At 51.2% G+C, this 113,266-nt stretch carries 126 protein-coding genes and 2 pseudogenes (1 of these 128 only partly in view); 100 read left to right on the top strand and 28 right to left on the bottom strand.

Annotated features, from left to right (window positions below):
- Positions 1-21: 21 nt before the first annotated feature.
- The 25 genes from NST08_RS20410 to NST08_RS20290 all read left to right on the top strand — a co-directional run bounded on the left by NST08_RS20410 (position 22) and on the right by NST08_RS20290 (position 14,485).
- Positions 22-546, top strand: coding sequence for a 2'-5' RNA ligase family protein (locus NST08_RS20410; protein WP_341342232.1), 525 nt, complete (start codon positions 22-24; stop codon positions 544-546).
- Positions 547-597: 51 nt separating this feature from the next.
- Positions 598-1,281, top strand: a complete 684-nt coding sequence (locus NST08_RS20405) for an HAD family hydrolase (RefSeq protein WP_341342231.1) — start codon at positions 598-600, stop codon at positions 1,279-1,281.
- Between the two features lie 9 nt (positions 1,282-1,290).
- Positions 1,291-1,938, top strand: coding sequence for an HAD family hydrolase (locus NST08_RS20400; RefSeq protein WP_144873279.1), 648 nt, complete (start codon positions 1,291-1,293; stop codon positions 1,936-1,938).
- A gap of 399 nt (positions 1,939-2,337) precedes the next feature.
- On the top strand, positions 2,338-2,562 hold the full coding sequence (locus NST08_RS20395; RefSeq protein ID WP_321185845.1) for a GNAT family N-acetyltransferase: 225 nt from the start codon (positions 2,338-2,340) through the stop codon (positions 2,560-2,562).
- Between the two features lie 55 nt (positions 2,563-2,617).
- Positions 2,618-3,244 (top strand): zinc dependent phospholipase C family protein, encoded by a 627-nt coding sequence (locus NST08_RS20390; RefSeq protein WP_144873276.1) that lies wholly within the window; start codon positions 2,618-2,620, stop codon positions 3,242-3,244.
- A gap of 172 nt (positions 3,245-3,416) precedes the next feature.
- Positions 3,417-3,662, top strand: coding sequence for a hypothetical protein (locus tag NST08_RS20385; protein WP_341342230.1), 246 nt, complete (start codon positions 3,417-3,419; stop codon positions 3,660-3,662).
- A 36-nt stretch (positions 3,663-3,698) separates the two neighbouring features.
- Positions 3,699-3,938, top strand: coding sequence for a GNAT family N-acetyltransferase (locus NST08_RS20380; RefSeq protein WP_341342229.1), 240 nt, complete (start codon positions 3,699-3,701; stop codon positions 3,936-3,938).
- A 72-nt stretch (positions 3,939-4,010) separates the two neighbouring features.
- Positions 4,011-4,484 carry a hypothetical protein gene (locus NST08_RS20375; protein WP_341342228.1) on the top strand — a complete coding sequence of 158 codons (474 nt, stop codon included), beginning with the start codon at positions 4,011-4,013 and terminating at the stop codon, positions 4,482-4,484.
- Positions 4,485-4,625: 141 nt separating this feature from the next.
- Entirely contained in the window at positions 4,626-5,087 is a 462-nt protein-coding gene (gene tsaA, locus NST08_RS20370) for a tRNA (N6-threonylcarbamoyladenosine(37)-N6)-methyltransferase TrmO (RefSeq protein ID WP_251537366.1), read from the top strand.
- A 45-nt stretch (positions 5,088-5,132) separates the two neighbouring features.
- A complete protein-coding gene (locus NST08_RS20365) occupies positions 5,133-5,678 on the top strand; it encodes a GNAT family N-acetyltransferase (RefSeq protein WP_251537369.1) in 546 nt (181 codons plus the stop codon).
- Between the two features lie 212 nt (positions 5,679-5,890).
- The gene (locus tag NST08_RS20360) at positions 5,891-6,766 is read left to right on the top strand and encodes a class I SAM-dependent methyltransferase (protein WP_251537371.1); all 876 of its coding nucleotides are present in this window, start codon (positions 5,891-5,893) and stop codon (positions 6,764-6,766) included.
- Between the two features lie 41 nt (positions 6,767-6,807).
- Positions 6,808-7,260 (top strand): hypothetical protein, encoded by a 453-nt coding sequence (locus NST08_RS20355; protein WP_341342227.1) that lies wholly within the window; start codon positions 6,808-6,810, stop codon positions 7,258-7,260.
- 27 nt (positions 7,261-7,287) lie between these two features.
- Entirely contained in the window at positions 7,288-7,824 is a 537-nt protein-coding gene (locus NST08_RS20350; protein ID WP_007127897.1) for a hypothetical protein, read from the top strand.
- 16 nt (positions 7,825-7,840) lie between these two features.
- A complete protein-coding gene (locus tag NST08_RS20345) occupies positions 7,841-8,335 on the top strand; it encodes a GNAT family N-acetyltransferase (protein ID WP_007127898.1) in 495 nt (164 codons plus the stop codon).
- A 44-nt stretch (positions 8,336-8,379) separates the two neighbouring features.
- Positions 8,380-9,003, top strand: a complete 624-nt coding sequence (yqeK, locus tag NST08_RS20340; protein ID WP_007127899.1) for a bis(5'-nucleosyl)-tetraphosphatase (symmetrical) YqeK — start codon at positions 8,380-8,382, stop codon at positions 9,001-9,003.
- A 68-nt stretch (positions 9,004-9,071) separates the two neighbouring features.
- Positions 9,072-9,491, top strand: a complete 420-nt coding sequence (locus tag NST08_RS20335) for a VOC family protein (protein WP_051425087.1) — start codon at positions 9,072-9,074, stop codon at positions 9,489-9,491.
- A gap of 42 nt (positions 9,492-9,533) precedes the next feature.
- Complete coding sequence (locus NST08_RS20330; protein WP_028404678.1) at positions 9,534-9,830, top strand: antibiotic biosynthesis monooxygenase family protein; 297 nt, start codon at positions 9,534-9,536, stop codon at positions 9,828-9,830.
- Positions 9,831-9,897: 67 nt separating this feature from the next.
- Positions 9,898-10,356: a GyrI-like domain-containing protein gene (locus NST08_RS20325; RefSeq protein WP_028404677.1), complete on the top strand. Its 459-nt coding sequence runs from the start codon at positions 9,898-9,900 to the stop codon at positions 10,354-10,356.
- Positions 10,357-10,459: 103 nt separating this feature from the next.
- Positions 10,460-11,053, top strand: a complete 594-nt coding sequence (locus NST08_RS20320; protein WP_213614726.1) for a DJ-1/PfpI family protein — start codon at positions 10,460-10,462, stop codon at positions 11,051-11,053.
- On the top strand, positions 11,050-11,637 hold the full coding sequence (gene pgsA, locus NST08_RS20315; protein ID WP_341342226.1) for a CDP-diacylglycerol--glycerol-3-phosphate 3-phosphatidyltransferase: 588 nt from the start codon (positions 11,050-11,052) through the stop codon (positions 11,635-11,637). The genes NST08_RS20320 and pgsA overlap by 4 nt, the downstream gene beginning before the upstream one ends.
- Before the next feature lie 80 nt (positions 11,638-11,717).
- The gene (locus NST08_RS20310; RefSeq protein ID WP_341342225.1) at positions 11,718-12,101 is read left to right on the top strand and encodes a nuclear transport factor 2 family protein; all 384 of its coding nucleotides are present in this window, start codon (positions 11,718-11,720) and stop codon (positions 12,099-12,101) included.
- A gap of 142 nt (positions 12,102-12,243) precedes the next feature.
- On the top strand, positions 12,244-12,810 hold the full coding sequence (locus tag NST08_RS20305; RefSeq protein WP_341342224.1) for a haloacid dehalogenase: 567 nt from the start codon (positions 12,244-12,246) through the stop codon (positions 12,808-12,810).
- A gap of 21 nt (positions 12,811-12,831) precedes the next feature.
- Positions 12,832-13,335: a GNAT family N-acetyltransferase gene (locus NST08_RS20300; protein ID WP_341342223.1), complete on the top strand. Its 504-nt coding sequence runs from the start codon at positions 12,832-12,834 to the stop codon at positions 13,333-13,335.
- A gap of 243 nt (positions 13,336-13,578) precedes the next feature.
- Entirely contained in the window at positions 13,579-14,055 is a 477-nt protein-coding gene (locus tag NST08_RS20295) for a DinB family protein (protein ID WP_007127908.1), read from the top strand.
- Positions 14,056-14,083: 28 nt separating this feature from the next.
- Complete coding sequence (locus NST08_RS20290) at positions 14,084-14,485, top strand: zinc ribbon domain-containing protein (protein WP_144872020.1); 402 nt, start codon at positions 14,084-14,086, stop codon at positions 14,483-14,485.
- 113 nt (positions 14,486-14,598) lie between these two features.
- On the opposite strand, the gene NST08_RS20285 is transcribed toward NST08_RS20290, so the two are convergent.
- Together NST08_RS20285 and NST08_RS20280 are read right to left on the bottom strand one after the other, a co-directional pair.
- Positions 14,599-15,477: a carbohydrate ABC transporter permease gene (locus NST08_RS20285; RefSeq protein ID WP_341342222.1), complete on the bottom strand. Its 879-nt coding sequence runs from the start codon at positions 15,475-15,477 to the stop codon at positions 14,599-14,601.
- 36 nt (positions 15,478-15,513) lie between these two features.
- A complete protein-coding gene (locus tag NST08_RS20280; protein WP_007127911.1) occupies positions 15,514-16,440 on the bottom strand; it encodes an ABC transporter permease in 927 nt (308 codons plus the stop codon).
- A gap of 460 nt (positions 16,441-16,900) precedes the next feature.
- On the opposite strand from NST08_RS20280, the gene NST08_RS20275 reads away from it, so the two are divergent.
- From NST08_RS20275 to NST08_RS20250, 6 genes are all read left to right on the top strand, one after another.
- Positions 16,901-19,180, top strand: a complete 2,280-nt coding sequence (locus tag NST08_RS20275; RefSeq protein ID WP_251537401.1) for a helix-turn-helix domain-containing protein — start codon at positions 16,901-16,903, stop codon at positions 19,178-19,180.
- 207 nt (positions 19,181-19,387) lie between these two features.
- Positions 19,388-20,905, top strand: a complete 1,518-nt coding sequence (locus NST08_RS20270) for an extracellular solute-binding protein (protein ID WP_341342221.1) — start codon at positions 19,388-19,390, stop codon at positions 20,903-20,905.
- Between the two features lie 298 nt (positions 20,906-21,203).
- The gene (locus tag NST08_RS20265) at positions 21,204-22,583 is read left to right on the top strand and encodes an alpha-L-fucosidase (protein WP_077567323.1); all 1,380 of its coding nucleotides are present in this window, start codon (positions 21,204-21,206) and stop codon (positions 22,581-22,583) included.
- A 6-nt stretch (positions 22,584-22,589) separates the two neighbouring features.
- Positions 22,590-25,706: a glycoside hydrolase gene (locus NST08_RS20260; RefSeq protein ID WP_341342644.1), complete on the top strand. Its 3,117-nt coding sequence runs from the start codon at positions 22,590-22,592 to the stop codon at positions 25,704-25,706.
- Between the two features lie 333 nt (positions 25,707-26,039).
- Positions 26,040-28,340 carry a glycoside hydrolase family 3 N-terminal domain-containing protein gene (locus NST08_RS20255; RefSeq protein ID WP_341342220.1) on the top strand — a complete coding sequence of 767 codons (2,301 nt, stop codon included), beginning with the start codon at positions 26,040-26,042 and terminating at the stop codon, positions 28,338-28,340.
- Positions 28,341-28,381: 41 nt separating this feature from the next.
- Positions 28,382-29,701, top strand: a complete 1,320-nt coding sequence (locus NST08_RS20250; RefSeq protein ID WP_341342219.1) for a glycoside hydrolase family 125 protein — start codon at positions 28,382-28,384, stop codon at positions 29,699-29,701.
- A gap of 138 nt (positions 29,702-29,839) precedes the next feature.
- On the opposite strand, the gene NST08_RS20245 is transcribed toward NST08_RS20250, so the two are convergent.
- Positions 29,840-30,883: a LacI family DNA-binding transcriptional regulator gene (locus tag NST08_RS20245; protein WP_341342218.1), complete on the bottom strand. Its 1,044-nt coding sequence runs from the start codon at positions 30,881-30,883 to the stop codon at positions 29,840-29,842.
- A 255-nt stretch (positions 30,884-31,138) separates the two neighbouring features.
- Here NST08_RS20245 and NST08_RS20240 point away from each other — a divergent pair, with 255 nt between their 5' ends.
- From NST08_RS20240 to NST08_RS20225, 4 genes are all read left to right on the top strand, one after another.
- On the top strand, positions 31,139-31,708 hold the full coding sequence (locus tag NST08_RS20240; protein ID WP_341342217.1) for a 2-phosphoglycerate kinase: 570 nt from the start codon (positions 31,139-31,141) through the stop codon (positions 31,706-31,708).
- Positions 31,709-31,775: 67 nt separating this feature from the next.
- A complete protein-coding gene (locus tag NST08_RS20235) occupies positions 31,776-32,255 on the top strand; it encodes a hypothetical protein (RefSeq protein WP_341342216.1) in 480 nt (159 codons plus the stop codon).
- 139 nt (positions 32,256-32,394) lie between these two features.
- Positions 32,395-32,817 carry a VOC family protein gene (locus tag NST08_RS20230; protein ID WP_341342215.1) on the top strand — a complete coding sequence of 141 codons (423 nt, stop codon included), beginning with the start codon at positions 32,395-32,397 and terminating at the stop codon, positions 32,815-32,817.
- A 66-nt stretch (positions 32,818-32,883) separates the two neighbouring features.
- Positions 32,884-33,729, top strand: a complete 846-nt coding sequence (locus tag NST08_RS20225) for a PIG-L deacetylase family protein (RefSeq protein ID WP_210094809.1) — start codon at positions 32,884-32,886, stop codon at positions 33,727-33,729.
- A 73-nt stretch (positions 33,730-33,802) separates the two neighbouring features.
- Here the strand turns inward: NST08_RS20225 and NST08_RS20220 are convergent, their stop codons facing one another.
- Positions 33,803-34,615, bottom strand: coding sequence for a lipase family protein (locus NST08_RS20220; RefSeq protein WP_210094760.1), 813 nt, complete (start codon positions 34,613-34,615; stop codon positions 33,803-33,805).
- Positions 34,616-34,698: 83 nt separating this feature from the next.
- On the opposite strand from NST08_RS20220, the gene NST08_RS20215 reads away from it, so the two are divergent.
- From NST08_RS20215 to NST08_RS20205, 3 genes are all read left to right on the top strand, one after another.
- Positions 34,699-35,277, top strand: coding sequence for a hypothetical protein (locus NST08_RS20215; protein ID WP_210094759.1), 579 nt, complete (start codon positions 34,699-34,701; stop codon positions 35,275-35,277).
- Between the two features lie 268 nt (positions 35,278-35,545).
- Positions 35,546-36,349 carry a glutamate racemase gene (gene murI / locus NST08_RS20210; protein WP_210094758.1) on the top strand — a complete coding sequence of 268 codons (804 nt, stop codon included), beginning with the start codon at positions 35,546-35,548 and terminating at the stop codon, positions 36,347-36,349.
- A gap of 38 nt (positions 36,350-36,387) precedes the next feature.
- Positions 36,388-36,786, top strand: coding sequence for a hypothetical protein (locus NST08_RS20205; RefSeq protein ID WP_007127926.1), 399 nt, complete (start codon positions 36,388-36,390; stop codon positions 36,784-36,786).
- A 277-nt stretch (positions 36,787-37,063) separates the two neighbouring features.
- Here NST08_RS20205 and NST08_RS20200 read toward each other — a convergent pair whose 3' ends face one another.
- Both NST08_RS20200 and NST08_RS20195 read right to left on the bottom strand, forming a co-directional pair.
- A complete protein-coding gene (locus tag NST08_RS20200; RefSeq protein ID WP_007127928.1) occupies positions 37,064-37,576 on the bottom strand; it encodes a cation:proton antiporter regulatory subunit in 513 nt (170 codons plus the stop codon).
- Between the two features lie 21 nt (positions 37,577-37,597).
- Positions 37,598-38,872, bottom strand: a complete 1,275-nt coding sequence (locus NST08_RS20195) for a cation:proton antiporter (protein WP_028404659.1) — start codon at positions 38,870-38,872, stop codon at positions 37,598-37,600.
- Positions 38,873-39,082: 210 nt separating this feature from the next.
- On the opposite strand from NST08_RS20195, the gene NST08_RS20190 reads away from it, so the two are divergent.
- Together NST08_RS20190 and NST08_RS20185 are read left to right on the top strand one after the other, a co-directional pair.
- Positions 39,083-39,913: a cupin domain-containing protein gene (locus NST08_RS20190; RefSeq protein ID WP_210094757.1), complete on the top strand. Its 831-nt coding sequence runs from the start codon at positions 39,083-39,085 to the stop codon at positions 39,911-39,913.
- A gap of 264 nt (positions 39,914-40,177) precedes the next feature.
- Complete coding sequence (locus NST08_RS20185; RefSeq protein ID WP_210094756.1) at positions 40,178-40,642, top strand: GNAT family N-acetyltransferase; 465 nt, start codon at positions 40,178-40,180, stop codon at positions 40,640-40,642.
- Between the two features lie 169 nt (positions 40,643-40,811).
- On the opposite strand, the gene NST08_RS20180 is transcribed toward NST08_RS20185, so the two are convergent.
- A complete protein-coding gene (locus NST08_RS20180; RefSeq protein WP_210094755.1) occupies positions 40,812-41,315 on the bottom strand; it encodes a VOC family protein in 504 nt (167 codons plus the stop codon).
- Positions 41,316-41,609: 294 nt separating this feature from the next.
- Between NST08_RS20180 and NST08_RS20175 the strand changes: the two genes are divergently transcribed.
- The 9 genes from NST08_RS20175 to NST08_RS20140 all read left to right on the top strand — a co-directional run bounded on the left by NST08_RS20175 (position 41,610) and on the right by NST08_RS20140 (position 48,653).
- On the top strand, positions 41,610-42,365 hold the full coding sequence (locus NST08_RS20175; RefSeq protein ID WP_210094754.1) for an SDR family NAD(P)-dependent oxidoreductase: 756 nt from the start codon (positions 41,610-41,612) through the stop codon (positions 42,363-42,365).
- A 34-nt stretch (positions 42,366-42,399) separates the two neighbouring features.
- Positions 42,400-42,879: an NUDIX hydrolase gene (locus NST08_RS20170; RefSeq protein WP_144870211.1), complete on the top strand. Its 480-nt coding sequence runs from the start codon at positions 42,400-42,402 to the stop codon at positions 42,877-42,879.
- Positions 42,880-43,001: 122 nt separating this feature from the next.
- Complete coding sequence (locus NST08_RS29940; RefSeq protein WP_373872039.1) at positions 43,002-43,157, top strand: DUF6886 family protein; 156 nt, start codon at positions 43,002-43,004, stop codon at positions 43,155-43,157.
- A 15-nt stretch (positions 43,158-43,172) separates the two neighbouring features.
- Positions 43,173-43,718, top strand: coding sequence for a GrpB family protein (locus NST08_RS20165; RefSeq protein ID WP_210094753.1), 546 nt, complete (start codon positions 43,173-43,175; stop codon positions 43,716-43,718).
- 192 nt (positions 43,719-43,910) lie between these two features.
- Positions 43,911-44,606, top strand: coding sequence for a response regulator transcription factor (locus tag NST08_RS20160; protein ID WP_007127936.1), 696 nt, complete (start codon positions 43,911-43,913; stop codon positions 44,604-44,606).
- The gene (locus NST08_RS20155) at positions 44,603-46,123 is read left to right on the top strand and encodes a sensor histidine kinase (RefSeq protein WP_341342214.1); all 1,521 of its coding nucleotides are present in this window, start codon (positions 44,603-44,605) and stop codon (positions 46,121-46,123) included. The genes NST08_RS20160 and NST08_RS20155 overlap by 4 nt, the downstream gene beginning before the upstream one ends.
- Before the next feature lie 212 nt (positions 46,124-46,335).
- On the top strand, positions 46,336-47,541 hold the full coding sequence (locus NST08_RS20150) for a WD40 repeat domain-containing protein (protein ID WP_210094751.1): 1,206 nt from the start codon (positions 46,336-46,338) through the stop codon (positions 47,539-47,541).
- A 65-nt stretch (positions 47,542-47,606) separates the two neighbouring features.
- A complete protein-coding gene (locus NST08_RS20145; RefSeq protein WP_210094750.1) occupies positions 47,607-48,293 on the top strand; it encodes a stalk domain-containing protein in 687 nt (228 codons plus the stop codon).
- A gap of 213 nt (positions 48,294-48,506) precedes the next feature.
- Positions 48,507-48,653 carry a hypothetical protein gene (locus NST08_RS20140; RefSeq protein ID WP_210094749.1) on the top strand — a complete coding sequence of 49 codons (147 nt, stop codon included), beginning with the start codon at positions 48,507-48,509 and terminating at the stop codon, positions 48,651-48,653.
- Positions 48,654-48,845: 192 nt separating this feature from the next.
- Here NST08_RS20140 and NST08_RS20135 read toward each other — a convergent pair whose 3' ends face one another.
- Positions 48,846-49,109 carry a hypothetical protein gene (locus tag NST08_RS20135; RefSeq protein WP_210094748.1) on the bottom strand — a complete coding sequence of 88 codons (264 nt, stop codon included), beginning with the start codon at positions 49,107-49,109 and terminating at the stop codon, positions 48,846-48,848.
- Positions 49,110-49,465: 356 nt separating this feature from the next.
- Here NST08_RS20135 and NST08_RS20130 point away from each other — a divergent pair, with 356 nt between their 5' ends.
- Complete coding sequence (locus tag NST08_RS20130; RefSeq protein ID WP_007127942.1) at positions 49,466-49,951, top strand: GNAT family N-acetyltransferase; 486 nt, start codon at positions 49,466-49,468, stop codon at positions 49,949-49,951.
- 25 nt (positions 49,952-49,976) lie between these two features.
- Positions 49,977-50,420, top strand: a complete 444-nt coding sequence (locus NST08_RS20125) for a GNAT family N-acetyltransferase (RefSeq protein ID WP_210094747.1) — start codon at positions 49,977-49,979, stop codon at positions 50,418-50,420.
- A gap of 236 nt (positions 50,421-50,656) precedes the next feature.
- Here the strand turns inward: NST08_RS20125 and NST08_RS20120 are convergent, their stop codons facing one another.
- Complete coding sequence (locus NST08_RS20120; RefSeq protein WP_244869152.1) at positions 50,657-52,120, bottom strand: endonuclease/exonuclease/phosphatase family protein; 1,464 nt, start codon at positions 52,118-52,120, stop codon at positions 50,657-50,659.
- A gap of 279 nt (positions 52,121-52,399) precedes the next feature.
- On the opposite strand from NST08_RS20120, the gene NST08_RS20115 reads away from it, so the two are divergent.
- The 9 genes and pseudogenes from NST08_RS20115 to NST08_RS20075 all read left to right on the top strand — a co-directional run bounded on the left by NST08_RS20115 (position 52,400) and on the right by NST08_RS20075 (position 58,192).
- Positions 52,400-53,383, top strand: a complete 984-nt coding sequence (locus tag NST08_RS20115) for a phosphotransferase (protein ID WP_210094745.1) — start codon at positions 52,400-52,402, stop codon at positions 53,381-53,383.
- A gap of 160 nt (positions 53,384-53,543) precedes the next feature.
- Positions 53,544-53,684, top strand: a pseudogene (locus tag NST08_RS20110) (helix-turn-helix domain-containing protein); the annotation flags it as partial.
- Between the two features lie 290 nt (positions 53,685-53,974).
- Positions 53,975-54,805: a LamG domain-containing protein gene (locus tag NST08_RS20105; protein WP_244869151.1), complete on the top strand. Its 831-nt coding sequence runs from the start codon at positions 53,975-53,977 to the stop codon at positions 54,803-54,805.
- A 221-nt stretch (positions 54,806-55,026) separates the two neighbouring features.
- Positions 55,027-55,479, top strand: a complete 453-nt coding sequence (locus NST08_RS20100; protein WP_341342213.1) for an NUDIX hydrolase — start codon at positions 55,027-55,029, stop codon at positions 55,477-55,479.
- A gap of 53 nt (positions 55,480-55,532) precedes the next feature.
- Complete coding sequence (locus NST08_RS20095; RefSeq protein WP_210094743.1) at positions 55,533-55,898, top strand: NUDIX domain-containing protein; 366 nt, start codon at positions 55,533-55,535, stop codon at positions 55,896-55,898.
- Between the two features lie 93 nt (positions 55,899-55,991).
- The gene (locus NST08_RS20090) at positions 55,992-56,582 is read left to right on the top strand and encodes a hypothetical protein (RefSeq protein WP_210094742.1); all 591 of its coding nucleotides are present in this window, start codon (positions 55,992-55,994) and stop codon (positions 56,580-56,582) included.
- 142 nt (positions 56,583-56,724) lie between these two features.
- On the top strand, positions 56,725-56,874 hold the full coding sequence (locus NST08_RS20085; protein WP_007127950.1) for a hypothetical protein: 150 nt from the start codon (positions 56,725-56,727) through the stop codon (positions 56,872-56,874).
- Between the two features lie 6 nt (positions 56,875-56,880).
- A complete protein-coding gene (locus tag NST08_RS20080; protein WP_244869150.1) occupies positions 56,881-57,387 on the top strand; it encodes a hypothetical protein in 507 nt (168 codons plus the stop codon).
- 286 nt (positions 57,388-57,673) lie between these two features.
- Positions 57,674-58,192 (top strand): DinB family protein, encoded by a 519-nt coding sequence (locus tag NST08_RS20075; RefSeq protein WP_210094740.1) that lies wholly within the window; start codon positions 57,674-57,676, stop codon positions 58,190-58,192.
- A 505-nt stretch (positions 58,193-58,697) separates the two neighbouring features.
- On the opposite strand, the gene NST08_RS20070 is transcribed toward NST08_RS20075, so the two are convergent.
- The 4 genes from NST08_RS20070 to NST08_RS20055 all read right to left on the bottom strand — a co-directional run bounded on the left by NST08_RS20070 (position 58,698) and on the right by NST08_RS20055 (position 60,823).
- Entirely contained in the window at positions 58,698-59,066 is a 369-nt protein-coding gene (locus tag NST08_RS20070) for an iron chaperone (protein ID WP_007127953.1), read from the bottom strand.
- 205 nt (positions 59,067-59,271) lie between these two features.
- Complete coding sequence (locus tag NST08_RS20065; protein ID WP_210094739.1) at positions 59,272-59,670, bottom strand: SRPBCC family protein; 399 nt, start codon at positions 59,668-59,670, stop codon at positions 59,272-59,274.
- Positions 59,667-59,996: an ArsR/SmtB family transcription factor gene (locus tag NST08_RS20060; protein WP_210094738.1), complete on the bottom strand. Its 330-nt coding sequence runs from the start codon at positions 59,994-59,996 to the stop codon at positions 59,667-59,669. The genes NST08_RS20065 and NST08_RS20060 overlap by 4 nt, the downstream gene beginning before the upstream one ends.
- Positions 59,997-60,115: 119 nt before the next feature.
- Positions 60,116-60,823 (bottom strand): FAD-dependent oxidoreductase, encoded by a 708-nt coding sequence (locus NST08_RS20055; protein ID WP_007127956.1) that lies wholly within the window; start codon positions 60,821-60,823, stop codon positions 60,116-60,118.
- Positions 60,824-61,016: 193 nt separating this feature from the next.
- On the opposite strand from NST08_RS20055, the pseudogene NST08_RS20050 reads away from it, so the two are divergent.
- The 4 genes and pseudogenes from NST08_RS20050 to NST08_RS20035 all read left to right on the top strand — a co-directional run.
- Positions 61,017-61,304, top strand: a pseudogene (locus NST08_RS20050) (GH36 C-terminal domain-containing protein); the annotation flags it as partial.
- 131 nt (positions 61,305-61,435) lie between these two features.
- Positions 61,436-62,107, top strand: a complete 672-nt coding sequence (locus tag NST08_RS20045) for a GAP family protein (RefSeq protein WP_007127958.1) — start codon at positions 61,436-61,438, stop codon at positions 62,105-62,107.
- A gap of 26 nt (positions 62,108-62,133) precedes the next feature.
- Complete coding sequence (locus tag NST08_RS20040; protein WP_040737896.1) at positions 62,134-62,943, top strand: MerR family transcriptional regulator; 810 nt, start codon at positions 62,134-62,136, stop codon at positions 62,941-62,943.
- Positions 62,918-63,178 carry a 2TM domain-containing protein gene (locus NST08_RS20035; protein ID WP_007127960.1) on the top strand — a complete coding sequence of 87 codons (261 nt, stop codon included), beginning with the start codon at positions 62,918-62,920 and terminating at the stop codon, positions 63,176-63,178. Before NST08_RS20040 ends, NST08_RS20035 begins: the two co-directional genes overlap by 26 nt.
- 333 nt (positions 63,179-63,511) lie before the next feature.
- Here NST08_RS20035 and NST08_RS20030 read toward each other — a convergent pair whose 3' ends face one another.
- The 5 genes from NST08_RS20030 to NST08_RS20010 form a co-directional block, all read right to left on the bottom strand.
- The gene (locus tag NST08_RS20030; RefSeq protein ID WP_210094737.1) at positions 63,512-64,801 is read right to left on the bottom strand and encodes an ABC transporter substrate-binding protein; all 1,290 of its coding nucleotides are present in this window, start codon (positions 64,799-64,801) and stop codon (positions 63,512-63,514) included.
- Positions 64,802-64,961: 160 nt separating this feature from the next.
- Positions 64,962-66,581 (bottom strand): response regulator transcription factor, encoded by a 1,620-nt coding sequence (locus NST08_RS20025; RefSeq protein WP_210094736.1) that lies wholly within the window; start codon positions 66,579-66,581, stop codon positions 64,962-64,964.
- Positions 66,556-68,343, bottom strand: a complete 1,788-nt coding sequence (locus NST08_RS20020; RefSeq protein ID WP_210094735.1) for a cache domain-containing sensor histidine kinase — start codon at positions 68,341-68,343, stop codon at positions 66,556-66,558. Before NST08_RS20020 ends, NST08_RS20025 begins: the two co-directional genes overlap by 26 nt.
- A gap of 158 nt (positions 68,344-68,501) precedes the next feature.
- On the bottom strand, positions 68,502-69,338 hold the full coding sequence (locus NST08_RS20015) for a carbohydrate ABC transporter permease (RefSeq protein WP_251537435.1): 837 nt from the start codon (positions 69,336-69,338) through the stop codon (positions 68,502-68,504).
- Positions 69,335-70,303: a carbohydrate ABC transporter permease gene (locus NST08_RS20010; protein ID WP_028404624.1), complete on the bottom strand. Its 969-nt coding sequence runs from the start codon at positions 70,301-70,303 to the stop codon at positions 69,335-69,337. The genes NST08_RS20015 and NST08_RS20010 overlap by 4 nt, the downstream gene beginning before the upstream one ends.
- A gap of 429 nt (positions 70,304-70,732) precedes the next feature.
- Here NST08_RS20010 and NST08_RS20005 point away from each other — a divergent pair, with 429 nt between their 5' ends.
- The 13 genes from NST08_RS20005 to NST08_RS19945 all read left to right on the top strand — a co-directional run bounded on the left by NST08_RS20005 (position 70,733) and on the right by NST08_RS19945 (position 78,592).
- Positions 70,733-71,521, top strand: coding sequence for an ABC transporter ATP-binding protein (locus tag NST08_RS20005; RefSeq protein ID WP_007127967.1), 789 nt, complete (start codon positions 70,733-70,735; stop codon positions 71,519-71,521).
- Between the two features lie 122 nt (positions 71,522-71,643).
- Positions 71,644-72,723: a winged helix DNA-binding domain-containing protein gene (locus tag NST08_RS20000; RefSeq protein WP_341342212.1), complete on the top strand. Its 1,080-nt coding sequence runs from the start codon at positions 71,644-71,646 to the stop codon at positions 72,721-72,723.
- A 43-nt stretch (positions 72,724-72,766) separates the two neighbouring features.
- Positions 72,767-73,210, top strand: coding sequence for a DinB family protein (locus NST08_RS19995; RefSeq protein WP_028404621.1), 444 nt, complete (start codon positions 72,767-72,769; stop codon positions 73,208-73,210).
- 12 nt (positions 73,211-73,222) lie between these two features.
- Positions 73,223-73,561, top strand: coding sequence for a YrdB family protein (locus NST08_RS19990; RefSeq protein ID WP_341342211.1), 339 nt, complete (start codon positions 73,223-73,225; stop codon positions 73,559-73,561).
- Between the two features lie 13 nt (positions 73,562-73,574).
- Complete coding sequence (locus NST08_RS19985) at positions 73,575-73,787, top strand: histidine phosphatase family protein (RefSeq protein WP_341342210.1); 213 nt, start codon at positions 73,575-73,577, stop codon at positions 73,785-73,787.
- 29 nt (positions 73,788-73,816) lie between these two features.
- On the top strand, positions 73,817-73,972 hold the full coding sequence (locus tag NST08_RS19980) for an NUDIX domain-containing protein (protein WP_341342209.1): 156 nt from the start codon (positions 73,817-73,819) through the stop codon (positions 73,970-73,972).
- A gap of 388 nt (positions 73,973-74,360) precedes the next feature.
- Complete coding sequence (locus NST08_RS19975) at positions 74,361-74,714, top strand: VanZ family protein (RefSeq protein ID WP_244869148.1); 354 nt, start codon at positions 74,361-74,363, stop codon at positions 74,712-74,714.
- A 335-nt stretch (positions 74,715-75,049) separates the two neighbouring features.
- On the top strand, positions 75,050-75,343 hold the full coding sequence (locus tag NST08_RS19970) for a hypothetical protein (protein ID WP_007127974.1): 294 nt from the start codon (positions 75,050-75,052) through the stop codon (positions 75,341-75,343).
- 33 nt (positions 75,344-75,376) lie between these two features.
- A complete protein-coding gene (locus NST08_RS19965; RefSeq protein ID WP_341342208.1) occupies positions 75,377-75,775 on the top strand; it encodes an RDD family protein in 399 nt (132 codons plus the stop codon).
- Between the two features lie 2 nt (positions 75,776-75,777).
- A complete protein-coding gene (locus tag NST08_RS19960) occupies positions 75,778-76,323 on the top strand; it encodes a hypothetical protein (protein WP_051425085.1) in 546 nt (181 codons plus the stop codon).
- 4 nt (positions 76,324-76,327) lie between these two features.
- The gene (locus NST08_RS19955) at positions 76,328-76,978 is read left to right on the top strand and encodes an HAD family hydrolase (RefSeq protein WP_341342207.1); all 651 of its coding nucleotides are present in this window, start codon (positions 76,328-76,330) and stop codon (positions 76,976-76,978) included.
- A gap of 139 nt (positions 76,979-77,117) precedes the next feature.
- Positions 77,118-77,996 carry an HAD-IIB family hydrolase gene (locus NST08_RS19950; protein ID WP_341032919.1) on the top strand — a complete coding sequence of 293 codons (879 nt, stop codon included), beginning with the start codon at positions 77,118-77,120 and terminating at the stop codon, positions 77,994-77,996.
- Between the two features lie 26 nt (positions 77,997-78,022).
- On the top strand, positions 78,023-78,592 hold the full coding sequence (locus NST08_RS19945; protein WP_341342206.1) for a GNAT family N-acetyltransferase: 570 nt from the start codon (positions 78,023-78,025) through the stop codon (positions 78,590-78,592).
- Here NST08_RS19945 and NST08_RS19940 read toward each other — a convergent pair.
- Complete coding sequence (locus NST08_RS19940; RefSeq protein ID WP_007127980.1) at positions 78,567-79,433, bottom strand: LysR family transcriptional regulator; 867 nt, start codon at positions 79,431-79,433, stop codon at positions 78,567-78,569. The two genes, NST08_RS19945 and NST08_RS19940, sit on opposite strands and share 26 nt — an antisense overlap.
- Positions 79,434-79,584: 151 nt before the next feature.
- Here NST08_RS19940 and NST08_RS19935 point away from each other — a divergent pair, with 151 nt between their 5' ends.
- The 6 genes from NST08_RS19935 to NST08_RS19910 all read left to right on the top strand — a co-directional run bounded on the left by NST08_RS19935 (position 79,585) and on the right by NST08_RS19910 (position 84,738).
- The gene (locus NST08_RS19935) at positions 79,585-79,932 is read left to right on the top strand and encodes a DMT family transporter (RefSeq protein WP_007127981.1); all 348 of its coding nucleotides are present in this window, start codon (positions 79,585-79,587) and stop codon (positions 79,930-79,932) included.
- Positions 79,932-80,246: a DMT family transporter gene (locus NST08_RS19930; protein ID WP_007127982.1), complete on the top strand. Its 315-nt coding sequence runs from the start codon at positions 79,932-79,934 to the stop codon at positions 80,244-80,246. Before NST08_RS19935 ends, NST08_RS19930 begins: the two co-directional genes overlap by 1 nt.
- Positions 80,247-80,411: 165 nt before the next feature.
- Positions 80,412-82,106, top strand: a complete 1,695-nt coding sequence (locus NST08_RS19925; protein ID WP_007127983.1) for a M3 family oligoendopeptidase — start codon at positions 80,412-80,414, stop codon at positions 82,104-82,106.
- A gap of 143 nt (positions 82,107-82,249) precedes the next feature.
- Positions 82,250-83,125: a GNAT family N-acetyltransferase gene (locus NST08_RS19920; protein ID WP_341342205.1), complete on the top strand. Its 876-nt coding sequence runs from the start codon at positions 82,250-82,252 to the stop codon at positions 83,123-83,125.
- A gap of 75 nt (positions 83,126-83,200) precedes the next feature.
- Positions 83,201-83,752: an NUDIX hydrolase gene (locus tag NST08_RS19915; RefSeq protein WP_007127985.1), complete on the top strand. Its 552-nt coding sequence runs from the start codon at positions 83,201-83,203 to the stop codon at positions 83,750-83,752.
- 53 nt (positions 83,753-83,805) lie between these two features.
- A complete protein-coding gene (locus NST08_RS19910) occupies positions 83,806-84,738 on the top strand; it encodes a phosphotransferase family protein (protein WP_341342204.1) in 933 nt (310 codons plus the stop codon).
- Between the two features lie 98 nt (positions 84,739-84,836).
- Here NST08_RS19910 and NST08_RS19905 read toward each other — a convergent pair whose 3' ends face one another.
- Both NST08_RS19905 and clpP read right to left on the bottom strand, forming a co-directional pair.
- On the bottom strand, positions 84,837-85,049 hold the full coding sequence (locus NST08_RS19905) for a hypothetical protein (protein WP_007127987.1): 213 nt from the start codon (positions 85,047-85,049) through the stop codon (positions 84,837-84,839).
- Positions 85,050-85,136: 87 nt separating this feature from the next.
- Positions 85,137-85,718: an ATP-dependent Clp endopeptidase proteolytic subunit ClpP gene (gene clpP, locus NST08_RS19900; protein WP_007127988.1), complete on the bottom strand. Its 582-nt coding sequence runs from the start codon at positions 85,716-85,718 to the stop codon at positions 85,137-85,139.
- Positions 85,719-85,897: 179 nt separating this feature from the next.
- Here clpP and NST08_RS19895 point away from each other — a divergent pair, with 179 nt between their 5' ends.
- The 6 genes from NST08_RS19895 (at position 85,898) to NST08_RS19870 (ending at position 91,646) form a co-directional block, all read left to right on the top strand.
- Positions 85,898-86,635, top strand: coding sequence for an RNA polymerase sigma factor (locus NST08_RS19895; protein WP_341342203.1), 738 nt, complete (start codon positions 85,898-85,900; stop codon positions 86,633-86,635).
- A gap of 199 nt (positions 86,636-86,834) precedes the next feature.
- Complete coding sequence (locus tag NST08_RS19890; RefSeq protein WP_251537520.1) at positions 86,835-87,317, top strand: 8-oxo-dGTP diphosphatase; 483 nt, start codon at positions 86,835-86,837, stop codon at positions 87,315-87,317.
- Between the two features lie 16 nt (positions 87,318-87,333).
- Entirely contained in the window at positions 87,334-88,008 is a 675-nt protein-coding gene (locus NST08_RS19885; protein ID WP_341342202.1) for an HAD family hydrolase, read from the top strand.
- An 18-nt stretch (positions 88,009-88,026) separates the two neighbouring features.
- The gene (gene fosB, locus NST08_RS19880) at positions 88,027-88,449 is read left to right on the top strand and encodes a metallothiol transferase FosB (protein ID WP_341342201.1); all 423 of its coding nucleotides are present in this window, start codon (positions 88,027-88,029) and stop codon (positions 88,447-88,449) included.
- Positions 88,450-88,490: 41 nt separating this feature from the next.
- Positions 88,491-89,366 carry an NAD-dependent epimerase/dehydratase family protein gene (locus NST08_RS19875; protein WP_251537445.1) on the top strand — a complete coding sequence of 292 codons (876 nt, stop codon included), beginning with the start codon at positions 88,491-88,493 and terminating at the stop codon, positions 89,364-89,366.
- A gap of 132 nt (positions 89,367-89,498) precedes the next feature.
- Complete coding sequence (locus NST08_RS19870) at positions 89,499-91,646, top strand: Ig-like domain-containing protein (RefSeq protein WP_341342200.1); 2,148 nt, start codon at positions 89,499-89,501, stop codon at positions 91,644-91,646.
- A gap of 83 nt (positions 91,647-91,729) precedes the next feature.
- On the opposite strand, the gene NST08_RS19865 is transcribed toward NST08_RS19870, so the two are convergent.
- The 3 genes from NST08_RS19865 to NST08_RS19855 are packed head-to-tail and all read right to left on the bottom strand — an operon-like array spanning position 91,730 to position 96,159.
- Positions 91,730-93,397: a class I SAM-dependent methyltransferase gene (locus tag NST08_RS19865; RefSeq protein WP_341342199.1), complete on the bottom strand. Its 1,668-nt coding sequence runs from the start codon at positions 93,395-93,397 to the stop codon at positions 91,730-91,732.
- Positions 93,398-93,422: 25 nt separating this feature from the next.
- The gene (locus tag NST08_RS19860) at positions 93,423-95,039 is read right to left on the bottom strand and encodes a glycosyltransferase (RefSeq protein WP_341342198.1); all 1,617 of its coding nucleotides are present in this window, start codon (positions 95,037-95,039) and stop codon (positions 93,423-93,425) included.
- A 25-nt stretch (positions 95,040-95,064) separates the two neighbouring features.
- Positions 95,065-96,159, bottom strand: coding sequence for a glycosyltransferase (locus tag NST08_RS19855; RefSeq protein ID WP_007133282.1), 1,095 nt, complete (start codon positions 96,157-96,159; stop codon positions 95,065-95,067).
- 220 nt (positions 96,160-96,379) lie between these two features.
- On the opposite strand from NST08_RS19855, the gene NST08_RS19850 reads away from it, so the two are divergent.
- The 7 genes from NST08_RS19850 (at position 96,380) to NST08_RS19820 (ending at position 103,013) form a co-directional block, all read left to right on the top strand.
- The gene (locus tag NST08_RS19850; RefSeq protein ID WP_244152812.1) at positions 96,380-96,691 is read left to right on the top strand and encodes a hypothetical protein; all 312 of its coding nucleotides are present in this window, start codon (positions 96,380-96,382) and stop codon (positions 96,689-96,691) included.
- 3 nt (positions 96,692-96,694) lie between these two features.
- Positions 96,695-96,964, top strand: coding sequence for a hypothetical protein (locus tag NST08_RS19845; protein ID WP_007133280.1), 270 nt, complete (start codon positions 96,695-96,697; stop codon positions 96,962-96,964).
- A complete protein-coding gene (locus tag NST08_RS19840; RefSeq protein WP_007133279.1) occupies positions 96,961-97,266 on the top strand; it encodes a hypothetical protein in 306 nt (101 codons plus the stop codon). The genes NST08_RS19845 and NST08_RS19840 overlap by 4 nt, the downstream gene beginning before the upstream one ends.
- 62 nt (positions 97,267-97,328) lie before the next feature.
- Positions 97,329-100,334 carry a collagen-like protein gene (locus NST08_RS19835; protein WP_341342197.1) on the top strand — a complete coding sequence of 1,002 codons (3,006 nt, stop codon included), beginning with the start codon at positions 97,329-97,331 and terminating at the stop codon, positions 100,332-100,334.
- Positions 100,335-100,601: 267 nt separating this feature from the next.
- The gene (locus NST08_RS19830; protein ID WP_341342196.1) at positions 100,602-101,498 is read left to right on the top strand and encodes a PhzF family phenazine biosynthesis protein; all 897 of its coding nucleotides are present in this window, start codon (positions 100,602-100,604) and stop codon (positions 101,496-101,498) included.
- 41 nt (positions 101,499-101,539) lie between these two features.
- Positions 101,540-102,100 carry an STM3941 family protein gene (locus NST08_RS19825; RefSeq protein WP_213614473.1) on the top strand — a complete coding sequence of 187 codons (561 nt, stop codon included), beginning with the start codon at positions 101,540-101,542 and terminating at the stop codon, positions 102,098-102,100.
- On the top strand, positions 102,081-103,013 hold the full coding sequence (locus tag NST08_RS19820) for a phosphotransferase family protein (RefSeq protein ID WP_341342195.1): 933 nt from the start codon (positions 102,081-102,083) through the stop codon (positions 103,011-103,013). Before NST08_RS19825 ends, NST08_RS19820 begins: the two co-directional genes overlap by 20 nt.
- Before the next feature lie 276 nt (positions 103,014-103,289).
- On the opposite strand, the gene NST08_RS19815 is transcribed toward NST08_RS19820, so the two are convergent.
- Complete coding sequence (locus tag NST08_RS19815; protein WP_007132213.1) at positions 103,290-103,568, bottom strand: excalibur calcium-binding domain-containing protein; 279 nt, start codon at positions 103,566-103,568, stop codon at positions 103,290-103,292.
- Between the two features lie 185 nt (positions 103,569-103,753).
- On the opposite strand from NST08_RS19815, the gene NST08_RS19810 reads away from it, so the two are divergent.
- The 4 genes from NST08_RS19810 (at position 103,754) to NST08_RS19795 (ending at position 110,480) form a co-directional block, all read left to right on the top strand.
- Entirely contained in the window at positions 103,754-107,089 is a 3,336-nt protein-coding gene (locus NST08_RS19810) for a DEAD/DEAH box helicase (protein WP_341342194.1), read from the top strand.
- Positions 107,090-107,196: 107 nt separating this feature from the next.
- A complete protein-coding gene (locus NST08_RS19805; protein ID WP_007132211.1) occupies positions 107,197-107,532 on the top strand; it encodes a potassium channel family protein in 336 nt (111 codons plus the stop codon).
- Between the two features lie 230 nt (positions 107,533-107,762).
- Positions 107,763-108,377 carry an NUDIX hydrolase gene (locus NST08_RS19800; protein WP_210094725.1) on the top strand — a complete coding sequence of 205 codons (615 nt, stop codon included), beginning with the start codon at positions 107,763-107,765 and terminating at the stop codon, positions 108,375-108,377.
- Positions 108,378-108,404: 27 nt separating this feature from the next.
- Complete coding sequence (locus NST08_RS19795) at positions 108,405-110,480, top strand: peptidoglycan D,D-transpeptidase FtsI family protein (RefSeq protein WP_340900030.1); 2,076 nt, start codon at positions 108,405-108,407, stop codon at positions 110,478-110,480.
- A gap of 191 nt (positions 110,481-110,671) precedes the next feature.
- Here NST08_RS19795 and NST08_RS19790 read toward each other — a convergent pair whose 3' ends face one another.
- The 3 genes in view from NST08_RS19790 to NST08_RS19780 are tightly spaced (at most 51 nt apart) and all read right to left on the bottom strand, a layout consistent with a single transcriptional unit that may run on beyond the window.
- On the bottom strand, positions 110,672-111,703 hold the full coding sequence (locus tag NST08_RS19790; RefSeq protein ID WP_210094807.1) for a glycoside hydrolase family 88/105 protein: 1,032 nt from the start codon (positions 111,701-111,703) through the stop codon (positions 110,672-110,674).
- A gap of 51 nt (positions 111,704-111,754) precedes the next feature.
- Complete coding sequence (locus NST08_RS19785) at positions 111,755-112,588, bottom strand: carbohydrate ABC transporter permease (RefSeq protein WP_144870845.1); 834 nt, start codon at positions 112,586-112,588, stop codon at positions 111,755-111,757.
- A gap of 5 nt (positions 112,589-112,593) precedes the next feature.
- On the bottom strand, positions 112,594-113,266 hold the 3' portion of the coding sequence (locus NST08_RS19780) for a carbohydrate ABC transporter permease (RefSeq protein ID WP_341342643.1). The gene runs 227 nt beyond the window's last position; the window shows 673 of its 900 coding nt (coding positions 228-900); its start codon lies beyond the right edge, outside the window; its stop codon occupies positions 112,594-112,596.

Genomic DNA, 113,266 nt, shown 5'->3' with positions numbered 1-113,266 from the left:
AGCGAAGGAGGCCGTGACATAATGGATTTCTTTTTTGGCATTGTTCCCGAAGCGGATATTTATGAGAAGGTCATGAACGTAAGAGAAAAATACCGTGTGCAGAATGGTTCGGACCCACACATCACCGTCAAAGCCTCTTGTGGACTTACAGAGGATATGAGCTGGCTTTCCAAATGCCGAAAGATCATATCGGAGTTCGGAAGTTTCCAAATTACCATTGGTGGGCCGAGATATTTTGGAGATAAAGATGTATTGTATCTGGATGTTCAGTCAGATGAGCTGATTGAGCTGCATAAACAACTTGTGTCGGTGTTTAAGCCAAACGAGGAAAGTATTAAGAAATGTTTTGAACTAGAGCTTTATAAGCCTCATATTACGGTAGCACGAAAATCAAGGTTATCCGAAGCTACCATTGAAGAGATGAGAAAGGATATCCTTCTTGACTTTGAAAATAACCACACGTTTTCTGTGTCCACCGTTAGTTTATTTTATCGAGCGAATAAAACCGAAAAGTACAGAATAAAGGAAGACATCAAGAGCATGTAATTCGGTAACGTAGAGGTCCTTAGGTCATCGTTATGAAAGGCGGTATATCCTATGATTCGAGCTGTTATTTTTGATCTTGATGGGACATTGCTAGACCGCAGCACTTCTCTATATCACTTTGTTGTTGATCAATATGCGAGGATTATACATAACGCTAAAAGTATAGGGATGGAGCGATATACAAACCGATTTATTGAATTAGATCATCGCGGCTATGTGTGGAAGGATCGAGTCTACCAGGAGTTGATCAAGGAGTTTGAGCTGCCGCTGGATTGGAATGAACTATTAGCTGATTATACGAGTGGATTCAGTAAACATGCTGTCCCCTTTCCGAATACGCACGAGGTTTTGGAAAGACTTAAAAACCATGGCTTTAAGCTAGGAATCATTACGAATGGAGTTGGGGACTTCCAGTCAAGTAATATTGAGGCTCTAGGAATTCAGAAGTATTTTGAAGTGATTCTGATTTCCGAAATCGAGGGCATTCGAAAACCTGATCCAGCCATATTTCTTAGGGCAGCTGAACGGATGGGGGTACAACCTCAAGCCTGCGTTTATGTAGGAGATCATCCTGCGAATGACATTGCTGCGAGCAAGAACGCGGGAATGAAAGGGATCTGGAAGGAAGATGGTTTTTATACAGAGCCGGTTGATTATGATGGAAAGGTAAGCGATTTATTCGAGATCGAGAGAATCATAGAGCAATGGAATCTTGGGATTAAGCCCATGAAGTAGGTGACCACGTTGAAGTATAAAGCAATTTTGTTCGATTTTGACGGTACATTGGCAGATACATTGCCTATTTGTTTTTATTCGTTTCAAAAGATCTTTGCTACCTATGATCAGCGAACATTATCGGATCAAGATATTGTTGCCATGTTCGGACCATCCGAGGTTGGTATCATTCAGCAGAATTTACGCTGTAAAGATCGGGTTCATGAAGCGATTGATGATTACTATTTGCACTACGAAAGAGAACACGACAGAATGGTATCCGGTAACCAAGAAATCCTCGAATTGATAAATCTCATTCACCACAAAGGGATCTCGACAGGTATCGTAACCGGAAAGGCAAGAAGAAGCTACGACATATCCGTAAAGCATCTATTTCCAGATGATCTGTTCAAAGTGTCGATAACCGGTGACGATGTTGTTGATCCAAAGCCTCATCCGGAAGGGATTATAAAGGCAATGAAGCTATTGGGATGCTCACCTCAAGAAACGTTATTTGTCGGAGATAGTCAGGCAGATATTGAAGCTGGAGTTAGAGCGAAGGTGAAGACTGTGGGAGTGAATTGGCTCGACAATTCTCATAGCAGCGAGTTTTTAATAAAGCCTGATTATGAATTCTCCAGCATATCGGAATTTATCAGTGAACTGATCGAGAAGTAAAAGATAGGGGAGGGGGAGGGAACCATTGATGTATAGCCGCCCGTATGGAGAACTTTACGTTTGATGTGATCAGGGCTTGTGAGTAGTGGATATATCGGGGTTCCGTCATCAACAATTTATTTGCCTTTGTAAAATACAGATGGAGGTATTCAATATGGAAGTGTTTCAATGTACTGACTCTAGCACGATCGCTCATCTAAATAAGGATGTTCATGATCTACATTACGCTTTATATCCTGAGTATTTTAAAGCATATAATGATGAAGAAGTTAATCAATTTTTTCAAAAATTGATGGCAGATAAGACGTCGAATCATTACTTTTATCTTCTTTGTGGTCGAGGCCGGGCTTTAGGATACATATGTTTTGAAAAAAACAGTACCAAGAGAGTGTTTTTAAGATATCAACTCAATCGGTTTATGTTCATCAGTTAAGCATTATTAAAGAAGTTCAGCGGAAGGGATTAGGCACGCTTCTGATGGATAAAGTATGCGAATTTGCGCTTGAACACGGAATCCCCAAAATTGATCTTGATTACTGGATCGATAATGAGCATGCTGAAAGGTTCTATCAGAAACAAGGTTTTAAAAAATACAGAGAGTTTCTATATAAAGATTTAACTTAAGAGCCTAGTTATTTCCGTAACTAAGCTCCAACAAAAAATACATGGTGGTGGATGCATGGGCTCTAGAATTATGCATTTGATTATTGCTAATAAAATTGCAGACAGTCTAGCAATTAAAGATAAGGCGTCCTTTTTAATAGGTGGCATAGCTCCTGACGCGGTCCCCACCAAAGACACATCCCACTTCTTCAAAGGCGAAGTTCAAAATTATACACGATATATCGATTATCATGGTTTCCTACATAAGTATAGCTCGTATAAAGACAGTCATTATGTATTGGGGTATTTTGCACATTTAATCGCCGATGATATTTGGCTGCAGGGGTTTAATCTAGCTTGGCTGAAAAATAGAATGGGAGCAGATGAAGGGTTGTACAAGCGATACCATCATGACTTCCGATTACTAAATGGAAAGTTACTGGAATACTATGGTGTCATGGATGAGTTAAGAAATTGGCTTAGCATACAACCGACCATCATGAATTTGCAGGAAGTTAAGGCAAGTGAAGTTAAACAATTTATTCCTTCCGCATTGGGCGATATGGAGTATGATCAGGACGAGTTGAATGAGAGCCTCCAGGTATTTACATTTGACCAAATCGTCGGATATATCGAAACATCGGTAGATAAGGGACTTATACATTTGAAGCCTATACTAACCTTAACCACAGATTTAAATTAATATGTAATCCATCCGATCTCACGCAGATTCTCTATCACCCCTGAATAGGGATCTAGAGGACAAACGCCCCAGCCGGTTGAAATGGTTAGGGCGGAATACCATTGATTTGTTTCTATAAGATAGTTCTGGAAAATACGACATGTTAAAGGTTATCCAACGAAATGGAGGTGACATGATGGATGTGCAGTTAGTGAGACCATCAACGAAATATAAAGAGGAATATTTATCTTTTTATCAAGAATGGCTGGAAAGTAATGAGGTTATGGTGCCTTGGGTAATAACAAAGGATCCTCGTGACTTTGAAGGCATGCTGCATTTTTTATTGAACAATGAAGAAGGTATCGAACCCCGGAAGGTTGGGTTAGGGATTCCACTTACTGGTTGGTTACCGAAACAAATAGAATTGTGGGAGCTGTAAATATAAGACACCAGCTAAATGAGAAGCTACTGAATTGTGGCGGTCATATTGGAATATGGGATTCGGCCTTCTGAACGTCGTAAGGGGTACGCAACCCAATTATTATCCTTAGCGTTAGAGAAAACCAAAGAACTGGGAATACGTAAAGTGTTAGTCGTATGTGATGCCGATAATATTGCTTCCAAGAAAACGATTATGAAGAACGGCGGAATTCAAGATCATGATTATATTGAAGAAGATGGAAACATCGTCAATCGATTTTGGATAGAGGTATAACCAATGAATTGGAGTATTCGCAGTAGAAAATAGTAAGTTCTAACCGAAACTAATCCTGAAAGAGCTGAGAACATGATAACCATTAAGTTGAAATCATGGACAGTCGAGTATGATCCTGAGACAACAAGGAATTACTATAAATCATATCGCTTCATTACTGATGGATGCTCATGTTTATTTTGTAGGAATTATGTAGAAGCAATCAGAACATTGCCGCAAGGAATTTTAGATTTTTTTGATAGATTTGGTATAGATCCTCGTAAGGAAGGCGAAGTATCTGAATATTACGAAGATGAGGATGGAACGCACTTGTATGGTGGATTTTATCATATCGTTGGAAGGATATTAGATGGACCAGATTGCTGGATAACGTCAGGCGATGACACAATCAGTAATGCTTATTTATCAGACGATTTAATTGAGATTGATGGATTTACTTTTGGTTTTACATATGGATTGAGTCTAGTACCTGATACGTTTCCAAGCCCAGCTCTACAGGTTGAATTTCAAGGAAAGCTGCCGTGGGTGCTGCCAGAGAAATGGTAATTATAACTGCATGGGTACCAGAGGCGAAGCTAGGAGAGCAAAATAATAACTATCTCATTGCTTACGCCGAAGCGATGTCGATACGGAATTCCAAAACATGGTATAATCATTTCAATTCAAATCAAAAGGTTGGGCTAACTTATGGAATTCATCATTAAACCAATTGCCTATGTACGTAATTCGCGAACGGAAATTAAAGATGATCAATGGGGCTCCATTGTAACTGAAATTGAGCTGGTTGATGATTTAAATGCGTCATCGCTTGAAGGAATAAGCGATTTTTCACATTTGGAGATTATTTTTTACTTCGATAAAGTAGCGGATGACAAAATTCAATATGAGGCGAGACATCCACGAAATAATAAGGAATTTCCCATGGTGGGGATATTTGCCCAGCGTGGAAAGAACAGACCCAATAAATTAGGTTTGACTACAGTCGAACTGCTGGGGCATCATCATAAAAAATTGATCGTAAAACATTTAGATGCAATTGATGGTACGCCCATCATTGATATTAAACCTGTTATGAAGGAGTTCCTACCCAACCGCGAGGTGAAGCAGCCGGAATGGTCTAAGAAATTAATGGAAGATTATTGGGGTTGAAAAACTATTAATACGTCAAACGTCGGAGGAGATTACATCAAACTGTTGAGGATTGAAACTGAAAGATTGGTTGTTCGGGCTTATCAAGACAATGATCTCCAGGAAGCATTTGAGTTGATGCAAGATAATGACCTGTTTACATACTTGCCGATGGAGATCATGACATTCGAGGAGTATAAAGAGCTTTTTAGTTGGCTTATCGGATGCTATGAAATCAGTCCACAGCACGACTGGTATAAATATTCGTTTGTCATCACTAGAAAGGATGATGGACGACACGTTGGTTGGTGCGGTATTGGAAGCCTTGATTTTAATCATAGCTCCAAGGAGATTTTCTATTTAATAGGAAAACCATTCTGGGGAATGGGCTACGCCAGTGAAGCCGTTAAAGCACTTGTCGAATATTGTTTTAATGAGTTGGCTCTAGCTGAATTAGTGGCGGTTGTGAAGCCGGGTAATCAACCATCCAGGAAAGTACTGGATAAGCTTGGATTTGAATATGTGCATCAGGTTTCTGGTTTGCCAGAAGAATTTGATTTTTATAATGGAGAGCTTTATTACACATTAAGTAAAGAAAATTGTAACTCTTAGTATATAAATACATTTTATATCCCTTTGTAGGGGGACAGTGGAAATTAAACGTCCCCCAGGTTTTGTTAGATAACGTTTGGTTATGAGATAAGTCAGATGTATAATAAATAGAATTACACTCAACCTATGACCCAGCCTAAGATATGAGCTATCTATGGCTGGGTCATTTTTTTTGAAGCAAGGATCATTGATTTCATTTAAAGGAGCATGGTATGTCAGAATATTATTGGGATCATCAAATTGAGTATCTAAGAAATACCAGATGGTTGTATTACAACGATGATTATTTGGAATTTCTAGTACAGCGCGTTTGGAAGATTCATAAACCGGTGAAGATCATCGAGTATGGATGCGGTTTCGGATACATGGGACTAAAACTTCTCCCAATACTCCCTGAAGGGTCAACATATACCGGCATCGACAAAGGCGTAGATTTAATTAATCATGCCAATGAAATATTCGCGCAGCTTCCATACGATTCTGAATTTATCGTGAGTGATATTGAGGATACTCCATTTGAAAAGAAGTATGACATCGCAATCAGTCATGCTTTTTTACTGCATATGACAGATCCTGAAAGAATCCTGAAGAAGATGATCGATAGTGTGAAAGGAAACGGGATGGTCATCTGCTTCGAACCCCATTGGATTGCCAATATGTCGAATAATTATCTGGATGGAATCGAGCAAAGTGACATAATCCGGTTAGGGATTCTACAGGAGTTATTCGAACAAGATCGCAAACGTACGGGGAAGGACGGCAATATAGGCATCCAAATACCGATTCTCCTAAGCCAGCTAGGATTAAGGAACGTTGGCTGCAGGGTTAGCGATAAGGTTAACTTTCTTGACCAAAACATGGACGTTGAAGGGAAAAGCTTTCTGTATCGTGCTTTGAAGGAAGAGGGCTTGGGACAAGAACCCGATGACATTACAGAAGTAATGAACAATTTATTATCTAGAGGATTAAACGAGACTAAAGCGATGGAGCAATATGAAGCTGAAGGAGCATTTTCACAACGGTTTACGGATGAATCCTGGTTAGTCTATGCCCCCAATATGAAGATATCTTTCGGAACCGTAGAGTAAAAACTTAATGTATCACGACAAAGAACCTAGGAGACGTGGAAATGATACAGATCCTTGAAGAACCCGTTGGAAGCACTTATAAGCAGCTTATATCATTGGCATTTAAAATATGTGATGAGTTCATTTTAGTTAAAAGAGAGCAACTGGAGTTAACGGAGAAGACGGAAATACTAATCGAAGAACTAAAGCCATACGTTAATACGGTGAAGAAACAAGAGGAATGGCCGGGAACGCGATTATTGGGACACCATGCGGACATATATTATTTCAATTGCAAGCCTGAATTGGAAGAACTGTTAATCAATAAAGCGAAGGGACTATATCGATGGAGACATCCTGATTTGCTAGAGGATTTATGCTTCTTTAAGAACAAAGAAGTATGGTTACTGACGACAGCCCACGAGCAGTTAGGATTTATCACAACGACAGATCGAGTAGAAATTTCAATGATTAGGGAAATCGAAGGGATTATGATTCAAGAAATAAGGAGTTAGAAAACTTCAAATAAGAAGGACAATAGAATGGATATCCAATATTTATTTCATTATTATGAAGACAGTAATGGACCTTTTAAGAACTTATCGTCTCTACCACTGGATGAGGCCAAAGCCGTCATGAAAGCAATAAAAGCGAAGGGGAGCGTTTTTGCTAGTAAACGGCCAGAGAACTATCTGGAAGTTCGATTTGATCTAGAAGAGAAAGCCCGCAAGTTGTTTATTCAAAAAGGCGGAAAGCCAAAAATGAAGTATCCCCATTATATGACATTGGGAAGGTGCAAATGGCTTAAAGAATGGTATACCACTGGGGAAGAAATCCAAATTCAAATTAGTGAATTCAACCCGGATATCCTTAGCTTTACGTATGGGGATCTGTTTCCTACCATGAGGTATAAAGATGGAAAACCATACAGGGAGCAGATTTATACGTTTCATGAAATCGTGAAAATCATTGATGAATATGGATTACCCCAAGCCTGGAATCCAGATGGAGATAAAGGGCCAGAAAGATATATTGAAGTGCAAGTTTGGGATGAGGAAGTACTTAGGAAATATATGTGAAGGAGCAAGCTTGGTCATGTCATCATTTCAATTTTTAAAAATGACAGAGCAATACGCCTCATTAATCGCCAGATGGACATATGAAGAACCTTACTCTCTATACAGTATGGATGGAGGTTTGGACGATATATCCGAGTTTATGAATGGTGACTACTTCTATGTCTTGGATTACGCAAATGAATTAATAGGATTTATATGTACAGGTAACTCGGCGCGTGTACCGGGAGGGTATCAAATTGGCATTTATAATGATGAGCAATACATCGATTTTGGCCTGGGTCTAAAGCCGGAACTGACGGGGAAGGGATACGGTGAACAATTCTTAATAAGCAGTCTTGATTTTATTAAAGACGAGTATGATAAATCAGATGTTCAATTAGTTGTAGCAGCATTCAATGAACGAGCCATTAAAGTGTATGAACGTGTTGGGTTCATTAAAGGCCAGTCATTCAAGAGTAAGGTTTCGGGTCAGGAGATTGATTTTCTGGTAATGCATTATTCAATGAAATAGTGAATACAAGTCATACTTTTCATTTCTTGGGAGGGATTCGAACGATGCATCCTATTTTCAAGCCATTCACGGAACATCTCCATTTTACAGGAGATTTGAAGACAGATATTCAGCAATTCCTTACACTCAATCAGTGTTCAGAAACCGCTAAGCATTGCTCGGATGTTGGGGCAGAGTCTAGGAGGCTTGCATTATTGTTTGATGCCGATCCGGTCGCGGCCGAGACGGCAGGTTGGTTGCATGACATTAGCGTAGTTTTTCCGAACCATGCCAGAATCGATGCAGCTAGACAATTAGCCATTGACGTATTACCTGAAGAAGAAAAATATCCAATGATTATTCACCAGAAAATCTCGAAGGTCATGGCGGAACAAGTCTTTCATGTTACAGATGAGGAAATATTAAATGCAGTTGGCTGCCATACAACCTTGAGGTCCAACTCCACGTTGCTTGACCAGGTTTTGTTTGTCGCCGACAAGATCTCCTGGGATCAGAAAGGAACGCCTCCTTATCTAAATGAACTGAAAAAGAATTTACAGGAATCCCTAACACACGGCGCATTTACATATATCAATTACTTATGGGAACGAAAAGAAACCTTGAAGGTGATTCATCCTTGGTTGGCTGATGCATACGAAGAATTAAAAGAAAACATTCAATTGGATTAGCTGCAGTGTGGTGAGAAGGCGCGTTAAGGGAACAGTTATTAAATAACGTACATAGGGAGCGAATAAATATGAAAACCTTGAGTCCGGTGAAAAAACAAATTGGAGCGGTATTTGTCATTGTACATAATATGCCTAGAGCGGTTGAATGGTATCGGGAAATCCTGGGGTTACCCAAAGATGAGGAGTATACCCGGAATACGGATCCTGATGTAAAAACGATCTACTCGATTCCATTAGGAAACACGAGCCTTTTGCTCGACAGCATACATCGGGATGAGATCAAGCCAAGCGAAAATCATCTATTCTTCTTCGATACGGATGATATTGAAGCAACTTATGCGTTTATGAAGTCCAAGAAAGTAGATATTGTTTCGCCTATTGAAGGAGCTAATGGTCCAAGGTTCTTTGCGGTCAATGATAGTGAAGGAAATCGGATTATGTTTTGTGAAGAACAACAAAATGAGCGACTTAACGGCTTACTGAAGTGAATAAACGAGGTCCAATGAAGTAAAAAAAGGGTGGGGAATCGCATGATCCTTGAAGTGGCTATGTTAAACGTAAAGCCAGGACTTAGCGCGGATTTCGAAGCAGATTTTAGAAAAGCATCAAACATTATTTCTGGTATGAAAGGCTATATCTATCACGAGCTTCAAAAATGTCTGGAAGTGGAGAACAAATATATATTGCTCGTTAGATGGGATTCCTTGGAGGATCATACCGTTGGTTTTAGAGAGTCGCAGGAATACCAACAATGGAAAGCATTGCTGCACCATTATTATGATCCCTTCCCGGTCGTTGAACATTACGAGAATATAGAAATGGAATAAGGAATGTACATGATCGATCAGGCAAAAGGTCCGGTTGAACAATACGTTTAGGAGAGATGTCATTTCTATGAAAGTAGTCGAGCTCGATGAAAAAAAGCTGGTAGGAATACGGGTAGTCTGTCCTGGTGATCAATATGCCAATGAAATCCCCAAAGCTTCTGTTATGCTCAGGTACAGGCTGGGCGAAATCCAAGAAGTTATCCATCCGGCGAGACTTGTCGGGGCCTTTATTGTTGGAGATTACTCCGAAGAGGAGGATGGTTACTGGGTATGTGTCGAGGTAAGCGAATTTAAAGAGATCCCTGAAGACATGGTTTCTTTAGTGGTCCCCAAACAAAAATATGCTGTTATCACTCATAAAGGACCCAATCATCAAATCAGAAGCACCTATGAGCAGCTGCATCGATGGATCCATGATCATCAGTTCGAGCGGATTCATCGGGCATGGCATCTGGAGATATCAGATGAATGGGGACATGACCGGATCAGTGATATTGAAGTTGATTTATATGACACCATTAAATAATGCAGGATGATGAAGCTTAGATTCCAGGCACTGATGTGTTCAAAAGCAATCCATATGGCCTTGGTCTGCTCCTGCAGCCGGACGATAAGAGAGGGTGGGAATGATGAGAATCGCCTTAGTGTTATTTAACGGCGTTACATTTCTAGACTTTGTTGGATTCTATGACGTGATTTATCGTCTTAATCAGTTTGATTCGTCCCAAGGAACAACGTGGGATATTTGTGGCTTGACCGAGGAGGTTACGGATGAACTTGGAATGACGGTAAAGGTGAATGTCATCAGGCCTGATTTATCTGAATATGATTTCGTATTCCTTCCGGGAGGAATGGGAACCAGAAAGCTCATACATGACAAGGATTTCATGGATTGGATCAAGACCGCCGAATCCGTTGAGTACAAAGTCTCGGTATGCACCGGATCCTTGTTGTGGGGGGCAGCAGGGTTCTTGAAGAATAAGAAAGCCACCACCCATCCTAATGTTTATGGCCTACTGGAACCTTACTGCTTGGAAGTAGTCAAGTCCCGGATTGTGAAGGATGGTAAAGTTATAACAGCAGGAGGCGTAGCGACATCTATCGATTTAGGGGTCTATGTCATTGAATTATTCGCTGGAACGGAAGCTGCGGATTTGGTAAAGAAGCAGATTGACTATCCTTATTCGGCCGTTGGCATCGTTGAAGTGGAGGCTGGGACATGAATCTTGCCAATAAAATAACGTTATTAAGGATTGGCTTGATCCCTCTGTTCTTCTTGGCCTGCCAGCCGTATCCTTCCTGGTTGGTGAATCAATCCGTAGTCTTTCAATATTTGAACGAGTATGGGGGTTACTGGGCTGTATCCATATTTATTATTGCATCGGTTACGGATAAATTAGACGGGTATATTGCCCGCAAATATAACCAGATTACGAATCTAGGAAAATTATTGGATCCACTTGCAGATAAGCTATTAGTATCAGCTGCCTTGATCGTAATGGTCGCACAGCGGTTGATCCCAGCATGGATTGCTTTGATTATTATCGGGAGAGAGGTGTTTGTTTCCGGGATTCGCATCATGGCTGCTGCGAAAGGAATCGTGCTCGCCGCTGATCAGCATGGGAAACTCAAGCTAGTCCTTCAAGTTATCGGAATTGCAGCTGTGCTGTTACGCAATGATCCATTTACATACATCACGAGCTTTCGGGTTGATTATACGATTATGCTCATGGCAGCTATCTTAACCGTATATTCAGGATATATGTACATGAGAAATAATTATAAGTCGTTAAAGCTGGAGTTTTAAGGAGCGGCCCAAATATGGCCGTCTCCCCCACAGAACCAGCAAATTGCTAATTTTACTCGATAGGGGAAGGGGATTCTCTAATGGGAGATGTTCAAATTCAATCGCTCATTGAAAATTATTTGGATGCTTATAACTCCTTTGATATTGAAGGAATGATCAGGCTCTTGCATGATGACATTGAATTTCGAAACGTCAATAACGGTGTAGTGGATACGGAAACGAAAGGAATCGAGCAATTCCGTGCCTTAGCTGAACAGTCGCTGACGATATTCTCACAAAGATGCCAGACCATGAAGCAGATCACGATTACTGGTGATAGAGCTGAGATTGAGGTGGATTACGAAGGGGTATTGGCTGTGGATCTGCCGAATGGAATGAAAGCCGGGGAATCTTTGAAACTTACAGGAAGATCAATGTTTCTTGTGCAGGATGACAAGCTAAGGGTCATCGAGGACTATAGTTAGACCGCAATGCAGCGGAACTAGAGGGAGGCGAAGATTAGCAGGCTCCATGCCCCCCAATCTTTTTCAAAGGTACATATAAAATAAAGGGGGCAGAAACCGTGAATGGTAAGCCTCAGCTCGTATTAGATTTAGCGGGGTATTGGTGAGCAATTTTTCATCGACTTTTTGGCCTGCGATATGCGGAGAGTTTGGACTTTCATTTCAGCGTATTCGAGAGCAATTTGACGAAGTGCGAAAAGATCTTTGGACCGGGAAGCTCAGGGAGGACGATTTTTGGATTTGGTTATGCAACCGCATCAAATGGGTGAATAGAGAAGAGGCCCGGAAGCTGCTGATTCAGTCACTGGAGCCGCTTCCTGCCATTCACTCCTTAGGGCAGTGGAGCCAAATCGCAGATATTCATGTTTTAAGCAATCATTGTAAGGAATGGCTGGAACCGATTCTTGACCAAATCGAGCCTCATACCAAAAGCATCACCATCTCTAATCAAGTAGGCTTATCGAAGCCAGATATCCAAATATATCACCATGTAGCACAATATTTTGATGATTATGGCGCCTCCCATCCCATGGTTCTTTATATCGATGATCAAGAAAAGAATCTGATCCCCGCTATAAAGCTCGGCTGGAACACTCTACTTGCCGACAATAAGCATCAATGGCTCCATCAAGTAGAGCCGATCCTTTCTGGAATACGCTGCGAGAAGTAGAAAGCAAGGAGGCAGAAGATCATGAAGATTTCCGTGTTAAATGGAGCGGATGCTCCCTCATATCAAGAGGTTCGACTAGACGGGCTAAGAAGGGATCCCCATGCGTTTGGCTCCACCTACGATCGGGAAGTGAAGTTCTCTCTGGAAACGGTAACGGAAAGAATACAACCGAGTCGGGATAAATTTGTTTTAGGGGCTTTTGAGGAGGATGGATCACTAGTTGGAATCGTAACCTTTATGCGAGAGAGCGGCATGAAGACGTTACATAAGGGCAATGTGTTTGGAATGTATGTGATTTCCGAGAAGCGGGGAATGGGGGTCGGAAGACAATTGATGGAGGAACTGATTCGAAGAGCCAGGGAGGCGGAAGGGATCGAACAGATTAATTTAACGGTCGTCTCCGATAATCATCCTGCTAAGCAATTATATCAGTCCATCGGATTTCAGACGTTTGGATTAGAGCGAAATGCCCTTAAGTTCGAAGGACAATACTTTGATGAGGAATGGATGGTGCTTAGTCTGTAGAATCCTTCGTCCTTTAACGATGGCTGATTTGCTTAATAGAAGTAGTAGAAAGAAACCGATTTACCTGGTCTTTTTTTGTGAGAAGTCCATGTTCCGCTGTCTATACTTCGGCGCCCTTCAAGATGTATAATCATGGAAGATGCTCTAACCACAACCACCTCCGCCCAAGATAAGGGCATCTTAAGGTCGGGGTGGTTTGGTAATGATTGGAATGTTAATAGTTCTCACCAAGGAGTGATAGTGATGAACAAACAACTGATCCAACTATATGACTACAACGTATGGGCGAACGAGCGAGTGATGGATCATCTTGACACGCTGCCAAGCGAAGTCTTCTTAAGGGAAGTCGATCTAGGGTTTAAATCCATTGCCGAAGTGGTTAGTCACCTCGTCTCTGCGGATAACATATGGTTAAACAGAATCAAAGAAGAACAGGTCTCGACCTTCGCAAAGAAAGCATTCACGGATCTTAAGGAAGCGCGCCAGGAGATGGACGAATTACAGTCGCAAATTCGCGATTACGTATCATCGCTGACCGATGCGGAGAAGAAGGTCTCGTATACGATGGCAAGTGGACGGCAAATGGAAAATTCAATCGCCGAGATCCTTCAGCATGTCGTGAATCACGGAACCTATCACAGAGGCAATATAACGACCATGCTTCGATCCTTCGGTTATCAGGGGGTAATGACGGATTACCTTGTCTTTTTAATGAAGTGAGGCGTGTCGATGAGAGGGGGGGAGATAGATGCGGAGCATAAAGCCAGGACGTGGGCCGTCAGCCATGGGAGCGGCTGGAAGCGTTGTTGTTGGGCTGTTCGGCGTGTTCTGGACGATCTCGGCCGCGAACATGGGGGCTCCTGTATTCATAGTCATTTTCGGGATTGTCTTTGTCGGCATCGCAATTGTGCAAGGGATTATCCATTATAAAAATGCGACGGGCGCTAACCGCATGTCGGTGTACGATATTACGGATAACGAACCAGATCCCTTTGATCGATATGTTGGTCAAGATTCGAGGCAGGATCATAAGGGCGACTTGCCGGTTCCCCAAGGTGATTTCAACTTTTGTCCTTATTGCGGAAGATCCATCGACAATGATTTGTACCAATATTGTCCGAAGTGCGGAAATGAGATCGAGGCGGGATGAGGCGTCTCTCGCTGTTCAATCCCGTCTCATTCAATACGACATAAAGAGGCTAACCGCCATAGCGGTTAGCCTCTTTATTGTTGCATCTGAGCAGCATTGTAACAATCACTGCCCTATTCCTTCAACGAGCCGATCAGCAGGCCTTTGATGAAATACCGCTGCAGGAACGGATAGAACAGCACGACCGGACCGATCGTCAGAATGGCCGTAGCCATCTTGACCGATTCCTGCGGCAGCGTCTGGGTGCCGAGAATGGCACCGCTGCTCTGCATCTGCTGGATCATGCTGATTTCCGAGTTCAGTTTAAACAGCAGGTACTGAAGCGGGTAGAGCTTCTCGTTATCCACGAGCATGATGGCGTTAAACCAGTTGTTCCAGTAGGCGATGCCGTAGAACAGCGTAATCGTCGCAAGGACGGGCATGCACAGCGGAAAGAAAATCCGGAACGCGATATAGAAATCGCTGGCGCCGTCGATCTTCGCAGCCTCCGTGAGGGATGCCGGGATCTGGGACATATAATTGCGCACAAGAAACAGGTTGAACGGATTGAATACCAGCGATGGAATGATCAGCGCCCAGATCGTGTTGTTCAATCCAAGATTAAGGTTAATGAGGTACCAAGGGACAAGCCCTGTGTTAAATACCATCGTGATGAAAAAGAACAATCCGAGCCGGTTGCGGTAACGGATGTGCTTGGCGGCAAGCGTATATCCGGCCATGGACGTGATCGTTACGGCCAGGATGGTGCCGACCACGGTGACGAAGATCGAGATCATATAGCTCCGGTACAGCGGCGTGCTGCCGAACAGGAGCAATTTGTAGGCATCGAGCGACAGCTCGGTCGGAAACAGCTGGTAGCCGAATTGTTTAATGCTGGCTTCATCGGTGAAGGACACCATGAGCACGAGCAGCATCGGCAAGATGCACAGGATGGAGATGATGCCGATCAGAACGGCGTTTAAGGTGTTGAACAATTTAGGTCTGGACGTCATCGGTATTCGCTCCTTTCCGAACGGTTCCGGCTCGTATTAAAACAACGCATGGTCCGGATTCACCTTCTTCACGATTTTGTTGCTGCCCCACACGAGGATGAAGCCGACCACAGACTGGTACAGGCCGACAGCCATCGCCTGTGCCGGGTTCCCGATGGTACGAAGAGAACGGAATACGTACGTGTCAATGACATCGACAGTCGGATACAGGAGGCCGTTGTCCTTTACGATGGCATAGATCATATCGAAGCTGCCGTACATAATTTTGCCAAGCGCCAGCAGCGTCAGAATGGACACGGTCGGCAGCATGAGCGGGATCGTGATATGGCGGATGAGCTGCCAGCGGGTAGCGCCGTCGATCCGCCCGGCTTCGTAATAGCTGTCGTCAATGCCCGTGATGGCGGCCAAATAAATGACGAGGTTCATCCCGAGGTCCTTCCAGACCGCCGCGATCGTGAGGATCCAGGTCCAATATTTCGGCGATGCGTACCAGTTGACGGGATCGACATGGAAGAACGCCAGGATCCGGTTCAGGATGCCGTAGTCCGTCGACAGCAGGCTGTAAATAATGTAGCTGACAATGACCCAGGACAAGAAATGCGGGAACAAAATCGTGGACTGCGTCACCCTGGAGAACCAGCGGCTGCGAAGCTCGTTGAACAGGATGGCCAGCGCCATTGCGGCTATGGTGCCGACGATAATGAACAAGAAGTTGAGCTTCAGGGTGTTGAAGGTGACTTCCCATGCCCGGGGCGACGAGAAGAAGAACTTGAAATTGTCAAAGCCGACCCAGTCCGAGTTGAAGAGCCCTGTCTTGAAGTTGAATTTCTGAAACGCAATGAGCATGTACGGGAGCGTAAAATAGCCGAAGACCAGCGTATAGATGGCGGCCGGTACGATGAGCAGGTACGCGGAGCCGTTCGAGCGGATTTCACGCAGAAAGCCGGAGCGGCTTTTTTTCATAGGAGGCACGTCCTTTCGTTTATGATGGGGCTGCAAGCGTCAGCAGTTCTGTTTCGAGTGTAAAGAGAGTTGCCGTGACCCGTAAACTATGAAAATGGAGTTTGAGCGGATTGGAAGGCAGGAAGCGGACTTTAAAAACGGGAAAAAACTTCGAATTTTCGTATTCAGGTCTGCGCCTCCAGATTGAAAGAATAGCGGTAAAAGCCTGATTTTATAAGGGGTTTGAGCAGGGAGGCCAAAGATGGAATGGAAAGCTTTGAAATATAAGAATGCGTTTTCATATTGATGAATGCACGCTGCAAATGTAAGATGAGAGTAAAATGCGGATCCGAACCCAGCGATCCGGTGGGTTGATTGCTTCAATAATCTGACATAGATATTACATATAATGACAGCGATGTTGTTGGATTTTAGATGGAAGTCCATGCTTCATAAAAGACAAATGGCAAGGGGGGAGAATATGATCCGGCAGCGATTGTTCCGTTATGCAGTGTACCGCAACATGTTTCTCAGTTTTGTTTTGCTTACGGCAGCCATGATTGCCCTTGTAACCGTCGTCCTGTTTACGATGTTCTCCTGGAGCACCGCGAAGGAGGTCGGGAAAATCTCCGAGTCGATGCTGAAGCAGAACAGCGCCGTATCCAGCGTCATCCGCGATCAGATCTATAATGTCGGCAACCTGCTGCTCAGCGACAAGGAGATCGTGAACGCCTTGTTGGATAAAAAAGCCGATCCGCTCAAGCAGTACGGCGTGTTCGGCACGCTGAACCGAATTCAGTCCACTTACCCGTTCATTCATTCCATTGGAATCTATAACGGCTCGAACAATACGTATCTCAACACGAAAGGGATTACCAAGGAGCAGGAGAAGGAGCTGCTTGAGGAGATCAACAGCAAGAATACGACGTATTTTCACCTCTTCCCGCGCAGGATATCGGTCGCGAGTTCGCCAAGCCGTAGCGAAGACGTGCTAACCTTTGTCCTTCTTCCGAGCTACTATTCGCCGCTTAGCTCCAAAGGCGCCATTGTGATCAACATGAGCACCTCCACCATTCAGGAGCTCATTGGCGGATACCGGAACGAAGCGGTGGATTCGCTGTATGTTATTGATGATCATGGAACGATCATTACCCATTCGGACCGGGCCCGCTTCATGGAGGATATTTCGCAGGAATCGTATGTGCAGTCCATTCTGTCCTCCACTTCGGAAAGCGGCTATTTCACCCGCTCCATCGACGGCAGCAAGAGCATCGTCACCTACGTCAAATCGAAGGATATGAATTGGACGTTTATCAGCGTGAGCCAATATCAAAATCTGCTGTTCAACATGCAGACCTTGCGAACCACAGCGCTGGTTCTGGCGTTGGCCTGCTTTGTCGTCAGCATCTTCCTGTCGATCTGGCTGACCCATCATGCGTACAATCCGATTCGCCACCTGCTGGAGAAGATGATCCCCCTTCCGAAAATGAAGGAAAACCGCCGTCAAATCAACGAATTCGCTATCCTCGATACGACCTACGCAGAGATGACGGAACGAATGCGGTCGATGGAATCCGAAGCTTCGGTCGCCCGAGAGGCCCAGGTGCTGCAGCTGCTCAGCGGCGGCGATGAGACGGCATTCCGGCGCTTGGCCAGGGACGGCAAGGGGCCGTTTTTCCTGGCGGCAGCCCTTCTTCTCGATAGCCAAGACGGCTCGCCCGGCGGTGAGGACGGGGAGCTGCAATCGTATTCCTGCGCCGCCGTCGCCCGGGCTGCCCAGCAGATGCTGGAGCCTGAGGGAGCGTGGGTGGCCGCGGTCGGGGAAGGCGTCGTAGCGGTTATTCTGCCGATCAAGCAGAACCGTCCGCCGATCCGGGTAACCGGCATGCTGGAGGAGCTGCAGGGCGAAATGCTCCGTACGCTCCGCGTATCCGTCACGGTAGGAATCGGAACGGCCGCGCAGACGTACGAGGAGCTGCGTGAGTCGTTCGATTACGCGCAGTCCTGCTTCCGGCAGCGGTTTTTCGAAGGCAAGGGCAGGCTGTTCCATTGCGATCCGGTCGTCGCCGCGGAGAAGGAGCGGTCGGATGCGCAGTATCCGGACAAGCGGGAGAAGCGGATCATCGAGGCCATCAAGCTGCAGCAGCGGGACAAGCTGGAGAAGGAAATCGACCTGTGGATCAAGGAGATCCGGGATTACAACTACCATGAAGTAATGTTTTTCATGAATCAGTTCATCGGCGGTCTGTACAAGCAGCTCAATGTCCACACGGTGAAGAGCCGGGAGAGTGCGGAGCTGTTCCTTGGCTTCACGCGGCGCATTACCCGTTTCCAGACGCTGCAGGAAACCGCGGATGCCTTGAAGGAGCTCGCCCTGCGGCTTTGCAGCCTGTCCGAGGAGTCGGGCGCGGTGCGGCATGCCGAGGTCGTGGACTTCATTCAGATGTACGTGCGAAAGCACTATGCACGGCCGGATATGTCGCTCGAGCAGGTGGCGGGCGAGGTCAAGCTGTCCCGAAGCTATGTCGGCAAGCTGTTCAAGGCGCATTGCGAGCTTTCGTTCAACGATTACTTGAATGCCGTCCGCCTGGAGAAAGCCAGAGAGCTTCTCGTGAGCACCGAGGAGTCGGTGCAATCGATCAGCGAGAAGGTGGGCATTTTGAATACGACTTATTTCTATACGCTGTTTAAAAAGCATTACCAAATCTCGCCTGCGCAGTTCCGAAGCCAGCATGCGATTGAGACGAAAAAAGCGCAGTGACGGAAAGTTAATACGCGTGTTCAAATTTTGAAGTTCAGGCTGCTTCCTGACCTGGTTCATGATGGATAGAGGACTTATTGAACAGCCTCTACAAGCGTTTTAAAATGGCGAAATCGATCATTTTGAAGTATACGCAATCGCCGATGTCTCCTTAAGATAGGAACCGTACCGCAAGACCAAACCAAATGAAGTCAGGGGGAGACAGGCATGAAAAAAAGGAAAGCGCTAGCAATGTGGTTGGCCGCGATGTTCATCATTTCCGTGATCGCGGGCTGCTCCGGCGGAGGAGATGTCGGCGGGGAGAAGGGCTCCGCAAGCGGGGAGAGCGGCGGAGAGAAGAAGCTGCCCGTCCGGTACTTGCTCCCGGGCACCGCGCCGCAGGATTTGGATACCGCGGTTAAAGCGATTAACGAAAAGCTTGAGGCCGACGGTCTGAACCTTACGTATGAACCGACGTACATCGCATGGGACGTATGGGATCAGAAGACCAACCTCATGATGTCCACAGGCGAAGAATTCGAGCTGATCGCCATCATGCACGATACGAAAGGGCCGACCGTGCTTGCCGGTACGGGCGGGATCATTCCGATCGACGATCTCCTGAACCAATACGGCACCGAGCTGAAAGCCTCCATGCCGGACTGGATCTGGGAATCGGCGAAAATCGACGGCAAGATCACCTACGTGCCGAACTTCTGGGCGGACACGGCTTATAATGACGGCATGTTCACGATCCGGACCGATTTGCTTGAGGCCAATGGCCTGACGCCGCCGAAATCGCCGGAGGAGCTGCTCGATGCGGCAGAGACGCTGCAGAAGAACTGGCCGCAGGACAACAAGAACGTATATATCAAAATGCTGGAGGAGCCTGCCTACTTCCTGCACACGACCTACGACACCTATCCGTTTACGGTGGCCGACAACATGATCTACATCGACCAGCAAGGGAACGTGAAGTCCTGGCTTGAGACCGAGGAGTTCAAAAAAGACGTGCAGTACATGAACGAAGCCTATGCGCGCGGACTGATCATGAGCGATCTGTTGACGACGCCTACGGAAGTCATCAACCAGGAAGAGCTGGCCGGACGTTATCTGTACCGTCCGGGGGATGTCGGCTTGAGCGACGCCATCCTTCAATCCTTCCCGGATGCCAAGCTGGATATTTACTATCTGGCTGACCAGCCGAAGTTCAGATCGTATGCGATCCGGAACTCGAACGGGGTATCGGCAACGTCTCCGCACCCGGAAGCCGCCATTCAGTTCTTGAATTGGGTATACAGCAGCCAAGAGAACATGGATCTCGTGCAGAGCGGCGTGAAGGACGTGCATTGGAAGGATACCGGCAAGAATACCAAGGATTATCTCGCCAAGAACGAGAACGGTTCTCCGACGTACGAGCTGCCGTACTGGCTGCTTGGTCACGTCGAGATGAACCGGTATCCGACGAATACCGACCCGGCGCGCCTGGAACGCCGTACAACCATCGCGGACGATGCCGTGAACAGTATTACGATCGGCTTCACCTTTGATCCGACGAATGTCGCCTCCCAGTACGCCAACTGCATTGCCGAGCTGAAGACGAGCGTCTATCCGGTCATGCACGGGGTTGTGAAATACGAGGACGGTTACGACAAAATGCTTGCTTCCATGAAGGCTGCGGGTCTTGACGAGGTCGTGGCGGAATACAAGCGGCAATTCGATGAATGGAGAGCGAGTCAGCAATAATCGCTCCTCACCTGGGGTGCGATACATCCATTAGAAACAAGGCAATCCCTCGCCCGGCTTCAGCCGGACGAGGGATTGTTTTTTGGTTGGTGCGAATCATGAAGCAGGCTGCCTGGAAATGAGACTTCAATCGATCGATATTGGCGAATTTCGAAGGTTTCCCTCAAAAGTAAAGTGTTCAAGACAGGCCTCTACGGGATAGAGTAAAGCTCATACCAAGCCTCTTTATCGAGGCGAACCCATCATAATCGCGGTTGACCTGCCAAGCGGCGGATCAGCCTTAAGGAGGACACGAAGAATGACCAATCAGGCGCCAGCCATCCGGGAAGGGTGGAAATGGTTTACGGAAAGCCGGTACGGCATGTTCATTCATTTCGGGCCATATGCCCAATACGGACGCGGCGAGCAGGTGCTGTTCCGGGAGCATCTGGACCAGAACGAATATGCACGGAGGGCCTGCGAGTGGAATCCGGAGTTTTTTGACGCCGAGCTGTGGGCCTACACGGCCCGGAAGGCCGGCATGAAGTATGCATGCTTGACGACGCGCCATCATGACGGATACTGCCTATGGGATACAGCCACGACGGATTACTCCAGCGCGAAGCAGGCTCCCGGCCGGGATCTTGTCCGGGAATTCACCGACGCCTTCAGAGCGGAGGGGCTTCGGGTGGGCTTATACTATTCCTGGATCGATTGGCGGATCCCGGCCTATTTCGACGGACCGGAGAAGGATCCGGAAGGCTGGGAGGTCATGAAGCGCTATTTGCATACCCAGGTGGAAGAGCTCGTTACGAATTACGGACGCATCGATCATTTCTTCTTCGACGGGGTGTGGCCGAGAACGGCCGAGGACCTGGACAGCGTGAAGCTGGTGGAGCGGATGAAGTCGATTCAGCCCGACATTCTGGTGAATAACCGTCTAGGGCTGTCCGAGGAGGAGAAGCTGCATGCCGACGGAGGCGGCGGATCCGGGGATTCCGAGGTGCTGGGCGACTTTGGTTCTCCCGAGCATGTCATCGTCCCGGACCAGAAGCGGCTCTGGGAGTCCAGCCAGGTGACGACGTGGCGGCTGTGGGGCTACACGAACGGCGAACGCTGGCGTCCGGCCGATGTTCTGCTCGACATGCTGTGCGAGTGCGCGGAGAAGGGCGGCACGGTGGGCGGCAATCTCCTGCTCAACGTCGGGCCGCAGCCGGATGGGCAGCTGCCCCCTGCGTTCGTGGAGCGTGCCCTCAAGATCGGGCAATGGCTGGAGGTGCACGGTGAGGCGATTTATGGCTCGGACGGCGGAAACCTGACCGAGTTTATTACCTACGGACGGCAGACCATGAAGGACAATCATCTGTATCTCATTATCCGGTTCTGGGACGGAAGACCGGTGCTGCGGCTGGCGGATCTCATCACGCCCGTAAACCGGGTAACGCTGCTGACGACAGGACAGGAGCTGGATTTCCGGCAGGAGGGTGACGTGCTCTGGATCGAAGGGCTGCCGAAGGAGCGCCCGACCGAGCTGTTCCCGGTCATCCGCATCGAATGCGAGAGCCGGCCCGAGACGAACCAGTGGGGACGGGAGCGTCTGTGGACGGGAGATCCATCCCGAATTGCCGATTGGGCGAGAACGCGCGGGACATCCGTCTACGCCGACGGCCAGCCGCGAGACGGAGCCGGAAAGGAGTAAAGGATGATGAGAACGCTGTTATTTTACGACGAGCAGTTTCCGTATGCGGGCGAGCGGCCAACCGCGGACGCGCTGGAGCGGATGATGGAATGGACGGAGGTCGCAAGCGCCGAGACGTTAGCCGGTCGGTTATCGGAAGGCGGCTGGGATACGTTGATTCACCTTCACGGGCCGTATTTTCCAAAAGCGGCTTGGGAGGCGATCGAATCCCATTTGAAGGACGGCGGCGGTCTGGTCCATGCGGGTGGCGTGCCGTTTCGGCGGCCGGTCCGCGAGCTGAACGGATCGTGGCATGCCGAACGCGAGCAGCTGGCCTATCATCAGCGGATGGATATTCACGACGCGCTGGCGGTGGATGTGTCGCGGGTAAGGAAGCTGAAGGCATCTGCCGAATTTCCGATTTTGCAGGGGCGTGAGGAGCTGTTCGGCATTGAACCGACGTGGGGATTGACGCTGCATCCAACCAAGGCAAGCGATATTCCCGCTGAGATGGGGGCATGCGGTCCCATGGACGCCGTTATCTCGCCGCTCTTGATCGGCGAGGACGGAGATCAGCGGGAGCGCTGCGCACCGGTGGTGATGCTGGAGCAGCACAAGGGCGACTATGCCGGGGGCCGCTGGATTCTGATCAACCAGCAGCTGCAGGCCATATTCTGGGAATCGGAAGGTGCGGCCGCGCTGCGGGAGCTGGCTGAATATGCCGGCAGAGGCGTGACCGAGCTTTGGCTGAAGCCGAACTATGCCGCATATGAGCCGGGCGAATCGCCGCAAGTGACGATTCAGCTGCAGGCGCTGTCGCGGACGTCCGTTCCGGCTCAGGCATGGCAGTTCGAGGTACGCCTCATCAAGGACGGTTCCGGTAAGCCCGTATGGTCCGGGCAGGCGAGGTCCGAAGCCGGCGCGCTGCAGCGGGATCTACAGCAGCTTCGCTTATCCATCCCCGTGCGGCTGGAACCGGGCCTTTACCGGATCACGTGCGAAGCCGTCTCCGAGTCCGGTGAACGGCGCAATCTGACCCAGGCGGTATGGGGCGTCGACCGCTCCCTGCTGCAGGCTGGAGATCGGCTGGAGTGCGGACGCGACTATTTCCGCCGCGGCGGCCGAACCGTCCCGATTGTCGGTATGACGTATATGACCTCCGACGTTGCGCGCAAGTTCCTCCATCTGCCGAACGTGCAGCGGTGGGATGCGGATATGGCCGAGATGAAGCGGGCCGGCATCAATCTGATCCGGACGGGGATATGGACCGGATACCGGATGATCATGTTCGCCGACGGCCATGCGGCCGAGGATGTGATGCGGGCGATCGACGCCTTTATTCTGACTGCCAAACGGCATGAGCTGGAGGTGACCTTTACCTTCTTCTCGTTTGCACCGGAAGCATGGGAAGGCGTGAACCCGTACCTGGACCCGCGCTCGGTAGAGGCGCAGAAGCGATTCGTGGCTTCCATCGTGACAAGACACCAGGGGACGACCAATGTGCATTGGGATCTGATCAACGAGCCTTCGCTGTTCGATCCGAAGCGGATCTTTGAAGGTCCGGTGACGATCGGAGACCGGTTCGAGCGGAAGGCATGGACCGAGTGGCTCCGGCAGCGGCACGGCAGCGATATTGCGCTGCTCCAGGAGCGCTGGAACATGACGCCGGGCGAGCTCCCTTCGTTCGAAGCAGCTATGGCTCCGAGTCCGGACGACAAGCTGTTCAACAGCGTGCTGCAGCCGAAGAAATGGGGGCCGTGGCTCGATTTCACGCTGTTCACGATGGACATGCATAATCGCTGGGCCTCCGAGCTGATCGGGACGATCCGCCGCTGCGATCCGAACCAGCTGGTTACGGTCGGGCAGGATGAGGGCATCTGCTCCCAGCGTCCGTCGCCGTCCTTCTACGGCCCCGTCGTCGATTATACGACGGTCCATTCCTGGTGGCAGAACGATCATCTCGCATGGGACGGCATATTCACGAAGACGCCGGACAAGCCGAATTTGGTCCAGGAGACCGGTATCATGCACGTGCAGCGTCCCGACGGCATTGCCAAGCGGACAGAAGAGGAGCTGCGCAATATGCTGGAGCGCAAATATGCTTACGCTTTTTCGACCGGGGGAGCGGGGGCCGTGCAGTGGATTTGGAATATCAATTACTTCATGGATAACGCCAACGAATCCAACATCGGAGCGCTTCGGGCAGACGGCACGCAGAAGCCGGAGGCTGACGTGTCCTATGATTTCGGACTCTTTATGAACGAAGCGGCGGGCATCTTCGACGATAACCGGCAGCTGGAGGAGATCGCGGTCGTATTTCCGTATTCGAACGATTTTTCGAGCCGCAAGCTGGCGTATGAAGCAACGACAAGAGCCATGCGTACGCTTACCTTCGGCATGAATGTGCATCCGCGCGGCATCGGCGAATATCAGCTAGCCGATCTGAAGCGGTATCCGGCCAAGCTGATCATCGTACCTAGCGCGCATAATTTCGACGATGCCGCGTTTGAAGAGCTGCTCGAGCTGGCAAGAGCCGGCAGCACCGTTCTCTGGAGCGGGCCGCTCCGTACCGATGCGTACTGGGGAACGGCACAGGAGCGCCTGCAGTCGGAGCTTGGAGAGACGTTTCATGCGAATGTTCTTCGGGAAGAGACGCTGCAGCTGGCGGGAGATCGTTATGCCGTTTCGTTCGGCGAGCGGAAGATCGGCACATTGGCGGTGGATCGCCCCGCAGGGCAGCCGGACGGCGAGCTTGCGCCGATTACGGTTCCATTGGGTGCAGGGCGGTTCATCTGGTGTCCGCTGCCGGTCGAGCTGAACGAGCGCTGGGAGCCGATTCAGGCGCTGTATTCGGAGGCGATGCAAGCGGCCGCCGTTTCGCCGGAGCTGGAATGGCTGAAAGGAGGCGGGCTGCCGGGCATTTACGGCCGCAAGCTGGCGTTTGAACGGGGCAGCCTGTACATCTTCATCTCCGAGTATGGAGTTACAACGGATATCGAGGTACGAGACCCTGATTCCGGAGCGGCCTATCGGTTTCCGTTGGAACGGGAGCGAACCGTTATGTTCACGGCCGACTCCCAAGGGCAGGTACAGACCGTATATCGTCCGGAAGAGGTGCGGATCGTGCAGCATCAACAGGCCTGATATTAGACCTGGACCGCATGCCCATGCTATACCATTAATCGGATTGAGGGGGCTTTTTGTAGATAGGGGAGGCGGCTTCGGCTGCTAAAGACCTGTCCGTCGTCCAAGGGAGGCTCGCCGGCCGATTCGCTCGTGCCGGCGAGCCTCTTTATTCATGCTCCCAAGCTTTGGTTGGCTTGAGGTGCAGCTATTATAAATCCCGCATTGACGGCTGATAAAAAAGAACGTAGACTAGTCGGTAATAACGTTATCATACATTAACCTAACAAAAATAACGATAGTAACTAAGACAATCTTATGACATTCAATCATTCATGATAAGGAAGGTGCGCGATGGATTATAAGAACGCTTCATTGCCGATTGAGCGGCGTGTGGAAGACTTGCTTGCGCGAATGACGGTCGAGGAGAAAATCGGTCAGCTCATTCAGCCGTTCGGCTGGAAAGCCTATACCCGAAGCGATGACGGTACGATTCGGGTGACGGACGAATTTAAGCAGCAGCTTGCGGAAGGCGGAATCGGCTCTTTATACGGAACGCTGCGGGCGGATCCATGGACCGAGGTGACGCTTGAAAACGGGTTATCCCCGCGGGAAGGGGCGGAAGCGGTCAACGTGATCCAGCGCTATGCCGTCGAGCATTCGCGGCTCGGCATTCCGATTCTGTTCGGGGAAGAATGCTCCCACGGGCATATGGCGATCGGCGCGACCGTATTCCCGGTTCCGCTTACAATCGGAAGCACCTGGAATCCGGAGCTGTTCCGGAGCATGTGCCGCGCCGTTGCCGCCGAAACCCGCAGCCAAGGCGGCGCAGCGACGTACTCGCCTGTGCTGGACGTTGTGCGTGACCCCCGCTGGGGCCGCACCGAGGAGACGTTCGGCGAGGATCCGCATCTGGTGGCCGAGTTTGCGGTGGCAGCCGTGCAGGGGCTGCAGGGCGACCGCCTCGATGCGGAGGACAGCCTGCTGGCTACGCTGAAGCATTTCGCGGGCTATGGCGCCTCGGAAGGCGGGCGCAACGGGGCTCCCGTCCATATGGGGCTTCGCGAGCTGCACGAAATCGATCTGCTGCCGTTTCGGAAAGCCGTCGAAGCGGGCGCGCAATCGGTGATGACCGCTTATAACGAAATCGACGGAGTGCCGTGCACGTCCAGCCGGTACCTGCTGCATGACGTGCTGCGCGAAGCGTGGGGCTTCGACGGCTTCGTCATCACCGATTGCGGCGCGATCGACATGCTGAAGAGCGGCCATAATACAGCCGCTTCCGGGGAGGAAGCCGCGGCACAGGCTCTCACGGCCGGCGTCGATATGGAGATGTCGGGATCGATGTTCCGGGTGTATCTACGGCAGGCATTGGAGCAGGGACATATCACCGAGGACGACCTGAACACGGCGGTTGGCCGAGTTCTTGCGATGAAATTCCGGCTGGGCTTGTTCGACCGTCCCTATACGGACCCTGAACGGGCGGAGATGGTCATCGGGTGCGAGGAGCATATTGAGTTAGCCCGCCGCGTAGCGGCCGAGGGGATTGTCCTGCTGAAAAATGAAGGCAATGTCCTGCCCCTGAACCCGAAGACCGGTAAAATCGCGGTCATCGGACCTAACGCCAATGCGCCATACAACCAGCTCGGCGATTATACCTCCCCGCAGCCGCCGGGTCAGATCATAACCGTGCTGGAGGGGATCCGCAGACACATTGGCGAGGATGCGGACTCGCGCGTTCTGTACGCGCCCGGATGCCGAATCCAAGGCGATTCCCGAGAGGGCTTCTCCCATGCGCTGGCATGCGCGGCGGAGGCCGATGTCATCGTGATGGCGATCGGCGGCTCCAGCGCGAGAGATTTCGGGGAAGGCACGATCGATCTCCGAACCGGCGCTTCGGTCGTAACCGGGCTTGCCCAGAGCGATATGGAATGCGGAGAAGGCATCGACCGCTCCACCCTGCATTTAATGGGCGTGCAGCTGGAGCTGCTGCAAGAAATCCATAAGCTCGGCAAACCGGTGGTGGTCGTCTATATCAACGGCCGTCCGATTACCGAGCCGTGGATCGACGAGCATATTCCGGCGATCCTCGAAGCATGGTATCCCGGTCAGGAGGGTGGCAGCGCCATCGCGGATATTTTGTTCGGTGACGTCACCCCGTCCGGTCGCCTGACGCTGACCATTCCGAAGGAGGTCGGCCAACTGCCGATCAACTACAATGCGAAGCGGACCCGTGGCAAGCGTTATCTCGAAACGGATCTGGAGCCGAGATATCCGTTCGGCTACGGGTTAAGCTATACGGATTTCCATTACGGCAATTTGAACGTAGAGCCTGCCGTTATTCCGGCTGACGGCTCCGCTGCGGTCCGGATCGTCGTGACCAACAGCGGCCCTCGGGATGGCGCTGAAGTCGTTCAGCTGTATGTCTCCGATCTGGCCGCGTCGGTAACCCGGCCGGAGAAGGCGCTGAAGGCCTTCCGCAAAGTGTTCCTGAAAGCCGGGGAATCCCGGGAGGTGACATTCACGGTCGGACCCGAGCAGTTGGAGCTGATCGGTCCCGACATGAAGGCCGTTGTGGAGCCGGGAGAATTCCGCATTCGGGTCGGTCCCGATTCGAAGCGGGGAGAAGCCGTGAACTTACGGGTTGAAGGCTAGCGACTGGAAGATATTTATGACAACGAGGAGGATCACAAACCTTGATTCAATACAAACTCCCGAAGATTGACATCCCGGACATGAAGCTGCCGGCTGCTGTTCAGGCGACGATGGAGGAGGCCAGAGTCAAGCTGGCGCATCGCCCAAGGCTGCTGCAGCAGTTTTTGAATTGCTTCTCGAACACCCTGGAGACGACAACGAAGCTGATGGATGACGGCACCACATTCGTTATTACAGGCGACATTCCGGCGATGTGGCTGCGCGATTCCGTCGAGCAGGTGATCCATTACGTGCCTTTGGCCAAGGAGGATCCGGATCTGCAGCGGATCATCGGAGGGCTTGTGAAGCGGCATATGATGTATGCAAGCCATGACCTGTACGCGAATGCATTTAACGAATCCGCCAACGGCTGGCATTGGGATGCCAATGACGAGACCGAGATGTCGGCATGGGTGTGGGAGCGTAAATTCGAGCTCGACTCCCTCTGCTTTACGATCCGCCTTGCCTATGCGTACTGGCAGGAAACGGGACGGAGCGATATTTTCGACGAGCGGTTCAAGGGGGTCATGGAAGGCATCATACGCCTCTGGCAGACTGAGCAGCGGCATTTCGAGCGTTCAGCCTACCGCTTCCAGCGCCGGAATTGCCCGTCGATCGATACGCTCCGGAACGAGGGCATGGGCATGCCGGTCAATTATACGGGAATGATCTGGTCCGGCTTCCGGCCCAGCGACGACGCTTGCGAATTCCATTTTAATATCCCGGCGAATATGTTCGCGGTCGTGTCCCTGCGGCAAATGAAGGACATCGCTAAATGGGTGTTCCGCGACGAAGCGCTGGTTAACACCATCTCGAAGCTTGAAGAAGAGGTGGAGCACGGAATCCGGTTATACGGCACCTACCGGCATCCCGAATATGGCCTGATCTACGCCTACGAAACGGACGGTTACGGCAATTACTGCCTGATGGACGATGCCGGAACACCGAGCCTGCTTTCCATACCATATCTGGGCTTCGCGGACAAAGACGACGAGATCTATCAAAATACACGCCGCTTCATCCTGAGCAAGGATAATCCTTATTATTATGAAGGATCAGCCGCCAAGGGGATCGGGAGTCCGCATACGCCGCCCGGATACGTGTGGCATATGGCCCTCGCCATGCAGGGATTAACGGCTTCGACGGATGAGGAGCTCCGGTCGATGATCGATATGCTGGAGACTACCGATGCAGGAACCGGGTTTATGCATGAAGGCTTCCACGCCGATAACCCGGATCAGTATACGCGTTCCTGGTTTGCCTGGTCCAACAGCCTGTTTGCGCAGCTTGTTTTGCAAGGAATGAAGAAGGGCTTGGTGTAACGAAGGGCGCTCCGAATGGACCAGTACTAATACAAAGAAACCCGCTTCTTGAAGCGGGTTTCTTTGTCTGTTGAAGCATATGTTAGGACTGCCCAACCGTCATGGGATGACGGGCACCTTTACATTACTCAAGAACATTCAGGCGCTGTCCCGGACAATTAGCCGGGTCGATAGATGGATCGTCTCCGTAGGAGCGCCGGGACGCTCCATGCGGCGTATCAGCGCTTCGACTGCCCGCTGTCCCAGCTCCTCCTTGCACAGATTGACGGTAGTCAACGAAGGCGTGACAAGGGTTGCGGCTTCCACGTTATCGATGCCGGCGATCCGTGTAAACGCTGGAATGGCATGGCCTTCCGATTGAAGCTTGCGCATCCAGCGGATCGCAATATCGTCATTAGCGCCGATCCACGCGTCAGGGCGCGATGCCGGCCCAAGCTCCAGCATCCTTTCATATAATGACTGCTCCCAGGGAGCTCCGTAACGGATTCTCCATTCGGTAAGCTTGACCGCCCCTTCGGGCTGGCGGCTTATCGTTATCCTGGCACCCGTAAGGCGATCCTCGAAGCTGGGCGACCAGGCCTCATCCGTGATCATGGCGATATGCCTGCATTTCAGGGAGAGCAGATGCCTTGTGATAGCCGCTCCGGCTTCGATATTATCGTTGTTTACTTTATCGCAGGAGGTCAGGTCATCTGTATGATCAACAAGCACGTACGGACGCTCCGCGCGGGCGATGAGGCTGAGAACCGCCTCGGGAAGGTTGCCCATCACCACGATGCCGCCGCACCGGGACCAATCGAGATGGGGAGCGATCGCTTGCTGCGGCGATTGGTCGGCCCGGGCCGGTTCCGGCTCGGGGGACACGATGATCGTCGGATATCCCAGCTCGTCGCAGCTGCGCAGCAATCCGTTCAAGACCCGCTGCCAATAAACGGCGTTGGCGGAATGGGCATGACTCATGCACACGAGGATGTACGGGGCGGACGGTGCTTGTTCCAGTTCCCCGGTCTGCAGGGCCGGAGCTTGCTGCCGGTGCTGATATCCCAGCGTTTTAGCCAGTTCCATTACGCGCTGCCGCGTAGCTTCGCTGACTCCGGACTTTCCGCTTAGCGCCCGGGAAACCGCATATTTGGATAAGCCGAGCTCCTCCGCGAGGACCCGGATCGATACTTTTCTTGACATAAACGCTCCTGCTCTCTCATCTCATTCATAACCAAATGTTATCCTAATAAAAATAACACTTCGAAACCGGGATCACAAGCTAAGAAGCCTTAAAGACGATTTTAATTTCGAATAGAGAGCCGCTCGTCAGTTGATAGAGTGGTATAATGAACAGGGAATATTTTGAATTTTGAAAACAGTGGAAGCCTCTTGATCCGATCCAGGTCAGTCATACGAACGGTTGATTTACTAGGATAAGCGGAAAGGAACGATAACATGATCATCCTGATCAGCGGCAGCAGCTGTACCGGAAAAACGCTGATGGCCCAAACCTTGCTTGAGACGTACTATATTCCTTATGTATCAATCGATCATTTGAAAATGGGGTTATATCGGGGGAATCCGGACTGCGGATTTACACCGCTCGACAGCACGGAGCAGATCGGCAGCAAACTATGGCCCATCGTGAAAGGGATGATCATGACGGTCATTGAAAACCGACAGCATCTGATCATTGAAGGCTGTTATGTACTGCCGCGGCATGTGAAGGAGTTGGAGGAGACATATGCTGAGCATGTCATACCGGTGTTTCTGGGTTTCTCGGAACGTTATATCGAGGATAACTTCGATTCCAAGATTATTACGCATCGCAATGTGGTTGAGACACGTGCTTATCCGGAAGACCGTACGGTGTCCCAGCATATCAGTGAACATCAGCGTTTCAGGCAGCAATGTGCCGAACATGATGTCCCGTATTTCGAGATTGACCAGCATTACGAGCCGGAAATACGCAAAGTGTATAACTACATTGAGGAGCAGCGGCGAAGCTTAGAGCGCCGAGCATAAGCACAGATGTCGGGCCTGGTTCATGGTCCACATGAAAACGACCCGATTCAACGAGGTGAAGAATCGCATGCAAACCTACCAATTTTTAATGGCGATCCCGATAACCGAGCTGGTTACCTACATCGACGATGATAGCGACGAATATGTGGAGGATCCCGTCTTCATGGACCTTAGAAAAGCGCTGGATATCGATATTCCGGTCACCACGATTTACGAGCGATACCTTGATGCGCCGGTTCATTCCGGCGACGTCTTAATGTATGCCTCCCGTAGTCATGGTGATCATTTTGTCGTGCTGGACACGTACAGGGATCCCGTCGATCAGCTGGATCTGATTCGCATCGGATTCGGCTGCACGAAGGAGAAGGTTGCAGTCGTTCGGCAGCTGGTTAGACAGCTGTACGACCGCAGCGATACCTTTATTCACTATGAAGAAGGGCAATATATTTTGCAAAAGCTGATCGACAACACCGCTTATCCCAAAACCATAGAGCATTATGGTAACGTGTTCCGGCAGCGATTGAAGACATATTCCCAACCCGTTTGAACAAGGCATGAAGACTAATGGAGCGAAACCTTGTGGTTCAATCGTAAACGTTTGGCCCAAGATGTGGCAGGCCGAGCATTGCAGCTACAAAGACTATGTATAAAAAATTTCATTAAAAAACGAACGGGGGCCCCTGAATATGATCCAATCCATCGTACATATCGCGCTTGTTGTAAAAGATTACGACGAAGCTATTGAGTTCTATACCCGTAAGCTGAATTTCACATCGCTCGAGGACACATACCAGCCGGAGCAGGATAAGCGCTGGGTCGTTGTTGCTCCGCCGGGATCGGTCGGTACGACCATTTTGCTTGCCAGGGCATCCAAGCCGGAGCAAGAGCCTTTTATCGGCAATCAAGCCGGAGGAAGGGTGTTTCTGTTTCTGAATACCGATGATTTTTGGCGGGATTACGAGGAGATGGTTCAGCGGGGAATCGAGTTTGTCCGGCCGCCTAAAAAGCAGCCTTATGGAATGGTGGCCGTGTTCAAGGATCTCTACGGAAACCTGTGGGACTTGCTGGAGTTGAATGAGAATCACCCTCTTATGAGAAGAACGAAGTAGCCTTGTGTGTATAATCCAAAAGATCCGCTGAACAATACGCTGAAGCAGAAGGAGCGAACCAGAAATATGTCTCATCCCATTCAAGTCATCGTCATTGCAGCCCATCCCGACGAGCCTGAAATTTATGCCGGAGCGCTTGCGGCTTCTTTCGCGGATCGAGGGCATCGGGTGAAATTCGTGACGCTAACCGACGGCCGCTGCGGTCATCACGAAATGAGCGGGCAGGCGCTCATCGATCGCCGGGTTGCAGAAGCAAAGGAAGCGGCCAGACATCTCGGTGTTCAGGAATATACCGTGCTTCCCATCCCGGACGGGGAGCTGATGCCGACCGTAGAGGTGCGCAAAGAAGTGATCCGACTGATCCGGGGGTGGCAGGCGGATATCGTCATCACCTTCCATCCGGAAGGTCCCGGCCATGCGGACAATCGGAATGCGGGCAGGGCGGTGCGGGATGCAGCGGATTTCGTTGCCAATGTGCCTAACGCCGTTCCGGAGGTTCCGGCGCTGACGAAGTCGCCCCTATATCTGCTCATGCCGGATTATGCGGCAAGGCGTTCGTACAAGCCGGATATCGTTATCGACGCCGGGGATGTCATGGAGCGTAAGCTGCTGGCGTGTGACGCGCATGCCTCCCAGTTTTATGAATTTGCGCCATGGCAAGGAGGCTTCTTGCAGGATGTTCCGGAGCGCTGGGAGGAGAAGCGTCAATTTATTTTGAAGCATTGGGAAACCTTCCTGCGCGTGTCGGATGAGATGATCCCTGCGATTGTGGAGGGGTACGGTGAGAAGCACGCCGCGAAGATCCAATATGCAGAGCCGTTTGAGATAGCGGATTATAGCAGGAGGCCGAGCGCGGATGAAATCAAGCGGCTGTTTCCGATGCTGACGCCATCCGAGGAATCACTCCCCTGAACCGGAAGCGACCATAATGCAAATTTAGGGAGAATTGATGCCCCACTATGGCCGGATACCGTGATGCAGCGTACTAGTTCCCCGCTATTTGAGGGATCATGAATTCCGTACCCGGGCAGAAGCCGGGATTCGTCTCAGACAATAACCCGGCAAATTCAGGCTCCCGTTTGGCAAGCTCGGCATAATAATTCCCGATGATATGATTGGCGGATACGGAGCCGTTCTGAAAGTTAAGCGCGCAGGGGGAGGGAACATGGCTGTAGTCATAGGTTTTGTTCCGTTTCGGAAGCTTGTAGACAGGAGGCGGGGCATGGGCTACCACATCGAGCAGATTGGCGATCCGGTAGCTGTTCGGCACATATTGGGCAAAGGCTTTCGAAAAAGCGTGATCCCCAACGCGCGGCGACCCGAACGTAAACAGGAAGGGAGCGCGTTCCGTATTCGCGGCGACGTCTATTGCGCATAACGTTGCAAGGGCTGCACCCAGGCTGTGCCCGGTCAGGAACAAGGGCTTGTCAGGATCCAACCGCCGAAGCGCAGCCGTAAGTTGCTTGCGGGCGGAAGAATAGATACCCGTGAACCCGCGGTGGGCGAGGACGTCGTCCTTGATATAGCTGAACCGTTTTTGGGAGGCGATCGCGTCAGCGATCCAGTTGCTTGTCGAGCTGGTTCCCCGGAAGGCAATGACGATCTCTTCGTCCGACTCAAGAATAAACCCGAACCGTTCCCATACGCTAAGTAAGGATCTGGCTTCAATGGTATCGTAGAGCGAGTAATTCGCCGGAAGCACAAACGATCCGTCCGGATTCGAAAATTGCGCATACGTCTGACTGCAGACGGCCGCCAGAAAAATCGCCCGCTGCGCTTGCGCCGAGTTCAGTTCCATACTTCATCCCGTCCTTCCCTTTTACACTATATTGAGGGAATGAGGGAAAGGTGCCTATCATACCGAATGAAGGAGAATCATGCATGAAATTTGGAAGAAGTCCTCAGAAAGAAATCCGCACATCTTATGAGCTTCAGCTGCTTCAGCGCGCGCAAGCCATGGAGCCTGCAAAGCCTCCGCACCCATGGGCAGCCGAGATCGTCGTTCCTGCTTCAGGCTGTACGGCCTGCGGCTGGGATCAGGAAGAAAATCTCGTCCTGATCAGCAGCTCGGGTTACAGCGTAACGCAGCCAGGAACAGGGCAGCTGCTTCATCGAAACCGGGATGAGAATGCAACGGAGGAAGGAATGGGTCCGGATGGATTGACCTTCCGCATTCCGCATGATGAGCAGCTGATCACGATATTCGGATTCGAATCCGGGGACGGCATTCGGCTTACGAATGACGGATGGATGCTGGAGGTCATCTATCCATGGTGGCCGAGGTCCTCCGTCGTATTGGACAACGTCTTCAGGCAGGGTTACGAGTACTTGAAGGACACCGTCATGTTGGATCTGAACCGATTGGACGGAAACGTGAGGTGCGGATTTTCCCCATCCGGCAAACATTTCGTGATCCTCGGCTCCGGCGGTGCCCTGCTGTATTCCAGAGCGGCGGTCTGATCGAAAAGATGGTTCTGTAAATGTGGCAACAAAGGTCGGGAGACCACGATGTCAGAGCGTTCACATAACAAGGATTGTTCATGTCTTCATTCGCATAGATGAGCTGTCAACGGGCTTCGAGGGAAGAAGATTTTTTTGGAGTATGGCTACTTTTCCGCTCGGACCTGGGCCAATTGGCTTTTCAAACCGCCCGCGAATATGGTTTACTTAAGAACGTATTCGACCAGGTGGCGATACGAACACAACGAACATACCGAAGGTGAAAATCATGAGAATTGCTTTTTTTGACTCGGGGCTGGGCGGATTGACCGTATTATCGACGGCCATGAAGAGACTGCCGCAGGAGGATTTTTTGTTCTATGCCGACACGCTTCATGTACCGTACGGCTCGAAGGCGGCGGAAGACGTGAAGACCTATATACAGCATTCCATCGAAACCATCATGGAAGAAGAGGTCAAAGCAATCGTTATTGCGTGCAATACCGCGACGAGCCTCGCCGTTTCAGATCTAAGAAAGAAATACGACATTCCGATTATCGGCATGGAGCCTGCCGTCAAACCGGCCGTACAAATCAACCGGGACACCGGGAAAAGAATCCTAGTCCTGGCGACGCCGCTTACATTGAAGGAAGCCAAATACCGGGAGCTCGTGCATCGCGTGGACGACAGGCATATCGTGGATTCCCTGCCGCTCCCTGAGCTCGTCCAGCACTGCGAGGCCCTGAACTTTGACCCGGAAGTCATGAAGGCGTATTTCAGGAGCAAGCTGGAAGGGTTCGACCTGTCGCAATATGGGACCGTCGTGCTGGGCTGCACGCATTATCCTTTTTACAGGAACATCTTGTGCGATTTGCTGCCGAAGCACATTCGGATCATCGACGGCAGCATGGGGACCGTCAAACGACTAGTCGAGGTGCTGAGAGAACGCGGCCTGCTTGGCAGCAGCGGACGGAACGATGTGAAGCTGCTGTGCTCCGGCGGCTCGGCAGCGTACATTCAGAAGATGGAGAAGGCGCTCACGATTTACGGAGCGATGGAAGCCGGTAACCTGGCTGCAAATGAAGCCAATTGAAGGATAGGCCGATATTCATGAAGGAATGGAGCGATAGAATGCTGAGTATGCTGATCAAAAAATGCATTTCGGGGATCGCTGCGTCCTTTATCTTTACATCCGTGATGGCGCTTGTCATGATGAACCTACATTACGGATTTACCTTTTATATTGTTGTCGTCGGCATCTACAGCGTAATGATTATGCTGCTCATTGGGGTCCCGATTTCGATTGGTATCGAGCTAATTCTGCAACGGATACGACCCCGGAAGGCCATCGTTCGGGCGTTGATAACGGTGGCGCTGTATGGCGTACTCGGCCTGCTCGTCTCGATGCTGATCTTTTCCGATGCTTCCGTAAACTTCGGTCAATCGGAGCATTTGCTGTATTGGACGTTTGGTGTCGGCGCCGCACTGGTATTCATGATCGTGGATATTATCGTCAAAAAGCTGATATAGGCACATGCATAATATGATTGCAGGCGGCAGGCGGAGCTGCACCTTTGCTTGAGGCTCAGGGCATTGGAGCTGAGCTTAGCTGATCAAGATCAGGGCCTACAGCGCGGGGACAATAGCCTGCCTGATGCAGGGAAAAGCAAGTTTGGATTGAAGCCCGCAATTTTAAAAAGCACCCTTACGTGATGCACGACTGGGATTACCCGGTGTCCATCCGAAGGGTGCTTTTTAGATTAAGGAAGATTCCTTATTACATGATCATATAGAATGAGTGCAGATGTTATACTTGATCGGGCTCGCCGGTTCGTTTGCCCATCAGAAGCTCTTTGAACTGCCGGATTTGCTGTCTTTCTCCAGCCAGTACGAGCGTGGAACCGACGGAAAGGATGTGCTCCGGCCCGGGGTTTATTTTTTGCTGGTGGCGATTGACGATCGCAAGGATGCTGGCCCCCGTCCTTTTACGTATTTCGAGCTCCTCAATCGATTTGTCCGCTCCTTGATAATGCGGTTCTACGCGGATCCACTCGATGATCAGGTCTTGAAGCGACACTTCAATAGTCTCAAGCTCTTTCGGCTTGTAAACCATCCCCCCGACGATCGCAGCGATTTGTCTTGCTTCGTCATCGTCCAAAGAAATCTGGGAGAGGGTTTCTTCAGGATCATCGTCCTCAAAATGATACATCTCTCTTCGGCCGTCGTTATGAATAATGACAGCCAATTTATCTCCTGATCGGGTCTGAATGAGAAACTTTTTCCCGATGCCCGGCAGTTCGGACTCACGAATGAAACTCATATGGAGTTCCTCCTTCCATGTTTATTGATCCAGTTTGATTTTCGAGTCTTCACTGACCTCGCTGACCTCACTCACGCTGGAATGCTTTTTCTTCCCTTTCTCCACCGGCTCGCTCCATTTGAATATCCGGTTTACGCCGCGGTAGATCCGCTTCGATTCTTTCGTCAAGAGCGGTCCCAAAATAGCGAGAACGAGAACATATAGTGCGGAAAATGGCTTGATCAAGGCAGATAATCCGCCGGCCACACCCAAATTGGCTACGATGATCGTGAATTCGCCGCGCGCCATGATGGTGAGTCCAATGTTAAGCGAAGATTTATGCGACAGTCCCGCCTTCCGCCCGGCGATCATTCCGGCAATCAGGTTGCCGATAATCGTTAGAATCACGGCGCCGATCGCAAGCCAGAACGCATTGCCTAATGATAACGGATCAATACTGAGCCCGAAGCTGAAGAAAAATATCGCTCCAAAAAAATCGCGGAACGGAACGACGAGCTGTTCAATCCGTTCACTGTGCTCCGTTTCCGATAACGCAAGCCCGAATAGCAGCGCGCCGATTGCCTCTGCAACGTGAAGCTTTTCCGAGAAGCCTGCGATAAAGATCATGGTCGAGAAAACAACAATGATAAAAATTTCATTCGATGTAATACGCAGCAATTTGTTTAGGATAGGCGGTCCTTTCCTTGCGATCACGAAGAACAGCAGCATATATCCGATGGAGATGCCAACGGACAAGATGGTGGCTCCGATCGAAGCCGTTCCCCCGAGCAATAAGCCGGACATGACCGACAAGAACACAGCGAGGAAAATATCGTCAAATAAAATCATGCCGAGGATGAGCTCCGTCTCCGCGTTACCGGTCCTGCGCAAATCAACCAGTACTTTGGCGACGATCGCCGTGGAAGAAACGGAGAGCATCCCTGCGATGATCAGCGTTTCATAAAGCGGCATTTGGACCAAAAAACCGTAAGCAAGCCCCAGCACGAAATTTAACGTGACATAGATTGTTCCTCCAGTCACAATGTTTCGCCCAGATTTCACTAATTTCTGAACCGAGAATTCAAGTCCCAGATAGAATAATAGAAATAAAATACCGATTTGTCCTAAAAAATCAATAACGCCTTGACTGTCAATAAACTTGAAGTCGAGGATACCGATGGTCGGCGCATGCGGACCCACCAGCATACCGAGAACAATCAAGAAGGGGATGATGGAAAATTTAAGCTTTCCGGCAATAACGGAGGCGATGGCAACCAAAATTAAAGCGGTTCCAACCTCAAACATCATGTCGTCCATTGAAGACCTCCTTTGTTTTCTCTTTTTGGCAATCAAGCCTATAGTACATGACTATGCGAAATTTTACAAACATTCTGTATGAAAATACAAATTTCAACCGTTTAATGGATGGCCATGCCCGTCGGAACCTGAAATTCAAGGAACATTTGCAAAAACTAGGCATACGATGGGTTTATGAACACCCGCGGAGAGGAATGAATTAATCACATTATGAATAAAATCGAATCCGATCAGCTCTATCAAATATCGGAGGCAATTCTTTCGAGTGTACGAAGAGAGCGCGCCGTGATTGACCTGTATACGAAATTGGCAGAAGCAGCGCCGACTCCCAACCATAAGAGGCAGATTGCTCAGGCTTTACAGCACAGAAACAGGCAGCTAAATCAATTTATGAATCTTTATGTTGCGCTTACCGGCAATCAGCCTGATGGCGAGATCATTAATCACGCTGCGTTTGGTCATTATTTAGAAGGGTTGAACATGGCGTACGAGTCGGGAATCGAGGGGTATAAAACATACCAGGAGCAGGGATCATCCTATCGTAACCCTGCTATTCAAGAGGTGTTTGTGCACGCTGCCACCAGTGAGATCGAGTATGCGGAACGGTTTGGGGCTATGCACGAGGAGGTATTGACGGATCAGGGCATGAAACCCTTCGTTGTCGATATTGAAAAAATTACAAAACAAAATGACACGTTTCGTACAGCGATATGGACGGGGAAATATTTTCAAGTCACCTTGATGAGTATAGATGTTGGCAGTGACATTGGTCTTGAGGTCCATCCAAAGACGGACCAATTCATTCGAATCGAAGAGGGCGAAGCGCTTGTCCAAATGGGGGATACGAGGAACAACTTGAGCTTTGTGAAGAAAGCTCGTGACGATGATGCGATCATGATCCCGGCCGGAAAGTGGCACAACGTAACAAATACAGGCAATAAGCCTCTGAAAGTCTATGTAATCTATGCGCCTCCGGAGCATCCCTTTGGCACCGTGCATGAGACGAAGGCAGCCGCGATGGCTGCGGAAGAATATTCATGAACTAAAGATCCGGCTATGACCGGAAGAAATGAAGAGCACTCCTTACAATAAACGTGGGCTGCCCGCCAGGTTTATTGGAGGAGTTTTTTTTCAAAAACAAGCGATTGACCTGGCAGTGATATCGGAAGCCATTTCGTAATTAAAGAAGAAGTATAATAATACCGTATACACGTGTGCTCTGGATGATTCACCGTTGCAGATCAAGATGGAACAGGGGGCGGAACCATGGACGGTTACATAAGGCTGATTAGAGGAGGGAAGCAGATGCAGGTCTATCAAGTTCAGGGATTCCATCCTGGTGAATTAGATGAGCTGGTATCCGAAAGCAGCAGGGAAGGTTTCAGGCATATCCGCCGGCTCGTGGATGAGTATATCTCTGGTGTTAACCGGTTTGACCGCAATCATGAAGCATTGTTCGTATGCAGATCCGAAGGTCGAATCATCGGCATTTGCGGGCTGAATCAAACGCCCGATTCGGGCGGGGACACCGGCAGGGTGCGGAGAATGTATGTGCTGCCGGAATTTCGGAGACAGGGGGTCGGGAGAATGCTGATGCAAGCAGTCATCCAAGCGGCCGCTGATCATTACAGCTGGCTGGTTCTGCGAACGGATCAGACGCAGGCCGGGGATTTCTACATCAGCTTGGGTTTCTCAGAATCTCCGCAGCACTTGAACATTACCCATTGCCTTAAGCTGGGAGGACAGAGACAAGATGATTACAGCGGCTGATGCGGAACGATTGCTCTCGTTTGCGAATATTTTCAAAGTGAAGGGAACCGATTCTACACAATCGAAACTTATAATCGATGACAAGCCATGGGCCGTTTGCCAGCTGCAGGCGTTCCGTAATATGATCTGGAAAAGTAAAGGGTGCCGCTCGGCACCCTTTACTCATCGCTTACCCTTCATAAGCTTCCTCTAATGCTCGCAGGTCAATTTTGGTTTTGGTCTGCAGCAGCGCGCTCATGACTCTCTCCGCTTTCGCCCGATCCGGATTGGTGATCATCGTGCTCAGATTTGCAGGGACAACCTGCCAGGACACGCCGAATTTGTCCTTTAACCAGCCGCATACCTGGGCTTTTTCATCTCCGCCTTCCCCAAGCTTCTCCCAATAATAATCGATTTCTTCTTGGCTCTCGCAATGGACGATAAATGAAATCGCCTCTGTAAAATGGAACTGGGGCCCCCCGTTCAAAGCGACGAATTGCTGGCCCTCCAGCTGGAATTCCACCGTCATGACGCTGCCTTCTTCCACCGGGTGATGTTCGTTCTGCTCCGACCCGTGACGCGTAACTCTTGTAATTTTAGAATCGTTAAAGATTGAAACGTAATGACGTGCCGCTTCCTCAGCTTCGTTGTTGAACCACAGGTTTGGCGATATCCTCTGAATGGTGGGATTCATCAGATGCAGCTCCTTTCGAATCTACGGGAATGGGTTTCTACTGATCCCATCGTACCATAGCCGCAGCACGGCGGTTTCTTCTAAATTGCTAAGAATGTATCTCGCAGGGTGCCCAAGATTAAGGGCGACATCGAAATCTACGAAGGCCACAGGCAGGAGAATAGCAATTGAAACTGGAAATCCATATGGTGTGGAATATTCATCCAATCAGAAGGTCTCCATCCAGCGCGAGGGCAACATGTTTGATGAAAAGCATGCAAGGCGGTTGGATGAGATAAAATGGAGGTGCGAAAGATGAGCCAAAGACACTATATTATAACGGGCACGTCGAGAGGGATCGGAGGACAGCTTGCACTGATGCTTCTTCAGCAGGGACATGCCGTCTACGGAATTGCGAGAAACCATTCGATGACACTGGATCGTTATGAGCGTTACACTCATTATGTGTATGACTTGAGTGACCCCTCGGGTCTCGAGCAGCTCATGGAGAATATCATAAGAAGCATTGAGCTTGCGGATACAGATACGCTCTACCTCATTAATAATGCCTCGATGCTGGAACCACTCGGGAAAATTGAACAATGCGGCGCAGCCGAGATTGCGAAGAATGTCCAAATCACCCTTATTGCGCCGATGATTCTAACCTCTTGCTTTTTGAACCAAACAAACAGGTATAAGGCACGGCGGAAAATAATGAATATTTCTTCGGGTCCGGGGGTATACCCCGCTCCTTCCATGAGCGCATATTGTACCGCAAAAGCCGGGCTGAATATGTTCACGCAGTGCGTAGGGGCAGAGCAAGCAAGCCGAGAGAACCCGGTTCAGATTATTGCCGTCAATCCCGGCATGGTGGATACGGAAATGCAGAGCATGGCCAGAGGACAGGATGAGAAGCAGTTTGAGCTGGCCGGTGCATTTTCCCAGGCCTTTGAATCAGGGCAGCTGCTGTCTACTGCCGAGATTGGAGAACATCTGCTTCGCATTTTAGATGAAGAGCATTCCCCTGGAGCCATCGTGAATTACAATGAGGTTTATTCCTCGAAAAGCTGATGATAAGCAAGAATAACGAGCGGAGGCGAATGCCATGATCATGCCAACCCATATTGTTGCCGTTGGCGGAATCGTTGAGAATAAGAAAGGCGAGATTTTGCTGGTCAAGGTCCGAAATGGCTGGGTCTTTCCCGGAGGGCAAGTCGAAGTCGGAGAAAATCTGATCGAAGCATTAATGAGGGAGATCAAGGAGGAGAGCGGTATCGATATCACCGTTTCCCATCTGATCGGTGTGTATTCCAATACGTCAACTTACCCGGGATACAACGGGGTGGACATGGTACCGACAAAAGTCATGATGGATTTCGTGTGTACCTATAGCGGAGGGGAATTGTGCACATCGGATGAGACATCGGACTGCCGCTGGGTACCGCAATCGGACGTTCTCCAATACATAACGGCACCGGCGATCCGTACACGGTTCCAAGCTTATCTGGAGTTTACCGGTACGATCGCTTATATGGAATACATAACGAAGCCGTCATTTGAAATGAAGCTAAAGCGTACGATTTAAAATAGCAGGAAGAGCAATCAGAAGAAGAGGGGGAATGAGGTGCTTTATCATTTCAGTGAGGATTCGGGTATTACGAGGTTCGAACCGAGAGTCCTATACAGCCAGCACGATGAGCCTGGGCGATCGATGCCCATCACGCTCCGCACTATTATGTTCCAAGGGAATGTCCAAGGGTGTGTCTGGAGGCGGTTGAAGATACGACGGAGGCGGATGTGAAGAATTTTTTTGGGCTGTCAGGAGCTCACAGAATGATGGTGATCGAATCAAGCGCTCTTTAATATAGGAGGACTAATATGGAAGAGGTTGTAGTCATGGACTACGAGCCGGAATGGCGGCATGCTTTTGCGCAAGAAAAAATAAAGATATTGTCCGCTATGACAGGTCTTGAGGTCCGCATCGAACATATCGGCAGTACAGCGGTTCAAGGATTGGGAGCCAAGCCGACGATTGATATCATGGCAGGCGTTAGTGAACTGGGGCTAGTGGATGAGCGCTATATTCGGCGCCTGGAGCAGATCGGTTACGAATATGTCCCCAAACCGGAGTTCCCTGAGCGTATGTTTTTTAGACGGGGCCTGTGGCGGGCCGGGACGCATCATCTGCATATCTACCGGTATCAAGGGAAGCACTGGGCTGATCAACTTTTATTTAGGGAGTATTTGAAAAAGGATACTGCGACGCGCGAACAGTATTTTAACTTAAAAAAGGAGCTTGAGGCACAGTTTAAGCATGACCGGGTAAGCTATACGAACGGGAAGGATGATTTTATCCGCTCCGTCATTGAGAGGGCCAGGCAAGATTCGGATTGGGTGCGCCAGCTTGATATCGGAGGGGAGTAGCATGCCAACAACCGAAAACGGGGGATATCCTGATCGTGTGGAGAAAGGACTTATTGCTGTACGCGGAACCCGTCTGTATGTCGAATTGTCTGGTGGGTCAAAGGATGCGTAACAAACGAAAGATGAAATCCGCTCACAAATATGCTATACATAGAGCAACGAAAGGCGAGTAAAAAGGAGCTCATTAAGCTGATGACAAAAATACTTGTCGTAGATGATGAATTTAGTATAGCCAGCGCGATTGCTTATGCATTGCGCAGGGAAGGCCACACGGTTGAAACGGCCGGAGACGGTCAGGAGGCGCTTGATCGCGTCGAATCGTTCGATCCGGATGTCATGGTGCTTGATGTCATGATGCCGAAGCTTAACGGATATGATGTATGCCGGCGGCTTGGCGATCGTCAGCGGCCGGCGATCCTGCTGTTGACGGTAAAAGATGACATTGTCGATAAAGTGCTGGGCCTGGAGCTCGGCGCCGATGATTACATGACCAAGCCGTTTGATATGCGGGAGCTTATTGCCAGGGTTAAAGCCTTGTCCCGGCGCAGCCGAGCGCATGAAACGGCAGAAGCGCCTGCTTCTCAAGAGAAGCTCGTCCGTCTTGCCGGCCTGTCGATTAACTTGTTAAGCCGTACCGTTCAGGCCGATGACAAGCAGCTGGAGCTGACGCCGAAGGAGTTCGACCTGCTGGCATTGCTGGCGCGAAATCCGGAGCGGGTATTTTCCAGAGAAGATTTGCTCGAGCAGGTGTGGGATATGGGATTTGCGGGCGGAACGCGAACGGTGGATATTCATGTACAGCGCCTTCGGAAAAAGCTGGGCGATTGGCATGAAGTCATTCAGACCGTATACGGGATCGGCTACAAAAGCACGGAGAACCCGTCATGAGCCAAGCCCGGCTGCGCATTGGCCTGAAATGGAAGGCGGCGCTTCTGCTTGCCCTGCTCCTCATCTCGATTCTCGTCGTGCTGAGCTCGCTGGTGCTCGCAGGCATAAGGGAGGACCAGCGCGTCCGTCTGGAGCATACATTCGCTCAGGAAGCGGAGGCGGCCAATGTACGGACGCATCAGGACTATCTAGTGAACGCCAACCGGTCGCCGGACGACTATATGGAGCTGTCGGGCCAGCAGCTGGCGGTGGATCTCGGCGCCCGAAGCGGGATGGCGGTCACGCTGTATAAGCTTGACGGTACGCTTGCCGGCACGTCGCTGCCGTTTCAGCCGAAGGCGGATGTTCAGGATGCGTTGACCTATACGGCGAAAGGAAGGTCGGCTTACATAACGGAAGGCGACCAGCTATTATACTTGGCCCCCCTCTATCTGATGGACGAGCAGATCGGTACCATTCAGTTTCACGCCTCCCTTGCGGAGCAGCATGCATTCTATCATCGGATCCAGAGATTGTTTGTCGTCACCGGAGCGGCGGTATTGATTGCCGGATTCCTCATCGGCTATCTGTACGTATGGCGTCAGGCGCATATCATCGGCAAGCTGAATAGGGCCGCACAGAAGATCGGCGAAGGAGAGTATCTGAACGAACCGACGGTAAAGCGGGGGGATGAGCTTGGCGAGCTGGCTCAAGGCATCTACGAGATGAGCGGCAGAATCTCCTCCTCGGTCCGTCAGCTGACGGAGGAGAAGCAGAAGCTGCTTGAGGCCGTTGCAAGATTGGAGGAGCTGGAACAGCAGCAGAAGCAATTTATCGGGAACATCAGTCATGAACTGAAAACCCCGCTCACCTCCATTATCGCATACGCGGATCTGCTTGAAATGTACCGGGACGATTCGGATTTATTGGAGGAAGCGAGGGAGCGGATTCGCGAGGAGGCGGGCCGGCTGTACAGCCTGGTGGAGAAGTCGCTCCAGCTGTCGTCTCTGGATATTTATGATTTTCAAACAAAGGCCGAAATCGTTCAGATCGTGCCCATCCTGCATGAGGCTGCTGAACGACTTCAAGCCAAGGCGGAGCAACTCAGCGTGACCATCCATACCTCGCTGACGGAAGGAACGGTTTGGGCAGATCCGGACAATTTGATGCATATCGTGCTGAATCTGCTGGATAACGGGATGAAATACAACAAGCCCGGCGGAACCGTAACGATTGCCAATCACCGCGCTGTGGACCCGCAAGGCGCGGAGCAAATGGTCATTACGATCAAAGATACGGGAATCGGCATACCGGAGGAAGCCAAGGACAGGATTTTCGATCCGTTCTACACGGTAAGCAGCGACCGGTCGAGAGCCCGCGGCGGGACGGGGTTAGGATTGTCGCTTGTACGCAGCCTGGCCGAGAAACAGCACGGCACCGTGCAGCTGATGCATTCAGGCCCTGAAGGATCTGCCTTTGCCGTTACCCTTCCGATTCACCGGCCCGATACAGCACCGGATTATTTGCTCGAAAGTTAGCTCAGACTTGTATTAAGGTCTGGGCTTTTTTTATCTCTATTGGATCGTTACCGCTGGATGATCAGCGATGTTTACAAGTTCGTTACAAGCCGGATATGTTTTGGAGATATCCGTTCTTTATACTTAAGCTCAGGCAGGGAAACATACGGCGGCTGCCGGATTAAGAGGACAGCGCCGAGCTCCTTGGCAAAGGGCATAGGAGGAACCAGCTTATGAAGCGTCATGTAGGACCACTTGGTTTGAAGCTGCTTGCCACGTTTGTCGTCATGTCGTTGATCGCAGCATGCCAGTCGCAGGGACGGCTGACCATTGTCGAACCGAGCGGCAGTCAACCTCCAGAGCAGAGCGCACCGGATTCGGGAGGCAGGCAAGGGGAGCGTAAGCTTACGGTCGTGGAGGGATCGTCCGGGCCAAATGATCAGCAACTAAAGGTGGACGGAACGCATCGGATATCAGCTGCCAACATTGAAGCTTGGCTGTCGGAGGATGAGGTTCGGATTACATTGACGGAAATGGTGAAGGCGGCTACCGAAACGGAGGAGCCGGAATTTGCGTACACCACGGCGACCGTGAATTTACGTACCGGTGAACGCCGCGAGCTTTCGAAGCGGGAGATACAGCCGCCCGCATCACAGCTCGTCAAAGAGCAGGTGTCGCCGGATGGAAAATACAGCTTCGTCCAGAAGTGGAGGGATAAGTACACAGCCGACAATTTCATCAAGAACTTGCAAACGGGTGAGCTGATACCGGTCAAGGGCGATAATTACATGGAGATCGGAGGCTGGCTGGATTCGGATACGTACGTGCTGGCTGCCGGTTCAATGCAAGGGAGAGGGGATGTCCGGCTCATTGCATCAGACGGCTCCTATTCGGTCATGCAAATTGAGGATGAGCATGTTGAATCCTACCTTTCGTTCGGTGCAAGCAAGGGGCGGATCTATTATACGGATATGAACCATGTTCTTAAGGTTATTGAACCTGGTCAGACGGAGCCGGTGCATTTGATCGATCATGTATGGAGCTTCGAAATCTCCCCGAATGGCGAATATATCGCGGTAACGACGACGGCGGAGTCCGCCGGGGATCAGGGCAGTGAGCTGTTGATCTATGACGCGTCCGGCAGCTTGCAGGGCTCCCTGATCGGCAAAGGGAACTTGATATCCTATGTATCTTGGTCAGCGGATTCAACAAAACTTGCCTTCGATGTGTATTCCGAGAATGAGAGCGGGATGAATGGCGTATATGTGTTCGACACGGCTTCCGGGAAGGTGACTTGGCTGGCCCCTTACTATTCATCGGTTCATCCGGCAGCGCACCCTGTATACCCACTCAGTTGGAGCCCCTCCGGAAAGAAACTTGGAATTACGACGGAGGATAAGGAGAGCTTGCTGGTGACACAGGTTGTTGAGTTTAGATGATCGTTCCAAAATAAAAAAATGTAAAAATATGGATTGTATTTATATCAGAAAGGGATGATGAGATCATGAAGCATAAAAAATCGATCATAACACTGGCTGTATTGGGAATGACCTTAAGTGGAGCTGCTGGCGTATTTGCAGGGGCAAATCTGCAGAAAATTACCGCGTACTTGAACCACAGCATCAGCATCAAAGTGGATGGCAAGGTCTATGATACGAGCAAAAATATGACGCCAATCACGTATAAAAATACGACCTATCTGCCGGTGCGGGCGATCGCGGATGTGCTGGACGTACCGGTTCGGTATGATGCAATGAACCGGCAAGTGGTGATCGGAACCGGGACGGACCAAGGTCAGTCCAACGAGCTTGTATCTGTAAAATACAGTGAAACGCAGCTGCGGGAAATCCGGAACGCGTTCGCAAAATTCGATGGATTTGAAACAGCTTATGCTCCTGTCCAAATGGTGGAGGGGGACGCCTATCGTAAAACAGTGGCATCGGGAGATGGAGTTAACCTCGTGTTCGAGCACATGACGGTCAATATCTCGCCAAGAGATTATTCGCACGGTTATAACAGCAAGCCGGTCACTTTATCTAACGGTACGAAGGCAAAATGGTATACCCCGGACGATACCGCCATGCTCGGTTTTCAATTGGATGACCGATTCGTCACGATTAGCTCTCCGGATCACTCCCTAAGTCAATCGCAGCTGGAAAAGATTGCGGTCCATGTTGTCAAAACGAAATAACGGAGACCCATTTCAATGGAGAAAATGTGCCTGCAAGCACCTGAAACGGTTAGCCTTGCAGGCTTTTTTTGACGTAATATTTCCTGGGCAATCTGAATCAAATTTGGGAAGGAAGTATGATATGATGTAATGTAATGGAAGGGTATAATTTGGATGATGTTGTAAATTTAGTATTTTAATAGAAACGATTGATAGAAAGGATATGAATGCGAAATGATGACTTTAATTGTTATTTTATTGTTCGTAGGATTGGCAGGCATCATAAGCAACCAATATTCCGGGCTGCGCCGAATGGAGCAGATGCAGCGTTCGCTTGACCAGCTGAATCAACAACTGCAGGATTTGAATCGTAAAGAATAACTCAGAGATTTCCATGAACAAATGTCGACTAGGCCTACGAACGAGCCTCCTAAACTGACTCTGCCTGATGAGGCGAACGCTTATTTGAGGTAGGAGGAGTTGCTCACGACCTCCTTTGCATCGTCCCTGGATGTCTATTGGATTGCAGCCTTAAACAGCGGAAGGAGCAGCATGATGCTGCTCCTTCCGTGATTATCCTTCACGCTGCAGCAGAAGGTACCCGCTGATCGGGGAGGTCTGCTTGCGGAAGACGATTTTAAATCCTACATCGTTATCCAGTAAGCAGGCCAGCGCCGTACGAAGCAGGGCATTCGGTCTCAAATCGCTGCGGCAAGGGACAGCGCTGCCGATCACGCGGGCTGCGACGATTCGGCGGGCGGAGCCGGGAACCAGAGGGTTTCTTGACCAGCTGATCAGCACCAGGTCTGGCTGAGGAACGGCATCGACTTGACTCATTGGCTTCACCTCAATATATGAAAATAGGATTTCCATATATTAAATGAGAGGTTTATAGAAGATGTGCTACGCAAGGGTGGAAATTGGATATATCATGAACAAACAACACGACGATATTAGATCTGCAGAGGGACGGAACGATGTATTTTGGCCAGATGTTGATTTATTGGTTTGTTGTTGAAGGATACCATGGATAATTCTTTCTCCGGCACACAGGTTAGGTATCTTTTAAACCGTTTGATACCGGCTTTGATAGGATCCCTTATGCTATGATGTGCTTAAAGGCCATTTACCGTCATTGGAATAAATCGACTTAAGCACGGCCGAAACAATGGTTACAGATTAAGGGGGATTTCATGAGTATTGAGCTTAGGCCGGTGGATGCGAATAACTGGGAAGCGTGTATTCAACTAAAAGCCAAGCCGGAGCAGGCCGGCTTTATTGCCTCTAATCTTTATTCAATTGCCCAGGTTCAGTTTCTCGAAGGCTTTGTGGCGATGGCCATTTATGCGGAAGAGACGATGGTCGGATTTACGATGTATGGTCCGGATGAGGATGATGGTAACTACTGGATTTATCGATTGATGATCGATGCGAAATATCAAGGGCGCGGGTATGGCAGGCAAGCTCTCCAGCAGGTTGTCGATCATATTCGCTCGAAACCAGACCGAACCGATGTTATCATGCTGAGCTATCACCCGGATAACAAGCATGCCAGCGCACTCTATGCGCAAGCGGGATTCGAGGAAATCGGAATCATGCCGTGGTCGATGGGGGAGGTTGTGGCCAAGCTTGATCTTTCGGGCAGCCTGAGCGCTGGAAATGAATCGAAGGACAACTAGATTGATGCGAAATGAGGATGAAACTATGACAATAGCGTATCATCGGGTAACGACAGAAGATGCAGCGGTTTTATCCGCATTGTTCACAGAATTTGTCGGGAAGGAATCCGATATAGAAGCGATGAAGCAGCAAATCGAACGACTATCCGCGAAGCCGGAATATTATGTAGCCGGCGCTTATCGGAATGAGAAGCTGGTCGGGACTGCCATGGGTATCGTATGCATAGATCTTGTGGGGAACTGCAAACCGTTCTTGCTCATTGAGAATGTCGTCGTTTCACCAGATGCCCAAGGGAAAGGAGTCGGGAAAGGATTAATGCAGGAACTGCAGCGTTTTGCCGAAGAGCATCAGTGCAATTATATGATCCTGGCTTCGAGCAACGAGCGGGCGGATGCCCATCGCTTCTATGAGTCGATCGGATTTGCCGGAGCCAAACGAGGCTTTATGAAAACCTTAAATGCGGGTTGAACAATGCAATGAATGGCTGGCGGCAGGATGGCTTGGAACACTTATCTCCCCCTGCAGCGGGTCGATTCGACCGCTGAGGGGGAGGTTTGTGTTAGCCTGCTTTTTAGTCATTATTAGGCTCTTATTAAGGATCCGCTTTCCCTTAGCTCCCCTGCAGGGATTGAAAGTTTAGGGATGTTTTCCTTTTAAAAAGGGAAAGGCTGAAGCCTGCTTCGGACAGGGCGTATCCGGGAGGATTATGGTGTTCCCGGCGTAGGAAGCTGATGCGTTGCGCCTTTTTGCATCAGGCTTGACAGTGACTCGGGCTCGAGATAGGTTACGGATTCGTTGACTCCGACATCGAGCCCTCCGTTATTGTACATAATCCCAATCTGATGAGTGCCTGCCGGGGACGCAATCCCTAATGCGCGGCCGTTCGTAGCCGTACCGTTCAAACCTTGATTATTCCCGGGCGTGAAGACGGCCAGCAGCTGCGACGGGTCCAGCGCCTCATCTGTAATTTCATAGTTTTCCAGAAAATCCTGCATCGTCAGCTCATAACAGCAGGGCTGTTTCTTAATCCAGATGACCTTGGCTTCACCTGGGCGCAGGGTCGTGTCCGTACTGTACTGATCCTTCGTGATCGTCCAGCGATTGGATTTGGATTTATCGAATGGCCGGGCAGGATCGTAGTAGTAATAGATTTGATATCCTTCCAAATCGATGGTACGGTCCGTCGGATTAAACACCTCGACATAATTGTAGTTCCCCTGCTCGTTCGAGTTCGCAACCACCTCGGTGATGTGAAGGGAGGTCGTCAAGGGCTGTTTTGGCACCGTATCCTCGGTTGTTTTGCTTGCTTTTTGCAGGATGGCTTCGATCATGACAGGATAGTGGTCGCTTGGATACTGGCCGTTCTCGTGCTCGTCGATGATCGTGCTGTGCAGGACATTCCACCCTGTGCTGTGCAGAATCCAGTCGATGCGGTTATCGCTGCCTCCACCGGTGGGATCCTTGTAATTGTGGAACGTTCCCAAGTGATCGTTGGTCCGTTTTTTGGCACTGAGATGGCCGTCCATCAGTCCGCTGCCGGTAAATATCGAATGCGTATCGCTGCCCGGTCGCGTATTGAAGTCCCCGGTGATCACAACAGGAATGTCCTTGTCAAAGGCTGCAAGCTTATCCATGATCAGCTCAGCGCTTTTCTGGCGGGAGTTCTCCGATTGGTGGTCGAGATGCGTATTCACCATATAAAAGGTTTTGCCGCTGCGCAGGTCCTGGAAACGAACCCAAGTGACCATGCGCGGAATTTGGTTGCCCCAGCTTGCCGAGCTGATGATCTGAGGCGTATCCGACAGCCAGAAGTGGGACTGCTCCAGGGGCTTCAGCCGTTCCTTGTTATAAAAAATCGCCATATACTCCCCTAAGCTTCCGCCCTCCCGTCCAACGCCGATCCAGTCATAACCGGGAAGGTCAGACTCAAGATCGACGATTTGTCGGTGTAGGCCTTCTTGGGTCCCGATGATGTGCGGCTGCTGGTTCAAAATCAGTTGCTTCATAACGGGACGCCGCTTCTCCCAAGGCTGGCTGTCATTGGCCGCATAGCGCAGATTAAAGCTCATAATCCGCAAGGGGCCAGATGAAGCTTCTGTATCTTCCGCTGCATGCGGTTCTCCTGCTGCAGCCAGCGATCCGGTCGAAAGTAACATGAGCACGATCATAATGGGGGTTATCCTCCTTGCCCACTTCATTCATCCTCTTCCTCCTTTTATCTTATGGACGTTCGATCACTCCGATGACGAAGGCCCACCTCCTTTCTTATTCGCCCTTATCATAACCCATGTTGGCGGGGCGTCGTATTTACATTTTTTTAGGTTTTGACCGCTTTTATATATTGTAAGCTTCGCAGGTACGTTAATGATCAGAAGGAGCGGAACGTCTCCATGAAGAATAGGTCCTGTGTGATAAAAAAACATGCTCGGTAGGAGTTGGTTATAACGGTGGAGCAGGTTCAAGCGGATAGGATGATTTTGGAGGATTTACTTGTTTCGATTCAACGCGACATGGGTCTTGTCGTTCATGAGGCGATTTCGATTCGCCGGGGCTGGCTGAATCTGAAATGGAAATTGGAGACGGATCAGGGGACATATCTTCTGAAGCAATATAACCGGGATCGATTTAAGCTGTATGATGAGGAAGTGCTGCTGATGGCGTTTTCACAGCAGATCCGCTTGCGAACTAGAGGGGTGAAATGCCCGGCGTTGCTTACGAATGAGGGACGTTATTTCCTGAAGTCGGATCAGGGCGAGCGTTTCATGGTTATGGAATTCTGTGAAGGGCAGCTGGTTGCTCCCGGGGGAACGAATGCCGATCAAATGCGGGCGTTGGGGAGAGAGGTCGCCCTCATGCATCGGGTATTGAACGATGGCTCGCTCGGAGTGAAGGACAAGCCGCAATTCGTTCCCCCTAGCCGCATGGAGCGTCTTGACTATTGGAAGAGAGCCATGGAGCAAGCCGCGGAGAGTGAGATCCCGGAAGTACTCACGGCCCTGGAAACCCAGTATACTGCAACGGAACGGTTTCGGGATGAGTTGAACCCCATGCAGCCCGGATGGGCTCATCGCGATGTATGGGTCGATAATTTGTTGTTTCGACCTGCAGGGGTGGCGGCCATTCTTGATTTTGACCGGCTCAACTACGATTATCCGCAGCTGGATATCGCACGCGCCGTCCTATCATGCGCGCTCCATTCGGAGCTGGATGTAGTCTTGGTTTCCGCCTTTATGGAAGGCTACCGTGAAGAACGGGAAGTGCCGGAAGGCTATCTCGTTCAAGGCATTCGCTGGCTGTGGTATATGGAGAGCGTGTGGTGGGTCAACGCTAACATTCTTGAGCATCAAGGGCCCCCGGCCCGTTTTGCATGGGAAATGGACTGGCTTGCGAAGCATTTGGACATGCTGCCGGAGCTGCTGGAACAGGTATGAGAACTTGTGAAGGAGGGAACCTGTGGGCGGCTGTTTGTTTGCAACAGTTCAACCGGAAGTTGAGAAGGGGAGAGCGACTGCTCTACTTCCGCGTTATACACCTTCGATTAGGCATTGGTTATAGTGGATTCATCAAAGGAAAGTGTGGTGGTCTTGCAAGATGGATCAGGCGTACAATGTGATAAGCGGAAATATTGTCAGACTCAGAAAACAGCTCGGTTTGACACAGGAGCAGCTGGCCGGGAGGCTCGGGGTTACCTATCAAGCGGTCAGCAAGTGGGAGAATGGGCAGTCTTGTCCGGACATTATGCTCATTCCAATGCTTGCTGATCTGTTCGGCATCACGATTGACGAGTTATTCGGCAGGTTGGAATATCCTATCGATTTGCGTAACGGGCTTATCCTAGAATATCTGTTTAACAAGGAAATTAAGGATAGCAGCGGCGGCGGGCACCATGGTTTGCAGTCAGAGGTAAGTTACGGCCCGGATCGGTTCGGTCGAAAAGAGAGTGCCTTGACTTTGGATGGAAGAGAAGTTTCGTTGAGATTAGGCAGCCGCCGACTCTTCCTCAGGAAGCATTCTCGATCTCCGTGTGGTGTCGTTATGACGAGCAGACCGTGTTCCGGGGCTGGCATAGCGCTATCCTCTCTCAGGACGGGCATAACCGGAATCGGGTTCTTCAGCTTAGCACGAAGGATACGGGCATCGTCTTACACGGCTTCCTGCGTGAGCCGGATCTCTCATTCCCGGCCAAGATTGTAAAGGATCAGTGGTACCATGTGGTGGTTACCTATTCAGTCTCCCGGTATCGGATGTACGTAAACGGCATTCTGAGCTCAGAACGACCAGGAAGCTTTACGCCTTGTCATCAAGAGCCGTTGTATATTGGCAGAAAATCGACGGACGAACCTTACTTCTTCTTTCGGGGCAGTATTGACGATCTTCGTATTTACAATCGAGCGCTTCATGCAGGCGAGGTGAAGGCCCTGTGCTATGAGGGGGGATTCAAGCCGATCCCTCTGTCATCTGCGATGGAGGAAGAAACGGATGAGCCTGTTCTTGAGACTTTAGAGGATATCCGCATGACCTTTCCTGAGACGGAGCTTCACGCTGCTGCGGACTGGTATCGTACATACTTTGGTTTCAAGACATTAATGGAAGAACCGGGCTTTTACATGCTCACATTATATAACAGTCCAAATCTGATCTTGGAATGTGCTCCCCGGGGTAACAATGCCACATCCTACGAGGCTTCATTTATTTTCAAAACCAATCGGGAAATCGAGGAGCTGCGCACTTATCTATCAGCCGCTGGTGCGGCGGTTGAGGAGACCCGGGATGAAGGCTTTGCCTGGTTTTTGGATGTAATCGATCCATTCGGCCGGAAGTGGATGCTCCTTCGTGAGAAGGAGACGATCTGAGGGGAAAGGAAAGAAGGGGCGGGGGCTGTACGATTCCTATAGGGGATCGAGAGGATGCTTGCGATTCATGTTTGTTAAAGGTAAACTGGCGATATCCATCCAATTATTTAGAACTAGGAAGTTTGACGAACAATTATAATGAAAACTCACCTCAGAACCCGCCCGTGACATTTGGCCATAGGCGGTTTTTTTATGGTATGAGGCCGCTAGGAGGATCAGACATGGCAGACAACGGGAGAGTAATGGTGGTCAACGTATCCATCGTCCATGAAGACAGGGTACTTCTCATTCAGGAGAATAAACCTTTTGTAAGGCATAAGTGGAGCTTTCCAGGCGGTCGAATCGAGAAGGGAGAGCCTATTCAAGCGGCTGCCGTACGGGAAGTCAAGGAAGAGACAGGATATGATGTCCGGCTGACGGGAACCACCGGCGTATATGAGTTTATTAGCAGCTTGAACAGTCATGTCGTCCTGTTTCACTTTGTCGGGGAAATGGCAGGGGAGGCTCTTCGGCCTGCTCCGGATGAGATTCAGGATAGCCGCTGGGTACGACTGCAGGATCTTACTAGTGGACACATCGATTATCGGGACGCGGGGGTAATGCGGCAGATTTCCGACAACCTTCTGGCTGGTAATATATTGCCGTTAACGGTGTTTAATCCGTCCTTATTCTGAGCGTGTTTTTCGAGGAGAAATCTTAACTTGCAAAAGAGGAGCTGAACACAGCAATGGGAATGTCGGATTATTACAAAGCATTGAGAGAGAAGATTGGGAACCAGCTGATTTTTATGCCAAGCGTGGCAGGTATTATCCGGAATGAACAAGGTCATATTTTGTTTGGGCGTAAGCACCGGGAGTCCCAGTGGGGATTAATCGCCGGCTCGATCGAATTAGGAGAGCTGCCAGCAGATGCCATGGTCCGGGAGGCGAAGGAAGAGACGGGCCTTGACGTAATTCCTGAACGGATTCTCGGGGTCTACGGCGGAGAGGAGCGCCGGTATACCTATGGCAATGGACACCAGGTGGAGTATCTGACCATTGTGTTTGCATGCAAGGTCATTTCGGGTGAGGATAAAGTGGGCAGCATGCAGTAGGAGTTCGGATTGGAGCTAATGAGAAGGCTTTGAGTTGGCTGTGAATGGTGCGCGGTGAGGAACCGGCTAGCATGTAATGGGGGTGAGGAGATAATGTCATCTGAATATCAAGTAAGATGGAATCCGCATGCCCTCGTGCTCGGACTTATCACTGCTTTCTACCTGATCGCCTATGGAATCGGGATCCGGCTCATCTACCACCTTCAAGCCGAAATGACATTCGGCACGGTACTGTTTGCCTCGTTGCCAATCATAACGCTATGGTCTGCGCTTTATATGATCGCTCGGGTGTCATGGATAAAGCTGCATAAACAGCATTTGTGGTTTACTGCAAGCATCGGTGTGATTCTATTATTTTTCTCTTTATATGCCTTATCACAGACTCAGTCGGAGCATCGATTTGACTATAACCGATGGGTCGGTTATCCGGAACAGCGCGCACAGATGGTCGATGCGATGTTGAAGGAGCATGATCTGATCGGATTAACGCAAGCGGAGATCATGAATGCTCTCGGTGCTAACGATAATGCCATGTGGAGCGTGAATGAAACCGATCATGCTGTGTATAATCTGGGGGCCGGAAAAGAAGATGGCCGAAACGAGTGGTTGTTTATCAACTTTGATGATCATGGGTTCGTGCAAAGCATAGAGATTCTCACAAGACCGCCAATACCAAGAACGTAAACCGATTGGATTTATTGCGATGTGTAATGATCACCGATTCCGTAGGCACCAAGGAAGGCTTATCCATGAATCCTCTGACCGATTGTTAGACGGATAGAGTATAGCCTACAAGGAAGTAGGTGTGTCAACCCAATAGGGTATCATGCACATCATAACGGCCGGGAAACCGGAGAATCCGCCGCTGCTCCTCTTTAACGGTACAGGAGATCATTCGGCTCTGATGTGGATCTTCAACGCTAGGGTGCTGTCTGCCAGCTATCATGTGCAGGTAAGCTTGAGCGAGGGGGGATAAATGAGGATGAAACGATATGCAGGTCTGTTCATCAATGCGCTGGTCTGCTTGATTCTGGTTTTGCTCGGAAATGCGATGACACCTAGACCCGGCGTCAGTTCAGGTAACGGGAATCCGGCTATACTCCTGCTCATCCCGCTTGGCATTCTTTTTTCGGTGTTGGTTTATCAATGGATTCGTATACTGAAAAATGTGAAGATGGCCCCCAGCGTTTCAAGCTTGCTGATCATAGCTCTTGCCGGCTATATCATTGCTGGATATGCCTATCAGCTGCACAGGCTCGACATTTACAGGGAGATCCAAGCAGCGGCATTCGAATCAAGATATGGTGAAGCAGACTGGGCTCATATCGAATCCATTACGGACGGTATTTTATCGATCCATATGAATAATCAGTTCTTTAATTGGAACACGTATTTCATGATGATTGCCTTCTCGCTTTTACTATGTTTTTTATACAAACTGATACAGGGAATGATGTACACAAAGCAAGGAGCTTCCGCGAAGAAATAAATTTGTAAGCAGGGTGGATACAATTTCTGGGGCAAGTGTAGTAGGCGATAAGCTGGCTTTAATTTTATAATCCTGTAAACGGTAGTTTACCAAGTGATGTTAGCTTTCTTTCAAATAACTTTTTGGAAAACACCTAGCCGTCATTGTGCTATAATTGGATCAGGTTAAGATCAGGAGGCGTTTGAGATGAAAACAACAATTATAAACGGGCAAACCAATATGGGGATTAACGCATAATTGCCCTTAAACTGCGTGTTTCCCCGTCTATACAAAGGGGAATATCGATTTGAAAGCATGGATTTTGCAGCAGTATGATTACCACGTATGGGCAAACCGTAAGGTTTGCGAATATTTACAAGGGCTTTCGGAGGAAGTATATCGCAAGAAGATTGTCAGTGTCTTTCCATCCATTTACGACACGATGGTTCACATCTATGTCATTGATTCCGGATGGCTGTCGTTCTTTAAAGCGGGCGGAGTCACGGAAATGTCGCCTGCGTATCTGGAGAATTTGAAGGAGTCGATCGATCGGCTTGTTGCGGAAACGGAAGGAAAGCGAATCGAAGAGCTCGGACAGTTAATGGATGATTTGGCGGTGCGATTCCGGCAGTTCATCGAGTTGCATGAAAATCTCGAAACCGTTTATCCGTCCGGAGACTTTAAAGCCAGATCCCTAGAATATATCCAGCATGTGGTTAATCACGGGACGTACCACAGGGGCAATGTAACCGCCATGCTTAGACAAATCGGACATCCCGGTACGCCTACCGACTATGGTTATTATTTGTACACCTTAAGCCATTAAGTGCGCTAGTCTTGAAATGGAGAAAAGCCAGGAACTTCGCGTTTCGGGCTTATCTTCATTTGTCCCACCGCACCGTTTCCGTCATCGGCACAAGAGGAGGATTGTAGTCGCTTTCGTGTCCATTATTTATCCTGATTTGTGCCATTAGACAGCCTCGGCAGTAGAATTAAGCACCAATTGAAATACAAAATTCACCATGTTTTTTTTAACATATGAATTTCATATCAATTTAGCGCACACTCCTTGGGAGGAGTGTGCGCTTTTTTGCGGTCTGGAGGAGGATGTTCTATGAAACCATTTCAGTCGGAGGGCCGCTTGGCCTGGTTTACGGGACCTGACGGTATGGATTGTTGTATCATCGCACGCGATTAGATATGTTAGGCTAAACCATATAGCTAAGCTAATGTGTTTAGGCTATACGGGAGACCCGGTCCCCGGCATTTAGAAAAAAGTCTCAATCAGGATTCGACGGCTCGCCATGAACGGAATATCCAGTTTGCCCTATTTACCGCCAAAAGGTCGAACAGTCAGCTTTATCCATCATATTAAATTCGATCATTTTCTCAAGCAGTGAGAAATCAACCGGTTGATCCCACCGTATACGCAGCAATTCCTTGGTGTGACCATAGCCGGCTTGCGCAATTTCATCAGCGAATTGACTAATCCCGGCCCGTTCAGGGGAAACAGCCAGATGCTGTTTAGATACGCTAAAGCCAATAATATATGTGCCATGATCGGTAAACATGGGCTGATTCCATGCAATTTTAGGCACTAAATTAGGGAATTTCGAAGCGACCCAACCGATCACTTCTTCCGTTCGTGCACGATGCTGCGGGTTATCGATACGCTCTAAAAATTCTTTAAAAACTTCCATGTTGTACCCTCCTAAGATCAATACGTCAATCATTCGTTTTACAAACCTGAAAGAAATGAGAGCTTGCCGGCATGTCCAATACTACAGATATAAACCGGCCGCACACACGCAGCCGGTTTATTTGTTCGGGCTAAGCAAGGGTTCAAACGATCGTCCCAAAACTTAGCCATGGGAAGAGCAAGGCAAGTTTTTGTACTGAATGCGGTTATCCTTCCAGCACCTGCTCAAACTTGCCGAACCATTCTGTCCAGCCGTATCTAGCCCCTTCGAGTCCATGAACATGGGAGAAGCCCGTTTGTTCGAGATGAAGGTTAACTCTTCCGTCTCCTAAATCCTGCAGCGTCCAGGTAACGGTATGCCGTTCGTCACCGGCAGCCCAGGAATAGGACAACCGGGTCGGTTCCTCCACGATCAGCACTTCGCCGTCAACGATTCCGTCCCAATATTCGTTCGGCTCATGGCGAAACTGAAAACGATGCCCCACGACAGGCTTAAAATCATTGGCCGTGATCCACTGTGCCAACTTGTTGGGATCGGTTAAGGCCGCCCAAGCCTTCTCGATCGATGTGGTGTACTGAAAATCCAGGGATAATACTAAGCTCAATGTTTCTCCTCCTCTAAAAGCTGGCCCAGGCGCAACATATTGTTCGTCCAGTATTTGCTATAATAAGCCACCCAATCCTGGACTTCTCGAAGCGGAGCGGCGTTCAGCTTAAATCGTGTTTCTCTGCCTACTTTCCGGTCAAGCACCAGTCCGGCCTCTTTAAGAACCGTCAAATGCTTGGATACCGCGGTTCGGCCCATTGAAAACTGCGACGTAAGTTCATGAAGCGGTTTCTCGTCCGCCTGTGACAACAGATGAATCAGTTGGCGTCTAGTGGGATCTGCGATGGCGTCAAACACATCCCTTGATGAATGATTCTCTATCACGACAACCCTCCTAAAAGAATTGATTTTCGCTGTTAGTAATCTAAAGATGTTTGAGGGGACCGCCGTTTATATTTCACCACCTTTGCAGCATGGTTTCAAGTAAAGGTTTCAAAGATGAACTAATATCCAAAGAAGGCGTCCTTTTTAATATTCCGCTTGGATATATTTTGATTTAGTAAATAGCTAGAAATAGACTCCACCATGGACTTCGGTCCTGCTATAAAGTATTTACCATTGTTGTTATGTAAGGCTTTAAACCTTTCAATTTCCTCATGCAAGTCATCCCTTGAATCAAGATAAGCTACATTTAGTGAAGTGCGGGTAGCCAATTTATCAAGCTCATCTTTGTAAATATAAGCTTTATTGCCATCCAAATAGAGCAGTTTTTGCTGCTTCGCGTCTTTACTCCCCTCGGCCTCTAACTGCTTAAGGATTGACCGGTACGGTGTGATGCCAATTCCGCCTGCGATCAGCAGCGAGGGGCTGTTATCTTGGAGATAGAAGGACCCTACAGGACCGCTCATTTTGATTTTCATGCCGGGCTTTAATTCTAGCAGTGCTTTCTTGAAATCGCTTGGGTTTTCACCAATACGAGTTGTGATTTTAACCATATTCTCTGCGGGAGCGGCAGCTAGGCTGAATGGTTTCGTAGGATTTTTGATGGTCTTATGCGTGATGCTAAACAAACCATATTGCCCTGCTTTCCAGGTTAAATCCTTATCTTTCTCAAATAGAAATGAATATACGTCTTCTGATTCTTTGCGGCTTTCCATCAATGGCAGCTCTCTCTTTTTGAATACGGCGAACATGTCTTGAAAAAAGCTCAATATCCCCAACTCCCTTACTTATTTTGGAACAGTTTACTTTGCTAATGCGGGCATCTGTAAAGAGCATGGTCTTTACCTATAAAAACGGTCAAGGCATTGGCAGCATGGCTGCTAATTGGACACCATTTGGTGATACTTCGATTTTAGGTCACCGTTTGGTGTCGTGTCAATATCATTTTTTAAAGGTGGCTTGTGGAACGGCCAGTATCGCCTAGACTCGCTTCGGCATAAAGGCGTAACAGCCGTGCAGTACGGCAGCGAAGACGGCGGCGACTAAGTGCTGTTTGCGTTCCTGCACAGCCAGAAGCTGGGCGAGCCGCTGCCGAGACTGCGGCTGACCGGGCTGCAAGCCGATCAGTCGTATGCCATTGAGGGGGTGGCCGGTACATGGAGCGGCAGGGCACTCATGAACATCGGGATCGAGCTGCCGCTGCGCGGGGATTTTGACAGCTTGGTGTACCGGATACAGATTCAACAATAGATCATATGTACCTGAACGAAGAACGCCGTGTTGTCTGATAGACCATGCGGCGTTTTTTTGCCGTTGACTTCCACGTTAACGTCAATGTTATGAATATATAGGATCGCATCATGACATAAGGGAGGGACGATATGTGGATTACCATCCTGGGATTGGCCTTGCTGGATAGCCTTAGCTTTGCATCGATCGTCGTGACGATTTTTTTGTTGTTATCTAACGCTTACCGTCCTCTTCGCATCATGGTGTATCTGTTGAGCGTAGCCGGTTTTTATATTTTGCTGGGCATCGCACTCATGAACGGAGCGGGGGCGATGTTTGAATTTTGGCTATCCGGGTGGAAGGAGCATGCTGCCATATCGTACATTCAGCTATTCCTCGGGGTCATCCTCGTGCTGATTGGCGTGCGGCTGGACAAAAAACCGAAAGGAAGGAGCTATAAGCTGGAACGAATCAGACCGCAGGATACGTATCTTTCCATGATGAAATTAGGAATCACGGTATCCATGATCGAGGCCGCGACGATGCTTCCCTTTCTGTCAGCCATCGGACTGATGACTACGCGCGGGCTCGAGGTTTATGAGTGGATGCCCATGCTGGCCGCATACTGTGCGGTTATGATTGCACCGCCGTGCTTGCTGCTTACGCTCCGATATCTAGTGGGAGACAAGGCGAACGGATTCCTGTCTAAAATTAATCGAAAAATCGAACCGTATACTCAAGAAGCTCTTGCCGTAATTGCTACCATCGCCGGAATCTATCTCATCAGCGACGCTTCGGATGTTGTATTCTTTAATGGAGAATGAGATATGGAAGATAAGGGAGCCTTGGCATGATGTATTCGATTGGAGAAATGATTCATAAAGTCAAGATCAGCCGCAGAACGCTGCATTATTATGATGAGATCGGACTCTTAAAGCCGACGATTTCAAGGGAAAACGGCTACCGTTATTACGATGATCAGGCCATCATCAAACTCCAGACGATCCTGTCCTTGAAATCCATGGACTATTCGCTGGAACAAATCAAAGCATTATTCGATGAACAAATACCGGAAGCGGAGTCGGATGCGGACCCGTGGGTTCCACTATTGCAAGCCCAGATCGAGCAGGCTTCGAAGAAGATCGATGATCTGAAGCGCAAGCAGTTTATATTGAGAGGCGTAATTCAAACGATTGAAATGTCGGGTAGGCGAAATGATGAGCATGTTTTTAATATCATCGAAAGAATCGACAGTCCGCATTTTGTGGATCACGAGATTCCGGCCACGTTTCCAGCCGATGTATTTACCGAAGAGGAGATCGACGCGCTGAGGGAGCTTCCCTTAATCGGGAGCGAGGACCCGCGCCTGTTAACGGCTTTGGAGCTTATCAAGAAGACTCGCAAGAGCATGCGAGCCGATGAAGACGCTCCTCTGGTGGAGGATTTGGCCGAACAATGGAAGGCATGCATATCCAGTTGGTTTAACGGCGATGAGGAACTACAGTCCAAATATTTTCGCTTCATCGACGCAGCCAGTCAGGAATCGCCGCTGATCTACGGCATGGATGAAGAAGTGGTTCGCTATATCGATCACATCATGGATCATTACACGAATCGGGGAGGTGACAAGGAACATGAATCTGGAAAAAGAATTCGGTAATCGTAAGGATTTCAAGCAGCATCTTGCCTTGTTCATCGTTGTTCACATCATCGTTAATTTCTGGCTGCGGATGGACACGCCGCTTTTACCTGGACTGCAAGAGTCCATTCTGACGGGGAAGATCTGGTTCTATCATGAGGAATCGGGGATATTCGTTACGATGATCTGGTTGATCCTTATCGTCGTCCAAGGCGTGTACGTATTCTTCCGAGGAAGCGACGTCAACAAAGAATAGGGCAAACTACTAACAGAATACCCTTACGTGTAAACCAATTCACGAATCCACAAATTAGCAATGATCGGTTGTTTTTCTATAATGTTTCTACACATTCAGGCCAATCCCAGTATGGATACATGACCACCAATGGCAGAGAAACGGTACTTGGAAGTAAAGACATGAACAGCTTAGAGGAGTTGTATCCAATTAAAGAAGAAAATTAAAAGGCCTTATGGAGACTTCAAAGCTCCATAATGTAAAGCACCCGGTATTTTCGGGTGCTTTACGGAGTGCCATCGCTATCGCGTGGCGGTTTTTACCAAACTCAAACAGACAGCTTAACGGCATGGATTACTCCAGGGTTTTGCTCAATTTGACAATCTGGTCCCAGCCCTCGTCGATGCTGATTTTACCGAACATGATCGACTGCGTGATATTGTCGTATTCCTTCGTGAAGTTGGCCCAGCCGCCCTTATTCCCTGGACCGGGGTCAAACGCGGCTCCGTCCTTGGACACCTCGTTAATCAGGCCGAGGGCGCTTTTATCGACGTCCGTAAATTTGGGCTGGAGCGCATCGGCTACGGTTTTGTTAACCGGAATCCCGCGCGAAGTACCCAAAATTTCTCCGGCTTCCTCGCTGTTGACAAACCAGTCGATGAACTTCTTCGCCTCTTCTTTGTATTGACTGTTGGGACTGACGCTCCAGTACATGGAGGCTTTCAGCCAGCCGCCTGCCTGCGTTCCCCTCGGCTGGGTCGTTAACGCCAACACGCCGGGTTTTAAGGCATCCGTTCCGCCGAATTCCGCGGCATGCGCGCCCCGAAGCAGAATCTTCTCCTGAATGAGCAGGTCCATTTGTGCGTCCTGCGCTTTATCCGATACGGTGACGTCAGGCGGTGTCACGAGATTGTCCTTGCGCAGCTCCGCCCATTTGTTCATCCAATCCTTCCAGGTAGCCTCGTCATAATGGAATTTTCCGTCCTTACTCATGGAAAAGCCTTTGCCCATGCTCAGCTGATACGACATGTAGAACGCGCCGTCCGCAGTCAGGTCACGCGTGAGGTATTGGTCCTTGGCCAGCTTCGGCTTCAGGTCGCGCGCCATGGCAAAAAACTCGTCCCATGTCTTCGGCGGCTGAACGCCGAGGCTATCCATCATCGTCTTGTTGTACACCATGCCCCAAGCGTTGTTGCCGAGCGGCATCGCGTACAGTTTGCCTTGGTAGGTGCCTGTCTCAAGCAGCGCCTTATCGATATGGTCCGTCGGTATGGAGGAGAGATCCTCCAGCCGTCCGCTGGACGCCCAATCGTTGAACCAGGCGGCATCCATTTGGAAAATATCCGGCGTGTTTTTCCCCGCGGACTGGGTCGACAGCTTGTCTTGGTACCCGTCGAATGACTGGTACTCCGGTTCGAATGTGATGCCTGGGTTCTTTTCGGAGTACAAATCAAGCGCTTTCAGAGTTGCGTCATGCCTTGCCTGAGATCCCCACCACATGATTCGGAGCGTGATGGACTTGCCGTCTGCCGGCTCCGCGGATCCGGCTTCTTCTTTCTTGATTCCGCTGCAAGCGGAGAGTACCAGGGACAGTGACAACACGGCCGCAGCGCCAGAAGCGAGACGATGCCATGATTTTCTCATCGGATGAACCTCCCTTAATTAACTGATCTGCTTCTTTAACGTACCAAGTCCAGGACCTTTCTCGTAGGCGACAAAACAACGAATCATTTCAGTATTTTACGATGATCGAATGAGGAGGCGGGATGCTCATGAGTCGGAAATTTCAGAACAGAACTGATCATTAGGCTTTGTGAAACTCGGTGGGACTGCGCCCGGTATGCTTTTTGAACAGGGTGGTAAAGTACGGAACATTCCGATATCCGACCCGCTCGGCGATTTCTGCAATCAGCAGTTTTTTCTCGATAACCATGCTCTTGGCTTTTTCCATTCGCACCCTGGTTAAATAATCGCCGAAGGTTTCACCTGTAAACTGGCGGAATATGGTACTGAGATAGTTTTTGGAGATATACACCTGGTTGGCCAGATCCTGAAGATGAATGTTCTCGGCGTAATGCTCATGAATGTATTGGATGATATATTCGACCGTTTCCTTATGCTTGAGGTTTTCATTGGGCGTGTAACGCGAACAGATTCGGCTCACTTTGTCCGCTACCCATGCCTTCCACTGCTGGGCATCTTCCAATTGCCCCAATTCTTTGGTCAAGTCCGTGAGAGAGAGCTCATCGTCGAGCCGGATGCCGGACTCGTACAGAGTAAAGGAGAGGATGGCGAACAGCTGTGTTCCGATGGCGGTTAGTTCGTCGGTCTGAAGCTGAGCCGCGCCGCTGTCCTTGCGGAAGAAGTCCTCCAGCGCCAGCAGTGCTCTAGGCTCGTCAAAGGTCCTTACTGCGTCGGCCATCTCCTGGAAAAACCGCACCGGCCGTATGTTCCGTCGTGCTGAACGCCGAATGCCGCCTTCATTATATACGTAGACGCAGGGATGGGCGGAATCCGGTTCGCGCCGCTCGGCGAGTGCTTGGAAGGCTTCTTCGGTGGAATCGGAGATGGCAAGCCAGTTGTCCTTACGGAGACCGACACCGATATGCAGTTTGACCCTGAGGAATCGATGCACGGACGAAATGATTCGCCCTGCCAGCGCCAGAACTTCCAAGCGGAACGCTTCGGTCGGCCACGAAAGGGGCTTATACAACAGCAGCGCCATATGGTGACTATGCAGCTCCAGGAAATAGCTGCGCAGACCGTCCTGACCGGCCAGCTCCTCTACCGTGTTGCCCACGGCAAACCGGAACAGGTGCCAGTCCCGGACGGAGATCCCTTCCATACGTCCTTGGCGTTTAATTTCTAAAGCTAGCATCATGAATTGGGCATTCTTCCATCCCAGCCGGTCCAGCATACGGGAGGAATCCGTTAGCGGGGAAGAGGACCCTCCGATGAGCACGGATTTGACCCATTCCCTTTCCAGAAACGGCTCATACTGCATGAGTCGGTTTTGCAGCTCCCGCTCTCTGTTCTCCAACGCTCGGCGCTCCGTTAACTCGCGTGTGACGCGCTGCAGCACTTCCCGGATCGTTGCCGGTGAGGCCGGCTTGGGCAAATAATCGTCGACCTGAAGCCGCAGTGCCTTGCGAGCATATTCAAAATCCGAATACCCGCTCAAAATGATGATTTTGCCGGTATATTGCTGCTTACGGAGCTGTTCGATCATGTCGAGACCATTCATTACCGGCATATAGATATCCGTGATGACGATATCGGGCTTGCTTGACTCGATCAGCCGGAGTCCTTCTTCGCCATCCATGGCCTCCCCGACGGGCCGTACGCCGAGCTGCTCCCAAGGGATTAACCGGGACATGCCGCCGAGCGCTTGCCGGTCGTCATCCACGATAGCAATGGTCCACATGATTTTTTCCCCCTTCCTGATCCTGCTGTTGATCCAGCTTCGGCCAGTAGATCTCCGCTTCGGTGCCTGGCACATCGGCACGGTTGCGAAGCGTAACGCCAAAGGGCGGACCGAAATAAACCTGAATACGTTCCGTTACGTTGCGGATGCCGTATCCGCCCGTCGGATGGCGTTTCCGTGTTTTCCAGTCTTCGCGCAGCCCGATGCCGTCGTCCCGAATCCAAATCCGGATGCCTCGGTCCTCTTCCTGACATGTCAATTGGATCCGTCCTTGGCGTCTGCCATGAAAACCATGCATAACGGCGTTTTCCACAAAGGGCTGCAGGGTGAGTTTCGGAATCATCAGATGCTGTAAATCCTTTGGGCAATCGATGTGCCATTCCAATCCTTCGCCCCACTTGAACTGTTGGATTTTCAGATAGCAATCCACGTGCAAAAGCTCTTCCTGGATCGAAATCATGGATTCGCCGCCCGACAGGCCAATCCGGAACATTTGCCCCATCAGCTCGAGCACGCGGCTGATTTTCTCTTGACCGGCTTCAAGCGCCATCCAGTTCAGCTGATCCAGGGTGTTGTAGAGAAAATGGGGGTTAATCATCGCTTGCAGCGCCTTAATCTCCGCTTCGCGCTGTGCCTTATACTGCTGCTCCAGCGACTGATACAGCGTTTCGATCCGCTCGGTGAGCTTGCGGTAGCCGCTGAACAAGCTGCCGAATTCGTTGCGGTATTCGTTGGGCAGCGGCTGCCTGCGCTTCCCGGGATTGAACGCCTGCATCAGCTGAATCAGTTTCCGGATCGGCCTCGTGAAATTCCGGGAAAGGAACAATGTGAAGAACAGGGACAGCAAAATGGCGACGGCTCCCACAATAGCCATCGTCCACGCAAGGCGGACACCTCCGGTAGTAATTTCCTTCCAGGGCGTAAGCTCCACCAGCATCCAGCTGCCAGGGGATGTCCGGGACCATACGGTAAGCATGTTCTTCTCAGGCAGCGAGCCGGCGGCGGTCAGAAGATGACGCGCATGCCCAGTGTCTCCGCTGACCCGCTCCAGGATGGCGCTGATTTCCTCGGGAGGCGGAGCAATCCGGGTGTGCATGATCATCCGGCCGCCGGAGTCGAGCAGGAGCCGGCTGGCCAAGGAATTATCTTCCGTCAGAATGTCCTGCAAAAATTTGACCCGGACATTGATAATCAGAATTCCGTGGTTCACACCGTCAAGTGAAGTGATTTTACGGACAAAGCTGATCACCTGCTGTTTCCCCTGCGGCGAACCGACCTCACGCTGGCCGATCCAGAGAAAGTCGGATTTGTCGATGGCCGGATACCAGATCTCCCGGCTGGCTGTGGCCAGCGGGAGGTACTGAATGTTGGCGTTGGGATCGACCTGAAGCGGATCGTTCATATAAATCTGAAAAGAAAACATCGAGCGCGAGCTGTTCAGCATTGGCGCCAAATAATCCCGATTCAGCTCGTCCCTGGCCTTCTTGCGTGCATAATAATCTCCTTTCATTGTTAAATAGTTGACCAGAGGCGAGTTGATGGACACGGCTAGCGAGGTTTGCTCCACAGCGCTCATCTGGTCGGTAAGCTGTTTGTTGAGCTGCTGCAGCACCGCCTGCTGGTACATGGAGGCACTGTTCGCCTGCTCATCAGCCGAGAAGCGATAACTAACAATCATCATGATCGTGATGAGGACCGCGATAAAACCGGCAAAACTGAAGAAAAAAACGTAATCGATGCGAAACGTGCGAAACGGATTCATGCGTTTTCTCCTCCCCTTGGAAGCCATAAGGTCGCTGAACGCGCTGCTGCCTCATTGCCAACGTTGGCGGAAGCCGGATGATCGAGATGTCCGGCTTGGCCGCCGCCTGAAGAAGAGCTGGAAGAACACGCTACAGTATCCGTTTACCGCTCTGAAATCTATCCTTTCAGCCCGGATGTGGCAATCCCTTCCACGAAATGCTTTTGCGCCAGAAAGAAAATGACCACCGGCGGCAGCACGGAGAGCAGGGATACGGCAAGCAGCTGCCCCCATGGAACGGCTGACTGGGAGTCGATAAACATTCTGAGCGCGAGCGGGACCGTGTACTTATCCACGGTATTCAGATAAATCAGCGGCCCAAAGTATTCGTCCCAGCCCCAAATAAACGAGAATATCGTCACCGTGATGAGCGCAGGCAGGGTCAGCGGCATTACGATGCGCAGATAAATGCCGAACCAGGAGCAGCCGTCGATTTTCGCGGACTCATCGAGCTCTCGCGGAATGCCGCGGATGAACTGGACAATCAGGAAAATAAAGAAGGCTCCGCCCATGGCTGAAGGGACGATCAGCGGCAGATAGGTATTGATCCAGTCGAAGGAATGGAACATCGTATACTGCGGGATGAGCGTGACCTGTCCCGGAAGCATCAGGGTCATCAGCAGGATGGAGAACCATAACCCCTTCAGCGGGAAGGTCAGCCTAGCGAAGCCAAAAGCCACCAGGCTGGCTGAAATGACATGAATAATCGTGGTCGCCACATTGAGCTTAAGGCTGTTCATAAAGAAGCGTGTAAATGTATACTTGGGCAGTGCCATCCAGCCTTCCGTATAATTTTGCCATAACCATACTTTAGGGAACAGAGTGGGCAGACTGATTTCCGGCGTCGATTTGAAGGAGGCCCCGATCCACCAAAGTACGGGATAAAACATCACAAAACAAAAGGTAATCATCAGCACGTGAACCAACCAGTTTTGTTTTTTACGAGCACCTGTCATTTGCGGCCCTCCGTTTCGGTTTCGTAGAAGACCCAGTATTTGGACGCGATAAAATTAAGCGCCGTGGCGATGCCAATGATGACGAGCAATATCCAGGCCAAGGCTGATGCGTAGCCCATCTGCAGGGATCCGAAGGCTTTATTGTACAGAAACAGGGCGAACATCTCGGTTGAATTGACCGGTCCTCCATTCGTGACAACAAAAGCCGATGTGAACATCTGGAATGCGTTGATGATGCCCATGATCAGATTAAAGAGGATAACCGGTGATAACATAGGCAGGGTAATCCGGATAAACTTGCGAAGCGGCGAGGCCCCGTCCACGGATGCGGCTTCATATAACTCGCTTGGGATTTGCTTAAGGCCGGCAAGGAAAATAATCATCGACGAGCCGAACTGCCATGCCGTTAGAAGTACCAGGGTGCCGAGGGCGGTGGAGGGGGTGCCAATCCAGTTTTTGGGGGCGATTCCGACCCATATCGCGAGCTGATTAATGAAGCCGTTCAGACCGAATATATTGCGCCACAGTACGGCGACCGCCAAGCTTCCGCCAATTAGTGAAGGCAGGTAAATGATCGTCCGGTAGAAGGATATGCCCCGGATGTTCCGGTTTAGCAGCAGGGCTATAGCCAGCGCTACCAGCAGTTTCAGCGGCACGGAAGCGATCACATACAGAAATGTCACTTTCAACGAATTGAAGAAGAGCCGGTCGTGAGCAATATCCTGGAAGTTCTTGATACCGATCCAGCGGGCCGGCTCCAACAGCGAATATTCGGTGAAGGATAGATAGAAGGACTGGATAATGGGCCAGAGCTGTAAAATGAGAAAGCCCAGCAGCCAGGGGGCGATGAACAGGTAACCAGCTAACGGAGCGTTCCAGCGCCCTTTGAATGTTTTGGTGGCAACCGTTTTCATGCCTTTGTACAGTCCGGCCTTGTCCGGCGACTGTACCGTTTGTGCATTCATGATTAATCACCTCTCGCCTATTGATAGCTCACATTGTATCTTGATGAAAATCAGGCCTGTAGGCGATAGATGTACAAATTCTTTCATTATTGAATGATTTAGGTGCGAGATTGGGAGATATTGCAGAGATAAGATCTTTCTTGGATTCGACGCCAAAAAAAGAACATGCCGCGACGTTATAGATACGCGCTGATGTTTGAGTAGGAAATAGGAGGGCAGAGGCGTGGTGTTGTGCTGGATAATCGCCGGCAAACTTCCGATATGATCCAAATTCTGGCGTGATACAATGATTCTAGCTTTGGCAATAGTCCATTTTGCTTTTTAATAATTGAGGTTCCCTCTTTTCACTATTGAGGAATATGTAATTGCTGATATAATCCTTGAAAAGAGAAAAGCAGAAACGAAGCAGAAAAAGGAGAGGGAGCAGCAATGAACTCGATAATTGAATTGAACGACGTAACCTGGAGACGGGAGCAGAAGACTGTGCTGTCCGGGGTCAATTGGACCGTCAAACCAGGGGAGCATTGGGCCGTTCTGGGTTTGAACGGGTCAGGCAAGACAACGATCCTGAATATGATTAACGGTTACATCTGGCCGACAAGCGGCAGCGTTTCCGTACTCGGCCACCGTTTCGGTACGGTAGATTTAAGAGAACTCCGGAAGTCAATCGGTTGGGTGAGCTCCTCGCTCCAGGAGCGGATCCGCCCGAACGAATCGACGATTGACGTTGTCATCAGCGGCAAGCACGCCTCCATTGGTTTATATCAGAAGATTGATGAGGACGACCGGGCGCAAGCGGAACAGCTGATGAAGGATTTTAATTGTTATCATCTGCTTGGACGTACATATGAAACCTGTTCGCAAGGGGAGAAGCAAAAGCTGCTGATTGCCAGAGCTCTGATGGCATCCCCGAGACTGCTGATTCTTGATGAAGCCTGCAACGGGCTGGATTTTCTGTCTCGGGAAGCGCTATTGTCCAGCATTACGGCGCTTGCCTCGAAGCCGGATGCTCCGACGCTTCTGTTCGTGACGCATCATATTGAAGAAATATTGCCGATTTTTTCGCATTCCCTTTTAATCCGGCGGGGAAGCGTGTTTAACCAGGGAAGCTCCAAGGATATGCTGACCAGCGGCAATCTGACCGCCTTCTTCGAAACGCCGGTCGAAGTGAGCTGGCAGAACGAGCGGGCCTGGATGTCGATTCCCGATTTATCATAGGCAAACTTTCGTGAAAATCAGGGTGTCACTTACAAGTTCAGAAGTACGCTTGCTCATTCGTTTGATGGAGGCTGCTTAACGGCACCTGCGGTTCTATTTGATGTCTAGGGAGTGTTGCGGAATTGACAAATCCAACGATTGCTAGCTTAAGGCTGTCGTCCCAGGGGATCGGGAGCAAGAAGTTTAATACACCGGAACAAGTCGTAAAAGGATTAGGCGCGGTTCAAGCCCAGGATTTCGGCCAGGCGGTCTGGGGAGTTGGTTTGCGAACGGCTTCCTCCGGGCTGCCGGATGTAGAGCTGGCAATTGCTGAGCGGAAAATCGTGCTTACCTGGCCGATGCGGGGAACGATTTTTATGGTGCCGGCCGAGGATGTTCTATGGATGCAGAAGCTGACCGCCCCTCGATTACAAGCACATGACAAGCGGAAACAGGCGGAGCTCGGACTCGATGGAGAAATACTGAAGCGCTGCAGAAGCTTAATCGAAAGAGCGCTGCATGATGGAACTCCCGTACCACGCCCGGATTTGATGACGGTTCTGGAGGAAGACGGCATCTCGACGAAGAATGGCTTGGGGAACTATGTCCTTGGATATTTGAGCCGGAACGGCATGCTCTGCTTTGGACCGCGGGAAGGCAATCAACAAACCTTTGTTTTGCTCGAAGCATGGGTCGGTCAATTAAAGGAGCTGACAACCGAGGAAGCTTTGGCCGAGCTTGCCCTGCGTTACTTTACCGGGCACGGTCCTGCTACGGTTCAGGATTTTGCATGGTGGACCGGGCTTTCGCTGTCTGAAGCAAAGCGCGGCGTGGAGTCTGTTTCGAATGTTCTGCAGAAGATCAAGCTCGACAACGCAGTTTATTGGATGTCGGCTTCCTTACCGGAGCATCAGCAGGAGCAGCCAGTTGTCCACCTTTTACCGGGATTCGATGAGTATTACTTGGGCTATAAGGCGCGGGATGCCGTAATTGAACCGGAACATGATCCGAAGATCGCGCCATATCGCAACGGAGTGTTTCAGCCAATGATCGTTGTGGACGGCCGAATTGCCGGCGTATGGAGGAGGGAGATCAAGCGTAACGGAGTCGAGGTCACTTTTGCGCCTTTTACTCCCCTTGAAGAACGGAAGGAGGATATTCTCGTGGCCGCCCAGGGATATGCCAAATTTCTGGGTCTACCGCTGATTGAAAGCGACATATAGCAAGAAGAGGCTCATCATTTTCGAATAAAGGAGCGGAAGGTACATGGAAACACTCGATCGATTGAAATCATTGATCACAGAAGTAACAGAGCTCGTTGAGGCCATGACGGAGGAGGCGTTTACTCGGAAACCGTCTATCGAGAAGTGGTCGAAGCAGGAAATTCTTGGCCATCTATGCGACTCCGCGCTGAATAATCATCAGCGGTTCGTACGGTTTCTGTTATCCGATAAACCAATCCACATTCAGGGATACACGCAGGATGACTGGGTTCGTCTTCAGGGTTACCAAGACCAGTATAAGCCGGGTGAGGTTCTTACATTGTGGCGGGAGCTGAACCGGATGATCGTACGTGTCATGCAGCAGGCGGGGGAAGCTGATTTCCGCAAAAAAGGCATCCTTGATGATGGCACGGAGGTTACGCTGGAGTGGCTGTTCGATGATTATATCGAGCACATGATTCATCATAAGAAGCAGCTCGAAGCATAAGGGGATCACTGGATGTTTACCGTGATCAACCTCGGCCTGCGGTTTGTGCTGGAAATCATTTTGCTGTTTTCGCTTGGATATTGGGGCTTCCATGCCGTCCAGGGCGTTTGGCTGAGTATCATCCTTGGGCTCGGTCTGCCGCTGCTGACTGCGGTGATCTGGGGGATGATCATCTCGCCGAAGGCATCCATCAAGCTGCCGATCGGCGGGGTCCTTCTCACTGAGGCCGTGTTGTTTGCTGCCGGGGTGCTTGCCTTGATTGACTCCGGATTCCGGGTGTCCGCCTATCTATTCGGTGTAGCTGCGCTTGTGAACCGGTACATCGTTATCCGGTGGAAAATGCAGCCGTGAAAACAAAATATTCATGTTATCGAACAAGCTTCATAATCAATACATCCTCGCAGTAAGCCATGGCGCGGTCATTGGCTTAACCTTGCAACAATTGATGCCCCATCGTTTTACAACCACCTATATGGATAATGCTTCTCTTACCGTTATCACACAAGTCGGCGACTATTGGGAATGTACGCTGTATAACGATATAAGCCATCTCCAGAATGATAATATCGATGTATGACATATGTACCGACGAAAAGAGGTGTCTCCATGAGTTACCATATAAGAGTACGACCCACGGCTTTAGTGATTCAAGAAGAGCGGATCCTGCTGGTCGAGTATTCGGATGAGAACGGGATTCATTACAATCTGCCCGGTGGCGGGGCAGAGCCCGGCGAAACCATTACCGCCGGCGTGCTGCGGTAGCTATATGAAGAGACTACAATATTAGCTGTTGCCGGACCAATCGCCTTTGTGTACGAATACGCCCCGCATCATCATTCCGGTAATAATACGTCGAATATCCATACGTTATATATTGTCTTGGAATGCTGCCCTCAGGCTGGTTCTGTGGCCAGGCTGCCTGATATTCCCGATCCTGACCAATCCGCCGTACGGTGGATCCCCCTTTCACAATTGGATGACATCGTGCTGTACCCCAACATCAAACAACATATTAAGAAATACGCAAGGGAACGTATAAATATTGAATTGATCGAGGATCATCAGTTGGAGCCTTATTTTAATCCATGAAATTCCGATATCGAATTGAGTGGACTTATTAATCGCATACTCCTTACTGCTTGCCTACTGGATGCTTTGGGGTTTTGGAAGGACACGGCTGCCGGAGTACAGCTACAATATCATTCCACTTGCTACCATCCGTCACTACATTCCGATTCATTCCATGGAAGCTCTCATCAATATTGCCGGAAACATCGGTGTGTTTCTTCCGTTCGGTGTGCTCATTCCGCTGGCAATTCAAGCCGGCTTTGCCAAGACCATCGCTTATTTTCTGCCTGGAATTTTACTGCTCGAGCTTATACAACTCATTACTCGCCGGGGGAGTCTGGATGTTGACGATGTGATCTTGAATACGATCGGCGTTATGATCGGCTACGGTCTTCTTCGAACCATCGGGTACATATGGAGACGTGCAGACAGATGACAAATAAGTGGATTAAGCTGCCACGCAGGGGCAAGACCTCCACCCGCGGTCCATCAGGATACCATGATAGAACGGCTTTCACGATAACGTGTTAGCTGTTCTTTTTTATGCACAAATCTAGCCTGTACGCTTAATCCGTGTGGGAAATCATGGAAAACCTGTTGTTGGATGAACGGAAGAAGTTTACAATGAAGGGAGTGGAAAATATTGTGATATAGGATACATGGTGATACCTGCTGTTACAGGAGTACGAGGTTCAATGCCCAGATGAAGCGGGTTGAAGAGTGGATCACATCACATAGCAATCCTTAAAAAGTCGTATGAGGAGGGATGTTGTGCATAATCGGACGCTAGGCGCAGTATTCATCGGTATATCCGTGGTGCTCTTCGGAATCCGTTATTTGACCGCTGCCATCATAACGATAAATTCACAAGTGTATATCCTTTTCGATGAAGCTCTACAAGACGTAGGAAAGGCTCCTGTGATACTGAGCATAATCAGCTTGGCGATCGGGCTATACCACGTCTATGGTTCGGTATTTGTTCAATGGTATAAGAAGGATTTAAATCGGATCGAGAGCAACTGGAAGGAACTTGATGAATCTGGCAGTGAAGGGCGGAATCCTTAACAGCGAATACCTGATCGATGAGGGGGATGCGTTATGAATGAAGAAGCGGGCTTTTGGATACGTTTTGGGGCCTGGTTGTTGGATGCCCTGATCGTCTCTTTACCAATAAGCATTCTATTTGGAATACTGACAGGCGATTTCGAAAATGAACCGATCAGCAATTTCTTGTTAGCGTTGTACGGCATCCTGGTACCCGCTTACTGGAAAGGGTACACGGTTGGGAAGCGGATATGCGGCATTCGAATTCGCAAATACGATACGCTGGATCCGCCGGGCATTGGAACGATGCTGCTCCGTAACGTCGTTGCCGGACTCGTGTATATGTTGACATTTGGGATTGGTTTCATCGCCAGCATCTTGATGGTGGCACTGCGGGAGGACAAACGCGCCATTCATGATTTCATTGCAGGTACGGAAGTTGTAAGGGGTTAGCCATGCGGAAACCTGCCTACATCAGTCTCATGATCGCATTGGTCACACTCATTATCACTGGCTGCATTATGGAAAATTCAGACCTGTCTAAACCGCCGGTTAGCGAAGCGGAAACGGTCGAGGCCGTTCATGACCGCAAGCTCATTCCGATCGCGTATGCGCAGCTTGCTTATACGAAAACCTCACTGGATTACGTATGGGAGTTTCGGACGGACAATCAAGTGGATCAGGATATTCAAGAACAATACGAAGCGCAGCACAACCGCGTTCCGGGAGCCAGCGTGCTCAAGGAAACCGAAGAAGAGATTTATTTGATGATCCATGCAGGAAAGCATCCCTCTTCCGAAGGCTTCGAGATTGTGTCGATGAGCATTGCGGAAGCGGACGGAGCTCAACCTGCCAGCCTTTTCATCGAGCTATCGCCATCTCATGACGAGGTAACCGAGGGTTACCCGGGTGAAGCGAACGTTACTGCGCTTATTCGCATGAACAAAAAGGAGTGGCCGGAAGATTTCGTGCTTCGTAGCATTCGGATGACAGGAGTGTGATACCATGAATAGCAACTGGAAAGGCATTGTATTCGACATGGACAACACGCTGCTGCGGTCGAGCATTGACTTTAACGCCATGAAATGGGCGATTTACTCTTTTCTTGTAGACCATCGGGTGCTCCCGCACGGTTTGTCTATGGACACCCATACGACCTCTACGGTCATCGCGGAGGCGATGCAGACCGGTCATATGACGGATGAACTGTCCCGGCGCATGTGGGATATCGCCAAACAGCATGAGATCAAGGGGATGGCCGGCGCCGAGCTTGAAGATGGCGCGCTGGAGTTGATCCGTCATTTGCATGGAAGTTTACATTTGTCCATAGTTACGAATAATGCGCGGGATGCAGCCCTGACGGCTTTGGAGGAGAACGGAATCGCATCGTATTTTGACCTGATCGTGGGAAGAGAACAGATGGGTTCCTTAAAGCCTGCACCGGATGGCTACTTGCGGGTGCTGGAGTTTTTTGCGCATACCACATCAAGCCAATGGCTCTCTGTTGGCGATGCATGGGTGGACGGCAAAGCGTCCGAGTGTGCCGGCATACCGTTCATTGCCTACCGGGGAGATATCTCCAAAATGAATCGCATGGGCGTTCAGCCATTGGCGGACATTCAGGATATTCGGGACGTCATGGCGTTTGTGCAGTAGCATATGGGTTATGATTCGGGAAGCTTTTTTTCATTGGATCTCATAAAAAAGCTGCAAACTCCTGCGTGTCTCCATCTACACCACATGGTTGGGACTCAGGCTTAGACATCATCATATTACTACAAGGAGGCTTATCCGATTGAACCATCAAGCATTTATTACAGACCTGGACGGGACGCTTCTAAGGTCGGATCAGACGCTCTCCCCTTATACGTTGGAAACCATCGAGGCAGCGCTGCAGCATGATGTTGTCGTTACATTCGCAACGGCGCGCGGATATGTCAGCGCTATGCAAGTTGTTGCGGACATTCCTTGGAAGCACCCTCTGATCCTGTATAACGGGGCTTTGATCTATAACGGCCATAATGGGACGGTCATTGACGGGTATTGGCTGGATCACAAAATTTCGAGCGATATCATCCGGCTCGGAAAGAAACACGGGCTGACGCCTTTTTACTTTTCATTGGATGCCGATCACCGGGAACGCGTGCTCCATGAAACGCTTTGCCGGGAGGGAGAGACTGCATTTTATCAAAGCCGCGTGAATGATCCGAGATTTATGGAGGTAGCAGCCTTACATTGTCCGGAGGGGCACCGAACATTGGCCCTGACGTATATTGGCCTGTTCGATGAGCTGGAGCCGATTCGCCGGGAGGTCAACGATTGTTTCGGGGATGTGGTGCATGCGCATATGATGCCGGACTATTACATAAGAAATCATTACTTTTTGGAATTCAGCCACGTGAATGGCAACAAACGGGACGGGCTTCGCCTATGGGCTGATCATATGGGGATTCCGCTCCAGAACACAGTTGTCTTCGGTGATCATCTCAATGACCTGGGGCTGTTTGAAGCGGGCGGCACCCGAATTGCCGTGCGGAACGCGCACGAGCGAATCCAGGAATTGGCGGATCTGGTGGTGGATTCGAACGATGCCGACGGGGTGGCGCGCTACATCCGGAAGCAGCTGGAGCTAGCAGGTACGGAGGATGCATTACGGATGGATGCCGGTTTATAACCTTGAATAAGGAAGGAGCGAAACCTATGAAGAAAATTGAGGATGCTTTCGAGCCTTTCCCGGAACTTGAGACGGATCGGACCCGTCTAAGACGCATCCGCTGGGACGATCTTGAGGACATGTACGATTATTGCTCCGTGCCGGAAGTCTCGAAGTACACGGTGTGGGACGTCCATCAATCCCGTGATGACACGAGGCGGTTTATCGAATTTATCATGCATCGTTACGATCAGCAAAAGGTCGGCCCCTGGGGCATCGAGGACAAGCAATCAGGCGCTTTGATTGGAACCTGCAGCTTCATCCAATGGGATAACCGGAGTCAGAAGGCCGAGCTAGGTTATGTTCTCTCGAACCGTTATTGGAATCGTGGCTACATGACCGAGGTGATTGGCCGTGTTATCGAATTCGGCTTTAACCGATTGCAGCTGGTACGGATTGAGGCCAAATGCCATCCGGACAATGCGGGCTCCTTCCGGGTGATGGAGAAGACCGGCATGAAGCAAGAGGGCAGGCTGCGCTCGTATTTGAAGGTAAAGGACCGGTTCGAAGATATTTTGATCTATTCCATCCTTAATCCGTCCCTTGTGCAAAATTAACCTTCACCAGCTCGGCAAATGCCGAGAACGCCTTGCTGCCAAAGCGGTCATTGCGACGAACCAGGCTGGTCGTTGCATGGCGGAACGCCTCCGGCACCGGAAAACTGTTCAGGTCCGCATATTCCTCCGAGAGCACGGAACTTGGAAGAAGGGTGGATGCCAGTCCGGATCTTACGATGCTTAACAGCGTATCCAGCGACGAAACCTCAATCATGTTCGTTAAAGGGATGCTTTCGCTCCGCAGCCATGATTCCAGCGCCTGGCGAAAGGGGCAGCCAACGGGAGACACCACCCACTTAGTCCGTGACAGATCGGGTAGGGAGGGAGCGTTCCATGTTGTCAGCAGACGAACCTCATCCTGCTCGCTGTACTCGGTGACCAGCTTCGCCGAAGGAAATTCTCCGGTTACAAACGCTCCGTCCAGCTGATAATTCAGAAGCTTGGAGATGAGGTCCGGCGAGCTTCCGGTAATGAAGCTGAGGCTGACATTCGGATATTTCGCCTGGTAATCGGAAAGAGCCCGAATAAAACTGCCGCAGTGAAGGGTATCGACAATCCCGATCGATAGGCTTCCGCTTGGATACGGAGCGTCCTCCATTGCGTGCACCGCTTCCTCTGAAAGACGAATAATCGAATACGCATATTCCCGGAATAGCGCCCCCTTCTCCGTAAGCGTCACCCCATGCGGCTGCCGGTTAAACAGCAAAACGCCCAGCTCTGCTTCCAGCTTTTTGATCCGTGCCGTTACGTTGGATTGAACGTACCCTAGTCCTTCAGCTGCACGCGATATGTTTCCTTCCTCTGCTATCTTCACAAAAATTTTCAGATCCGTTAATTCCACGGTCCTCACCTCCGCAAGTGGTATCAATAAAATTGATGCTGCCATAATTATCTATCATTATACTTAATTCCAGATTTTGATTACAATCACTACATCACATAACACTGGCATCGATGATGTTCAAAATCATGTGATGGAGGGGAGTGTAAAGATGAGAAAAGCATGGTGGCTTTTATTGCTTGCTGGCGCTCTGGAGGTCGTGTGGGTATCGGGGCTTAAGCATTCCGAGCTGTGGTGGCACTGGCTGATAACCGTCGCCTCCATAATATTCAGTTTCAAGGTGTTTCTTGAATCGGCGGCCAAGCTGCCGATCGGGACCGTATATGTCATTTTTACAGGCCTCGGAACGGCAGGGACCGTCATCGCTGAGATCCTCGTATTCGGAGAACAGGCCAACCCGCTGAAACTCCTGTTCATTGCAGGTCTGGCGGCAGGCGTTCTTGGGCTTAAGCTGGTCACGAAGGATTCCGAGGCGGGCGGAAAGGAGGCTGATGCGTAATGGAATGGATCGCCCTGGTCGGAGCCGGCCTGTGTGAAGTGCTTGGCGTTATCGCACTGAGACGGGTAACCCTTAACCGCACGCTCGGTTCGTATCTCTTTCTGGCAATCGCCTTGGGCTCCAGCTTCCTGCTGCTGACTTTGTCCATGACAAAGATATCCATGGGCACCGCCTATGCCATATGGACAGGGATGGGGACGGCCGGAAGCACGCTGCTCGGAATGTTTGCCTTCGGGGAACCGAAGGAAGGACGCCGGCTTTTGTTCATCGGACTGATTCTGGTTTCTGCAATCGGTCTGAAGACACTTTCGTAAGCCATATTAAAGCCAGGTCACCTTCCGCATAATTTCGAAGAACGTCAGCAGGATAATGCCCTACCTGTATCGAATTTACAATCGTTTGGGTTCTATAACTTTATCGTTTAGATGCCGAATGGATGAATCGTTGTATTTTTTATATGGAAAGGGCAGGTGCATGTCATGAAATTTAGCGAGTATCACTACGAGCGGCCTGACGTCAAAGCTTTCGAACAGAAATTTAAGGAGCTGCTGGATGCCTTCACATCCGCCGGATCATATGAAGAGCAGGATCAGGCAATGAAAGGAATCAACAAGCTTCGCAGCGAGTTCGATACGCTCCAGCAGATCGCAAGCGTTCGGCATTCGATCGATACCAACGACGAATTCTATAAAGCGGAGCAGGACTTCTTCGATGAGAACGGTCCGGTCGTTCAGGAATATATTACGGATTATTATCGGGCGCTGGTCGGCTCCAAGTTCCGCAGCGAGCTGGAGAAGAAATGGGGCCGTCAGCTGTTCCAGCTGGCCGAGCTCTCCCTGAAGACGTTCAGCCCTGAGGTGATTGAGGACCTGCAGCAGGAGAACAAGCTGACGACGGAATATGCGAAGCTGATCGCCTCCGCCAAAATCCAGTTCGAGGGCGAGGAACGCACGCTGTCCCAGCTGATTCCGTTCCAGCAATCGACGGATCGCGATATGCGCAAACGCGCCATGGAAGCATCGAGCGGCTTTATGGCTGAGAACGAGGAGACCTTCGATCGCATTTATGATGATCTGGTCAAGGTCAGAACGAAAATCGCGAAGAAGCTGGGTTTCAAGAATTATGTTGAGCTCGGCTATGCACGGATGGCCCGCACCGATTACAATGCCGAGATGGTAGCGAACTTCCGGAGCCAGGTACTGGAGCATATCGTTCCTGTAGCATCGAAGCTCAAGGAACGGCAGAAGAACCGGATTGGCGTAGACCAACTGCTGTATTATGATGAGAACTTTGCGTTCAAATCGGGAAATGCAACGCCGAAGGGGGATCCCGAGTGGATCGTTGAGAACGGAGCGAAGATGTATGCCGAGCTGTCCCCTGAGACGAAGGAATTCTTCACCTTTATGCAGGAGAACGGCCTGATGGACCTCGTTGCGAAGAAGGGCAAGCAAAGCGGCGGATATTGTACCTATATCAGCGAATATGGGGCGCCGTTCATCTTCTCCAACTTCAACGGTACGTCCGGGGATATCGACGTGCTTACGCATGAAGCGGGGCATGCCTTCCAAGTTTACGAGAGCCGCAGCTTCGCCGTGCCGGAGTACAGCTTCCCGACCTATGAGGCTTGCGAGATTCATTCGATGAGCATGGAGTTCTTCACCTGGCCGTGGATGGATCTGTTCTTCAAGGAGGAAGTCGACAAATACCGCTTCGAACATTTGGCAAGCGCGTTGATCTTTATCCCGTACGGCGTGACGGTGGATGAATTCCAGCATTTCGTCTACGAGAACCCGGATGCGACGCCGGCTGAGCGGAAGCAGGCATGGCGCGAAATCGAGCGCAAATATTTGCCTCACCGCAATTACGCGGATAACGCGTATTTGGAGCAAGGGGGCTTCTGGCATAAGCAGGGGCATATTTTCAACACCCCGTTCTATTATATCGATTACACGCTGGCCCAAATCTGCGCATTCCAGTTCTGGAAGAAGATGCATGAGAACCGTGAGGAAGCATGGAAGGATTACCTCCATCTGTGCCGTCAAGGCGGCAGCAAGTCCTTCACGGAGCTGGTGAAGGTTGCGGGACTAATCTCGCCGTTCGAGGACGGCTGCGTCACGTCGGTCATCGGCAGCATTGAGGCTTGGCTTGATAGCGTGGACGATACAAAGCTTTAATAGAAATTTTAGATTAAATTTTGTACACATGCAGGAGAACAGCGGTCGGCTTCCTATGCCTCGTTGCTTTTCCTGCATGTTCTTTGAATAGAGAACAATTACATCGGCATCGCTGATGCTGCTTATGAAGGGGGATTTATCGCATGATTACGTATAAACCGCTGAGCGAGCTTCCGGTGAAGGAAGCCTCCGAGATATGGAATCGCTCGTTCGAAGGTTATATGGTCCAGGCATCCATGCCGCTTGACCGTTTTATTGCCCGAGCAAGCCATTTAGGACTGTGTATGGAAAGGTCGCTTGCCTGCTTTGTGGACGGGCACTCGGCCGGCATCGTCATGAACAGCTTCCGGGAGGTAGATGGGAAGAAGCTGGCGTGGAACGGAGGAACGGCCGTTGCACCGGAATACCGCGGCAAAGGCATTGGCTTGTCCATGATGGAGCGAAATTCGGAGCTTTATGAGGAGCTTGGAATTCAACGCGCCTATCTGGAGGCAATAAGCACGAACGCCGCAGCCATTAAGCTGTATGAACGGGTAGGCTATACCGTCATCGACAGACTTTTGATCATGTCCGCGGAAGGCACGTTAGCAGATAACGCTCAGGAATCCTCGGATGCCTATACGGTTACCCGCGGGCAAGCGGGAGAATTGAGAGCGGTTCCTTTCTACCGGTCCGGCGATGTATGGCAGAATGATCTTCCTTGCATTCAGGACGGCGAATGCGTCCTCGTCTATGCAGGGAAGGAAATGGTGGGCTATGCTTTGTTTAAGCGAGCCTTCGACCCGAGCGGAAAGCCCGCGTCGATTACGCTGTTCCGTTGTGAAGCAGCCCCTGGCCATGCTGACGTCAAGGGGGTCATTGCCTCGGCGTTGTCGGAGGTGTATCAGCCTGAGCTTGCGGTGAGACGTTCTGCCTTCAATATCCGGGCATCCCAAGAAGCGTTGGTGCAGTCTCTTGAGCAGCTGGGACTTGCCACGTCCATGGAACAGGTGCTGATGGTCCGCCATTACGGGAACTGACTTGGGGCAGGGATAGGATAGACCCGCAATGGTTTTTGAACGGTAAGCCATGGATCGGAGGAGGTTGGACAGCAAATGAAAAGGGACATCGATTGGGACCAGTATCCGGCACTATCGAACGACATTCATTGGGGCGTTGTAAAGGCGCGGTATGTGTGCGACGACGAGCTCGATGAAGGCTTGGTCAGCAATGTGACCATCCTCCCCTTTGCGGGGGATCGGTGCGTCGTCTTTCAGGTTGCGGACGGAAGCTGGGAGCTTCCTGGAGGGACGCTGGAGCCGGGAGAAGGATATATGGATGCCTTGCGCAGGGAAGTGAGGGAGGAGCTGGGCGCAGAGCTGGAATCCTTCCGGCTGATCGGACAGTTTCACTGCGAATCGAGCGCTCCCGGCCCGTTTCGGCCCCATATTCCGCACCCCCGTTTTGTTCGAGCGGTCGGTTACGGGGAGGTGAGGCTCGCATTCGAGCCGCTTAACCCGGAGGGAGCCGAGCAGGTTATCGCTGTGGAGACCGTGGAGCTGGACGAAGCGGTCCGAAGGTTCGTTCAGAATGGACGGGACGATATCGCCGAGCTATACCGACTTGCCTATGCTTGCAGGAAGCGGGACAGGGAAGAAGCTGACTGAAGATATTTTATTATTAACCGTACATTTACGTCGTACCACCTAGGGGAGTAGATATGAGAATGGAAGAGCAGCTGATTCGTCTAGTGACGGAATGGTCCGGCGAGATTCCTGTCTCTATAACGCCAATGTCGTTCGGGCATACCAATCAGGTGTTTGCCGCAGTCTTCGCTCACCGGGAGTTGATTATCCGGACGAATACGGAGCCGGAGGTACTGGCATATACGGGGAACAACTTGAGCATTCTCGCCAGGCTCGGCTTGCCGGTATTAGCTGTTCTTGCGGTCGATCTTACCAAGAAGCAGGTTCCGTGGGCTTACATGATCCTTGAGAAAATCCCCGGACAGGATTTGCGCGACGAGCTTGCTGCTATGAGCAGAGAGCAGATGCGCGTGTTAGCCGGACAGATCATCTCATTTCAACACCAAGCAGCCAAGCTCCCTGAAGGGAAAGGCTACGGATGGGTACCCATCGGTCGGCCGGGGCCGTATGCCTCTTGGTCCGAAATCATTGAGCGGGATTACGATCGTCATCTTCCTCACATCCTGGATGACATCGACCAGGAGCTTATTGGCAGGCTGGCTTCCATCAAGGAGCATTATGAGCCTTACTTTAAGAGAGTCCGGCCGATCTGTTTTCTGGATGATGTGACGATCAAGAATGTTATCGTACGGGATGGGGAACTGCAGGGGATCGTGGACTTCGACTGGGTCTGTTACGGAGATCCGCTGTATATGATCGGCCTCACCCAGACAGCCGTTGTTTCCGATATTGGTCCTGCTGGCATGCCTTATATCGAGGAGTTGTGCACCCAATGGGGCGCCGATGCGGACCAGCTGGCCGTCATCGATTTCTATTCAATGGTTCACGCACTGCAGTTTATCGGCTTTCACAAGAAGAATGGCAGCGATCCGGAGCGCAAGCGCCTTCGTTCCTTCCTGATCGATAAAATAGTCAATATGCCAATAAAACCGCATGAGCCCAAATAGGGTTCATGCGGTTCTCTGCATTCTCAAGCTAAGCTATACTAAAACCTAAAGGTAAACCAAACTGGACGAGAAGCTTTGCCGCACTGCCCGAGGAAGGACTAGGAGGCGGTAAATCCGACCGGGGCTTTGTCTCTTTCCTTCGTATCGACCGCTACGTATCGGATCGCGGACAACGGAATGTACAGCATTTCATACTCATCCTTGTATTTAATGAATGTGTCCTCGATTTCCTCAAGCGTACCTCCGCTAACGCAGCCTCCGTCAATAAAATGAACGGCCGCCTGTTGTTTCAGCAAATGCTTCAGCATCATCGTGAGCTTCACTCCTTTAATTTATAGTGCCATGGACTCGTGAGCAATGGACCGGGGCATGTTGTTCACTGATCGCACCGTGTTTCATTACAGCTTGGTTACGATCTCATCAATGATCCCGTATTCCAGCGCTTCCTCTGCGGTCATGAAATAATCGCGGTCCATATCCCTCTCCACCCGTTCGGCTGGCTGCCCCGTACGCTCGGCCGTAATTTGAACCAGCTTCTCGCGGGTCTTCAGAATCCGTTTGGCGGTGATGGCAATATCGCTGGCCTGACCTTGGACGCCACCAAGCGGTTGATGGATCATAATCTCGCTGTTCGGAAGAGCCAGCCGTTTGCCTTTCGCACCGGCAAGCAGGAGAATCGCGCCGTAGGAAGCGGCAAATCCTGTGCAGATGGTGCTGACTTGTGGTTTGATGATCTGCATGGTATCGTAAATTCCAAAGCCTGCGGATACGGAACCTCCCGGACTGTTGATGTACATATGAATATCCCTGTCCGGATCCTCTGCCGCCAGGAACAGCAGCTGGGCGATAACACTGTTCGCCACGGCGTCATCAATCGCCGCTCCAACGAATATAATACGGTCCTTCAGCAGCCTGGAATAAATATCGTAAGACCGCTCGCCCCGACTTGTCTGCTCAACCACATATGGTATTACGCTCATGTCTTTTCCCTCCGTATTCATTCAAGTTTCGTGATTCAGCAAGTAAACGATCCAGCCTGCGAAAAAGGTACGAAAGAAGCAGAAAAAAACTTTCGATATCCGAGTAACGATATGCAGCTTTCGTTCGTTTACTTATAAGATAACCTGACGATAATCGTATACAAAGGAGTTGGCCGCCGATGACCATCTATCGACCGGGTGGCACAGAATCAGATACGGGTTACAGCCTCCCGGAGCTGAATGCAACGTTGCACCGGTACTGTCTGTCGCTTACAAGATCTGATTGGGATTCGGATGATCTCATGCAGGATACCTGGATTAAGGTGCTGGAAAATATGAAGGACCGAACCCATATGAACCCCGAGGCGCTGCTGCTGCGAATCGCGAAAAACACCTGGATTGACCGGGTGCGCAGGGAGGGCGTTTACCGCCGGATTTTGGAGGATAAGCTGGAGCAGCTCCTCCCCACAGAATCCGATGCCCGGGAGGAAAATGCGCTCCATTTAGAAGTGACGTTTCAATTGTTGTTCAAGCATTTGTCGCCGCTGCAGCGGACGGTGCTGCTGCTTCGGGATGTCTATGAGTACAGCAGCGCGGAAACGGCTCAAATACTGGAGACGACGGAAGGCGCTGTGAAGGCTGCTCTTCATCGGGCGCACAAGGTTCTCCGTGACTTGGACCCCGAAGAAGAGCTGCTTCTGGACACGCCGGAGGATGAGGAGATGGCCGTAAACCTGCAAGCATTGGCGATAGCCTACCAAGCAGGCGATGTTGAGGCAGCCGTCAGGCTCATCCAGTGGAACAGCAGCGAAGTCAGCGCCATCGGCGTTTCACCGCTCCAGGCTCAATCCTCATTCGCCAATACGCTGATGCCATATAGCGTGGGCTATCAGCCGCAAGCGCTGATGGCGGCATAAGTTTAGACTGCTTAACCTACCCATTATTCGATGAAAAACCAGAGCGAGCTCTGGTTTTTTTGCGTTCGATCATGAGAAAAATTTCATTAAATCAAACTTGTAATTTATTGGCGGGGACCTAGGCATTATACTAGATAATAGCGAATCATCTAAGAGAAAAGGGAGGGTGCCTGTGCGTAATGAAGTGAGTCTCTACACCATGTGCATGGTACAGGACGGTACCAAGGTGCTGCTATTGAACAGGCCGGATTCGAAGGGATTCCCCGGGTATATCGCCCCTGGAGGCAAAGTTGATTTTCCGGAGAGCATCGTGAACGGAGCGATCCGCGAGGTGCGCGAAGAGACCGGACTTATAGTAAAGGACATTGTATACAAAGGGCTGGAGGAATCCTGCGAGCCGAACTCGGGGCATCGATACATGGTATTTAACTACTTGGCGACCTCCTTTGAAGGTGAACTGCTGGAGCAGCCTCCCGAAGGGGAACTTGTCTGGGTTGAGATTGATGACGCGCTGAAGCTGCCGATGCAGGATTGGTTTAAGCGCAGATTCCCGCTGTTCTTTCAAGACGGAACGTTCGAGCTGAGCGAGATATGGGATGAGAAGAACGATAGAGTATTAGAAGAGACCGCTCGCTATTATCCAGCGAGACTTCCACAGGAGGCCGGTTATTCCGGATCATGACAAAGGGGTTGGATCGATGAGAGTGAGAGCGGCAATATTCGATTTATATGAAACCTTGATCACGGAATTTTCGGATGGCAAGCGGATATTCCGGAGGCAGCAGGATGATCCCGATCGGCTGGGTCTCTCCCAAGATGAGTTCAAGCGGGAATGGAGGGCCCGCCAGGAGCGGAGGATGAACGGGTCGTTCCCGACTTTTCATGCCGTGATCCGGGATATTCTGGAGCAGCGAAGCCTCTCCTATCCCCATGAACATGTGGAGCAGCTGTATCGGGCGCGAGTTGAAGAGAAGGGGCCTCCCTTTCAGTCCATTCGTTCGGATATTCTGGAAATGCTGGACCTGCTTAAGAAACGGGGCATCAAGCTGGGACTGATCAGCAATTGCACGGAGGAGGAGGTCATTCACTTTGGCAGAAGCCCCTTGGCATCCTGCTTTGATGAGGTTATTTTCTCCTATGAGGTCGGTATGGCCAAGCCGCAGAAGGAAATCTATCTGATGGCGTGCGAACGGTTAGGGGTGACGCCTGAGGAGTCCATATTTGTGGGAGACGGCGGATCGGATGAGCTGCGAGGCGCCAGGGATGCCGGCCTGCAGCCTTACCATGCCTATTGGTTCAATACATATATAGAGAGCGGCTTCCGAAAATTGCATGCGCCTCTGGAAGTGCAGAACATCCTTGACCATCATTAGCGGACAGGAGGAATCGGGATGAACATCAGTCCGATTAATCATTTGTGCTTCTCGGTTTCAGATCTCGAGCGTTCGATCGATTTTTATCGGGAAGCACTTGGAGCAAGGCTATTGGTAAAAGGAAGGAAGCTCGCTTATTTTGATCTGAACGGTCTTTGGATCGCGCTGAATCAGGAAGAGACGGATCGTAGCCGAATTCACCGGACGTATACGCATATCGCCTTTACGATCGAGGATTGCGAATATGAATCGGCGCTGGCCAGGTTGAAAGCGCTTGGCGTTGAGATTGTTCCGGGACGCTCAAGAGATGAGCGGGATAAGAAGTCGATTTATTTTCTGGATCCCGATGGCCACATGTTCGAATTTCATACCGGTTCATTGCAGGATCGAATGGAATATTACCGGTCCGACAAATCCCATATGACCTTTTATGATGAATGAAGTGGTGAAATGGCTCAAGATCAGAAGGAGGAGGAGAGAAGATGAAGATATTCGTTGCCGGAGCAACAGGCGTCATTGGACGGCTGCTACTGCCGCAGCTCCTGCGTGCAGGGCATGAAGTAACCGGGATGACACAGAGCGGGGAACGCGGCTCCATAATCGAACAGTTGGGTGCTCGGGCGGTGGTTGCCGATGCCTTAGACCGGGAGCGCGTGATGGAGGCCGTGGCAACCGTGAAGCCTGACGCAATCATACACCAGCTTACATCGCTGAGCCAATGGAATCTTGAGGACAATGCGAGAATACGGAGGGACGGCACGCGCAATTTAGTGGATGCCGCCTTGGCCTCAGGGGTACCGCTAATGATCGCTCAGAGCATATCCTGGGCCTATGAGCCGGGGGATTCCCCCGCGTCGGAATCGGTACCTCTTGATATCGGTGCCCCAGATCCGAGAGGGATGACCGTTGACGGCGTGAGCGCCTCGGAACAAGCGGTTTCCGAGATGCCGCGTCACGTCATCCTTCGCTACGGGATGCTGTATGGACCCGGTACCTGGTATGATCGCGGCGGAATCATGGCAAAGCGGATCTTGCATCAGGAAGTGCCCGCGACTGAAGCGATGACGTCGTTCCTTCATGTGGAAGACGCAGCGAATGCCGCAGCTCTCGCTCTTGATTGGCCGTCAGGCATCTATAACATCGTGGATGACGTGCCGGCCAAAGGTACGGATTGGCTTCCTGCCTATGCTGACGCGCTCGGAGCGCCAATGCCGGAGCTTCGGGAAGGGAAAGCTCCTTGGGAGCGGGGGGCATCTAACGCGAAGGCCCGCGGTCAGCTGGGCTGGGTTCCCCGTTACCCGACCTGGCGGGAGGGATTCAGGTTGAGCTTAGGTAGATCAAACGATATCGATGAATGAATAGGCAGAATCCATATCCTACTTTATGCCCAATTTACCCTCCGAAGGTAACGATGAACGCCCGGGCTGTCGATATAACAGATAGACCGGAAAAAAAGCCTTGCCCAGGCTAGGTACAAAGGAGAGAAATAAATGAGCTTACACAGAAAGACAACGAAGCTTGCTTTGGTCGTTGTGATGATGTTGGCGATGGTTTTTCCAACCAGCGTATTCGCCGCCTCCGGGGATGTAACATCCATTGAATTTGATACGAATGAAAGCACCATCCACCTGATCGTAAACGAGACTACGGAGCAGCTCCGGGTGCTGGCCAACATTGAAGGAACGACATCCAAACGCGACGTAACCAATGAAGCGACATGGACCTCCTCCAATACGCGGATCGTCCGGGTAGACGGCGGACTTCTGACACCGCTGGAAAAGGGTTCGGCCCGAATCACGGCCAAATATAAAGGGGCCATCAAGACGATCGAAGTCAATGTCCAGTACGCCATTGATGAACTGAAGCTGGATCAGCCCGACAAAGCCGAGTACAAGCTCGGAACCGAAGGCTTGACGGTCAAAGCGTTGGCCGACGGGACAAATGATGTAACGACAGAAGCCAAATGGACCTCCTCCGACGAGAGCGTCGTGAAGGTGAATAAAGGCGAGCTGACGCTCGAAGGCCTTGGCACGGCGACCATTACGGCAGAGTACAAGGGACTCAAGGCATCATACAGCGTAAAGGTCATCGCTCCTTACCAGAAGCTTTCGATCGTACCAGGTGAAGATCAAGAGCTGTTGGTCGGGGATGCGCCGATTGAACTGAAGGTGTACGCGAAGCAATCCGAAACGGAGAGCGGACTCGGCACGGATGTCACCGATAAGGTCAAGCTGAAATCCTCCAACCCGGCAGTTGCGGACGTGGAGGACGGCAAGCTGAAGCCGGTGGCCTTGGGGAAAGCGACCATTAGCGTCAGCTATCTGGGCACTACCGCCAAGCTTGATGTGTATGTACGCAATCCATATGAAGCGTTGATTCTGGATCAGACTGATTTCGTAAAAAATCCGGTAATGTTTATGAACGAATCGGTGACAATCAAGACACTCGTTCGTAATGCGGCCACCTCTTCGATCGAAGTGAACGGAGAATGGACCTCCTCCAATCCGCTTGCCGTTACGGTAGACCAAGGCGTGCTTACTGCCCGCGCTGCGGGAACTTCCACCATTAAGGTCAGCTATCTTGGCATCAGCAAGGAATTCACCGTCAAGGTACATCCGACCGTGACGAAGTTCGAAGTGGAAGATAGCGATATCGAGCTGCTGAAGGATGAGTCCAAATCTTATCCTAAAGTTACGGGGCTTCTCCTGGATAACGAGAAGAAGGATTTCAGCGGAGAGGTTGTCTGGACTTCCAGTGACGAGAACGTGGTAACGGCAGAGAGCAGCAAGTTCAAGGCAGTCGATGCAGGAACTGCTACCTTGACCGGAAAGATCGGTTCGAAAGAGATAGCCACGGTTCGCGTTACGGTGAACGAGCGCGTCCTGGTTCTATTGCCTGAAATTGAAGAGTACCAGCTGGTCGTCGGCAAAACCGAGGCGCTGCCGAAAGTGAACGCCGTATTTGAAGACGGCGAGGAGAAGGATGTAACCTCCCTGGTCGAATGGTCGCTTACAGGTTCCTCTGCGGCTGCGGTCATCAAGGACGGTACGATTAAAGGCTTGACCAAGGGTTCAACCACGCTGAAAGGAACCTATCTTAACAAGGATGTCAAGATTCCGGTTGCCGTTGAGCAGGAAGTGGTCAAGATCGTTGTAGAGCCGGAAACGATTGAACTTAACATTAAGAAGTCCAAATCGATCAAGGCAACAGGCTATTTCAGCAACGGCAAGACCATCTCGCTTTCATCCAAAATGAACTGGACCTCTTCCGATACATCCATCGTGACGGCGTCCAGAACATCGGTTAAAGCGGTGGCCGAAGGAACGGCAACCATTACGGGGTCTTATCAAGGTAAAGAAGTTAAGGTGAAGGTCAATGTCGTGCCGAAGCTGAAGAAATTGACCGCCAGCGACAAGCGGCTGGACCTGAAGCCGGGAGATATCAAGACGGTTACGGTAACCGCCGAGTATGATACGGGCGCGACGGCTAATGTTGCGGATAAGGTCGTATGGACGACAAGCAACGCCAGCGTTGCCAAAGTGACAAACGGACGAATCGAGGCGATTGCCAAAGGAACTGCCCGAATTAAAGGCAAATTCGATTCGAAGACCGTCAGCATTACCGTTTATGTAAAATAAGAGAAAAACAGCAGCCCGCCTCAAACCATGAGGCGGGCTGCTGTTTGTTCCGGCCTGATGTTTGTCATGTCGTTACCGTGGTCCTAAAGCGCCGGACGGCTCACTGCGCAAGAGCTGCGTGCCGTAATCTGCTCCGCAGGGGCGAAGGCACCGCCGTCTTCGACGCTGCCGATGCTGACTAGGAGGTAGCCGGGGATGCGAGCTTTTTCCTCATTTGAAAGCCCTTGGTACCACTGCTCCAGCCAGTGCTTCACCATCTGGGCACCCTGGATGAAATCAAGGAAGGGAAGGCTCTCGAGGAACCCGATGCTTTCCTCTTGGACCATCGCAATTCCGCTGGCGGCAAACTCCTCCTTAAGGGAGGATACCGGAAATTCGTCCCCGTACATCCAGGTTCCGAGCTGCTCGGCAGCTTCTTTGCCTGCTCGGTATGGCAAGCATTCGGCATAAGGGGTGAGCACGAGGATCGTGCCTCCCGGCGCAGTGACCCGCTTCATTTCCTTCAGCATCCTGATGCGATCCTCCATCTGAAAATGCTCAAGCACACCGGCATTCCAAACAAGATGGAAATGTTGATCTGGAAGCTGCAGGTTGCGGATATCCGATACGACGAAGGTGCCGGGAATGTGATCTTTTAAGAATGCGTTCCGACTTTGATAGATCGCTTGCTCGGAATAATCCGCCAACGTGACCTCGGCTCCTTCGGATGCAAGGCGCAGCGAGATTTTACCGGTGCCTGAGCCTGCTTCGAGAATACGCTTGTTCCGGATATCTCCGATAACCCCGAGAATCTTATCGTAAATCGTTTGGCTGAGCGAATCCCAATGATACGACACTTCCTGTGTCCACAGCTGATCCCAAACCCGCTTCTGCCTGTCGATCTCTGGCATCGATTCTGCCTCCTCTTCATGAACCGGCGTATATTTAACGAACAGACGCCGAAACTCCTCCGATCCGCCATGAATATCCGCCAAATGCTTCCATCCGTAGGCGCCGTACTGATGAACCAGTCCTTCTTCATTTTTAGAAAAATCGGTTTCCCTTCCGGATAGTGACATCCGCTGGGCCATCGTGGCGTGGTAGACCCATGACTCCAGACAGCATTTCGGCCTCCAACCGGTTCGGGTTCCCATGTAATAGAGCATGCCAAGAAGCAGAGAATCATCCTCGTATCCTTGCTTGCCGGGCAGAAAGCGGGGGTCATAGCCGCCAATCTCCCGTAATGTCGCCGCATGATGCACAACCGGGTGCACGAAGCCTTCCATCACATCGCCTCGCGAAATCTGCTGCAGGGTTTCGATCAGCTTCCCGGAAGTTTCCGGCAGTTGAATGAATGTTCGAAGAGGCTGAAGCTCACCGCTCGACGTAACGATGCCGGGCGAAACCATCGGCTCGCCGGTACGGACAAGGTAGCGGATCAACGGCTCGCACCAGCCGGGAGGGAACAACATATCGATATGAATTTCGGATATATAACCGACATCCGGATATTCCTGCCAAATAAACTCGAAGCAGGATTGTCTTGCCCGGACGATGCCGGCGTTCGAGCCGTCGCCCAGGATTACGGGTGCATGGCCAAGGCGCTGCATCCATCGCCGAAGCTCCTCGTTGGAGAGGCAGCCTTGGTTATAGACAACGATGCCTTCATCGACGGAAATGCGCAGGCTGCGTAAAGCGAGCTCTGCCATCTCCAAATCTTCCTCGCGCGAGTCGGTGCGAACGAAAAACGGCAGCGTATGAATCAGTTTCATATCTCATCGCTTCCTTCTATGGTATCTATGATTCGGACCATTCAATAAGCGTTGGCGCTTCATCCAGAATGGATTCGTATTGGGCCCTCCACCCATAGCGCGCCTCCGGATCGAGACTCTGGTAGCGGCGGAGCTTGTTCAGCCTGTCCTCCGGCTTCGCCCATCCGTAATGCTGAAGGCGGACAGAGGACAGCTGATGCGGCAGGTCCAGAATGTTAGCCGGATAGCGGCCGCAATGCTGCGCGGTTTCCTTCCATTCATAGTGAAAATCCGGCCGGTAACGCACCAGGAACGGCCGGTAATAATGATGGGATCGCCAGCATTCGTCTTCCCGGTAATGGCTGTTGCTCCACATATCATAAAGCCGGAAGCAGAACACATCATAGACGGATTGACGTAACATCTTCGGCAGTTCTTTGGCAAAGCACGGCTCAAACCATTCGTCGGCATCCAGATTCAAAATCCATTCGGGCTGCACCTCCGTCAATGCCTGCCACTGCCGTTTCCGAAGTTCAATCTCGTTATGAAACATGGAGTGCTCATTCACGATCAGACGGCGCGGAATCCCTTTGAGAACCTCAAGACATACTTCAACGGTATTGTCCGTGCTGCCGTCATCAATAATAACCGCTTGATGAATGTACTCGCGGTGCCGCATCAGTGCTTGCCGCAAGTAGCGTTCTTCTTCATTTTTCAGGACCATAGTCAGCGTTAAGGACGGTTGATCCCGGCCGCGGCTAACCAGTACGGGGGAGAAAAGACGGGACCCGGGCAGGCTGGGATCCGACTGAGGAGGCTGAGGAGGGACCTCCTTGTTCAGGTCAGGATCAGCTCCGGTATGCTGCATATAGGCCGCCGCATCGGGAAGATCGCTGTCCCGGTAGACATGAAATGCGGGATAATGCGTATCCACGTACAACGTAAAGCCGAGTGCGGCAGCGCGAATACTGAAGTGCCGGTCCTCTCCCCAGAACGACAAATTATAAATCGGAGCATAATGGACACCGCAGAGAAGGGCCTTCCGGCTGATCAAGGTACAGGCTCCGAGCCCGCCGACTTCATAGATTCCCGGCTCCGTCAGCTGCTGAATGAATGCTTGGTAGCGCTCCTCCTTCTGGGCTTCGTTCAGGACTTCTCCCCGATGCTGAACCCACTGCGTGTACTCGTCCTTGAGCCATACTTGGGGCTGCGGCCTGGCTTCAGGCTGCCACCTCGTCCAGAAAATTTCGGACAGAATATCCTTGTCCGATGCAATTAGATGCTGCAGGGTGGCGGGATGCAGCAGCAAATCGGAATCGAGCAGAAATAGATAATCGAACCGCAGGTCAAGCGCGTATTGAATGATTTTATTTTTGTAGTCCGCGACCTTCCAGATTAACGAATCATTCCAATAATGCGTCGTTTCGTTACGCAGGTACTCGTCCCGGCGGTGGGCAGCTTGAATGATCACGCGCGGGCTTTGCAGTATAAATTCACTTAATTTCAAGCTGGAATCACGATCTGTATTGTCGTCAATGAAATAGTAGCTAATCTCAAGTCGTTCCCGATCAAGCCGGAGCAGCGAATCCAGGAAAAACTTTAAAATTTCCGGCTGCTGCCGGACAGGACTGCCGATCAGAACGCGGATTCGTTTCGTAGTCAATAGCAAGCGCCGCCTTTCTCCTGGCTTATAGGTCGTTTTCGTTTGGGTGCAGCCTGTTGCGGAAATACTCCCGGTTTGCCAGCATCGTGGCATCCTCTGGCCGATAGGACAATGCCTTCTCGTTATGTTCATTGGCCAGCTCGTACTTTCCGATCCGGTCATAGCAGACCGCGAGCTGGAGGTGGGGAAGCCAGGTATGAAAGGAGGCGTTTTGAAACCCCATATGGTCAGCGGGCAACTCAAGCCCGGTTGCAAGTGTATACCAGAAGACCGCGGTGGTGTAATCCCCTTTTTCCAAGAAGCGGTATCCGATGCGGCAGCAAAACTCCGGACGAGGCGCCGCATACTGCAGCGATCTCACCGACGCTTCGAACGATGCCTGAGCGTCGCCGAGCTCATGATGGCAATCTGCCAGCCTGCTGCAGGCTGCCAAAACGTCCTCGATCCAGCCTGATTGGGTCTCTAGAAATTTTTCGTAATATTCAATCGCCTTCCGGAAGTTGCGGTGATCTTTCCATTCATTTGCATAATAGAACAAATCACGCGGTGTGAACGCCTCGCCGGATGCCTCGAGCCTCTTATAGATCCGCAAGTTTCTGCCGGAGTCCGTGTCGATTTCCGAGCTGGCATGGGTAATCGCCACGTCACTGTGAATGATGTTTCCGTACACCTCCAAATACTCATGGACCGCACCGATCCAGCGGTAATCCCGGCTCCGCTTAACCAGACGGTTGCGCCGCAAGCTGAAGGTAACGTTGCCATATTCATCGGTACGCAGGTGATAAAGCATGGTCACAGAATCGGTGCTCGGATCCAGCGTGTCCTTCAAATGGCGGAGCTTTTGTTGATCATTCTCGAGCAGCACGTCGTCTGCATCCAGCCAGAGAATATAGTCTTTGGAGGCCAGACTGAAGGCATAATTCCGGGCGGCTGCAAAGTCGTCGATCCATTCAAAATCGTAGACCCGGTTCGTGAACGAGCGGGCAATGTTTTTGGTGCCATCCCTTGAGCCTGTATCCACAATGACGATTTCGTCCACGATATGCGATACACACGACAGACAGCGGTGAAGGACCTGCTCTTCGTCTTTGACAATCATGCACAGACTGATACTGACCAATCGCCATTCCCTCGCTTCCAACCTTCTTTAAATATTAAAGATATATTCATCTCCGCCAGTGATCTGAACCTGAAGAGATGTGGAACCATGCGATTTCGGGGCAATATCCGCGAATATCGGCGCCTGGCAGCCAATAGGCTAATAATAGATGGGAATGACTCGTCGTTAATCCACCCGTGCGATGCTGACTTCATTCCTCGAAGGGGGTCATATCTTGAGCATGCCGCTTATTCCCGAAGAGAAATTCAGACCGACCAGAGAGCAGGTCATTATCGACTTATTGAAATCCATCGCCATGGAGGAAAATGCTATCGCGCATTTGATGCATGCGGAGGCGGATAAAATAAAAGCCGTTCTTGGGCAGTCCGGCAAGCGGGTCGATATGTCCCGTGCCGACCTCATCAAGCTTGGCAATCAGGCAGCGAAGCTGATGGATGTCATTGTCATGAAGGAGTGGCTGCTTCTCCGCAAGCTAGAGAACGTCATGGAGCTGGGTGGTCAATGGGATGAAGATGATGAGGATGAGGAGTAGCCGATGAAGCATTCAGCGGGCAATGATGCCGAGCTTTTCGTGGTCAAGGAGCTGGTGTCATCGATTGAGGCTGCGGAGGCAGCATTTCGTGAGTATGTTTCGTGCATACAAGCCCTTCGAGCAGGACGGACCAGGAGTCATGAATCGACCAGCCTCAAAGGAAGCGCGGATGGGCATGTCCTCTCCATATACCAATATATTGTTGAAGCTAAAATAGACCTGTGCTGTGCTCTGACGGGCAATACGAAGGGTGACAAAGGGGGATTGGAATGAGCTGGATGGAGCTTTCGTCCGGCATGGACATTTCTGCGGATATCCGACAAAGCGTACTGCGGCTGCTTGCCTCCATCGCTATAGAAGAAATGGCCCTTGCCCATATCATCAACGCGGAGGCTGAGAAGCTGCAGTACATTGCCGGTACGCTGCATCCGGGCTCCAATCCCCCGGGAGATCTATCCTTTCCAGATTACATGGCGGTGCAGGCTTCTGCCAGAAGTCTAATGGAGGAAGTGACGATGCGGGAAATGATGCTGCAGATGAAATTCAATCAGATTGCGGCCTTGTTGAAGGATTAAAGTTAGCGGTATCTTCGATTGTAGGCATTGCTTGCGCGTAATGGAGTGACGGGAGGTGCCGTATGCGGGATGACAGTTCATCGAAAGTCAATCCAAGTGCTGTGCCGGATCGGGAGAAAGCCATTAATCAGCTGCTGACTTCCATCGCAATGGAGGAGCTGGGGTTAAGTCACATCATTCATGCAGAAGGGGAGAAACTGCAGTTTGTGCTGGGCACGATCCCTGGAGTTACAGGGCCTCCCTCATCGATTACGGATGTTCTGAAGGTTAATGAGAGCATCCGGCAGACCATTCAGGAGCTGACCAAGAAGCAGTTGGCGCTGCACAATAAATTAAGTCAGGTGCTGTCGCTGGTTCGTGGCGATCATGCACCATGCGGCTCTTGCAATCCAATGGATCCGAAGGGAGTGACCGGAGCGACAGGCGCAACTGGTTCAACTGGCGTAACCGGAGCTACGGGTGTCACAGGAGCCACAGGTGAGACGGGGCCAACCGGTGCCACAGGCCCGACCGGTGCAACAGGTGTTAGGGGTCCAACAGGTCAAACGGGTGCAACGGGGCCAACTGGCCCAACCGGGTCAGTAGGTGCAGCCGGAGTAACGGGAGCCACCGGAGCAACAGGAGCCACGGGAGCGACAGGCGAGGCTGGTGCAACAGGCGCTACAGGGGCGACAGGTGAGACGGGGCCAACGGGTCCGACCGGGGCGGTAGGAGCAGCCGGAGTGACCGGAGCAACAGGCGCAACGGGAGCGACAGGCGAGACTGGAGCAACAGGCGCCACGGGGGTGACAGGTGAGACGGGGCCAACGGGCCCGACCGGGGCAGTAGGTGCAGCCGGAGTGACGGGAGCAACGGGAGCGACGGGGGCAACAGGCGAGACTGGAGCAACAGGCGCCACAGGGGTGACAGGTGAGACGGGGCCAACGGGCCCGACCGGGGCAGTAGGTGCAGCCGGAGTGACGGGAGCAACGGGAGCGACGGGGGCAACAGGAGAGACTGGAGCAACAGGCGCCACGGGAGTGACAGGCGAGACGGGGCCAACTGGCCCGACTGGGGCGGTAGGAGCAGCCGGAGTGACGGGAGCAACGGGAGCGACGGGGGCAACAGGAGAGACTGGAGCAACAGGCGCCACGGGGGCGATAGGTGAGACGGGACCAACGGGTCCGACTGGGGCGGTAGGAGCAGCTGGAGTGACGGGAGCAACTGGAGCAACAGGCGCCACGGGAGCGACAGGTGAGACTGGTGCAACAGGCGCCACGGGGGCGACCGGTGTGACGGGGCCAACTGGCCCGACTGGGGCAGTAGGTGCAGCCGGAGTAACGGGAGCCACCGGAGCGACAGGTGAGACTGGAGCAACAGGTGCCACAGGGGTGACAGGTGAGACGGGGCCAACGGGCCCGACCGGGGCGGTAGGGGCGGCCGGAGTGACCGGAGCCACGGGAGCGACAGGCGAGACTGGAGCAACAGGCGCCACAGGGGTGATGGGCGAGACGGGGCCAACGGGCCCGACCGGAGCGGCGGGAGCAGCCGGAGTGACGGGAGCCACCGGAGCAACAGGCGCAACGGGAGCGACAGGCGAGACTGGAGCAACAGGCGCCACGGGGGCGACCGGTGTGACGGGGCCAACGGGTCCGACCGGAGCGGTAGGAGCAGCCGGAGTGACCGGAGCTACAGGAACCACGGGAGCGACAGGCGAGACTGGAGCAACAGGCGCCACTGGAGTGACAGGCGAGACAGGGCCAACGGGCCCGACCGGGGCAGTAGGTGCAGCCGGAGTGACGGGAGCAACGGGAGCGACGGGGGCAACAGGCGAGACTGGAGCAACAGGCGCCACAGGGGTGACAGGTGAGACGGGGCCAACGGGCCCGACCGGGGCAGTAGGTGCAGCCGGAGTGACGGGAGCAACGGGAGCGACGGGGGCAACAGGAGAGACTGGAGCAACAGGCGCCACGGGAGTGACAGGCGAGACGGGGCCAACTGGCCCGACTGGGGCGGTAGGAGCAGCCGGAGTGACGGGAGCAACTGGAGCGACGGGGGCAACAGGAGAGACTGGAGCAACAGGCGCCACAGGGGTGACAGGTGAGACGGGGCCAACGGGTCCGACCGGAGCGGTAGGAGCAGCCGGAGTGACGGGAGCCACGGGAGCAACAGGTGAGACTGGTGCAACAGGCGCCACGGGAGTGACGGGCGAGACGGGGCCAACGGGTCCGACTGGGGCGGTAGGAGCAACTGGAGTGACGGGAGCAACTGGAGCAACAGGCGCAACGGGAGCGACAGGCGAGACTGGAGCAACAGGCGCCACGGGGGTGACAGGTGAGACGGGGCCAACGGGCCCGACCGGGGCAGTAGGTGCAGCCGGAGTAACGGGAGAGACTGGAGCAACAGGCGCAACGGGAGCGACAGGCGAGACTGGAGCAACAGGCGCCACGGGGGCGACCGGTGTGACGGGGCCAACGGGTCCGACCGGAGCGGTAGGAGCAGCCGGAGTGACCGGAGCAACAGGAGCAACAGGAGCGACCGGAGTAACCGGTGCCACCGGTGCAACAGGGGCAACCGGTGCCACGGGGCTTACGGGCCCTAGTCTCGCAGAGACTGGTTTTTCGGCATTTTTGCCGTCACTTAGTTTAACGACATCCTCACAGCTAACAAACTGGACAGTGACATCACCCTACTATACGGATGCAGCCTTCAATCCAGTGACGGGGAATTTCACCGTTCCGGTAACGGGCAGATATGCGATCAAGGCGACCATAAACTATTCGACAACCACAGCCCTCACGGTTTCCCTTGGCGCTGGCGTGAATCCGGCCTTTGTGGCTCGGCGGACTTCACCGGTAACAACGAACCTGATTAGCGGCCTGTTTCCCGTCTTGAATGTCAACGTCGCCCTTGTGCTGACACTTCGGGCCGTACTCGGCAGCGGGGATGTTGCGTTAGCCGGTGACGTACAATTGAATGCCGGTGACGTGGTAGGACTGTTTTACGATGCTAACGGCCTTAACATTTCGTTGAACCTGGGCGGGGCGAACTCTGCAGGCATAGTGTGGTCGATGTTCCGGCTCACCTAAGTTAACGGCTTGTTCAGGGCAGCATGTGTGCTTTCGGGCATCATGCTGCCCATTTTGATGCTTTGAAAGCCTTCATAGGATGGGGATTTTATCCGATCTCTCGTTTTATACTGTGTCCCGGGTTGTGGCCCATTAGACTGTCATGGAACCTACCTCAACAATTAAAACGGATTTTGTCCTGGATTTACGGAAGGTGGAGTGATAAGATTTTCTCAAATTGTATCCATGCGATCTCATCGTCCGTGATGAGAGAAAGTGGGGGGAGCGATGAACATGGTGACCGTGTTTCAGTATGATGCGTTTTCGATCGTGCCCGACAAGGGGAATCCTGCCGGAGTCGTGCTTGATGCGGATCATTTGACGGAGGAAGACATGCTGAAAATTGCCAAACAGGTCGGATTCAATGAAACGACGTTTGTCATGCATTCGGATCAGGCGGATATTCGGCTGCGTTATTTTACGCCTGGTCATGAGATGAATCTATGCGGGCATGCGACGATGGCATCCATGTATGCACTCAAGACGAGAGGATTGCTGGATGCGAAGGATACGTATACGATCGAGACGAAGACGGGCGTACTGCCGGTCAGATTCGAAAATAACGACGTGCAGCCTAGCATCACGATGAAGCAGGATTCTCCGCAGTTTGTCGAATTTGAAGGCGATGTGGACTTGCTGGCCTCAGCGATCGGATTGCATCGTGACGAGCTTGATCTGACGAAGCCGATTGTATACGGCAGTACCGGAATCTGGACGTTGTTGATTCCCGTGAAGAAGCTGGACAGCTTCAGCCGGATGATTCCCGACAACCGCAAATTTCCGGAGATTTTAACGCAGAATCCCAAAGCTTCCCTGCATCCGTTCTGCATGGAAACGATAGATCCGTCAGCCCTGATGCATGCCAGACATTTCTCGTCCCCATATTCCGGCACCATCGAAGATCCTGTTACCGGAACCGCATCGGGTGTTATGGGCGCCTACTATCTAACCTACATACAGCCTGAATGGCCTTCCATACAGATGATGGTTGAGCAGGGACAGGAGATCGGCAAAGATGGGCGTGTCCAGGTTACGGTTGACCGCGAATTTGGGAAAATGGAGGTATACATAACGGGAACGGCGGTATTCGTGCGGGAATTTGAAGTGGATCCGGCGAAGGAGTAGACAATCCTATATGATTTAAAGCTATAAGGAGTGTAAAACAGGTGCACAGACAAGAAGAAATCCATATTAAACCCAAAGTAACCAAAATTTTGTTAGGCTCTCTCTTCTTCGTTGCGCTCGGAATCTTTATGCTATATGCCGGCTTAGCGGATCGTTTAATTGTTCTGGTGATCGCTGGATTCATCTGTACTGTATTTTTCGGAGCGATGCTGGTCTTTTCCACGAGTAAGCTTGTGCAGCGTAAACCGGCGCTGGTTATCAATGATGAGGGAATTATCGATCGTTCCTCCTATGTAAGCGTTGGGGCGATTCCATGGAATGAGATTAAAAGCATCGATATTTACCAAGTCATGAATGAGCGGTTTATTGGAATCGAGGTGCATCATCCGGATGAGATCCTGGCTAGGTTGCCTGAGTGGAAACAGAAGCTGATGAGAATGAATAAAAGGATGACGAATGCAACCGTCCATCTTTCGGCCTCCGGACTTTCCTGCAATTTGAATGAGTTGTTTCTAACGCTATACCGGAGGTGGAAGATCTCCAAAAATGACGATATCACCGAAATGACGGAGGTTGTGAACAATGAAGAGCTTCAAGCCTGAGATGGATACGGATACAGCCATAAGCCATCTCCGGGCAATTGAGGGTGAGCATATAACGAACGTTAGTCCCATCGAGATGGGGGAGCTCAGTAGGGTATTCCGTTATGAAAAAGACGGCAAAGCGTATGTCATTCATTTCAAGGATAATCGCGACAGTCTGGAGAAAGAACGATGGATCCATGATCGGTATGGGGCTGTATATGGCTTGCCCGTCCCGAAGGTATACAAGATCGGAAACGCAGGCGCCATCCATTTTTCAATCTCGGATCAAATGCCGGGGGTGCCTATCAGCACGCTTCAGCCGGCTTCCATCCGTCAAGTCATTCCCAGTCTGATCGAGCAGTATATTCGCCTTCACCGGATTACGGCAGGCGATAACAGCGAAGGCTACGGCTGGTTCACGCCTGAGGGCAAAGCAGCGCATGGCACGTGGACCGATTACCTCAAGGCTACCTTCGCCGAGGACCAGGGAGGATTTTACGAGGGCTGGACCGATCTGTTTGACAGCAGCTTTTTGGAGAAGGACCTCTTTTACCGCTTGTATGAAAAGATGGTAGAGCTTGCTGCATTTGCGCCGAAAGAGCGCTATCTCGTGCATGGGGATTTTCATTTGGGCAATATGCTGGCGGCAGAGGACCAATTATCCGGAATTGTGGACTGGGAAATGGCGATGTACGGCGATTTCATGTTCGATGTTGCGGTCATGGATTTATGGGCGCCTCAGCTTGAGTTTCCCAAACGTTTGAAGATGGCAGTCGAGCAACAAGGTGACGACATTCCGCATTTCCGGGAACGACTGCTCTGTTACCAATTATTCAAGGGAATCGACGGGCTTCGATTCTATGCCAAGAAGGACCATGAACCCAGCTATCGGTTTATGAAAGAGCGTATCATGTCGCTGCTCTCTGAATAGTGAGTATCCCGGAATCTGATCGGCAAATGTCTCCTCATCTTGTACCGAACTCTCGGTTATGTCCAAGCAGGCGTTATCCCGGACTTTGCCATTTCGTCGGCAAGCTGGATGAAACGGTGCTGTACTCTAAGCGTCTATAGGAGGATGCTCCGATAGAACTAAAAAACCTGCCGACTACGGCAGGTTTTTTAGTTTCGTTTTCTTTTGTTTTCTAGCGGGTACGAGTTTAATCCATTGAACTTGACCATTGAACTTAGCCCAATGCAGCTTATCCGATTATCGCTCGCAAGCGATCTTATCCTTGTCACGATCCCTGGCTGTGTTGGCGTCATACAGCGCTTTGGATACATAAGGCTTGTATTTCGTCTTGCCGCCTTTGTTCTTGACGGATGCGGACCGGGCAACGCCTCCAGGGTAATCTTTATTCATCTCTTTGCAGTTTTTGTATTTTTTCACTTCGGTGGATTTGGCGTCTGCAATATCAGTGCTGGTATGACCCAGTGCAAGAGTAGTGAGCAGAGCAAGCGAGAGCAGAACGGTTATCTTTTTCTTCATGACAATCGAACTCCTTTATATCAATCCATTATTGATTATTTCCTCCTTATCATAGTAGGTGCTTCCAAATATATCAATATGCAGGTGCATTTACCGGTGTAGTATTCTGAGACGAGCAAATTCTGACCTTGTTCCGAACGTGGTATACTGTTGTGTAACAAGCGAGAAAGAAAGGGATTGGACGGATGAGCAACCGGTTGACGGAACGAATCATTAAACAGTGGTGCGGAAAAGCCTCCTATGAGAAGGGGCATCAACTATACCGGGGCGGCAGGGTTCACATGCTAAAGCGGGACCTCGATAACCGGATATATGATGCGGAGGTCGCGGATCGAACATCCGGGATCGTCCGGATACGGATCGATGAAGAAGGAGATATCATTGCGGAATGCAGCTGCGGCTTCCATCATTCAACGTCGCATCGATGCGGTCACATGGCAGCCGTGCTGCTGACAATCCAGGAACTGGAGCAACCAAGTGAAGGTGACGAACGGAAGTATCCGTCCCTGCTGCATGGTACGAAGCCTGGAGAAGAAGAGAACGGGCTGCTAACCCCGCGAGCTAAGGGCAATTCGTTCATGCCGGCGGACGATTGGGAGATGGATCCCCAGATCGGCAATCGGCTGCTCGGTCTGTTCGCCGATCCGGGGTATCGGCATTCCAGTGCTGCCTCACGTTTTGACACAAGGGAGATCTTGCAGACGGAATTTATCTTAAAGCTGATTCCATTTAGCAGCGGAAAGAATCGGTTGGGCATCGAAATGAGAGTCGGCCAGAAGCGGCTGTACGCGGTGCACCGGATTCGTGATTTTCTGGAATGCGTTAGAAGACTGGAGCCGTGCACGTTTACAAAGAACTTCACCTATGATCCGGAGCGGCATGGATTTAAGAAGGAGGATGACGACCTGCTCCAGGAGCTGATCCGTATTTACGACCATGAACGAATGGTTCAGCAGACCTTCGGCTTTTACAGTCCCCCTGGCAAAAAGGCCGGGAGTGAGCGGATGCTCTTCATCACGCCCTCGTTCTGGCCAAAGATCAAAGCGCTGGCGGCTGCGTCCGGAAGCTGTCTGCTGTCGGTCGACGGGATCCTGACGGACAAGCTGCAAGCATACCAGGAGCCGCTTCCGATCCGGTTTGAAGTGGAACCGTCCGGAGATACGAAATATGTGATGCATGTTCAGGGGCTGGACCGTCTGCAGATTCTGGAGGAATACGGAGCCGCCGTCGTTGACGGGAAGCTTGCCGAGCTTACGCCCCAAGATGGGGCCAGGCTATCCGAGATGAAAGAACTGCTCGAGCGGACGTATCCGCCTGCTGTGCCGATATCGGGGGGCATCATGGAATCCATGATGGAGAAGGTAATTCCCGGGCTTATGAAGCTCGGAAGCGTGCATATTGCAAAGGCCGTGTCCGACAAAATGATTCGCTCCCCGCTCAAAGCCAAGCTGTACCTTGATCGGGTAAAAGGACGCTTGCTGGCCGGCCTGGATTTTCAATACGGCGATATCGTAATCAATCCCCTCGACGGAAACCGTGCAGCGCACGACGGCAGTGCCATTCTCGTCCGGGACGGAGAACGGGAACAGCGGATCCTGCGCCTCATGGAGGAGGCGGATTTCGCCAAAACGGACGGCGGATACTATATGAACGACGAGGATGCCGAATTTGAATTTCTGCACCATATCGTTCCCGAGCTGGAGAAGCTGCTTACGGTATATGCCACGTCAGCCGTGAAGGAGCGAATATTCCGGGAGCATGCTGCGCCGAAATTGAAAGTGGACATCGATGAGCGGACCGATTGGCTGGAGCTGAAGTTTGAGCTTGACGGCATACCGGAATCCGAGATTCGGAGCTTGATCCGCTCGCTTGAGGAGAAACGGAAATACCACCGTCTCCCGAGCGGCGCGCTGATGCCCTTGGAGGGCGAGGCATTGCAGGCGATCATAGCTGCCATGAACCGGTTAGGAGCATGGAGCAGCTATGCGGAGAACGGTACAGCCAGATTGCCGGCCGTTCAAGGACTGCAGCTGCTGGGCTGGGAGAGCGCGTCATCATCAGTACAACTGGGCAAATCGCTCAGACAAATGCTTCAGCATGTCAAACATCCCGATGATCTGGACTTCCCGGTACCGCCAAGCCTCGAGCCGGTCTTGAGAGATTACCAGAAGTATGGATACCAGTGGATGCGCACCTTGGCCCACTACCGGTTCGGCGGAATATTGGCTGATGATATGGGTCTTGGAAAAACGGTCCAGAGCATCGCGTTCGTGCTGTCCCTTCTACCGGAAATTCGAAAGACTGGAGAACCCGTCCTGATCGTGGCCCCGGCTTCTCTGCTTTATAATTGGCAGAGCGAGATTGCCCGGTTCGCGCCGGAGATTCGAGCAGCCGTCATGGACGGCTCCCGGCTTGAACGGAAGAAGCTGATCCGCAGTGAAGGGGAGGCGGATGTATGGATCACCTCGTATCAGCTGCTTCGCATGGACATGGCCGATTATGCAAAACGGATGTTCCACGCCGCGATATTTGACGAAGCCCAAGCCTTTAAGAATGATGCGACGCAGACTGCACAGGCGGTGAAGACGATCAGCAGCCGGTACCGGTTTGCCTTGACCGGCACCCCGATGGAAAATCGGATGGAAGAGCTCTGGTCCATCTATGATGCGGTATTCCCTGCCTTGTTCGGTGGACGAAAGGCTTTTCAGGATTTGCCGAGGGAAACGGTCGCAACACGGATCCGACCTTTCTTGCTGCGGAGGCTGAAGTCGGATGTGCTGAAAGAGCTGCCGGATAAAATCGAGACACTGCAGTCCTCAGCACTCCTCCTGGAGCAGAAGAAGCTGTATACGGCTTATTTGGCCAAGCTAAGACAAGAGACGCTGAAGCATCTCGCCAAGGACGGCTTCCAGAAGAGCCGAATCCGGATATTGGCCGGCTTGACCCGCCTGCGACAAATATGCTGTCACCCTGCATTGTTCGTGGAAGGCTATGAGGGCAGCTCCGCGAAGTTCGAGCAGCTGCTGGAGACGCTCGCCGAATGCCTCCATGCGGGAAGACGCGTCCTCGTCTTCTCGCAGTTCACCACTATGTTGAAGCTGATCAGCCAGGAGCTGGGACGGCGCGGGGTGCCGTTCTTTTACCTCGATGGACAGACCCCACCGGCCGAGCGGGCCTCGCTGTGCAGCCGTTTCAACGAAGGCGAGCGCGAGATTTTTCTGATCTCCTTGAAGGCCGGGGGAACAGGGCTTAATCTGACTGGAGCGGATACGGTGATCCTCTATGATCTGTGGTGGAATCCGGCGGTTGAGGAACAGGCGGCAGACCGGGCGCACCGGATCGGACAGAAGAAAATCGTTCAGGTGATCCGGATGGTAGCCAGGGATACCATTGAGGATAAGATGATAACCTTGCAGCAGAAGAAAAAGGATCTGATCGACGAGGTCATCCAATCGGGTGAGGATTGGCTCCCGAGCTGGACCGAGGAGGATATCCGGGAGCTGTTGATGCTCCAGCCATAAGATATGGGGGAATGGATCGAGTGCTTCACTGCCGTTCCATGCTGCGATTTTTAGACACGATTTCAGACTAGATTCCTACAGGGAAAAAATAAGGCGGTTAACCGAACATGATTTCATTTCTGCTAACATTAAAACGGCTGCTCAAGGGGCTGGTTCATGCGTTCAAGCAGCGCAATTTCGTTGCATTGTTTGTCCTGATCGTCATCATGCTGATCTCGGGGACGATGTTCTATACAAAGCAAGAGGGCTTGTCCGTGCTGGACGCACTGTATTTCTGCGTTGCTACGCTGAGCACGGTCGGCCACCCCGACTTTGCTCCGCAAACTTCACTCGGAAAGGTGTTTACGATGATCTATATCGTCGTTGGAACCGGCTTGTTCCTCGGGATGGTCGGCCATCTTGCCTATGCTTTGATCAAGAGCACGCAAAAAGAAGAGAAGTAACACTCAGACGGCCTCGAACGAGGGATCTGAACCGGGCTCCGCCTAAGGGTTGCAACGACCCGAGCATGGCGGAGCCTTTTTCATTTTTTTAGGGAGACTTGCTCTATAGTTCATCATATATTTCCGAGAAAATATGGTATAATTGGATGGTTACGGTCTTCCATTATGTCCCAAATTTGATTGAGAGCGGTTCCGGGGACACAAGTTCATGAAAAAGGAATGAGACAAGCATGCTGAAATGGTTGGAGTGGGTAAAGGAAATACAAGCGATCAGCCAAGCTGGCCTCGCCTATACCAAGGATGTTTACGACCAAGAACGGTTCGAGCAGCTGAGAGCGCTCAGCATATCGATTATGCAGGAATATACAGAAGCGGGCGAAGATAAGATCCGCACCTTATTTGCCAGTGAAACGGGATACCAGACGCCGAAGGTGGATGTGCGCGCGGTTATCTTCCAGGACGGGAAGCTGCTGCTCGTTCGGGAGAAAGCCGACGGAGCCTGGGCATTGCCGGGCGGATGGGCGGACATCGGTCTGTCGCCGTCGGAGGTGGCCGTTAAGGAAGTACAGGAGGAGGCGGGTTATGAAGTACGCGCAGTGCGGCTGCTGGCTGTTCTGGATAAAAAATTTCATCGGCATCCGCCGTCGCCTTTTCATGTATATAAAATGTTTATCCAATGCGAAATCACAGGGGGGGCTGCGGGCATCGGCACAGAAACGTCGGCGGTCGGCTTCTTTGAACGTGACGCGCTTCCCCCATTGTCTGAAGAGCGAAATACGGCCGAGCAGCTGGACCGTTTGTTTCGCTATAACAATCATCCCGATCTTCCGGTCTGGATGGATTAACCTTGTCCTGGAAAGGAGAGCAGGAGCATGATCAAGGGATTTCCTCCTTACATGAGCGATCCCGATGAAGGGGACGTGAAGCGTCAATTCAACCGGCGGGTCAATCTGTTCTTTTTCGGCGCTTTCCTCATCTTTTGTATCCTTATCATCCGCATGGCCGTTCTGCAATTCGTGGAGGGCCCTGAGCTTGCTGAAAAGGAGTCCGGGGGGGAGCTGAAAAAATTCACGCTTCAGCCGATCCGGGGAAGCATTATCGATGCCTCCGGCGAGAAGCTGGCTTATTCGACGGGGACTCATACCTTATATATCACGCTGATGAAGGATTATAACAAGAACACGGAGAGGGGGCAGAAGAACCGGCCGGAAATCGAAGCGATGGCGAAGGACATCGCAAAGGTCTTCGCCCAATACGGGGATCCGAAAGGCAAACCGATGACAACCGAAGAGGTGATTGACGCCCTGGATCTGGAGTATACGAAGCAGCACGGCTATGCGCCCAGACGGATCAAATCGGATTTGACGAAGCAGGAGATCGCTCATTTCATGGAGAACCGCTCGCGGTACCCGGGCATTCAGATCGTGGAGGAGAATGTGAGGCATTACGACCCAGACACGGTTGCGGTCCAGACGATCGGGTACCTGAAGAAATTCAAGGGCTCAAAAGATTTCAAGGAATATGCCGAAATCGATGAGGCGAATAAGGGGCAGGACGATCCAGGATTGATCTACAACGAAGAGGATTGGGTTGGCTATGACGGACTTGAGCGGATGTTTCAGAAAGAGCTGCGCGGCAAAAGCGGGTATATCAGCATTCCGATTAATCCGCAGAACATGGTGGACGGCGTCCCGTCCATGGCAGCCCCGGAGAAAGGGCTCGATGTCCATACGACGATTCATAAGGATATCCAGCTTGCGGCTGAGGAAGCCATTACCGAGCGGTTGCAGTATCTTCGTACCCATCTGATCTCCGGGAAGTATCATCGGGATGCGCTGACCGGTTATGCCGTCGCTATGGAGGTGGACACTGGCAACGTCGTGGCGATGGCCAGCATCCCGGATTATGACCCTAACATATGGGGGAGCGGGGATAAAATCACCCAGGAGGTCGTCAACTCTTCCGGTAACGGGACGATAACGATCTTCGGCTCGGGCCGGTCGGGCAATGGATTTGAATCGATGATCTATCTCGGATCGGTCATCAAGCCGCTGACGGTGCTGATCGGGCTCAATGAAGGCCTGTTCACGCCATACGATACGTACCCGGACCAGGGCTATGCCTTGATCGGCAAAGAGGGCAGTGAAACGCCGATCCGAAACGCCGGCGGTCATGTGATTGGCCGGATCCGGCCGGACCAAGCGATTCAGACCTCGTCCAATGCCTTTATGATCGATCAGGTCGGGGAGAAGCTGTATGACAAATACGGCGGTGATAAAGCCGTTAAAGTATGGGATCAGTATATGAAGCGGTTCGGACTCGGCGTTGTCACCGGCAGCGGATTGCCCCTTGAGAATGAAGGGAGGGCGGAATACCTCAATAAGGAAGCTGCAGGCAGCAATCTCGCTGCGCTGGCTTATGCCTCCTTCGGCCAAATGGGTAAATATACGCCGCTGCAGCTGGCCCAATACACGGTGATGCTGGCTAATGAAGGGAAGCGGATCAAGCCGCAGCTCGTGAGCAAGATCACCGACCAGAACGGGAACATTGTCAAGGAATTCGGCAGGGAAGTAATCGACGAAGTCAAGCTTCCGCAGGAATACTGGCAGGTTATCAAGCGAGGCATGAATACGCAGGGGATTGCCGGGTTTGAAGGCTTCCCGTACGACTTTGCCCGCAAAACCGGCACGTCCGAGCAGGATTCACCGGCAGGGAGAAAGGACAATGGCGTGTTCATCGCGTTTGCTCCCCGAGAGAAGCCGAAGCTGGCGGTCGTGGTTGTCATCCCTGAAGGCGGCTTTGGCTCTCAAAGCGCCGCACCGGTCGCACGCAAAATCTTCGATGCCTATGACGAGGTGTATGGCCTTGACGGGACGCCGCATCCGAAGCAGAAGGCGGAAGAAGGCAAGGCTGAACAGGGTGAGCAGGAGGAGAATCAAGGCGAGTAACAACACGAGTAACAATCACGAATAACAGGACGAATAACAACACGAATAACAAGATAAGTAAGTCGAGTAACTAGATCCGGGTTCAGTAGTATAGCTATTATTATTATTTCGAATAATTTTGAGCTAAAAGAAACAGGCTGCCTTCAAGAGAACACTCATCGTTCCCTGTACGGCAGCCTTTCTTGTATCTACTAATACGGATTATTCTTGACCTTGAGCACTTCGGCCAGAAATGCCAGCGTCAATCCTTGTCCCCACCCCTGAATTCGCTTGTCGGGCACGCCTATATAACCAGCAGCATTTTTCATGACGGCCGTTCCGGCCGAAACGCCGGTTACGGTCCCATCCTCGGTAATTTTGGTCAGGATGCCGTCGATCGATTTCTGGGTGTATTTATTGTAGATGCGCCCCTTGGTCAGCAATGCGGTTGCGATCCCCGCCGATCCCGACGTTTCCAGCGGCGACTGCGGATCCGTCGTAATGGTGTGCCACAGCCCGGATTCATGCTGCAGCCGTACGAGCGAGCTCAGCTGATCCCGAAGCGAGCCTTCAATGATCATGAAGGAAGGGTGCGTAACCGGTACGAGCTCCAATGCGCGCGCCATCGTAAGGGCGGCCCAGGCATTGCCGCGGCACCAAAATACCCCCGACATATGATTGCCGGCAATATTGTCCCAGCCATGATAGTACAGATTCGTCACCGGATCCTGCAGACAATTCTCATGGCCGTGGTACTGCCGCAGCCCGTCCTCGAAGTAATCGTCACGGCCGAGCAGCGCTCCAATGCGCAGCAGGAAGTAACCGGCCATGAACATCGTGTCCACCCATGCCTGCTCAGGGAAGTTATAGGCTTCGGAGTTGACGGTGTGCTGAAAGATCCCTTCTCCGAATCGAACGGCATCGTGAGTGAGGTATTCGGCCATCTCCTTGGCCGTTTCGATATAACGCTCATCGCCGTAGACGTTATACAGCGTTAAGAGGGAATGTCCGATCGAGACGCCGTTCACAGACAGCTTTGGCAGACCATCCTCCATATTTTCGTCGACCCATGTCTTCAGCTGCTCCAGATATTCCATTTTGCCCGTCGCTTCATACGCCTCGCAAACGCCGTAAAACGCAACCCCGCCGGGCCAATCCCAGCTGAAGTCCATGCGGAAGGTCCGCTCCACCACCTTATCCATGACTTGCCCGATATACTGTTCATCAAATACGAGTGCCGGCATAGCTGCAGCTCCTTTCATATTAAGCCTCCTTAAGAGGGAGAAATTTGGGGATTAACCTTTCAAGCCTGTTGTGCTGATCCCTTCGACGATATATTTTTGGAAGATGAAAAATACGATCACGACCGGCAGCAGCGACAGGGTGGCCATGGCAAACATTCCGCCCCAGTTGTTGAGCGATTCCCCATCGAGGAACAGCTTGAGCGCCAACGACACCGGGTATTTCTCCGGCTGGTTCAGGTAGATCAGCGGGTTGATGAAATCATCCCATCTCCAGTAAAAGGAGAAGATGGAACACGTGATCAAGGCCGGAACGATCAAGGGCACAACGACCCGGATGAAGATGCCGTACTTGCTGCAGCCGTCGATCCTTGCGGCTTCATCGAGCTCCCGCGGGATCGTGCGGATAAACTGCATAATCAGAAAGATGAAGAACGGAACCCCGAAGAAATGGGGGACGATCAGCGGCTTGAACGTCGAGATCCAGCCGAAATTGGCGAACATCACGTACTGCGGGACGATGACGACGTCATGCGGCAGCATCATGGTGATCATCATGCAGGCGAACCAAAATTTTTGACCGAAAAACCTTGTCCTAGCCAGACCAAAAGCCACTAATGCGGAAGATACGACGGCACCGATCGTTGAGATGATGACGATAATGAAGGAATTCTTGAAGAAGGTCCCGAAGGTCGTTCCGGCAAATCCCTTCCAGCCTGTTGCATAGTTCGAGAATTCGAGCTTGTTGGGAATGAGACTGTAGGCGGTCGTAAAGATTTCGTGATTGGGCTTCAGCGAGCTGGCGGCGAGCCACAGGATCGGATAGGTCATGCACAGGGCGAACAGCCCGACCAGTGTATGATACAGAATGCGTCCGGATTTGGTCATAGCCGTCAGTCTCCTTTCGATTCGTAATGAACCCAGCGGGTGGAAGATCTGAAGATGAGCAGGGTAAGGACGCCGACAATGACGAGCATGACCCAGGCAAGCGCCGATGCGTAGCCCATTTCAAAATGCGAAAAGGCTTTGCGGTACAGGTAAAGCGAGTACAGCAGCGTCTGATCCAGCGGACCGCCTTCACCGCGCGAGATGATATAAGCGGGGGTGAAGGTCAGGAAGGCGGAGATGGTCTGCAGCGTCAGATTGAACAAAATGATCGGGCTCAGCAGCGGGAGCGTAATCTTGAAGAATCGGTGCACGGCATTTGCGCCGTCGACGCTGGCCGCTTCGTAATAATCCTTCGGAATGTTCTTGAGTCCGGCAAGGAAAATAATCATCGATGAGCCGAACTGCCAGACCGACAAGGCGATGAGTGTCCACAGCGCCGTGCTCGGATTGCCGATCCAGGATGTGCCGGATTCGATGCCGAAGAGCGAGAGGGCGGAGTTGACGAGCCCTTGGTCGCCGAAGATTTGCTGCCACATAATCGCGACCGCGACGCTGCCGCCGATCAGGGACGGCAGGTAAAAGGCCGAGCGGTACAGCCCGACCGCCTTGGTCGCCGTATTCAGGATCATTGCCACGAAGAGTGCAAAGATAAGCCGAAGCGGGACGCTGGCGAATACG

It is taken from the genome of Paenibacillus sp. FSL K6-1566 (assembly GCF_038050475.1).
Classification (GTDB): Bacteria; Bacillota; Bacilli; order Paenibacillales; family Paenibacillaceae; genus Paenibacillus_AQ; species Paenibacillus_AQ lactis.
This window is presented reverse-complemented; position numbering and strand designations above follow the sequence as displayed.

Excerpts from the sequence above, each read along its gene's own strand:
- NST08_RS20410 (WP_341342232.1), top strand. The coding sequence starts at position 22 with ATGGATTTCTTTTTTGGCATTGTTCCCGAAGCGGATATTTATGAGAAG.
- NST08_RS20405 (WP_341342231.1), top strand. The coding sequence starts at position 598 with ATGATTCGAGCTGTTATTTTTGATCTTGATGGGACATTGCTAGACCGC.
- NST08_RS20390 (WP_144873276.1), top strand. The coding sequence starts at position 2,618 with ATGGGCTCTAGAATTATGCATTTGATTATTGCTAATAAAATTGCAGAC.
- NST08_RS20385 (WP_341342230.1), top strand. The coding sequence starts at position 3,417 with ATGATGGATGTGCAGTTAGTGAGACCATCAACGAAATATAAAGAGGAA.
- NST08_RS20375 (WP_341342228.1), top strand. The coding sequence starts at position 4,011 with ATGATAACCATTAAGTTGAAATCATGGACAGTCGAGTATGATCCTGAG.
- tsaA (WP_251537366.1), top strand. The coding sequence starts at position 4,626 with ATGGAATTCATCATTAAACCAATTGCCTATGTACGTAATTCGCGAACG.
- NST08_RS20360 (WP_251537371.1), top strand. The coding sequence starts at position 5,891 with ATGTCAGAATATTATTGGGATCATCAAATTGAGTATCTAAGAAATACC.
- NST08_RS20355 (WP_341342227.1), top strand. The coding sequence starts at position 6,808 with ATGATACAGATCCTTGAAGAACCCGTTGGAAGCACTTATAAGCAGCTT.
- NST08_RS20350 (WP_007127897.1), top strand. The coding sequence starts at position 7,288 with ATGGATATCCAATATTTATTTCATTATTATGAAGACAGTAATGGACCT.
- NST08_RS20345 (WP_007127898.1), top strand. The coding sequence starts at position 7,841 with ATGTCATCATTTCAATTTTTAAAAATGACAGAGCAATACGCCTCATTA.
- yqeK (WP_007127899.1), top strand. The coding sequence starts at position 8,380 with ATGCATCCTATTTTCAAGCCATTCACGGAACATCTCCATTTTACAGGA.
- NST08_RS20335 (WP_051425087.1), top strand. The coding sequence starts at position 9,072 with ATGAAAACCTTGAGTCCGGTGAAAAAACAAATTGGAGCGGTATTTGTC.
- NST08_RS20330 (WP_028404678.1), top strand. The coding sequence starts at position 9,534 with ATGATCCTTGAAGTGGCTATGTTAAACGTAAAGCCAGGACTTAGCGCG.
- NST08_RS20325 (WP_028404677.1), top strand. The coding sequence starts at position 9,898 with ATGAAAGTAGTCGAGCTCGATGAAAAAAAGCTGGTAGGAATACGGGTA.
- NST08_RS20320 (WP_213614726.1), top strand. The coding sequence starts at position 10,460 with ATGAGAATCGCCTTAGTGTTATTTAACGGCGTTACATTTCTAGACTTT.
- pgsA (WP_341342226.1), top strand. The coding sequence starts at position 11,050 with ATGAATCTTGCCAATAAAATAACGTTATTAAGGATTGGCTTGATCCCT.
- NST08_RS20310 (WP_341342225.1), top strand. The coding sequence starts at position 11,718 with ATGGGAGATGTTCAAATTCAATCGCTCATTGAAAATTATTTGGATGCT.
- NST08_RS20300 (WP_341342223.1), top strand. The coding sequence starts at position 12,832 with ATGAAGATTTCCGTGTTAAATGGAGCGGATGCTCCCTCATATCAAGAG.
- NST08_RS20295 (WP_007127908.1), top strand. The coding sequence starts at position 13,579 with ATGAACAAACAACTGATCCAACTATATGACTACAACGTATGGGCGAAC.
- NST08_RS20290 (WP_144872020.1), top strand. The coding sequence starts at position 14,084 with ATGCGGAGCATAAAGCCAGGACGTGGGCCGTCAGCCATGGGAGCGGCT.
- NST08_RS20285 (WP_341342222.1), bottom strand. The coding sequence starts at position 15,477 with ATGACGTCCAGACCTAAATTGTTCAACACCTTAAACGCCGTTCTGATC.
- NST08_RS20280 (WP_007127911.1), bottom strand. The coding sequence starts at position 16,440 with ATGAAAAAAAGCCGCTCCGGCTTTCTGCGTGAAATCCGCTCGAACGGC.
- NST08_RS20275 (WP_251537401.1), top strand. The coding sequence starts at position 16,901 with ATGATCCGGCAGCGATTGTTCCGTTATGCAGTGTACCGCAACATGTTT.
- NST08_RS20270 (WP_341342221.1), top strand. The coding sequence starts at position 19,388 with ATGAAAAAAAGGAAAGCGCTAGCAATGTGGTTGGCCGCGATGTTCATC.
- NST08_RS20265 (WP_077567323.1), top strand. The coding sequence starts at position 21,204 with ATGACCAATCAGGCGCCAGCCATCCGGGAAGGGTGGAAATGGTTTACG.
- NST08_RS20260 (WP_341342644.1), top strand. The coding sequence starts at position 22,590 with ATGAGAACGCTGTTATTTTACGACGAGCAGTTTCCGTATGCGGGCGAG.
- NST08_RS20255 (WP_341342220.1), top strand. The coding sequence starts at position 26,040 with ATGGATTATAAGAACGCTTCATTGCCGATTGAGCGGCGTGTGGAAGAC.
- NST08_RS20245 (WP_341342218.1), bottom strand. The coding sequence starts at position 30,883 with ATGTCAAGAAAAGTATCGATCCGGGTCCTCGCGGAGGAGCTCGGCTTA.
- NST08_RS20240 (WP_341342217.1), top strand. The coding sequence starts at position 31,139 with ATGATCATCCTGATCAGCGGCAGCAGCTGTACCGGAAAAACGCTGATG.
- NST08_RS20235 (WP_341342216.1), top strand. The coding sequence starts at position 31,776 with ATGCAAACCTACCAATTTTTAATGGCGATCCCGATAACCGAGCTGGTT.
- NST08_RS20230 (WP_341342215.1), top strand. The coding sequence starts at position 32,395 with ATGATCCAATCCATCGTACATATCGCGCTTGTTGTAAAAGATTACGAC.
- NST08_RS20225 (WP_210094809.1), top strand. The coding sequence starts at position 32,884 with ATGTCTCATCCCATTCAAGTCATCGTCATTGCAGCCCATCCCGACGAG.
- NST08_RS20220 (WP_210094760.1), bottom strand. The coding sequence starts at position 34,615 with ATGGAACTGAACTCGGCGCAAGCGCAGCGGGCGATTTTTCTGGCGGCC.
- NST08_RS20215 (WP_210094759.1), top strand. The coding sequence starts at position 34,699 with ATGAAATTTGGAAGAAGTCCTCAGAAAGAAATCCGCACATCTTATGAG.
- murI (WP_210094758.1), top strand. The coding sequence starts at position 35,546 with ATGAGAATTGCTTTTTTTGACTCGGGGCTGGGCGGATTGACCGTATTA.
- NST08_RS20205 (WP_007127926.1), top strand. The coding sequence starts at position 36,388 with ATGCTGAGTATGCTGATCAAAAAATGCATTTCGGGGATCGCTGCGTCC.
- NST08_RS20200 (WP_007127928.1), bottom strand. The coding sequence starts at position 37,576 with ATGAGTTTCATTCGTGAGTCCGAACTGCCGGGCATCGGGAAAAAGTTT.
- NST08_RS20195 (WP_028404659.1), bottom strand. The coding sequence starts at position 38,872 with ATGGACGACATGATGTTTGAGGTTGGAACCGCTTTAATTTTGGTTGCC.
- NST08_RS20190 (WP_210094757.1), top strand. The coding sequence starts at position 39,083 with ATGAATAAAATCGAATCCGATCAGCTCTATCAAATATCGGAGGCAATT.
- NST08_RS20185 (WP_210094756.1), top strand. The coding sequence starts at position 40,178 with ATGCAGGTCTATCAAGTTCAGGGATTCCATCCTGGTGAATTAGATGAG.
- NST08_RS20180 (WP_210094755.1), bottom strand. The coding sequence starts at position 41,315 with ATGAATCCCACCATTCAGAGGATATCGCCAAACCTGTGGTTCAACAAC.
- NST08_RS20175 (WP_210094754.1), top strand. The coding sequence starts at position 41,610 with ATGAGCCAAAGACACTATATTATAACGGGCACGTCGAGAGGGATCGGA.
- NST08_RS20170 (WP_144870211.1), top strand. The coding sequence starts at position 42,400 with ATGATCATGCCAACCCATATTGTTGCCGTTGGCGGAATCGTTGAGAAT.
- NST08_RS20165 (WP_210094753.1), top strand. The coding sequence starts at position 43,173 with ATGGAAGAGGTTGTAGTCATGGACTACGAGCCGGAATGGCGGCATGCT.
- NST08_RS20160 (WP_007127936.1), top strand. The coding sequence starts at position 43,911 with ATGACAAAAATACTTGTCGTAGATGATGAATTTAGTATAGCCAGCGCG.
- NST08_RS20155 (WP_341342214.1), top strand. The coding sequence starts at position 44,603 with ATGAGCCAAGCCCGGCTGCGCATTGGCCTGAAATGGAAGGCGGCGCTT.
- NST08_RS20150 (WP_210094751.1), top strand. The coding sequence starts at position 46,336 with ATGAAGCGTCATGTAGGACCACTTGGTTTGAAGCTGCTTGCCACGTTT.
- NST08_RS20145 (WP_210094750.1), top strand. The coding sequence starts at position 47,607 with ATGAAGCATAAAAAATCGATCATAACACTGGCTGTATTGGGAATGACC.
- NST08_RS20140 (WP_210094749.1), top strand. The coding sequence starts at position 48,507 with ATGATGACTTTAATTGTTATTTTATTGTTCGTAGGATTGGCAGGCATC.
- NST08_RS20135 (WP_210094748.1), bottom strand. The coding sequence starts at position 49,109 with ATGAGTCAAGTCGATGCCGTTCCTCAGCCAGACCTGGTGCTGATCAGC.
- NST08_RS20130 (WP_007127942.1), top strand. The coding sequence starts at position 49,466 with ATGAGTATTGAGCTTAGGCCGGTGGATGCGAATAACTGGGAAGCGTGT.
- NST08_RS20125 (WP_210094747.1), top strand. The coding sequence starts at position 49,977 with ATGACAATAGCGTATCATCGGGTAACGACAGAAGATGCAGCGGTTTTA.
- NST08_RS20120 (WP_244869152.1), bottom strand. The coding sequence starts at position 52,120 with ATGATCGTGCTCATGTTACTTTCGACCGGATCGCTGGCTGCAGCAGGA.
- NST08_RS20100 (WP_341342213.1), top strand. The coding sequence starts at position 55,027 with ATGGCAGACAACGGGAGAGTAATGGTGGTCAACGTATCCATCGTCCAT.
- NST08_RS20095 (WP_210094743.1), top strand. The coding sequence starts at position 55,533 with ATGGGAATGTCGGATTATTACAAAGCATTGAGAGAGAAGATTGGGAAC.
- NST08_RS20090 (WP_210094742.1), top strand. The coding sequence starts at position 55,992 with ATGTCATCTGAATATCAAGTAAGATGGAATCCGCATGCCCTCGTGCTC.
- NST08_RS20085 (WP_007127950.1), top strand. The coding sequence starts at position 56,725 with ATGCACATCATAACGGCCGGGAAACCGGAGAATCCGCCGCTGCTCCTC.
- NST08_RS20080 (WP_244869150.1), top strand. The coding sequence starts at position 56,881 with ATGAAACGATATGCAGGTCTGTTCATCAATGCGCTGGTCTGCTTGATT.
- NST08_RS20070 (WP_007127953.1), bottom strand. The coding sequence starts at position 59,066 with ATGGAAGTTTTTAAAGAATTTTTAGAGCGTATCGATAACCCGCAGCAT.
- NST08_RS20045 (WP_007127958.1), top strand. The coding sequence starts at position 61,436 with ATGTGGATTACCATCCTGGGATTGGCCTTGCTGGATAGCCTTAGCTTT.
- NST08_RS20040 (WP_040737896.1), top strand. The coding sequence starts at position 62,134 with ATGATGTATTCGATTGGAGAAATGATTCATAAAGTCAAGATCAGCCGC.
- NST08_RS20035 (WP_007127960.1), top strand. The coding sequence starts at position 62,918 with ATGAATCTGGAAAAAGAATTCGGTAATCGTAAGGATTTCAAGCAGCAT.
- NST08_RS20030 (WP_210094737.1), bottom strand. The coding sequence starts at position 64,801 with ATGAGAAAATCATGGCATCGTCTCGCTTCTGGCGCTGCGGCCGTGTTG.
- NST08_RS20025 (WP_210094736.1), bottom strand. The coding sequence starts at position 66,581 with ATGTGGACCATTGCTATCGTGGATGACGACCGGCAAGCGCTCGGCGGC.
- NST08_RS20020 (WP_210094735.1), bottom strand. The coding sequence starts at position 68,343 with ATGAATCCGTTTCGCACGTTTCGCATCGATTACGTTTTTTTCTTCAGT.
- NST08_RS20015 (WP_251537435.1), bottom strand. The coding sequence starts at position 69,338 with ATGACAGGTGCTCGTAAAAAACAAAACTGGTTGGTTCACGTGCTGATG.
- NST08_RS20010 (WP_028404624.1), bottom strand. The coding sequence starts at position 70,303 with ATGAATGCACAAACGGTACAGTCGCCGGACAAGGCCGGACTGTACAAA.
- NST08_RS20005 (WP_007127967.1), top strand. The coding sequence starts at position 70,733 with ATGAACTCGATAATTGAATTGAACGACGTAACCTGGAGACGGGAGCAG.
- NST08_RS19995 (WP_028404621.1), top strand. The coding sequence starts at position 72,767 with ATGGAAACACTCGATCGATTGAAATCATTGATCACAGAAGTAACAGAG.
- NST08_RS19990 (WP_341342211.1), top strand. The coding sequence starts at position 73,223 with ATGTTTACCGTGATCAACCTCGGCCTGCGGTTTGTGCTGGAAATCATT.
- NST08_RS19985 (WP_341342210.1), top strand. The coding sequence starts at position 73,575 with ATGTTATCGAACAAGCTTCATAATCAATACATCCTCGCAGTAAGCCAT.
- NST08_RS19980 (WP_341342209.1), top strand. The coding sequence starts at position 73,817 with ATGAGTTACCATATAAGAGTACGACCCACGGCTTTAGTGATTCAAGAA.
- NST08_RS19975 (WP_244869148.1), top strand. The coding sequence starts at position 74,361 with ATGCTTTGGGGTTTTGGAAGGACACGGCTGCCGGAGTACAGCTACAAT.
- NST08_RS19965 (WP_341342208.1), top strand. The coding sequence starts at position 75,377 with ATGAATGAAGAAGCGGGCTTTTGGATACGTTTTGGGGCCTGGTTGTTG.
- NST08_RS19960 (WP_051425085.1), top strand. The coding sequence starts at position 75,778 with ATGCGGAAACCTGCCTACATCAGTCTCATGATCGCATTGGTCACACTC.
- NST08_RS19955 (WP_341342207.1), top strand. The coding sequence starts at position 76,328 with ATGAATAGCAACTGGAAAGGCATTGTATTCGACATGGACAACACGCTG.
- NST08_RS19945 (WP_341342206.1), top strand. The coding sequence starts at position 78,023 with ATGAAGAAAATTGAGGATGCTTTCGAGCCTTTCCCGGAACTTGAGACG.
- NST08_RS19935 (WP_007127981.1), top strand. The coding sequence starts at position 79,585 with ATGAGAAAAGCATGGTGGCTTTTATTGCTTGCTGGCGCTCTGGAGGTC.
- NST08_RS19930 (WP_007127982.1), top strand. The coding sequence starts at position 79,932 with ATGGAATGGATCGCCCTGGTCGGAGCCGGCCTGTGTGAAGTGCTTGGC.
- NST08_RS19925 (WP_007127983.1), top strand. The coding sequence starts at position 80,412 with ATGAAATTTAGCGAGTATCACTACGAGCGGCCTGACGTCAAAGCTTTC.
- NST08_RS19920 (WP_341342205.1), top strand. The coding sequence starts at position 82,250 with ATGATTACGTATAAACCGCTGAGCGAGCTTCCGGTGAAGGAAGCCTCC.
- NST08_RS19915 (WP_007127985.1), top strand. The coding sequence starts at position 83,201 with ATGAAAAGGGACATCGATTGGGACCAGTATCCGGCACTATCGAACGAC.
- NST08_RS19910 (WP_341342204.1), top strand. The coding sequence starts at position 83,806 with ATGAGAATGGAAGAGCAGCTGATTCGTCTAGTGACGGAATGGTCCGGC.
- NST08_RS19905 (WP_007127987.1), bottom strand. The coding sequence starts at position 85,049 with ATGATGCTGAAGCATTTGCTGAAACAACAGGCGGCCGTTCATTTTATT.
- clpP (WP_007127988.1), bottom strand. The coding sequence starts at position 85,718 with ATGAGCGTAATACCATATGTGGTTGAGCAGACAAGTCGGGGCGAGCGG.
- NST08_RS19895 (WP_341342203.1), top strand. The coding sequence starts at position 85,898 with ATGACCATCTATCGACCGGGTGGCACAGAATCAGATACGGGTTACAGC.
- NST08_RS19890 (WP_251537520.1), top strand. The coding sequence starts at position 86,835 with ATGTGCATGGTACAGGACGGTACCAAGGTGCTGCTATTGAACAGGCCG.
- NST08_RS19885 (WP_341342202.1), top strand. The coding sequence starts at position 87,334 with ATGAGAGTGAGAGCGGCAATATTCGATTTATATGAAACCTTGATCACG.
- fosB (WP_341342201.1), top strand. The coding sequence starts at position 88,027 with ATGAACATCAGTCCGATTAATCATTTGTGCTTCTCGGTTTCAGATCTC.
- NST08_RS19875 (WP_251537445.1), top strand. The coding sequence starts at position 88,491 with ATGAAGATATTCGTTGCCGGAGCAACAGGCGTCATTGGACGGCTGCTA.
- NST08_RS19870 (WP_341342200.1), top strand. The coding sequence starts at position 89,499 with ATGAGCTTACACAGAAAGACAACGAAGCTTGCTTTGGTCGTTGTGATG.
- NST08_RS19865 (WP_341342199.1), bottom strand. The coding sequence starts at position 93,397 with ATGAAACTGATTCATACGCTGCCGTTTTTCGTTCGCACCGACTCGCGC.
- NST08_RS19850 (WP_244152812.1), top strand. The coding sequence starts at position 96,380 with ATGCCGCTTATTCCCGAAGAGAAATTCAGACCGACCAGAGAGCAGGTC.
- NST08_RS19845 (WP_007133280.1), top strand. The coding sequence starts at position 96,695 with ATGAAGCATTCAGCGGGCAATGATGCCGAGCTTTTCGTGGTCAAGGAG.
- NST08_RS19840 (WP_007133279.1), top strand. The coding sequence starts at position 96,961 with ATGAGCTGGATGGAGCTTTCGTCCGGCATGGACATTTCTGCGGATATC.
- NST08_RS19835 (WP_341342197.1), top strand. The coding sequence starts at position 97,329 with ATGCGGGATGACAGTTCATCGAAAGTCAATCCAAGTGCTGTGCCGGAT.
- NST08_RS19830 (WP_341342196.1), top strand. The coding sequence starts at position 100,602 with ATGAACATGGTGACCGTGTTTCAGTATGATGCGTTTTCGATCGTGCCC.
- NST08_RS19820 (WP_341342195.1), top strand. The coding sequence starts at position 102,081 with ATGAAGAGCTTCAAGCCTGAGATGGATACGGATACAGCCATAAGCCAT.
- NST08_RS19815 (WP_007132213.1), bottom strand. The coding sequence starts at position 103,568 with ATGAAGAAAAAGATAACCGTTCTGCTCTCGCTTGCTCTGCTCACTACT.
- NST08_RS19810 (WP_341342194.1), top strand. The coding sequence starts at position 103,754 with ATGAGCAACCGGTTGACGGAACGAATCATTAAACAGTGGTGCGGAAAA.
- NST08_RS19805 (WP_007132211.1), top strand. The coding sequence starts at position 107,197 with ATGATTTCATTTCTGCTAACATTAAAACGGCTGCTCAAGGGGCTGGTT.
- NST08_RS19800 (WP_210094725.1), top strand. The coding sequence starts at position 107,763 with ATGCTGAAATGGTTGGAGTGGGTAAAGGAAATACAAGCGATCAGCCAA.
- NST08_RS19795 (WP_340900030.1), top strand. The coding sequence starts at position 108,405 with ATGATCAAGGGATTTCCTCCTTACATGAGCGATCCCGATGAAGGGGAC.
- NST08_RS19790 (WP_210094807.1), bottom strand. The coding sequence starts at position 111,703 with ATGCCGGCACTCGTATTTGATGAACAGTATATCGGGCAAGTCATGGAT.
- NST08_RS19785 (WP_144870845.1), bottom strand. The coding sequence starts at position 112,588 with ATGACCAAATCCGGACGCATTCTGTATCATACACTGGTCGGGCTGTTC.